Annotated in this window: 105 protein-coding genes, 1 other RNA gene and 1 riboswitch (2 of these 107 running past the window's edge); of the genes, 42 read left to right on the forward strand and 64 right to left on the reverse strand. The window is 53.2% G+C overall.

Annotation, left to right across the window (positions count from 1 at the left end; all coding sequences use genetic code 11):
• On the reverse strand, positions 1 to 875 hold the 5' portion of the coding sequence (locus IMCC3135_RS23640) for an aromatic/alkene/methane monooxygenase hydroxylase/oxygenase subunit alpha (RefSeq protein WP_088922033.1). Its footprint begins 790 nt before the window's first position; the window shows 875 of its 1,665 coding nt (coding positions 1-875); it begins with the start codon at positions 873 to 875; its stop codon lies beyond the left edge, outside the window.
• Positions 876 to 1,645: 770 nt separating this feature from the next.
• Here IMCC3135_RS23640 and IMCC3135_RS23645 point away from each other — a divergent pair.
• From IMCC3135_RS23645 to IMCC3135_RS23665, 5 genes are all read left to right on the forward strand, one after another.
• Entirely contained in the window at positions 1,646 to 1,924 is a 279-nt protein-coding gene (locus IMCC3135_RS23645; RefSeq protein ID WP_157736231.1) for a hypothetical protein, read from the forward strand.
• 1 nt (position 1,925) lies between these two features.
• A complete protein-coding gene (locus IMCC3135_RS23650; protein WP_088919836.1) occupies positions 1,926 to 3,059 on the forward strand; it encodes a WD40 repeat domain-containing protein in 1,134 nt (377 codons plus the stop codon).
• Positions 3,060 to 3,074: 15 nt separating this feature from the next.
• Positions 3,075 to 3,272, forward strand: a complete 198-nt coding sequence (locus tag IMCC3135_RS23655) for a hypothetical protein (RefSeq protein ID WP_205737687.1) — start codon at positions 3,075 to 3,077, stop codon at positions 3,270 to 3,272.
• Between the two features lie 305 nt (positions 3,273 to 3,577).
• Positions 3,578 to 4,060 (forward strand): hypothetical protein, encoded by a 483-nt coding sequence (locus IMCC3135_RS23660; RefSeq protein ID WP_088919837.1) that lies wholly within the window; start codon positions 3,578 to 3,580, stop codon positions 4,058 to 4,060.
• 159 nt (positions 4,061 to 4,219) lie between these two features.
• Complete coding sequence (locus tag IMCC3135_RS23665) at positions 4,220 to 6,166, forward strand: sigma-54-dependent Fis family transcriptional regulator (RefSeq protein WP_169727520.1); 1,947 nt, start codon at positions 4,220 to 4,222, stop codon at positions 6,164 to 6,166.
• A 45-nt stretch (positions 6,167 to 6,211) separates the two neighbouring features.
• Here the strand turns inward: IMCC3135_RS23665 and IMCC3135_RS23670 are convergent, their stop codons facing one another.
• The 14 genes from IMCC3135_RS23670 to smc form a co-directional block, all read right to left on the reverse strand.
• Complete coding sequence (locus IMCC3135_RS23670; protein WP_088919839.1) at positions 6,212 to 7,765, reverse strand: carboxypeptidase M32; 1,554 nt, start codon at positions 7,763 to 7,765, stop codon at positions 6,212 to 6,214.
• A 5-nt stretch (positions 7,766 to 7,770) separates the two neighbouring features.
• The gene (locus IMCC3135_RS23675) at positions 7,771 to 8,160 is read right to left on the reverse strand and encodes an SET domain-containing protein (RefSeq protein ID WP_205737688.1); all 390 of its coding nucleotides are present in this window, start codon (positions 8,158 to 8,160) and stop codon (positions 7,771 to 7,773) included.
• Positions 8,161 to 8,248: 88 nt separating this feature from the next.
• On the reverse strand, positions 8,249 to 8,596 hold the full coding sequence (locus IMCC3135_RS23680; RefSeq protein WP_088919840.1) for a PilZ domain-containing protein: 348 nt from the start codon (positions 8,594 to 8,596) through the stop codon (positions 8,249 to 8,251).
• 10 nt (positions 8,597 to 8,606) lie between these two features.
• Positions 8,607 to 9,584 carry a DNA polymerase III subunit delta' gene (gene holB, locus IMCC3135_RS23685; protein WP_088919841.1) on the reverse strand — a complete coding sequence of 326 codons (978 nt, stop codon included), beginning with the start codon at positions 9,582 to 9,584 and terminating at the stop codon, positions 8,607 to 8,609.
• Positions 9,585 to 9,586: 2 nt separating this feature from the next.
• Positions 9,587 to 10,216, reverse strand: coding sequence for a dTMP kinase (gene tmk, locus IMCC3135_RS23690; RefSeq protein ID WP_088919842.1), 630 nt, complete (start codon positions 10,214 to 10,216; stop codon positions 9,587 to 9,589).
• Positions 10,216 to 11,220 carry an endolytic transglycosylase MltG gene (gene mltG, locus IMCC3135_RS23695; RefSeq protein ID WP_088919843.1) on the reverse strand — a complete coding sequence of 335 codons (1,005 nt, stop codon included), beginning with the start codon at positions 11,218 to 11,220 and terminating at the stop codon, positions 10,216 to 10,218. The genes tmk and mltG overlap by 1 nt, the downstream gene beginning before the upstream one ends.
• Positions 11,220 to 12,449, reverse strand: a complete 1,230-nt coding sequence (fabF, locus tag IMCC3135_RS23700) for a beta-ketoacyl-ACP synthase II (RefSeq protein ID WP_205738161.1) — start codon at positions 12,447 to 12,449, stop codon at positions 11,220 to 11,222. The genes mltG and fabF overlap by 1 nt, the downstream gene beginning before the upstream one ends.
• 216 nt (positions 12,450 to 12,665) lie before the next feature.
• The gene (gene acpP / locus IMCC3135_RS23705) at positions 12,666 to 12,908 is read right to left on the reverse strand and encodes an acyl carrier protein (RefSeq protein WP_088919844.1); all 243 of its coding nucleotides are present in this window, start codon (positions 12,906 to 12,908) and stop codon (positions 12,666 to 12,668) included.
• Positions 12,909 to 13,145: 237 nt separating this feature from the next.
• The gene (gene fabG / locus IMCC3135_RS23710) at positions 13,146 to 13,898 is read right to left on the reverse strand and encodes a 3-oxoacyl-ACP reductase FabG (RefSeq protein ID WP_088919845.1); all 753 of its coding nucleotides are present in this window, start codon (positions 13,896 to 13,898) and stop codon (positions 13,146 to 13,148) included.
• Between the two features lie 40 nt (positions 13,899 to 13,938).
• The gene (gene fabD, locus IMCC3135_RS23715; RefSeq protein WP_236994646.1) at positions 13,939 to 14,913 is read right to left on the reverse strand and encodes an ACP S-malonyltransferase; all 975 of its coding nucleotides are present in this window, start codon (positions 14,911 to 14,913) and stop codon (positions 13,939 to 13,941) included.
• A gap of 173 nt (positions 14,914 to 15,086) precedes the next feature.
• On the reverse strand, positions 15,087 to 15,890 hold the full coding sequence (gene dapB / locus IMCC3135_RS23720; RefSeq protein ID WP_088919846.1) for a 4-hydroxy-tetrahydrodipicolinate reductase: 804 nt from the start codon (positions 15,888 to 15,890) through the stop codon (positions 15,087 to 15,089).
• Positions 15,891 to 15,897: 7 nt separating this feature from the next.
• On the reverse strand, positions 15,898 to 17,937 hold the full coding sequence (gene ligA / locus IMCC3135_RS23725; protein ID WP_088919847.1) for an NAD-dependent DNA ligase LigA: 2,040 nt from the start codon (positions 17,935 to 17,937) through the stop codon (positions 15,898 to 15,900).
• Positions 17,938 to 17,940: 3 nt separating this feature from the next.
• Positions 17,941 to 18,915: a cell division protein ZipA gene (gene zipA / locus IMCC3135_RS23730; RefSeq protein ID WP_157736233.1), complete on the reverse strand. Its 975-nt coding sequence runs from the start codon at positions 18,913 to 18,915 to the stop codon at positions 17,941 to 17,943.
• 76 nt (positions 18,916 to 18,991) lie between these two features.
• A complete protein-coding gene (smc, locus tag IMCC3135_RS23735; RefSeq protein ID WP_088919849.1) occupies positions 18,992 to 22,501 on the reverse strand; it encodes a chromosome segregation protein SMC in 3,510 nt (1,169 codons plus the stop codon).
• A gap of 138 nt (positions 22,502 to 22,639) precedes the next feature.
• Here smc and cysZ point away from each other — a divergent pair, with 138 nt between their 5' ends.
• Positions 22,640 to 23,410, forward strand: coding sequence for a sulfate transporter CysZ (gene cysZ / locus IMCC3135_RS23740; protein WP_088919850.1), 771 nt, complete (start codon positions 22,640 to 22,642; stop codon positions 23,408 to 23,410).
• Positions 23,407 to 24,300 (forward strand): peptidoglycan DD-metalloendopeptidase family protein, encoded by an 894-nt coding sequence (locus tag IMCC3135_RS23745; protein WP_088919851.1) that lies wholly within the window; start codon positions 23,407 to 23,409, stop codon positions 24,298 to 24,300. The genes cysZ and IMCC3135_RS23745 overlap by 4 nt, the downstream gene beginning before the upstream one ends.
• Positions 24,301 to 24,451: 151 nt before the next feature.
• Here IMCC3135_RS23745 and der read toward each other — a convergent pair whose 3' ends face one another.
• The 9 genes from der to nrdR form a co-directional block, all read right to left on the reverse strand.
• Complete coding sequence (gene der / locus IMCC3135_RS23750) at positions 24,452 to 26,104, reverse strand: ribosome biogenesis GTPase Der (RefSeq protein ID WP_157736234.1); 1,653 nt, start codon at positions 26,102 to 26,104, stop codon at positions 24,452 to 24,454.
• A 10-nt stretch (positions 26,105 to 26,114) separates the two neighbouring features.
• On the reverse strand, positions 26,115 to 27,242 hold the full coding sequence (gene bamB, locus IMCC3135_RS23755; RefSeq protein WP_157736235.1) for an outer membrane protein assembly factor BamB: 1,128 nt from the start codon (positions 27,240 to 27,242) through the stop codon (positions 26,115 to 26,117).
• Positions 27,243 to 27,261: 19 nt separating this feature from the next.
• On the reverse strand, positions 27,262 to 27,921 hold the full coding sequence (locus IMCC3135_RS23760) for a YfgM family protein (RefSeq protein ID WP_157736236.1): 660 nt from the start codon (positions 27,919 to 27,921) through the stop codon (positions 27,262 to 27,264).
• Between the two features lie 105 nt (positions 27,922 to 28,026).
• Positions 28,027 to 29,313, reverse strand: a complete 1,287-nt coding sequence (hisS, locus tag IMCC3135_RS23765) for a histidine--tRNA ligase (protein WP_088919855.1) — start codon at positions 29,311 to 29,313, stop codon at positions 28,027 to 28,029.
• A gap of 30 nt (positions 29,314 to 29,343) precedes the next feature.
• Positions 29,344 to 30,102 carry a type IV pilus biogenesis/stability protein PilW gene (gene pilW / locus IMCC3135_RS23770; RefSeq protein WP_088919856.1) on the reverse strand — a complete coding sequence of 253 codons (759 nt, stop codon included), beginning with the start codon at positions 30,100 to 30,102 and terminating at the stop codon, positions 29,344 to 29,346.
• The gene (gene rlmN / locus IMCC3135_RS23775; protein WP_088919857.1) at positions 30,099 to 31,226 is read right to left on the reverse strand and encodes a dual-specificity RNA methyltransferase RlmN; all 1,128 of its coding nucleotides are present in this window, start codon (positions 31,224 to 31,226) and stop codon (positions 30,099 to 30,101) included. The genes pilW and rlmN overlap by 4 nt, the downstream gene beginning before the upstream one ends.
• Positions 31,227 to 31,291: 65 nt before the next feature.
• Positions 31,292 to 31,723 (reverse strand): nucleoside-diphosphate kinase, encoded by a 432-nt coding sequence (gene ndk / locus IMCC3135_RS23780; RefSeq protein ID WP_088919858.1) that lies wholly within the window; start codon positions 31,721 to 31,723, stop codon positions 31,292 to 31,294.
• Positions 31,724 to 31,791: 68 nt separating this feature from the next.
• Entirely contained in the window at positions 31,792 to 32,376 is a 585-nt protein-coding gene (locus IMCC3135_RS23785) for an MFS transporter (protein WP_088919859.1), read from the reverse strand.
• A gap of 93 nt (positions 32,377 to 32,469) precedes the next feature.
• Positions 32,470 to 33,006 (reverse strand): transcriptional regulator NrdR, encoded by a 537-nt coding sequence (gene nrdR, locus IMCC3135_RS23790; RefSeq protein WP_088919860.1) that lies wholly within the window; start codon positions 33,004 to 33,006, stop codon positions 32,470 to 32,472.
• 240 nt (positions 33,007 to 33,246) lie between these two features.
• Between nrdR and IMCC3135_RS23795 the strand changes: the two genes are divergently transcribed.
• Positions 33,247 to 34,230, forward strand: a complete 984-nt coding sequence (locus IMCC3135_RS23795) for a malate dehydrogenase (protein WP_088919861.1) — start codon at positions 33,247 to 33,249, stop codon at positions 34,228 to 34,230.
• Between the two features lie 83 nt (positions 34,231 to 34,313).
• Here IMCC3135_RS23795 and IMCC3135_RS23800 read toward each other — a convergent pair whose 3' ends face one another.
• Together IMCC3135_RS23800 and msrP are read right to left on the reverse strand one after the other, a co-directional pair.
• Entirely contained in the window at positions 34,314 to 34,934 is a 621-nt protein-coding gene (locus IMCC3135_RS23800; protein WP_088919862.1) for a protein-methionine-sulfoxide reductase heme-binding subunit MsrQ, read from the reverse strand.
• 56 nt (positions 34,935 to 34,990) lie between these two features.
• Positions 34,991 to 35,956, reverse strand: a complete 966-nt coding sequence (gene msrP, locus IMCC3135_RS23805; RefSeq protein WP_088919863.1) for a protein-methionine-sulfoxide reductase catalytic subunit MsrP — start codon at positions 35,954 to 35,956, stop codon at positions 34,991 to 34,993.
• Between the two features lie 301 nt (positions 35,957 to 36,257).
• Here msrP and IMCC3135_RS23810 point away from each other — a divergent pair, with 301 nt between their 5' ends.
• Positions 36,258 to 38,300 (forward strand): DUF4011 domain-containing protein, encoded by a 2,043-nt coding sequence (locus IMCC3135_RS23810; protein WP_157736237.1) that lies wholly within the window; start codon positions 36,258 to 36,260, stop codon positions 38,298 to 38,300.
• A 58-nt stretch (positions 38,301 to 38,358) separates the two neighbouring features.
• Here the strand turns inward: IMCC3135_RS23810 and IMCC3135_RS23815 are convergent, their stop codons facing one another.
• From IMCC3135_RS23815 to IMCC3135_RS23845, 7 genes are all read right to left on the reverse strand, one after another.
• Entirely contained in the window at positions 38,359 to 39,270 is a 912-nt protein-coding gene (locus IMCC3135_RS23815) for an HAD-IIA family hydrolase (RefSeq protein ID WP_169727521.1), read from the reverse strand.
• 84 nt (positions 39,271 to 39,354) lie between these two features.
• Positions 39,355 to 40,164, reverse strand: coding sequence for a phosphonate ABC transporter, permease protein PhnE (gene phnE / locus IMCC3135_RS23820; RefSeq protein ID WP_088919866.1), 810 nt, complete (start codon positions 40,162 to 40,164; stop codon positions 39,355 to 39,357).
• A complete protein-coding gene (phnE, locus tag IMCC3135_RS23825; protein WP_236994647.1) occupies positions 40,161 to 41,000 on the reverse strand; it encodes a phosphonate ABC transporter, permease protein PhnE in 840 nt (279 codons plus the stop codon). Before phnE (IMCC3135_RS23825) ends, phnE (IMCC3135_RS23820) begins: the two co-directional genes overlap by 4 nt.
• A gap of 3 nt (positions 41,001 to 41,003) precedes the next feature.
• A complete protein-coding gene (gene phnC / locus IMCC3135_RS23830; protein WP_088919867.1) occupies positions 41,004 to 41,777 on the reverse strand; it encodes a phosphonate ABC transporter ATP-binding protein in 774 nt (257 codons plus the stop codon).
• 71 nt (positions 41,778 to 41,848) lie between these two features.
• Positions 41,849 to 42,799: a phosphate/phosphite/phosphonate ABC transporter substrate-binding protein gene (gene phnD, locus IMCC3135_RS23835; RefSeq protein WP_088919868.1), complete on the reverse strand. Its 951-nt coding sequence runs from the start codon at positions 42,797 to 42,799 to the stop codon at positions 41,849 to 41,851.
• 290 nt (positions 42,800 to 43,089) lie between these two features.
• Positions 43,090 to 47,004, reverse strand: a complete 3,915-nt coding sequence (gene purL / locus IMCC3135_RS23840; RefSeq protein WP_088919869.1) for a phosphoribosylformylglycinamidine synthase — start codon at positions 47,002 to 47,004, stop codon at positions 43,090 to 43,092.
• Between the two features lie 171 nt (positions 47,005 to 47,175).
• Complete coding sequence (locus IMCC3135_RS23845) at positions 47,176 to 48,054, reverse strand: DUF481 domain-containing protein (RefSeq protein ID WP_088919870.1); 879 nt, start codon at positions 48,052 to 48,054, stop codon at positions 47,176 to 47,178.
• A 241-nt stretch (positions 48,055 to 48,295) separates the two neighbouring features.
• On the opposite strand from IMCC3135_RS23845, the gene ssrA reads away from it, so the two are divergent.
• From ssrA to IMCC3135_RS23875, 6 genes are all read left to right on the forward strand, one after another.
• Positions 48,296 to 48,669, forward strand: a transfer-messenger RNA (tmRNA) gene (ssrA, locus tag IMCC3135_RS23850).
• A 319-nt stretch (positions 48,670 to 48,988) separates the two neighbouring features.
• A complete protein-coding gene (locus tag IMCC3135_RS23855; protein WP_088919871.1) occupies positions 48,989 to 50,998 on the forward strand; it encodes a glycoside hydrolase family 16 protein in 2,010 nt (669 codons plus the stop codon).
• Positions 50,999 to 51,124: 126 nt separating this feature from the next.
• Positions 51,125 to 52,144 carry a 3-oxoacyl-ACP synthase III gene (locus IMCC3135_RS23860; protein WP_205737690.1) on the forward strand — a complete coding sequence of 340 codons (1,020 nt, stop codon included), beginning with the start codon at positions 51,125 to 51,127 and terminating at the stop codon, positions 52,142 to 52,144.
• Positions 52,141 to 54,831 carry an alpha/beta fold hydrolase gene (locus tag IMCC3135_RS23865; protein WP_088919873.1) on the forward strand — a complete coding sequence of 897 codons (2,691 nt, stop codon included), beginning with the start codon at positions 52,141 to 52,143 and terminating at the stop codon, positions 54,829 to 54,831. The genes IMCC3135_RS23860 and IMCC3135_RS23865 overlap by 4 nt, the downstream gene beginning before the upstream one ends.
• Before the next feature lie 84 nt (positions 54,832 to 54,915).
• Entirely contained in the window at positions 54,916 to 55,965 is a 1,050-nt protein-coding gene (locus IMCC3135_RS23870; RefSeq protein ID WP_088919874.1) for an NAD-dependent epimerase/dehydratase family protein, read from the forward strand.
• An 83-nt stretch (positions 55,966 to 56,048) separates the two neighbouring features.
• Positions 56,049 to 57,317, forward strand: coding sequence for an aromatic amino acid transport family protein (locus IMCC3135_RS23875; RefSeq protein WP_088919875.1), 1,269 nt, complete (start codon positions 56,049 to 56,051; stop codon positions 57,315 to 57,317).
• Positions 57,318 to 57,339: 22 nt separating this feature from the next.
• Here IMCC3135_RS23875 and IMCC3135_RS23880 read toward each other — a convergent pair whose 3' ends face one another.
• The 6 genes from IMCC3135_RS23880 to IMCC3135_RS23905 all read right to left on the reverse strand — a co-directional run bounded on the left by IMCC3135_RS23880 (position 57,340) and on the right by IMCC3135_RS23905 (position 61,830).
• Complete coding sequence (locus IMCC3135_RS23880) at positions 57,340 to 57,990, reverse strand: amino acid ABC transporter permease (protein WP_088919876.1); 651 nt, start codon at positions 57,988 to 57,990, stop codon at positions 57,340 to 57,342.
• Positions 57,987 to 58,652 (reverse strand): amino acid ABC transporter permease, encoded by a 666-nt coding sequence (locus IMCC3135_RS23885; RefSeq protein ID WP_088919877.1) that lies wholly within the window; start codon positions 58,650 to 58,652, stop codon positions 57,987 to 57,989. The genes IMCC3135_RS23880 and IMCC3135_RS23885 overlap by 4 nt, the downstream gene beginning before the upstream one ends.
• Positions 58,653 to 58,669: 17 nt before the next feature.
• Entirely contained in the window at positions 58,670 to 59,473 is an 804-nt protein-coding gene (locus IMCC3135_RS23890) for a transporter substrate-binding domain-containing protein (protein ID WP_088919878.1), read from the reverse strand.
• A 112-nt stretch (positions 59,474 to 59,585) separates the two neighbouring features.
• Positions 59,586 to 60,320 (reverse strand): DUF1499 domain-containing protein, encoded by a 735-nt coding sequence (locus IMCC3135_RS23895; protein ID WP_205737691.1) that lies wholly within the window; start codon positions 60,318 to 60,320, stop codon positions 59,586 to 59,588.
• 59 nt (positions 60,321 to 60,379) lie between these two features.
• Positions 60,380 to 61,252 carry a formyltetrahydrofolate deformylase gene (gene purU / locus IMCC3135_RS23900; protein WP_088919880.1) on the reverse strand — a complete coding sequence of 291 codons (873 nt, stop codon included), beginning with the start codon at positions 61,250 to 61,252 and terminating at the stop codon, positions 60,380 to 60,382.
• Positions 61,253 to 61,620: 368 nt separating this feature from the next.
• Positions 61,621 to 61,830 (reverse strand): hypothetical protein, encoded by a 210-nt coding sequence (locus IMCC3135_RS23905; RefSeq protein WP_157736238.1) that lies wholly within the window; start codon positions 61,828 to 61,830, stop codon positions 61,621 to 61,623.
• A 518-nt stretch (positions 61,831 to 62,348) separates the two neighbouring features.
• Between IMCC3135_RS23905 and pqqA the strand changes: the two genes are divergently transcribed.
• From pqqA to pqqE, 5 genes are all read left to right on the forward strand, one after another.
• A complete protein-coding gene (pqqA, locus tag IMCC3135_RS23915; RefSeq protein ID WP_088922039.1) occupies positions 62,349 to 62,423 on the forward strand; it encodes a pyrroloquinoline quinone precursor peptide PqqA in 75 nt (24 codons plus the stop codon).
• A 110-nt stretch (positions 62,424 to 62,533) separates the two neighbouring features.
• The gene (pqqB, locus tag IMCC3135_RS23920; protein ID WP_088919883.1) at positions 62,534 to 63,451 is read left to right on the forward strand and encodes a pyrroloquinoline quinone biosynthesis protein PqqB; all 918 of its coding nucleotides are present in this window, start codon (positions 62,534 to 62,536) and stop codon (positions 63,449 to 63,451) included.
• Between the two features lie 15 nt (positions 63,452 to 63,466).
• A complete protein-coding gene (pqqC, locus tag IMCC3135_RS23925) occupies positions 63,467 to 64,222 on the forward strand; it encodes a pyrroloquinoline-quinone synthase PqqC (protein WP_088919884.1) in 756 nt (251 codons plus the stop codon).
• Positions 64,223 to 64,263: 41 nt separating this feature from the next.
• Positions 64,264 to 64,539, forward strand: a complete 276-nt coding sequence (pqqD, locus tag IMCC3135_RS23930; protein WP_088919885.1) for a pyrroloquinoline quinone biosynthesis peptide chaperone PqqD — start codon at positions 64,264 to 64,266, stop codon at positions 64,537 to 64,539.
• A 2-nt stretch (positions 64,540 to 64,541) separates the two neighbouring features.
• Positions 64,542 to 65,714 carry a pyrroloquinoline quinone biosynthesis protein PqqE gene (pqqE, locus tag IMCC3135_RS23935; protein ID WP_236994648.1) on the forward strand — a complete coding sequence of 391 codons (1,173 nt, stop codon included), beginning with the start codon at positions 64,542 to 64,544 and terminating at the stop codon, positions 65,712 to 65,714.
• An 81-nt stretch (positions 65,715 to 65,795) separates the two neighbouring features.
• Here pqqE and IMCC3135_RS23940 read toward each other — a convergent pair whose 3' ends face one another.
• Both IMCC3135_RS23940 and IMCC3135_RS23945 read right to left on the reverse strand, forming a co-directional pair.
• Positions 65,796 to 66,644, reverse strand: coding sequence for an HDOD domain-containing protein (locus tag IMCC3135_RS23940; protein ID WP_088919886.1), 849 nt, complete (start codon positions 66,642 to 66,644; stop codon positions 65,796 to 65,798).
• Positions 66,641 to 67,885, reverse strand: a complete 1,245-nt coding sequence (locus IMCC3135_RS23945; protein WP_088919887.1) for a hypothetical protein — start codon at positions 67,883 to 67,885, stop codon at positions 66,641 to 66,643. The genes IMCC3135_RS23940 and IMCC3135_RS23945 overlap by 4 nt, the downstream gene beginning before the upstream one ends.
• Before the next feature lie 597 nt (positions 67,886 to 68,482).
• On the opposite strand from IMCC3135_RS23945, the gene IMCC3135_RS23955 reads away from it, so the two are divergent.
• From IMCC3135_RS23955 to IMCC3135_RS24010, 12 genes are all read left to right on the forward strand, one after another.
• Positions 68,483 to 69,466: a TRAP transporter substrate-binding protein gene (locus IMCC3135_RS23955; protein WP_088922041.1), complete on the forward strand. Its 984-nt coding sequence runs from the start codon at positions 68,483 to 68,485 to the stop codon at positions 69,464 to 69,466.
• A gap of 129 nt (positions 69,467 to 69,595) precedes the next feature.
• Positions 69,596 to 70,093 carry a TRAP transporter small permease gene (locus IMCC3135_RS23960; protein WP_088919889.1) on the forward strand — a complete coding sequence of 166 codons (498 nt, stop codon included), beginning with the start codon at positions 69,596 to 69,598 and terminating at the stop codon, positions 70,091 to 70,093.
• The gene (locus IMCC3135_RS23965; RefSeq protein WP_088919890.1) at positions 70,090 to 71,397 is read left to right on the forward strand and encodes a TRAP transporter large permease; all 1,308 of its coding nucleotides are present in this window, start codon (positions 70,090 to 70,092) and stop codon (positions 71,395 to 71,397) included. Before IMCC3135_RS23960 ends, IMCC3135_RS23965 begins: the two co-directional genes overlap by 4 nt.
• 175 nt (positions 71,398 to 71,572) lie before the next feature.
• The gene (locus tag IMCC3135_RS23970; protein ID WP_088919891.1) at positions 71,573 to 72,736 is read left to right on the forward strand and encodes an aminotransferase; all 1,164 of its coding nucleotides are present in this window, start codon (positions 71,573 to 71,575) and stop codon (positions 72,734 to 72,736) included.
• 127 nt (positions 72,737 to 72,863) lie between these two features.
• Positions 72,864 to 73,547 carry an acetyltransferase gene (locus IMCC3135_RS23975; protein ID WP_088919892.1) on the forward strand — a complete coding sequence of 228 codons (684 nt, stop codon included), beginning with the start codon at positions 72,864 to 72,866 and terminating at the stop codon, positions 73,545 to 73,547.
• Positions 73,548 to 73,693: 146 nt separating this feature from the next.
• Complete coding sequence (locus IMCC3135_RS23980) at positions 73,694 to 76,183, forward strand: 6-hydroxymethylpterin diphosphokinase MptE-like protein (RefSeq protein WP_157736239.1); 2,490 nt, start codon at positions 73,694 to 73,696, stop codon at positions 76,181 to 76,183.
• A gap of 290 nt (positions 76,184 to 76,473) precedes the next feature.
• The gene (locus IMCC3135_RS23985; RefSeq protein WP_088919894.1) at positions 76,474 to 77,148 is read left to right on the forward strand and encodes a WbqC family protein; all 675 of its coding nucleotides are present in this window, start codon (positions 76,474 to 76,476) and stop codon (positions 77,146 to 77,148) included.
• 14 nt (positions 77,149 to 77,162) lie between these two features.
• Positions 77,163 to 77,813, forward strand: a complete 651-nt coding sequence (locus IMCC3135_RS23990; RefSeq protein ID WP_169727522.1) for a class I SAM-dependent methyltransferase — start codon at positions 77,163 to 77,165, stop codon at positions 77,811 to 77,813.
• Positions 77,806 to 78,966 carry a UDP-N-acetylglucosamine 2-epimerase gene (gene neuC, locus IMCC3135_RS23995; protein WP_088919896.1) on the forward strand — a complete coding sequence of 387 codons (1,161 nt, stop codon included), beginning with the start codon at positions 77,806 to 77,808 and terminating at the stop codon, positions 78,964 to 78,966. The genes IMCC3135_RS23990 and neuC overlap by 8 nt, the downstream gene beginning before the upstream one ends.
• 39 nt (positions 78,967 to 79,005) lie before the next feature.
• Positions 79,006 to 80,148 carry an N-acetylneuraminate synthase gene (gene neuB / locus IMCC3135_RS24000; RefSeq protein WP_088919897.1) on the forward strand — a complete coding sequence of 381 codons (1,143 nt, stop codon included), beginning with the start codon at positions 79,006 to 79,008 and terminating at the stop codon, positions 80,146 to 80,148.
• Positions 80,149 to 80,179: 31 nt separating this feature from the next.
• On the forward strand, positions 80,180 to 80,842 hold the full coding sequence (locus tag IMCC3135_RS24005) for a PIG-L deacetylase family protein (protein ID WP_088919898.1): 663 nt from the start codon (positions 80,180 to 80,182) through the stop codon (positions 80,840 to 80,842).
• Between the two features lie 34 nt (positions 80,843 to 80,876).
• On the forward strand, positions 80,877 to 82,187 hold the full coding sequence (locus IMCC3135_RS24010; protein ID WP_088919899.1) for an FAD-dependent oxidoreductase: 1,311 nt from the start codon (positions 80,877 to 80,879) through the stop codon (positions 82,185 to 82,187).
• Positions 82,188 to 82,252: 65 nt separating this feature from the next.
• Here the strand turns inward: IMCC3135_RS24010 and IMCC3135_RS24015 are convergent, their stop codons facing one another.
• From IMCC3135_RS24015 to IMCC3135_RS24025, 3 genes are all read right to left on the reverse strand, one after another.
• A complete protein-coding gene (locus IMCC3135_RS24015) occupies positions 82,253 to 83,266 on the reverse strand; it encodes a nucleotidyltransferase family protein (RefSeq protein ID WP_205737692.1) in 1,014 nt (337 codons plus the stop codon).
• A 323-nt stretch (positions 83,267 to 83,589) separates the two neighbouring features.
• Positions 83,590 to 84,738 carry a LegC family aminotransferase gene (locus IMCC3135_RS24020; RefSeq protein ID WP_088919901.1) on the reverse strand — a complete coding sequence of 383 codons (1,149 nt, stop codon included), beginning with the start codon at positions 84,736 to 84,738 and terminating at the stop codon, positions 83,590 to 83,592.
• Entirely contained in the window at positions 84,731 to 85,714 is a 984-nt protein-coding gene (locus IMCC3135_RS24025) for an NAD-dependent 4,6-dehydratase LegB (RefSeq protein ID WP_088919902.1), read from the reverse strand. Before IMCC3135_RS24025 ends, IMCC3135_RS24020 begins: the two co-directional genes overlap by 8 nt.
• 142 nt (positions 85,715 to 85,856) lie before the next feature.
• A riboswitch (cobalamin riboswitch) is annotated at positions 85,857 to 86,064 on the forward strand.
• Positions 86,065 to 86,191: 127 nt separating this feature from the next.
• Here IMCC3135_RS24025 and IMCC3135_RS24030 point away from each other — a divergent pair.
• The 4 genes from IMCC3135_RS24030 to IMCC3135_RS24045 all read left to right on the forward strand — a co-directional run bounded on the left by IMCC3135_RS24030 (position 86,192) and on the right by IMCC3135_RS24045 (position 91,412).
• Complete coding sequence (locus tag IMCC3135_RS24030) at positions 86,192 to 88,213, forward strand: TonB-dependent receptor (RefSeq protein ID WP_088919903.1); 2,022 nt, start codon at positions 86,192 to 86,194, stop codon at positions 88,211 to 88,213.
• Between the two features lie 91 nt (positions 88,214 to 88,304).
• A complete protein-coding gene (locus tag IMCC3135_RS24035) occupies positions 88,305 to 89,576 on the forward strand; it encodes a hypothetical protein (protein WP_088919904.1) in 1,272 nt (423 codons plus the stop codon).
• 21 nt (positions 89,577 to 89,597) lie between these two features.
• On the forward strand, positions 89,598 to 90,614 hold the full coding sequence (locus tag IMCC3135_RS24040; RefSeq protein ID WP_088919905.1) for a FecCD family ABC transporter permease: 1,017 nt from the start codon (positions 89,598 to 89,600) through the stop codon (positions 90,612 to 90,614).
• 12 nt (positions 90,615 to 90,626) lie between these two features.
• The gene (locus IMCC3135_RS24045) at positions 90,627 to 91,412 is read left to right on the forward strand and encodes an ABC transporter ATP-binding protein (protein WP_088919906.1); all 786 of its coding nucleotides are present in this window, start codon (positions 90,627 to 90,629) and stop codon (positions 91,410 to 91,412) included.
• Positions 91,413 to 91,439: 27 nt separating this feature from the next.
• Here the strand turns inward: IMCC3135_RS24045 and IMCC3135_RS24050 are convergent, their stop codons facing one another.
• On the reverse strand, positions 91,440 to 92,360 hold the full coding sequence (locus IMCC3135_RS24050) for an efflux RND transporter periplasmic adaptor subunit (RefSeq protein ID WP_157736240.1): 921 nt from the start codon (positions 92,358 to 92,360) through the stop codon (positions 91,440 to 91,442).
• A 305-nt stretch (positions 92,361 to 92,665) separates the two neighbouring features.
• On the opposite strand from IMCC3135_RS24050, the gene IMCC3135_RS24055 reads away from it, so the two are divergent.
• On the forward strand, positions 92,666 to 94,078 hold the full coding sequence (locus tag IMCC3135_RS24055) for an FAD-binding oxidoreductase (protein ID WP_205737693.1): 1,413 nt from the start codon (positions 92,666 to 92,668) through the stop codon (positions 94,076 to 94,078).
• A gap of 37 nt (positions 94,079 to 94,115) precedes the next feature.
• Positions 94,116 to 95,060 (forward strand): AEC family transporter, encoded by a 945-nt coding sequence (locus tag IMCC3135_RS24060; protein WP_088919908.1) that lies wholly within the window; start codon positions 94,116 to 94,118, stop codon positions 95,058 to 95,060.
• A gap of 33 nt (positions 95,061 to 95,093) precedes the next feature.
• Here IMCC3135_RS24060 and IMCC3135_RS24065 read toward each other — a convergent pair whose 3' ends face one another.
• On the reverse strand, positions 95,094 to 96,338 hold the full coding sequence (locus IMCC3135_RS24065) for an MFS transporter (RefSeq protein WP_205737694.1): 1,245 nt from the start codon (positions 96,336 to 96,338) through the stop codon (positions 95,094 to 95,096).
• Between the two features lie 288 nt (positions 96,339 to 96,626).
• Here IMCC3135_RS24065 and IMCC3135_RS24070 point away from each other — a divergent pair, with 288 nt between their 5' ends.
• From IMCC3135_RS24070 to IMCC3135_RS24085, 4 genes are all read left to right on the forward strand, one after another.
• Positions 96,627 to 97,394, forward strand: coding sequence for a coiled-coil domain-containing protein (locus IMCC3135_RS24070; RefSeq protein WP_088919909.1), 768 nt, complete (start codon positions 96,627 to 96,629; stop codon positions 97,392 to 97,394).
• A gap of 146 nt (positions 97,395 to 97,540) precedes the next feature.
• Positions 97,541 to 98,305, forward strand: coding sequence for a 5-oxoprolinase subunit PxpB (pxpB, locus tag IMCC3135_RS24075; RefSeq protein WP_157736241.1), 765 nt, complete (start codon positions 97,541 to 97,543; stop codon positions 98,303 to 98,305).
• Positions 98,302 to 99,363 carry a 5-oxoprolinase subunit C family protein gene (locus IMCC3135_RS24080; protein ID WP_088919911.1) on the forward strand — a complete coding sequence of 354 codons (1,062 nt, stop codon included), beginning with the start codon at positions 98,302 to 98,304 and terminating at the stop codon, positions 99,361 to 99,363. Before pxpB ends, IMCC3135_RS24080 begins: the two co-directional genes overlap by 4 nt.
• 120 nt (positions 99,364 to 99,483) lie before the next feature.
• Positions 99,484 to 100,260, forward strand: a complete 777-nt coding sequence (locus IMCC3135_RS24085) for a LamB/YcsF family protein (RefSeq protein WP_088919912.1) — start codon at positions 99,484 to 99,486, stop codon at positions 100,258 to 100,260.
• Between the two features lie 77 nt (positions 100,261 to 100,337).
• Here the strand turns inward: IMCC3135_RS24085 and IMCC3135_RS24090 are convergent, their stop codons facing one another.
• The 18 genes from IMCC3135_RS24090 to IMCC3135_RS24175 all read right to left on the reverse strand — a co-directional run.
• Positions 100,338 to 100,811 (reverse strand): helix-turn-helix domain-containing protein, encoded by a 474-nt coding sequence (locus tag IMCC3135_RS24090; protein ID WP_205737695.1) that lies wholly within the window; start codon positions 100,809 to 100,811, stop codon positions 100,338 to 100,340.
• A gap of 167 nt (positions 100,812 to 100,978) precedes the next feature.
• Positions 100,979 to 101,473 carry a cytochrome c-type biogenesis protein gene (locus tag IMCC3135_RS24095; protein ID WP_088919914.1) on the reverse strand — a complete coding sequence of 165 codons (495 nt, stop codon included), beginning with the start codon at positions 101,471 to 101,473 and terminating at the stop codon, positions 100,979 to 100,981.
• Positions 101,470 to 102,012 (reverse strand): DsbE family thiol:disulfide interchange protein, encoded by a 543-nt coding sequence (locus IMCC3135_RS24100; RefSeq protein WP_088919915.1) that lies wholly within the window; start codon positions 102,010 to 102,012, stop codon positions 101,470 to 101,472. Before IMCC3135_RS24100 ends, IMCC3135_RS24095 begins: the two co-directional genes overlap by 4 nt.
• Positions 102,012 to 104,060 (reverse strand): heme lyase CcmF/NrfE family subunit, encoded by a 2,049-nt coding sequence (locus IMCC3135_RS24105; RefSeq protein WP_088919916.1) that lies wholly within the window; start codon positions 104,058 to 104,060, stop codon positions 102,012 to 102,014. Before IMCC3135_RS24105 ends, IMCC3135_RS24100 begins: the two co-directional genes overlap by 1 nt.
• A complete protein-coding gene (gene ccmE, locus IMCC3135_RS24110) occupies positions 104,057 to 104,533 on the reverse strand; it encodes a cytochrome c maturation protein CcmE (protein WP_088919917.1) in 477 nt (158 codons plus the stop codon). The genes IMCC3135_RS24105 and ccmE overlap by 4 nt, the downstream gene beginning before the upstream one ends.
• A complete protein-coding gene (gene ccmD / locus IMCC3135_RS24115; protein WP_088919918.1) occupies positions 104,530 to 104,694 on the reverse strand; it encodes a heme exporter protein CcmD in 165 nt (54 codons plus the stop codon). Before ccmD ends, ccmE begins: the two co-directional genes overlap by 4 nt.
• The gene (locus IMCC3135_RS24120; protein ID WP_418251405.1) at positions 104,687 to 105,436 is read right to left on the reverse strand and encodes a heme ABC transporter permease; all 750 of its coding nucleotides are present in this window, start codon (positions 105,434 to 105,436) and stop codon (positions 104,687 to 104,689) included. Before IMCC3135_RS24120 ends, ccmD begins: the two co-directional genes overlap by 8 nt.
• A gap of 197 nt (positions 105,437 to 105,633) precedes the next feature.
• The gene (gene ccmB, locus IMCC3135_RS24125) at positions 105,634 to 106,347 is read right to left on the reverse strand and encodes a heme exporter protein CcmB (RefSeq protein WP_472342922.1); all 714 of its coding nucleotides are present in this window, start codon (positions 106,345 to 106,347) and stop codon (positions 105,634 to 105,636) included.
• Between the two features lie 13 nt (positions 106,348 to 106,360).
• Positions 106,361 to 107,020: a cytochrome c biogenesis heme-transporting ATPase CcmA gene (gene ccmA, locus IMCC3135_RS24130; protein WP_088919920.1), complete on the reverse strand. Its 660-nt coding sequence runs from the start codon at positions 107,018 to 107,020 to the stop codon at positions 106,361 to 106,363.
• A gap of 32 nt (positions 107,021 to 107,052) precedes the next feature.
• Entirely contained in the window at positions 107,053 to 107,619 is a 567-nt protein-coding gene (locus IMCC3135_RS24135; RefSeq protein ID WP_088919921.1) for a DUF1285 domain-containing protein, read from the reverse strand.
• A gap of 9 nt (positions 107,620 to 107,628) precedes the next feature.
• On the reverse strand, positions 107,629 to 108,090 hold the full coding sequence (locus tag IMCC3135_RS24140; protein WP_088919922.1) for an acyl-CoA thioesterase: 462 nt from the start codon (positions 108,088 to 108,090) through the stop codon (positions 107,629 to 107,631).
• Complete coding sequence (locus IMCC3135_RS24145) at positions 108,090 to 109,355, reverse strand: phenylacetate--CoA ligase family protein (protein ID WP_205737697.1); 1,266 nt, start codon at positions 109,353 to 109,355, stop codon at positions 108,090 to 108,092. The genes IMCC3135_RS24140 and IMCC3135_RS24145 overlap by 1 nt, the downstream gene beginning before the upstream one ends.
• 56 nt (positions 109,356 to 109,411) lie before the next feature.
• Positions 109,412 to 110,239, reverse strand: coding sequence for an ABC transporter ATP-binding protein (locus tag IMCC3135_RS24150; RefSeq protein WP_088919924.1), 828 nt, complete (start codon positions 110,237 to 110,239; stop codon positions 109,412 to 109,414).
• A gap of 78 nt (positions 110,240 to 110,317) precedes the next feature.
• The gene (locus tag IMCC3135_RS24155; RefSeq protein WP_088919925.1) at positions 110,318 to 111,619 is read right to left on the reverse strand and encodes an ABC transporter substrate-binding protein; all 1,302 of its coding nucleotides are present in this window, start codon (positions 111,617 to 111,619) and stop codon (positions 110,318 to 110,320) included.
• Positions 111,620 to 111,793: 174 nt separating this feature from the next.
• Entirely contained in the window at positions 111,794 to 112,879 is a 1,086-nt protein-coding gene (locus IMCC3135_RS24160; RefSeq protein ID WP_088922045.1) for a branched-chain amino acid ABC transporter permease, read from the reverse strand.
• Positions 112,880 to 112,968: 89 nt separating this feature from the next.
• Positions 112,969 to 113,925: a branched-chain amino acid ABC transporter permease gene (locus IMCC3135_RS24165; RefSeq protein ID WP_205737698.1), complete on the reverse strand. Its 957-nt coding sequence runs from the start codon at positions 113,923 to 113,925 to the stop codon at positions 112,969 to 112,971.
• Positions 113,925 to 114,749, reverse strand: a complete 825-nt coding sequence (locus tag IMCC3135_RS24170) for an ABC transporter ATP-binding protein (protein ID WP_088919926.1) — start codon at positions 114,747 to 114,749, stop codon at positions 113,925 to 113,927. Before IMCC3135_RS24170 ends, IMCC3135_RS24165 begins: the two co-directional genes overlap by 1 nt.
• Positions 114,750 to 115,343, reverse strand: the 3' portion of a protein-coding gene (locus IMCC3135_RS24175; protein ID WP_088919927.1) for an AMP-dependent synthetase/ligase. 1,359 nt of this gene lie beyond the right edge of the window; 594 of the gene's 1,953 nt are visible here — the last part of the coding sequence; its start codon lies beyond the right edge, outside the window; it ends in the stop codon at positions 114,750 to 114,752.

Below are 115,343 nucleotides of genomic sequence, written 5' to 3' on the forward strand. Positions count from 1 at the left end.
TCCTTATCCCGATTGGTTGTGCCATATTCTATGAACGTGCCGACAGCCGCATCCACGATGGCGTGGTTCTGCCAGAATGCATAACGAAGATCACGTTCGAGAAGCAGATGATTTTCAGGCTCTTTGAGCGCAGCCATCAACAGAGAGTGACCGTTTCCGATGTGCCGGCTTTCATCTGATTGAACCGACAGAAATACAGTCGGCAATGCATAGTCGCCATTTCGCGCCGCTTCGGAAGGCATGGCTACGAACAGTGTATTAGTGAAGGCTGTTTCTGCCACGACCGTCAAGTACATGCAGGCAGCTGTCATCGTGTCACCGGTAATGAATGCCTCACCAAACTGACGACCGATGGTAGTGGCATAACACTTGCCAAAAGCCTCTTCGGTGATATCAAAACCTGCCGGATCGATATAGTTTTCCATATACCACTTTTTCAGATTCATCTGAATAGTGGAATGCCGGAATTCATCGACCATCTGCATGGTAAAACCTGTACGCAGCTCCTCACCCGGTGCAAGCCTGGCAACCATCGCCATCGAGCGGGCAGCGGATATTTCGGGAAACGGGATAATCGACAGAAACAGTTTCATCCATTCAATCCAACGCGGCTCTACGTTGCGGAACATATCGCCGCGCAACGCCGCATCCAGAGCGCCATAGACTCGATTGTCTTTCTCTTCTTCCATCGGAAAATAGGAGCGAAGCACCTGCTTCATCGGGTCACGTGGTGCTTTGGTGATCTTGTAGTCAGTGGGGTATGTACTGGCCTCCTGAACGTAGGTTGGATTCCAACCCAGGTCCGCAATTTTCTTGGTCGCCTCGCCTACGGGAATGCCCCGTTGAGACGTGATCTTGTTTAGCGTAATTGCCATAAGGCATGTATCTCCTTCTGCTGAGTCCGTTAATGCAGGGTTGATGGAAGCAATCTTTGCTGCCAATTCATGCGACCTGAAGTACGCGCTTTTCATCGGTATCAGTAAGGGGCGATGATCTTGTCGCTCAGTTCACGACACTCACAGTATTGGGGAATCAATCGTTGTGCAACGACGTATTCAAGGCCACATTCACAGCGGGAAATTCACGCAGTTGTGTAACTGTAAGCCTGCTGTATCAGCATTTGTAACGTATCGTTACAGCGTGAATCATTCTGAAACAGTTTTCAGATGAAGCAGATCAGTATGTAACGACAATGCGGGGTCGGATCTGCATTATATCGATGTAACTAGACACTCATCTCAAACATTACAAACTATCCATATTTACACTCCACTTCATTACCCCTGTTTTCATGGCCATTCAGAGTCAACAACTCAGCTAACAACAAGCATGACGCAAGTCAGAACACCGATATTAAAAAATGATCAATCAAGAATATTTTCAGAATACAAACACATGACTACAAGGGTCATAGCTGCATTTAGACTCATTCATATCTATATAAACTGCATTTACCTCTTCACGAGCGACGATGTTTCGTATAGTCTTTGCGATGCGAGATCACGGGACTTGTTCCTTACAACATTAAATTCGGCTCTCCATAACCGATGCGCTCTCCAAAACCCGATATCGCACTCTTGCAGGCAACAGGGTCTATTGAATCGACACAAGCCCCCTGTCATGAAAAGAACCGAGGACTAAAACCATGACTGGTGAATCAAACACTATAGAGAGCCTAATGCTCCAGCGAGCGGAGTTGATCGGCAAGCTATCTCAGGCAACTGCGGAACATATGCGCATACTGCGAGTGAGTAGCGGAATTGATGTTCTATTGATGAAACAGCCGCAATCTCCCGAAGACATCAAGAGTAAGTCGGAAACAGAGGCCAGAATCACCAACAGCCAGTCTCATGTAGATATGCTTGAGGCCAGCCTTGCAGTAATAGACAACAACATTGAAACTACTTTGAATTCGGAGGCATGAAATGGTGGGTAACCGTTCCGCAGGAACTTCTCTTTTTGATTTATTGGCAAGAGCATGGACTCTGGATGACGAGGTTGTGCAAACAGGTTTCAACCGAGCCGATTCAGCAGTCTACTTCCGTCTTCAGTCAGGAAAGCTTGCTCTGGCAACTACCAGGGATTCGGAAAGTCCCAAAAGCCGCACTCGTATAGAAACTGATACCGGACGTACAACTATTCGCCAGCGGGAAAATCCAATTCCAGAAGCCAGGATCATCCCTATCGCGCTGAATGCCGAACTGCCAATCGTACGTTTCGGAGAAAACGGGTTCATGGCTGTTGACGCCGATGGTGTTCCACATCAGATAACAGCGCAGGGTCAGTGCATTGAGAAGGCCAACTCGATTGTCGGACCACAGATCACATCACTATGCAGTGATCGCAGCGGCGAGACTCTGGCAATTGCGGGACCGTTGTCGATCTGTGTTTACAAAGCAAGCAGTCTGCAGGTACTGGCTGAAATAGATATAGAACGTCATATCAGCTGTATGGCATTCTCTGCCGACGGTGAACAACTGGCTGCCTGGGGCGAAGGCTCTCTGACACTGATTGACAAGAAAAACCCTGCGAGCGCTATACACCATATAGATGGCATCAATGAGGTCAGTCAAATCAACTGGGATAGCTCAGGGAATTACCTCTCATGCACCGCCAATACTCATGCATTCTGGATCGTCGATGCCAATGCGGGGACAGCCCGGATAATTGAAGGATATCCCGGCAAGGTCAAAATTGCCACTTTCAATGAGGCCGGCAAGGCGCTCGTCACATCCGGTGCATTCCGACTCGCTGGATGGTCGACAGAGGATTTGCCCGGCAAAGACCATCCAGGCACCCCACTATCCTCTGGCAAACCGGGAATGGTCATTGTCAATACGCTCGCAGCTCACCCAAAGCGAAGCCTTGTGGCGGTAGGGTATCCCGATGGTCTGGTCACCATAAGCAGTGTCGGTACTCCCGAGGAAATGATGGTGCATAAGGAGAACGGTACTGAAGTCAATGATCTGGCCTGGTCGGACACCGGCGAACACCTGAGCATTGCTTTCAAATCCGGTAAAGCCGCCGTCGTGACCTTCCCTGACAAACTTTTCAAATAAACAGAGACACCCACCATGCAAGAAAAGAAAATGAACGACAAATTATCCGAAGAAGAAGTCAGCAAAGACAAGTACTTCTCTCAGGTCTCCGCCATTTCCGAGGAAATGATCAAAGACCATGGAAAGGACTTTGCGATGGGAGCGCTGGTGATGGCAGCTCAATGGATTGCTCAGAATCAGGAGCCCAAAGAGCAGCATGCGGCCCAACACTGAAGAACCAAACACCCGCTTTCCGGATCTTCGAAGCGGTTCAGCGGGCAGTAACCATCTCTGCCCCGCTGAAAATCTGTTTTTCTCGAAGATGTTTAATCATAAGAATCTTTACAGAGTCCGAGCCTTCGTCGGTTGTTGAATTGACACCTGACTGACTCCAAGGCTCGGATAACAGTGTTTACATTGCGATATAAGTAAGATAACCTGATTTTTCGTGTATAGCGATTGGGGGATCTTCTTGTCCGCACCTCAATCCCGATACCAGCCCTCGTGATTTGAAGTGGCTGCACATTAAGGACAGTTTTATGGTCGATATCATCTCCAGAAAATCAGGACCACGACGTGAAGATGTCGATGCCAAACGGGTCATCAACAAGAACTGGCCAACAATCAGTCGCCTTGCAGATCAGATCAGTAACGGTGGATATTCTCGATCCCGCAAAACTCTGGCCGAGGCAAAGAAAAGCCCTGCACCATTGCAATCGAACCTTCACATAGTCGGTGGATCCAGCAAGACTCTGACCCCCGAACCCATGGTGCGGGTCAGCATGAATAATCGCGTCATTGTCATGGATGTACGGTCCGGCAAACAGCTGGATTATCTAGGCGCAATTCGTTTTCAGGGAAACCAGAAATATTTTGCTCTGGCGACCAGCGCAAATGATTTCTTTGCAACCGTTGACGAAGAGACAGAACAGAAGCTTGCTGACCTGGATGGCGTGGTAATCGAATCCGATGAAATCCAGCTGAAATTCATCGAAGTTATCAAAAACAGACTCGACATATAGACCCGGACAAACCTTCTACCTACTTCATGACTACCAGCCTAACTAGCGGTGACCACTTCTCTCGAAGAAACCAGAAAAATGCGCACAAACTACTGCAGCGCTCAAAGACGAAAGACTGCATCATCCAGCAGGGAAGCTGAGTATCACCACTATGACACCATGCGCGCATGGGAAAGTTTTGTAGATGGAAATATTGCGAGCGTAGAACTCGAAAAAACAGTTCGTCCTGAAATACTGGCAAGCTGGGCACGATGCTCCACATCCGGAGTCAGTGCTCTGGCCAGTTCGTCACCTCGACGGGTTGATGAAAACCACATCAATACATTGAGACGAAAGAATCGCCATTTGTGTGAAGCGGCCAGTGCCGCCTTTGACCGGTTAGCCCCCCATCTTTGCGGGACCGGCGCAATTCTGATACTGACCGATCCAGAGGGCACCATCATCGATGTCATCGGTGATGCCCAGACCCTGGACCTGGGACGTGAGATTCATCTGGAAGTCGGCGGTGCCTGGGATGAGCAGGTTATCGGAACCAACGGTATCGGCACCGCCTTGCGCACCGGCAAGCCAACGTATGTACATGCATCGGAGCACTTTTGCCAGGGCATCAAATCCTGGACCTGTGTCGGCGTTCCTATCATTGATGCATTGGACCGATCAGTGATTGGGGTTATAGATCTGTCTGGCCCGTCCAGCATTCATCAACCACATAATGTCGCTTTGGTCGTCTCTACCGCGAGAGAAATCGAATTACATCTGGCTCATCGACAACGTGAAGAACACACAACCTTACTGGAAGAATTCATTGGCAATCCCAGACGTCATGACAGCAGCAGCGTCATCGTCCTGCTGAATAGCAGCGGTAAGGTGGTATTCAGCCGCAACACAGAGCAATTGGAGCTGGACGGATTCGGACGCTTTGATGCCGGCACTCAGCTGCTCGACCTGTACCCCGATATGTCTGTTCGAGAGCTGGAAGCGGCATTGCCACCCGCCCTGCCAACCAAGGATATCGACCTCATCAAGGCAGGTGGAGAGACTCAAGGCGTTGCCTTGATATTCCATAACCAGTCAGCATCACTGCCACCGCGCTTTTCCAGCGCAGGTATTTCCATAAAACCGCGCTCAGGCGTTCAGGAGGATGAAGTCAACATCGTCGGCGAATGCCCGAAGATGCAGGAAGCCATCGAGTTTGCCTATCGCGCTGCGGAAATGAAAGTGCCTGTATTGATACAGGGCGAAACAGGTGTCGGCAAGGAAATGTTTGCACGCTTGATACATAGCCATCTGGCGAACAGAACAACACCTTATGTCGTCGTCAACTGCGCCACCTTATCGTCGGAGTTGATCAGAAACGAGCTGTTCGGTCACGTCGTGGAAGCCCATCCGGGATTCTCTCGTGAAGACAAACTGGGTAAATTCGAAAGAGCCAATGGAGGCGTACTCTGTCTTGATGAAGTCGGCGATATGCCCATTGAACTTCAGACGTTTCTGCTGCGCACTCTTGAACAACGTGCAATCTACCGGGTAGGCTGCGATATCCGGCGACCGATCGATGTACAGCATATCGCCATGACAAGCCGAAATATTCGCGAAGATATTATCAACGGTCGGTTCCGCCAGGATCTGTTCTACCGCATTGGAACCATCGTCATCGAGATCCCGCCGCTTCGTGAGCGTGGTCAGGATCTGGATCGGCTGATCGATTATTTCAATGAGAAATTATCCAGAAAATTCGGCCGTGAAAAACTTAGATTCGATGCAGCAACCATCAGTGCGCTTCATCAATATCGATGGCCTGGAAACGTTCGTGAACTGCGCAATATCATTGAACGGCTCTGCCTGTTGAACCATAAAAGTATTGTATCGGCATCGGATTTACCTGAAGAGATTGCCAACCCGAATTCGAACGCATTCCTGTCCGGCAATGAGCCTTCCATGTCATTGAACAATCCCATGGATCTGGACGAACTCGAGTCAATCGCCATTCAACGTACCATTGATAGAGAAAAAGGCAATTTATCCAAAGTGGCCACGGCACTCGGAATATCACGACCAACCTTGTATCGAAAAATCAAAGGCTATGGTTTGAATCGCAACAAATAGACTGATCTCACGCCCTCGCTACGATCGCTATTCTCGGACAGCCTCCTAGTCGATATCCTGCAGATAGCGACTGCGTAAATGCGCTAGCAAATGCCTTGCATCACTGCCCTCGCCTGTCGCAGCACTCATCAATTGCTGCGATTCCAGCGCGCAGCCGTGCTTCCAGATATTGTCCGACAACCACTGTCTGACAAAACCGACATCACCCTGGGCAAACTGCTGCTGCCATTCAGGATGCTGCTGCTTGAATGAGGCCCCCAGCTGCGCCGCATTCACCGCCCCCATCGTGTAGGAAGGAAAATAGCCGAATGCACCATCTGTCCAGTGAATGTCCTGCAGACAACCCAGTGCGTGATTACCGCTGACCGACAGACCCAGGTAATTCTGCAAGGAAGCCTGCCAGGCTTCTGGAATATCATCCGCCTCCATTTTCCCATTGATCAACGCACTTTCAATGTCATAGCGCAACATGACATGCAGCGGGTAACTGACCTCATCAGCTTCGACGCGGATGAAGCTGGGCTTGACTCGTGTCTGCGCCATCCAGATGGCATCGCTGTCAAAGGCAACAGTTGCCGGCAAGTGCCGATGCAAAGGTTCCAGCATGGCCTTGCCAAAGGATCGCGACAGGAAGAGATGCTTTTCGAACAGCAGACTCTGGCTTTCGTGAATACACATATTGCGGGCTCGACCCACAGGGAATGATTGCAATTCATCCGGCAGACCTGACTCATAGGCGGCATGCCCGGTTTCGTGAGCCGTTGCCTGCAAGGCGTCTGCAAAATCAGTTTCGCGATAACGCGTGGTAATACGTTGATCCCCTTTCACACCCGTGCTGAATGGGTGCATGCTGACATCCAGCCTGCCCGACTCAAAATCAAAACCCAGCATACTCATCAGGGACTCACTCAGAGCCTGCTGCTGTGCAATGGGGTAACTGCCCTCCAGACTAGTGATGCTTTGCGATGCCTGGCGCTCCATGACTTCCTGCATCAAACCCGGCAGCTCTTGCTTGAGTTGTGCGAATACACCGCTAATCAACGCTTGACTGTCACCGGTGCAGTGCAGGTCCAACAGTGCATCGTAAGGGGTCGCGAAGCGCTCAGGAGCCAGTGCCTGGCGGCATTGCGCCTCTTCACGTGCCAGTGCCACCACCGGTCGGAAGTTTTCCAGAAAGCCTGCCCAGTCATTATTGCCACGCTGAGTACGCCAGCCATGCTCACAACGAGAACCGGCAATCACCTTGGCATGCACCAGCTCCGCAGGCAAGGCCATCGCTTGATGCCAGCTACGCTTCATTTCCCGGATGTGCGCCGTCGCGTTCGCCGTCGCGTGCGCGGTCGCGGTCGTCGCATCAGACTCAGTTGTTGAACTATCGGTAGCGAGCGCAAGCTCAGCCTCGCCAATCCAGTCACCGACCTCCGGAGCCGTCAGCAGCTCGTGCCTGAGACTCGCAAGCTCTGCCAATGCCGCCGAGCGTGGCTCATTACCCGCGTTGGGCATCATCACCATCTGATCCCAGCTCAGGAATGTGCTTGCATGGTCCAACTGTGCAAGACGGTGGAAACGGTTTTCCAGCTGTTTGATTGATTGACTCATGATGTTTACCAGCCGTAGTCGTGCAACAACTCTTCACCGGCTTTCACATCGCGCACGATAGTGACGTCCAGATCCGAGTAGGCGGCGTTGGGGTTTTTGTCGTGATTGATGTACTTGAGATCGTTGGTCAGTTCAAGACCTATTTCGTCCGTGATCCAAAGTACGTAGATACCATCATCAAAAGTCGGCATGCCATGCAGTCGACTGAGCACGGTACCCGCCTTGAGCCGTTTGGCCGCAAACAGGCCTTTTCCATGCACGGCACTGGTGGCTACGAAAACCTTGTCCGAAACATCGCTGGGGCGAGCATCCTTGTAGTCAGCCATGATGCTCTCAACCGAACGCCGGCCTTTTTTCTTGCCAGGCCCATCGCCCTTGCTCTTAACCGCTGTCATGCTCTGGATGTCACCCGAATGTTGAAAAGGGTGTAGCGTACCGGAGCGGCACCCATCACTCCAGTAATAAAGCCCCGCCCAGACGATGCTACATGGTTTGTGTCGGTCGATCACCCTGAAGCGTCGCCGCCAGATGTTGCTCGATATTCGACTTGTTCTTGCCGTGATCTTCCTCGGAAAACTGCACACCGATGCCAGCGACTTTGCTGCCCTGTGCACCCGGCGGCGTCAACCAGACGACCGTACCGCTAACCGGAGAGATGCTGTGGTCATCCATCAGCTTGAGCAGCATGAAGACCTTGTCACCGATCTCGTAGTTACGTGCAGTGGGAACAAAGACACCACCGTTCTGAACAAATGACATATACGACGAATACAGGGCGCCGCGGTCAGTGATGGAGAAAGAGATAATGCCTTTTCGTGTTTCTTCGGTCATAGAGGAACATTCAGCCGTTAGTCATGAGACGTATATCGGCAAATATTCCCTCCAGCACAGTCTGAGTCTTGAAGCTGGCGCTGTCAGAACGATGTAATTGCAATAAACGATCGTGAATCGTGAACCATGTCTCGTTTGAAAGACGGTGTCGTGTCTCAGATATGACCGATGACACATCAGGGTCAGCACCGGCAGGCAGATTTGCTTCCTGCTTCACAGCCAGCAGAGCCCAACGACTGAACGTGGCCAGACACAAGCTGGTATCCAGATTCGACAGTGAATCGCTGATACGCCCCACACTCCCCTTATGCTCGAACAGATCTTTCCAGGCTTTCAGAAGTAACTCACGGGCATCCTGAAATTCCTTGTTCTGCATGTTCAGAGCGGCATAAGGTCCTCCGCCTGCTTCCAGCAAGGCCGTCTCCGCAGCTCCTTCCATATTCTGCGACAACCATTCGATTGCTGCCGGCCTGTCATGCATTTTCAGCGTGATTTTCTGACAACGACTACGAATCGTGGCTGGCAATGCGCCCGTGCGAGTCGCACTGAGAATCAGCACCGCATGATCCCCGGGTTCTTCAAGTGTTTTCAACAGACTGTTAGCCGCATTGCGGTTCAATGTATCTGCCTGCTCCAGCAGTGCCACCCGATAACTGCCTTCACTGGCAGTCAACTGCAACCACTCCACCAGCTCACGAACAGGATCGACCTTGATGGTCGCATTCGCACCTTCAGGCACCAGTTTGCGGAAATCAGGGTGGGAGCCTGCCAGCAACTGACGACAGGATTCACAACTGCCACAGGCACCTGTTTCAGTGCGCTTTCGGCACAATAAGGACTCAGCCAGCCATTGGGCGAAGGCACGTTTTCCGATGCCGTCTATACCGTTCAACAACAAGGCATGTGGCAGTCGCCCCTGACGTGAACGTTCCATCAGGGCGGCACCGTCCTCCCTTAACCAGGGCGGACAAGGTGTCAAGGCATTCATTATCAGCCTTCACTCAGTATCGGCTGCAGCGCCTGACGAACGGACTCCTGAACCAGTTCGAGAGAGCGGCCCGCATCAATCACGACGACCCTTTCAGGCGCATCACTGGCCCGCTGCAAATAAGCTGCACGGGCACGTTCGAAAAACGCATGGGCCTCACGCTCGATACGATCAGGCTCGCTGCGAGCTGCCATGCGCTCGAGGCCCTCTTGAACAGGCATATCCAGCAGAATGGTCAGATCGGGCTCAAGCGTGACACCCATCAAGGCATGCAGTTCCGCCACCCGCTCTACTCCCAGCTGCCGCCCAGCGCCCTGGTAGGCAATGCTGGCGTCCAGAAACCGGTCACACAGAACCCATTTGCCAGCGGTAAGCGCAGGCTCGATGACGCGAGCAATATGCTCGACCCGGGAGGCGGTCATCAACAGTAATTCGGTAACATCATCGACCTGCCCGTCAGCGGCGAGAACCAGCTCGCGCAAGGATTCCCCCAGCGGGGTACCACCGGGCTCACGCGTACCGACAAAGGCAATATTGGCATCATCCAGCAGCGCTTCGACAAATTGACGATTGGTTGTCTTGCCAACCCCTTCCAGCCCTTCGAGCGTAATGAATTTACCGCGCATGCTCATCAGCGTTTGAGTTGATATTTACGGACCGCTGCGTTGTGCTCTGCCAGTGTGTCTGAAAACTGGTGAGAGCCATCGCCACGCGCAACGAAATACAGCGAGGTGGTTGATTCTGGATGCAACACAGCTCGAATAGCTTCACGCCCCACCATGGCAATCGGTGTTGGCGGCAGACCTGCTCGGGTATACGTATTGTACGGAGTGTCAGTGGTCAGATCCTTGCGCCGAATATTGCCATCATAGCTATCACCGATACCGTAGATCACAGTTGGGTCGGTTTGCAGTCGCATTTTCTTGTTGATACGAGACAGGAAGACACCGGCTATCAACGGACGCTCAGCAATTACTGCTGTTTCCTTTTCGACAATCGAAGCCAGAATCAGCGCTTCATACGGTGTTTCCAGAGGTATGTTTTCTGCGCGACCTGCCCATTCTTCTGCCAGTACCCGATCCAGGTTCTGCTTGGAACGCAATAGATAATCCAGATCACTGGTGCCTTTGGGAAAGGCATAGGTATCGGCAAAGAACTGCCCCTCAGGGTGCAGTCCCGGAAAACCCAGCAGTTCCATGATGGCCTCAGGTGAGGCCAACACTTCCTCGGTAATAGTGTGGCGCAATACAGTCGAGCTTGCCACCCTTGCCAGGGTCTGCTTCCAGTTTGAGCCTTCTATGATGTTTTGCGAATACTGGGTAGTTTGCCCCTGAATAAAAGTGGCAAATAACTCCGGTACGCTCATGGGTGCAAGCAGACTGTACTCACCCGTCTTGATACCCGCGCCCTTGTCACTCAGCCGAACATACAGATCGAACCAGTAACGCTTGTCGATAATGCCTTGCTGTTCCAGCTCCACCGACAATCGCTTGGCAGACCAACCCTTCTGGATGGTGAACAAGGTGCTGTCTGAGGGCAGATTAACGGGCTCGGCGAGATAGCGATTGTAATCGCTCCAGGAATAGTAGCCAGCGGCACCACAACTCAGCGCCACAAGCAACAGAAAGAAACGCATCACACGCCGTCTTTCGCGAATATCAGTGTGCCGTTCGTGCCACCAAATCCGAAGGAATTACTCATGGTCACATTCAGCTTTGCCGCGCGCTTTTTGTTCGCAACAAAGTCAAGATCACAACCATCACCCGGGTTATCCAGGTTGATGGTCGGTGGTGCCACCTGATCACGCATGGCCAGCACACAGAAAACAGCTTCTACACCACCGGCTGCTCCCAGCAAGTGACCCGTCATGCTCTTGGTCGAACTGACCAGAATTGATTGTGCATGTGAGCCGAAGGCGGTCTTGATCGCCTGAGTCTCGGCCACGTCGCCCGCAGGTGTTGATGTTCCATGCGCATTGACGTAGTCGATGTCCTCTGCGGTTAGTCCCGAGTTGCGCAGCGCCGCTTTCATGCAACGTGCCGCACCTTCGCCATTGGCTGATGGCGTTGTCATGTGATGGGCGTCGCCGCTCATGCCATAGCCGGCAACTTCGCAGTAGATTTTGGCACCGCGAGCTTTTGCATGCTCGTACTCCTCAAGTACCATGATGCCGGCCCCATCACCCAGTACGAATCCATCCCGATCCCGATCCCATGGGCGACTGGCTGCCGCAGGGTCGTCATTGTTAGTGGATAAGGCTCTTGCAGCCCCGAAACCAGCCAATCCCAAAGGACAAGTTGCCATCTCGGCGCCACCCGCGACCATCACGTCAGCATCACCATATTCGATCAGACGCGCTGCGTCTCCGATGTTGTGAGTGCCACTGGTACAGGCTGTTACTGTGCACAGGTTCGGCCCTTTGTAGCCAAATTTGATGGACAGATTGCCACTGATCATGTTGATGATTGTAGACGGTACGAAGAATGGCGATACCTTGCGTGGTCCACCGTCCAGCAACGCCTTGTGCTGAGCTTCGATATTCGGCAAACCGCCTATTCCCGAACCGATGGAGACGCCTACGCGTTCCCGATCCAGACCTTCTGCACTTTCCAGACCCGCGTCTTCTATGGCCTGCATGCCTGCAGCAATGCCGTAGTGGACAAAAACGTCCATCTTGCGAGCATCCTTGGCGGAAAAATATTCCGTTGCATCAAAGTTCTTTACTGAGGCGCTAAAACGGGTGTTATAGGCCGACACGTCGAATTGTGTAATGGTCTCGGCACCAGACACACCCGCAAGGATGTTCTTCCAGCTTTCCTCGACTCCATTACCCACAGGGGTCACAAGACCCAATCCGGTTACCACTACTCGTCTACGCGTCAAACCTCTCAGCTCCGATAAATGTGCAGTTAAGTTACGCGCGTTGCGCGCTGATAACGAGAGAGCCGCAATTTGCGACATGCCCTATGGGCCGCCAACAATGAGCGGCTCCCTCACCTGATCTGTCCAAACCTGACTTTTTAAAAGCCTGTTAAAACTGAAGCAAAACCGAGGGCCACGAAAAATCGTGGCCCGAGGTAATCAAGCTTGTTCGATATGAGCGGTGACGTAGTCAACCGCTTGTTCGACAGTGGTGATCTTTTCAGCTTCTTCATCGGGGATCTCGCACTCGAATTCTTCTTCGAGCGCCATCACTAGCTCGACGGTATCGAGAGAATCTGCGCCTAGATCTTCGACAAATGAAGCTTTGGTCGTAACTTCTTCTTCTTTTACGCCAAGCTGCTCTACGACAATCTTTTTGACGCGTTCGTCAATACTGCTCATTGTGGGGTAAACCTCCGAAAAAAATTAAGCGGCCTCAGCCGTATCGCTATTGTAGTGAGTTCCATCAGAACGTGCCAACACTTACGCAAATTCTTCTTGTGACAATAAGGACTAGCTGAGGATAAACAACGCTGGAAGCGTCAAGCATTCCAGATACAGTGCCTGAATCCGCTGACGGACTCAACTATAAAACCAGGGGGCGGCGCGGCGTCTCTATTGATACGCTGACTCCCGGCATCAGGTCATCACCATTCCACCATTCACGCTGATGGTCTGCCCAGTGATGTAGGAAGCGGCGGGAGAGGCCAGAAACAGGCAGGTTTGCGCTATATCTGACGGAGTTCCCAACCGGCCAAGAGCAATCTCGCCCTTTATTTTTTCCTTTTGATCTTCGGATAATGCATTCGTCATGTCGGACTCGATAAAACCCGGAGCAACTGCGTTGATCGTAATCGATCTGGAACCCAGTTCACGAGCCAGTGATTTGGTCATGCCAAGCACGCCTGCTTTTGAGGCAGCATAATTAACCTGACCTGCGTTACCCGTAATACCGACAACTGAACTGATGTTGATGATACGACCGCCACGCGCCTTGACCATCGGCTTGATGACCAGTCTGCACAGTCGATAGACGCTGGTCAGATTGGTCGCGATGACCTCATCCCATTCACTGTCTTTCATGCGCATGAACAGATTATCGCGTGTGATTCCTGCATTATTCACCAGAATCGACACCGGACCATAGTTTGTGCCGATCTGACTGATCGCCTCCTCGGTCTGTGCGGCATCGGTCACATTCAGGCACAAACCCGTACCCTTGATACCAGCCTGCTCAAAGCGGGCGCTGATCGCTGCCGCGCCTTTTTCTGATGTCGCGGTGCCGATAACAGTAGCCCCGTGCGCGCCCAGAAGGTCGCTGATGGCGGCTCCGATACCCCGACTGGCGCCGGTTACCAGGGCTATCTGGTTTTCTAGAGTTGATTCAGTCATTGTCTGCTGTCTGGTTGACTTGGTTATTTTACTGCACCGCTCAAGCGGCAGTGACACCGACGGCTGCCAGCGCGGCCACAAGACCGGCTGTGGAGTCCACAGGCAAGGTGGTCAGGGAGCGATCAATGCGTTTGCCCAAACCTGTCAGAACTTTACCAGGACCTGCTTCGATGACTGTCGTTACACCGTGCACATCCCTCAAAGCTTCAACTGTCCGAGTCCAATAAACGGGATTGTACACATGTGCCTTCAAATGACCGATCAGAGAATCCAGATCGTCAGCCGCACGGGCCGTGGCATTTTGCACCAATGGTGCAGACGGCTCGGAAAACGTCAGTGTATCCATGGTCTTGGCAAGCTCTTCGCCCGCATCACGCATCAGTGATGAATGATTCGGCACGCTCACCGCCAGCATGAGAGCCTTGCGGCAACCTTGCTCACGTGCCAGTGCAACCGTTTTTTCCAATGCATCCAGATGCCCGGAAATGGCAACCTGCCCCGGCGCGTTGAAATTGACCGCTTCACTGATACGCTCACCGCTAACCGAGGCGCACAGGTCAATGACAGCTTGATCATCCATACCGATCAATGCAGCCATGCCACCCTGACCTTCTGGTACCGCAGATGCCATCAGCTCTGCACGACGCTTGACCAGCGTCAGCCCATCAGCAAAGGACAAGATATCAGCGGCCACCATTGCGGAAAATTCGCCCAGGCTGTGACCCGCGAAAACACTGGGGGTCGGCAGTCCTGATTCGCGCATGACACGCCAGATGGCAACCCCTGAGGTGAACATCAGAGGTTGGGTGATACGAGTATCGCTCAAGGTCTCAGCAGGACCATTTTGCGCCAACTGCCACAAATCCTGACCGAGAACCTCCGATGCTTCTGCAAAGGTTGCCTGAATCGAACTGTATTCAGCTGCCAGCTCAGCCAGCATGCCAACACTTTGTGCACCTTGTCCCGGGAAAACAACAGCAAACGTCACGACACACTCCTTGAAATATATATCCACCGCTGCCCCCTCTCGGGTGCATGGATCTGCCTCTGATTACTTGCGCCGAACCCTGATAATAGCAATGCAGCAACAGGTATTGCCGGTGATTGTAATGGAATTGCGCTTCTAATCGTCAGAACATCATCGACAACCGTTTCGCAGCTGACCACCAGCTCGCCCGACAGCCTTTGTTATTTTAATCCCAGCACGTCTGTCATGTCATACAGACCGGCGGGTCTGGAGTGTAGCCAGATCGCTCCACGTACGGCTCCCCGTGCAAATGTCATCCTGTCGGTCGCCTTGTGAGTGATCTCTATGCGCTCTCCATTACCGGCAAACAGAACCGTATGGTCGCCGATAATATCTCCCGCACGAATGGTCTCAAAACCGATAGTCTGGCTTTCGCGTGCACCGGTAATTCCTTCCCGACCGTAAACAGCACAACTGGCCAGATCCCGGCCCAGCGCATCGGCAACCACTTCACCCATCCGGATGGCGGTACCTGAGGGCGCATCCACCTTGTGCCGATGATGCGCTTCGATTATTTCCACATCATAGTCATCGCCAAGAGCACGTGCAGCCTGCTCCAACAATTTCAGTGTGACGGTGACACCGACGCTGTAGTTGGGAGCAAACAGGATAGCGCGCCTGCTCGCATGCTCGTGCAGCCGTTCCAGCTGTTCAGCTGAAAAGCCGGTTGTGCCTATGACAACACGAGTGGAATCATCCTCAAGTGCATCCAGCAGAGCCAGAGAAACGACCGGTGCCGTGAAATCGATGATCACATCACCGCCGCGTTCCAGCGCCTGAACATTATCGACAACACTGACACCACTGGCATCGCCACCCGACAACACACTGGTATCCAGGCCAATGCAAGCCTGTCCTGGCGCATCGGCAGCGGCCCCGACTCTGGCACCTTCGCGTTCAGCAATAGCTGTCAGCAGTTGACGCCCCATGCGACCGGCAGCGCCGTTGACTGATAGAGAGATCATTATTTTTCTAGGATTCCAGAGGACCGATGAGTTCCAGCAAAGCCGCTTCATCAAGGACGGGCACACCAAGGGACTCCGCCTTGGTCACTTTTGAACCGGGCGCATCGCCTGCAAAGACAGCCGTCGTTTTGCCCGAAACACTACTACTGACCTTCGCACCCAGGCGCTGCAAGTGTTGCTTGGCATCGTCCCGCGAGAAGGTATGCAAAGTACCGGTCAATACATAGGTATTACCTGCCAGCACGGTATCTACGGCAACTGATTCTGTCGTGGGAAACTGAATACCGCACGCTAGCAAGGCGTCAACAACAGCCCTGTTATCCGGGTTGGCAAAAAACGTACGGATGCTACTGGCCGCAATGGGTCCGATGTCATCAATGCTGGTCAGCTGCTCATCACTGGCATCGATAACCGCTTCCAGCGAGCCGAAATGCCCCGCCAGCAGGGCAGCACCAGACTCACCGATATCTCGGATACCCAGCGCAAATAGAAAGCGCGCCAGCGTCGTGTGACGAGAAACGTCAATTGACTTGATCAGATTACTGGCTGACTTCTCGCCCATTCTGGGCAGGGACTGCAGTTGTGTGGCCGTTAGTCGATAGAGATCGGCAACTGTCTCAATCAAGCCGGCATCGGCCAGCTGCTCTACAAGCTTGTCCCCCAGACCATCAACATCCATGGCACGCCGGGAAGCAAAATGCTTGATGGCTTCGCGCCTTTGAGCCGCACATTGCAAACCACCAGAGCAGCGAGCCTTGACCTCGGTTGCAGTATTGATCACCGGTGATCCGCAGATGGGACATTCTGAAGGCAACACGATCATGTTGGCTTCAGGATCATCTTTGTCGACGATACGTTTTTCGACAATGACTCTGGCGACCTCCGGGATAACGTCCCCGGCGCGACGTACCACGACTGTATCGTTGAGCCGAATGTCCTTGCGGGCAATCTCATCCATGTTATGCAAAGTGGCATTGCTGACCGTGACACCACCGACAAAGACTGGCACAAGCCTGGCCACCGGCGTCAGTGCGCCTGTGCGGCCAACCTGAAACTCCACACTGTCGATGGTCGTCAACGCCTCTTCTGCCGGAAATTTCTGAGCAATAGCCCAGCGCGGAGCACGCGATACGAATCCCAGCTCACGTTGCTGTATCAGACTGTCCACCTTGAACACCACGCCATCGATCTCATAGCCCAGATCAGGGCGACGCAGCTGAATCGATTCATAGAAATCAAAGCAGGCATCAATGCCCTCGCACAGTGTTATTTCGCGATTGATCGGAAATCCGAAATCGCGCAGCAAGTCCAACGCTCCCATCTGGCTTGCGGGACTATCCATCCCCTGCACCTCACCCAAGCCATACAGGTTGATGGACAGTCGGCGACTGGCAGTCTTGCGCGAATCCAGCTGACGAAGACTGCCGGCAGCGGCGTTGCGTGGATTGACAAATGCAGGCTTGCCTGCCTCTGTCATGCTCTCGTTCAGGGCCTTGAAGGCACTGTGTGACATGAACACTTCACCGCGCGCCTCGAACACCGCAGGTGGCGGATACTTGTCCGAGCGCAGACGCAGTGGAATCATCTCGATAGTGCGAAGATTTTCGGTGACGTTCTCGCCGCTTTGCCCATCGCCGCGGGTAGCGCCTTGAACGAAAACACCATTTTCATAGCGCAGACTGATGGCCAGGCCATCCAGTTTGGGCTCCGCGGCATAGGTAATCAGCTGCTCGTCGCATTCCAAGCGCTCACGCACCCGGCGATCGAACTCATTGAGCTCTTCGCGGGAGAAGGCATTGCCCAACGACAGCATAGGCACCGCATGCCTGACCGTATCAAAACCTTCCAGCGGCGGCGAACCGACTCGCTGAGTCGGAGAATCAGGACTCAGAAGTTCAGGGTGTGCCTCTTCCAGCTGCTGCAGCTCGCGAAACAGCGAATCGTATTCCGCATCGCTTATTGATGGATCATCCAGCACATAATAACGATGCGAATGGTCGTGAAGCAATGTGTGCAGTTGTGCTGCACGTTCAAGCGGAGCCTTCACCGATCAGGACGGAACAGTTCCGAAGTACTTTTGCCGATGCATGTACTCATAGATGCCTTCACGCAAGTGCTGCACGGTCTGCTTTGTCAAGGTGCTGTGCTGCTCGTCCAGCACTGAACCACCCAACTCTCTGGCCATTTCATAGGCTTCACTGACGAGCACTTCAAAGGCAACATCAGCAGGAACCGGTCCTGGCAATTGCAGAATCATGGTAATTCCCGGCGTCTCGAAACTGCCCATGTCATTGATATCAAAAAAGCCTGGTTCGATCATCTTGGCAACCGAAAACACGGTGGTGCCCTCGTGCATCGAATGGAAGATATTCATATCGCCATAGTGGTAGCCACGACGTTCGAAGACATCCAGCAAATGATCACCCACCAGCAGAGATTCGGGTGGTGCGACCACATGCAGCATCACGATCTTGTTGGCATACTTCGGATCATCAACCGTCAGCTCATCCAGATCTGCAGGCTCCGATTGCGCAACCAACTTGCGTCGCTTGGGTGACAGCAGTTCGCCGAAGGCTTCAAATTTCTGGGTAAAGCTACTGAAGCCGGACAAGGCACCTTCGCCCTGACTACCCGTCGCATTCAATCCCTCGAACTCATAGTCATAATCAGGTGCCGGACCATGACTGAAGTCGTTGGGCGGCATACCGCTGGGCGGCATACCGCCCAGAGCAGCTCCGCCGGACTGCCCACCAGCGGTTGTACCCGGCCGTGCAAAATCGTCTGTCTCCTGAAAGCCCGGGTAGGCATCATCCAGTGCAGAATCGCCAAGCAAAGGATCATGATCGTCATTGCGATCCTGTTGCATGCCAGCATGCGCGCCCATGTCCATGCCCAGGTCACTGTCGTCTGCCCGGAAGCCGCGACTGCGCGAGCCAACATTCTGGCGTTTCGGTTTGCCAGAGAAATACAGAAGCACCAATATGGCGACGCCTGCAGCTATCAGGATCCAGCGTAGATTTTCCACAGGCATTACCTCGGTCGGAAAAGGTGTGACAACTTATAGAGATTCAGATATTCACGAAGCGCAGATGACAGTGCCATCAGGCACCAACCATCTCGGCCGCTTCATGTACATCAACCGTTACCAGACGTGAGACGCCCGGCTCGTTCATGGTGACGCCCATTAATTGCTGCGCCATCTCCATAGTTACTTTGTTATGGGTGATGAATATAAATTGTACACGCTCTGACATTTCTTTGACCAGTTCACAAAATCTACCCACGTTCGCATCATCCAGTGGTGCATCGACCTCATCCAGCATGCAAAACGGCGAAGGATTAAGCTCGAAGAAGGCAAAAACCAGGGCAACAGCTGTCAAAGCCTTCTCTCCACCAGACAGTAACTGAATGTTACTTACTCTTTTACCAGGAGGCTGTGCATTAACACTCACACCGGTACTCAGCAGGTCATCGCCGGTCATTTGTAGTGAACCATGCCCACCTCCGAAGAGACGAGGGAAGAATTCCTCCACCTTGGCATTGACCTTGTCGAATGTATCCTTGAAGCGTGAACGGGTTTCGCGGTCGATCTTGGCGATGGCCCGCTCCAGGGTCGCCAGCGCTTCTGTGACATCCTGGTGTTGATCGTCCAGATATTGCTTGCGCTCACTCTGTTCCGCCAGTTCATCAATGGCCGCCAGATTAATGGGCCCGAGGCGCTGAATCTGCCGCTCAAGCCGTTCCAGTTCGGTTGCCCAATCCTGAATATTGGCCTCTTCTGTCAAACTCTCCAGTATGTCCATGACCTTATAGTCATGTTCGGCCAGTTGCTCATCCAGAGTTTTGAGTCGTACCAGCACTTCCTGCGCGGCCATACGCTCGCTCTGCACTTTTTCGCGCATGCTCTGCGCCCTGGTATCGTGCCGTTGCCGAGCCTGTTCATGTTCGCGCAGTCGATGCTCGATACTGTCCAGTTGTTCACGTGCTGTACGCATCGCGTTATCGCTTGCCAGCTTACCGGCCAGATGCTGCTGCAACCCGGCTTCCAGCGCGACTAATGGATCTTCACCATCATCCTCACTGGTCAACATCGAGTTGAGCGCGCTCTGCCGCTCGCTCAGCTGACGAATCCGCTCCTGCATGCGCGTCAGATTCTTTTCAGTCGCAACCCGGGCACTGCGCATGGACTCCACGCGAATGGCCAGTTCCTGACCTGCGTCACGATCAGCATCTCGCTGTTCACGGGCCTGGCTCAAGGTGGCACGCAGCAGTTCGTGCTCTTCGCTGATTCGAGCCTTTTCCTGCTCCAGCTCTTCCAGCTGCTCAACCGCCTCCAGCTTGCGCTCCGCAGCATCTTCCAGCTGCAACACCTCTTGCTCCCGAGCCTGCTCGATCTCGGCCAACTCTTCATCCAGAGTCCGGGTGCGTCGCTCGCCTTGCTCCAGACGCTGTCGATCAGCGGCGATGGCAGAACTGACCTGTGAATGGTTTCTGACAGCATCATTGAAAGCATGCAACTGCGTTTCACGACGGGTTTCCAGTTCATCCTGCTGCTGACTGAGCTCTGCCAGTTCGTCAGTGAGCTGTGCGGCTCGTATGTCCAGCTCTGCCAGCTCGGCCTTCAACTCGGTAATTTCAGTAGCCCGCAGCAGTACGCTGTCTTGCGCTTCGCCTCGTGCCACTCTGAGCCAGGAGGCACCCATCCAGAGCCCATCAGGTGTCACGACAGTTTCACCCGGCCCCAGGCTGGCCCGTATACGCAGCGCCTCGTTCAGATCTTGCGCCGCGTGAATGCCGGCCAGCAGATCCGATAAAGGCACAGAGCCCTGAACTTTACTTGCGAGCATGCTGCTTGCCGGTGTGCCGCCATCATTGGCGGCAGCGTTCACCAAGGTCAGCTGGGCCGCTGGCATATCCTGTAAACAACGTTCGATAATTTGATCGCCATCAACACAAACAGCCTCCAGATGAGGCCCGAGAACCAGCTCCACCGCGCGCTCCCAACCCGCGTCAGCCGTAATGGACTGGGCAAGGCGCGGCAGATCCTGTAAATCATGAGTATGCAGCCAACTGTCCTTGACGTTGCTGTCCGGCTCCAGGGCTGCCTGTTGCAACGCTTCCAATGAGGCCAGACGCCCCAGACCTGATTGCACACGAGAACGCGCCTGATCCAGTTGCTCGGAGCGCTGCCGAATCGACTCCTTTTGTATCTGTTGCTTCTCACTGGCGTGGCTCAGGGATTCCTGCAGCCGCTCCTCCTCTTCACTGGCTTCCATCTGCTGCTCGAGAGCCATCTCGATTTTTTCGTGAAACGGTGTCAGATCCAGACTCTGGCGCTCTTCACGCAGTCGGTTCAGACGCGTGTCGGCATTGGCCAGGCTGCGCTCGAATTGTTCGATACGAGAGCGTTCAACCTGCGCGGTCTGCGAAACATCTGAAAAACGACGGTTGAAGGTATCGTTGCGCGTCTGCCATTCCTGCAGCTCGGCTTCGGCACGCAGCAACAGCTCGGCAGAATGCTTCTGACTGTCCTTCAACAAATCGAACGCTGGCTGGTCGTTCTCAAGGGTTTCGGCGATTTCAGCAATACGAGCGGTGTCATCACGCAGATGCGTCAGCGATTCTTCCAGTGACTTGTCAACATCGGCCAGCTCCCGGCTCTGCTGGTGACGCGTCTCGCGGGTGTGTTCGATGGTCTGCTCGATACGCGCCACCTCCCCACCAATGCGATAGAACTCGGCCTGTACCGTCGAAAAACTTTCGGACGCCTCAGTCTGCTGTGCACGAGCCAGCTCGATAGAGCTTTCCGCGGCCCTGAGCTCGGCAATAATAGCTTCCAGTTCTTTTTCCAGCTCACTCGTCTTGAGCGACTGCTGATCGCGAGATTTTTCGAAATCCAGGCGTCTGAGCACCAGCAATTCGCCGCGCTTCTGTCGCTCCTCCCCTTTCAATCGCTGATAGCGCTCTGCCGTACTGGCCTGGCGTTTCAGATGCGCCAACTGCTTGTCGACTTCCTCGCGCAGATCATCCAATCTATCCAGGTTGTCACGGGTATGCCGGATACGTGTTTCTGTCTCCTTGCGCCGTTCCTTGTACTTGGATATACCGGCAGCCTCCTCCAGATACACCCGCAACTCCTCAGGCTTCGCCTCGATCAGGCGAGAAATCATGCCCTGTTCGATAATGGCGTAACTGCGTGGCCCCAGACCCGTGCCCAGAAAAATGTCACGGATGTCGCGACGACGGCAGCGAACGTTATTCAGAGCATATTTGGACTGGCCATCACGCGAGACTTCCCGGCGGATGGATATTTCCGCATATTGCGAATATTCACCACCCAGCGAACCATCAGAGTTGTCGAATACCAGCTCAACCGAGGCATGACCCACCGGCTTTCGCGTACTCGATCCGACAAAGATGACGTCATCCATGGATTCGCCGCGCAAATGCTTGGCAGAGGACTCACCCATGACCCAGCGTACGGCATCGATGGTATTGGACTTGCCGCAACCATTGGGACCGACAATACCAACCAGCTGACTGGGAAGTTTGATGTCGGTTGGATCAACGAAGGATTTGAATCCCGCAATCTTGATACGGCTCAGACGCATAGAGTTTAGAGCGTTTGTGGCATTGGGCCGTTGAGTTTGATGGTAGACACCGCAGATTCTGATGTCCGTCAGGGTAAGCAGCCATTGTACTGTCTTTAACCCCCTCACAACAGCCTTGACAGCAGCTATGCTAAAACCATGAAACCTATCGGATTTACAGAATCTCTTCGTTATCTGGCTGTCGGCTGGCGCCTCATGCGTACGCCGGGCCTGCGCCGCTTTGTATGGATGCCCCTGCTGATCAACCTGGCCGTGTTTGGTCTGCTTGGCTGGTGGCTCAATGCCTGGGCTAGTGAGTGGCTTGCTTCGTGGTCCGTATTCGCTCAGTTGAGCGATTGGTGGATTGTGCAAGCAGTGGAAACACTGTTGCGATGGCTGTTCACACTGGTATTACTGTTCTCGATGTCTTTTCTGTTCACCTTGCTGGCGAACCTGATCGGCGCCCCATTCAACGGCTTGCTCGCTGAACGGGTGGAGGCGCATCTGACCGGTAATTACACACAGCCAGCTCCTTCGCTGGCAACACTGATCAGAAGCATCCCGCGACTCATGGGATCAGAACTATCAAAGCTGACCTACCTGATCGTGTGCATGATTCCGCTGATCATCATCCAGTTCATTCCCGTTATCAACCTGATCGCACCTCTCGTCGTATTCCTGTTCGGTGCCTGGATGTTTGCACTCGAGTATATGGACTACCCACTGGGCAACCACGGCGCTTTGTTTCGCGATGTACGCAAGGTTCTTGGCAAGCGTCGTCGTGTGGCTTTCGGCTTCGGCTCGGGTGTTGCAGTATTGAGTACCATTCCCTTGATCAACCTGTTCATCATGCCTGTCGCTGTGGCCGGTGCAACCGCACTGTACGTGGACCACTTGCGTGATACCTACCCGGCAACCCCGACATCATGAACCACTACAGACTTTCCTCATCGTCATCCCGACCACTAACGGGCCTGACAGCCCTGTGGCTGTGCGCAAGTCTCTGGCTGGCCGGTATCACGGCAGCACAGGCCGACAACACCTTCATTGAAGCGTCTGCCGTTCCCGGAGGCATCGCCATTGTCGAACTGGGACCTGCCACCGACTCCCAACCCTCGGTTCGCTGGGGCAAGCGCACGATTGCAGTGATGGAATCGGCAGGTCAGCTTCAAGCCCTGGTCGGCATTCCCTTATCCACCGAGGCTGGTCCTCAGCAGCTGAGTATCGTCGATGCAGATGGCAGTACCCGCACTTTGACATTCACAGTCACGCCATTTCAGTATGAAGAACAACGACTGACCATCTCCAACAAACGCCAGGTGAACCCGGCCCCTGTGGACATGGATCGCATCAATGCCGAGAACAAACGCTTGAAAGTGGTCAAGAGTTATCGCGCTGAACAACTGATTGCGGATTCATTCGACTGGCCACTGGCAGGGCCTGTCTCCAGCCCTTTCGGACTCAAGCGATTTTTCAATGACCAGCCACGTCGACCGCACGGCGGTATTGACATTGCCGCCGCCGAAGGCACTCCTATACTGGCCCCTGCCGATGGACTGGTTATCGATACCGGCAACTACTTCTTCAATGGCAACAGCGTCTTCATTGAACATGGCCTGGGACTGCAGACCTTTTACGCCCATATGAGCCGCATTGATGTGCAAGAGGGCGATCGTGTCAGTCGCGGCCAGCTCATTGGTGCTGTTGGCCAGACAGGACGCGTCACCGGCCCACACCTTCACTGGTCCGTCGGCTTGAATGGCACTTGGGTAAATCCATTACTGGTACTGCCAAGCGAAGCTCCGCCAGCAGTCAGGTAACGCAGGTTAATCACTGCCTCGATAAACCGCTGGAAGTCTACGCGGCAGTCAACTTGCTGCCGCGCAGATCGTCAGGAAATCTGCCAAGCAATAACCTGACATCTGAAACATGCCAGGTTATTTGCCTTAACGCCTGGCCTTAACGTTTGTCTTAACGCTTGCCAGTCGCTGCATCATTGCGTGAGCTGCGTTTGACATCCCGCTTGCCACTCGTTTTTTTCTTGGCTACTTTTTTACCGACTTTCTTGGCGGCAATCTTCTTGCCACGGCCATCTCGTCCTGCAACTGGCGCTTGCTCCTTGCCATCACGCTTGTCACGACGACGTTTGGCATCGCCCTTGTCCTTGACCGGCCTTACTCGGGTGGTTTCCGTATACGGGTTGTCGTCTTGCCTGAATTCGATGCGTAACGGTGTACCGAACAGCTTCAGAGCCTTGGTAAAATGGTTCATCAGGTAACGCTGGTAACTCTGCGGCACCTTCAAAGCCTGCTTGCCATGAATGACGATAATGGGCGGGTTCTGTCCACCCTGATGCGCATAACGCAGCTTGATGCGACGACCGTTGACCATGGGCGGCTGATGCTGTGTCGTGACGATTTCCAGCATCCGCGTCAGGTGCGGTGTGGACATGTCGACAAAGGCTGATGCATAAGCCTTGTTGATGGATTTGAACAGATCCCCGACGCCAGAACCCTGCAGGGCACTGATGAAATGGATACGTGTGAATTTCAGAAATTCCACACGCCTTTCCAGCTCTTCACGCATCGCTTCACGCTGCTTCTCGTTGAGACTGTCCCACTTGTTGACAGCCACAATCAGGGCGCGGCCCTTGTCAATGATATAACCGAGCAGAGACAGATCCTGATCGGTAATACCGTCTGTGCCATCGAGCAACATGACGCACACATTACTCTTGTCGATGGACTGCAAGGTCTTGATGATACTGAATATCTCAACCGCCTCACTGACCTTGCCGCGTCTTCTTACGCCGGCTGTGTCAATCAGGCTGTATTCCCTTCCCGCTCTTTCGAACGGTACGGATACAGAATCTCGCGTGGTGCCTGGCTGATCATAGGCAATGACCCGATCCTCTCCCAGCAGGCGATTGATCAGTGTGGACTTGCCGACATTAGGCCGGCCCACAAAAGTGATTCGTATTTCACTCTGCTCGACTGGCTCGTAACCCGGTCCGAAACCAGGTTCGCCACCTTCTACCGATGCGCCCTCACTACCAGGTTCGGCTGACTTGTCGACGACCTTGTTCTTGCGTGAACGACGCTTGCGCGAAGGCTCGATACGCTCTTCCTGAGGAATCTCGAAGTAGTCGCCAATCTCTTCAATCAACTGTTGAACACCGCGATTATGCGACGCTGCGATGGAGACCATGTTGTCAAAACCCAACTGGTGGAAATCCAGCTGCGCCTTATCCTCGCCGATGCCATCAATCTTGTTGACGCACAGCATTACGTGCCGGGCATGACGACGCAGGATATCGGCAATTTCTTCATCAACCGAGACGATTCCGGAACGGCCATCTACCATGAAGACCACCAGATCAGCTTCACGCACGGCGCACAGCGTCTGATCAGCCATGGCCGCATCCAGAGAATCCGGAGCGCCGCTCAAACCACCGGTATCGACCAGTAGATAAGGCCAGCCACCAACCTTGCCATCGCCATACTGGCGATCGCGGGTCAATCCCGGCATATCCGCTACCAGGGCATCCTGTGTGCGGGTGAGTTTATTGAATAATGTGGACTTGCCTACGTTCGGCCGGCCCACCAGAGCGATGGTGGGTTTCATGGTAATTCTCTCAGCGTGCGAAGCGATAAGCGGCAACCAGGCCATCAGTGGCTTGCACGATGACAGCATCGTCGGTTGCAATGGGACGTGCATTGATAGGTTCTTCTGTCAGACGTGTTCGCCCGATAGCCTTACCCGTTTTAAAATCCAGAACATGCACATAACCTTCGACATCTCCCAGCACGATATCGCCAGCAGGTGTGAAAGCTGGCGGACTCAATCGTCGCGCCGGCATAGTTTCATTCGACCAGATTGTCTGGCCTGTCTGTTTGTCCAGCCTGTACACGGTATCGTTGTCACCGACAACGATAAGGCTATCTTCATGCAGCCCGATTCCAGCTCCGGCCGACAGTGGCACTGACCAGATAACCTGACCACGAGTCGGTTCGATACGAGCAGCCTTGCCCTGGTAATTGGCCAGATAGATGCCTTCATCATCGAGCACGATATCAGCATCGATGTCCACCAGTCGCTCCACCTCAGAACGTCCGGTCGGCACACTGATAACCGTTTCCCAGATGAGTTTGCCGTTGCTCATATTCAAAGCCAGCAGACGTCCATCGTCCAGCCCCGTCAACACACCGCCTTTGAGAAGCAGTGGACGACTGTAGCCATTAAGCGTCAAGGCCGGTGGCGTGTTGGAAACACTCCAGCGCTCACTGCCATCTTCCGGATTCAGCGCCGATACCCGGCCATCCGTACTGCGCACAACAGCAACCCCGAAACCTGAAGCCACCGGCACCAGAATCTCTGAAGATGCGGCAGCCTGCCAGAGCGACTCACCCGTAGCCGAATTCAGCGCATGCACCATGCCATCAATATCTGCAACATACAGCCGGTCCTCATCACCACCGACACCGCTATTCAGGCGAACATCCAGTTCCCTTGTCCAGCGTCGCATGCCTGTTTCACGGGAAAAGCTGCTGACTTTGCCTTTTCGGTTCGCCACGATGACCTGATCATCGGTAACCAGAGGCTCGAACCTGCCACGTCCCGCTTCACCCGCCCTGGATGACCAGAGTCGCAGCAGATTCACTTCTGCGGTGGTCGCTGTCAATGTGGCTGGTGGAGTCGGCTCGGGCTCTGATGCACAGCCAGCAATGAACAACATGCCAGTCAGGCAAGTCGTCAGAGCCATCCTCCTCAAGACTGGCATCTCAGCTAGTGCTCTCAGCACTGTCAGCTTCCGCATCACCCGGCACCGCCAGGTCATTGATCTTCATGCTCAGACCTTCACGGTTCGCCACGTACTGGCTGGCCTGAGCCTTGCCATAAGCTTCTCGCGCTGCATCTACATCACCGGACTGGATCAGCAAGTCGCCGCGCGCCTCTTCGACCAGACCTGCGAAGGATTCCGGAAATTTGCCTGGCAGACTTTTCAGTCCGGCAGCCGCATCACCCAGAGCTCCCTGTACTCGCGCCAGTCGAACCTTTGCAATCAGCTGCACGCCATCCTCTGGAGCATTCTTGGCAACCCAGGCCAATCGCGAAGCTGCATCGTCCAGATCGCCGCCTTCGATGGAGGCACGAGCCGCGGCCATGTTTGCGTAGGCGCTATACAACGCACCCGGCTGGTCGTCAGCCAGCTCGTCAGCCAGCGCAACCGCCTGAGCTGTGTCACTGGTGCTGACCGCTTCCATTGTCTGACTGAAAGTATCACTGGCAATAATGGCCTGATTTTCCTGGTGGCCTTTCCAGAAGGTCCAGCCGCCGATCACGCCTGCACCCAGTACGACACCAGCGATGACCGCTTTGCCGTTCTCGGTCCACCACTCTTTCAGCGCTTCGACTTGTTGCTCTTCTGTTTCGTATTCCACGTCGTTTCTCCACGCCCTGAAGGCGCCTATCCAGTTCTTTGTCCGGAAATCGCTGCCCCGGAAATTTGTTTTCTGCGTTTAGCTACAGCGTTCGACAATACGAACTCAGGCGTTGTTATTCAGCAGATCGTTCAATGTGAATTCAAGCTGCTGTCGTGTAACCGTTACCTGCTCAGCTGCTCCTCGCAAAGGCTTGATAGTCACCCGGCCCTGCTCCAGCTCTTCACTACCGATGATGGCTGCCAGTGAAGCACCGCTCTTGTCTGCCTTGCGAAACTGACTCTTGAGACTGCCAGCCGCTGTATTGTGCACTACAGAACATTGCGGAAGTAGCCCTCGAATCAATTCTGCCAACGCCAGAGAGTCGGCGGCACCAACCTCGTCAGTGCCCATCACGAATATATCGGGCACATCGGCAGCAGGAGTCACTCCTACTTTATCCATCAGCGCGATAACGCGCTCCATACCAAATGCCCAACCGACACCCGGCATGTCTTTCGCACCCAGCTGAGTCAGCAGACCATCGTAGCGTCCACCCGCACATACAGCTGATTGAGAACCAAGTTCGGTGGTCGTCCACTCGAATACCGTATGACTATAGTAGTCCAGTCCTCGTACCAGTCGTGGATTGATCACCACATCGATACCACTGGCTTTCAGCAATGCCTGCAATTCGTCAAAATGCGCCAACGAGGCCTCACTGAGACTGTCGCGCAACTTGGGCGCTGCATTGATCATTTCCTGCATTACCGGATTTTTGCTGTCCAGAATGCGCAAAGGGTTACGTTCAAGCCGGCGCAGACTGTCTTCATCCAGAATTTCGCGATGCTGTTCAAACCAGGCAACCAGTTTTTCTCTGTAAAGAACTCGATCCTCAACATCACCCAGCGTATTGATTTCCAGCTGCATGGCATCGTAAATGCCCAACTCGCGCCACAAACGGGCACTCAGGAGAATCAACTCAGCTTCAATGGCGGGACCTGCCAGACCATAAACCTCAGCACCTGTCTGAAAAAACTGCCTCTGACGTCCAAGCTGCGGACGCTCATAACGAAACATCGGACCGGTGTACCAGATACGATTGACACTACCCGGCTGCAGCAGACCATTTTCGATGGCAGCACGAACACAACCGGCTGTATTCTCAGGTCGCAATGACATCGACTCGCCCTTGCGATCGGAGAATGTATACATCTCCTTCTCGACAATATCAGTGGCTTCACCAATGGAGCGGGTAAACAGGCTCGTGCGTTCAATCACCGGGGTGCGCAGCTCGCCATAACCGTAGGCTCGCATCGCGTGGCGTGCAGCCGCTTCGAGCTTCTGCCAGGGGGCTACAGCCTGCGGCACAATATCCGGCATACCGCGCAAGCGCGTGAATTGAATCTTCATTTTTCTGGCAACAATCTGTTTGAAGGCAATCTACTGAATGGGACGGGACAAGTACTCGCCAGCTTCCTCTGAGGCAGGAAACTGATTGAGTAGCTGGCTGGCAAATGCCTGCGCACCAGCAAGATCACCGGCATCACGCTTGATCTGCAGGCCCAGAAGAAGACTCTCTGCAGACTCGTCGCCGTAGGCATTGAAACGCTGGAAATAAGCATCCGCAACAGTCAGGCGCTGCTTGCGATGCATCAGATCAGCCATATGCAGATAGGCATTGGCAAACTGGGGATTAACCCGCAACGCTTCGCGCAGATAACTCTCTGCATCGCTCAGTCGCTCTGCATCCAGCATGCACAGGCCAGCGTTATCGAGTGCGAATTCTGGTGTTCGGTAATAGGGATTATCGGCAGCAGCACGAAATTGCAGCTGCGCCTGATCAAATTTTTCGTTTCCGCACAGAAAGATGCCGTAGCTGTTTCTGTAGTCTGCCTCATCCGGGTCTAGCTGCAGGGCTCGCTCGAAATGCTCTTCGGCACTGGCCACCTCACCCACTCTGGATTGCAGATTGGCATAGGAAACATGCGCCAATGCGTTCTTTTCGTCTTGCTCAAGGGCCTTGAGCAGCTTCTCCCGCGCCGAATCCAGATCGCCACGCTGCAAGTACTGAGCACCCAGCTGTGCATTGAATTGGGCCGCGTCCTGACTTTTTTCGGGACTGAGCTCGCCACCACCGGTGCAGCCCTGCAAAACAAGCAGCATGCCCAGCAGCAGTATTGTTTTACTGGCTATCTTCATCGACCCTGTTCTCCAAATCGTGGCTCCATGAACTTCACGTGCCGCTTGCTTCGGTCGTCAATATCACCCGCTAACTGCCCGCACGCTGCATCGATATCATCACCTCTCGTCGTACGCTTGAGAGTGAGAATTCCAGCATCGCTCAGAATTCGGGCAAAGCGTTCCACGGCATTTCTCGAGGATCGCAGATAACCGGATTGTGGGAACGGGTTGAACGGGATCAGGTTGACCTTACACGGGAAACCACGCAACAGTTCGGCCAGTTCGTGCGCCTGCTCAACTTTGTCGTTGACTCCGGACAGCATGACGTACTCGAACAGCACATGCTTCTTGCGTTGAGAGGCTGCCTCTTCGCCTTCCACATAACGCCAACAGGCCGCCATCAGATCCTTGATGGGGTATTTACGATTGACGGGGACCAGCTCATTACGCAAAGCATCATTGGGCGCATGCAGAGACACTGCCAGCGAGATGTCGACATCGGCTGTCAGCTTGTCCATGGCCGGAATAACGCCCGAGGTGCTGACGGTTACGCGTCTTTTGCTCAGCCCATAACCCAGATCATCCATCATCAGGTTCAATGAAGGCACCAGGTGGCGATAGTTGAGCAGTGGCTCGCCCATACCCATCATCACTACATTGGTGATGCGTTGGTCACGGGTTGCAGGCTCCAGTGCCAGCAAATTGGTTGCCAACCACACCTGACCAATGATTTCCGACACGCTCAGGTTGCGATTGAACCCTTGTCGCCCGGTAGAGCAGAACGAACAATCCAGAGCACACCCCACCTGCGAGGAGACGCACAGAGTGCCTCGATCGTTCTCGGGAATATAAACAGTTTCAATACAGTTGCCATCGTGCAGTTCGAACAACCACTTGGCAGTGCCGTCGCGGCTCAGTTGCGCTTCCTGAACACCGGGCAACACAGTAGTCGTGCGCTCCTTCAACATGGCCCGAGTGGCCTTGGATACATCTGTCATGGCGTCGATATCGCGCACATTATGCTGATATAGCCACTTGAGTATCTGTTTGGCACGAAAAGGCTTCTCGCCCTGGCTCACCAGAAAATCGGTGAGCGCCTGGCGATCCAGATCAAACAAATTGACAAGGGCTGTATCGGTCATAACAGGACCGTGAAAGTATTAGACAAGTATAAGGCCACTCGGTTTACAACGTTACTGAATCGGTCTTAACGAGTGCGTGGGCAAACGCCATCATCACCGAAGAAAAATGCGATTTCCTGAGCAGCAGTATCTGTTGCATCGGAACCGTGACAGGCGTTCTCATCGATGGACGATGCGAAACGCTTGCGGATAGTGCCTTCAGCAGCTTCTGCAGGGTTAGTTGCACCCATGACTTCACGATGTGCCAGTACGGCATTCTCGCCTTCCAGAGCCTGCACCATGACAGGACCGGATGTCATGAAGCTGACCAGGTCGTTGTAGAAAGGACGCTCCTTGTGGACCGCATAGAACTCGCCAGCCTGCTCTGTAGTCAGGTGCATCATGCGAGCAGCAACAACCTTCAGACCTGCCTTTTCGAAGGTGCTGTAGATTTCACCAATTACGTTCTTGGCAACGGCATCGGGCTTGATGATGGAAAGTGTACGTTCAACGGCCATGCGGCACTCCTGAAAAATAGTTTGAAATGGAAATCAGTCAACCCACCATTGTAGCGGATTTGACAGTACTACTGGCCTCGGGAATTACTCAAACGTATGCTTTTCGAGGTCAATGGCAGTTGTGACGAGGTATCAAAGGTTGCTCCTGCCTCAGCGCCAGCGCGTGCGATGTCCTTGGCACTCTTGTAGCGATCATAAACAGCGTGCATGGCTCCCAATGCGTAACTGGCACCTGAACCCACCGCCCAGAAGCGCGTGTACTCATAAACTTCCCGCAAGGCAAACAAACCGAAGATGCCATTCGAATTAACGAAAACCGCATCAATCTGCGTTGTCTCGTAGGGATCTTCCTCAGAATCCTTCGGATTCAGATAATAGTGCTCCTTGAGTACCGGGTGCAGGCGAATCAGACTGTCGAACGCCGCATCGCGACTGGAGAAGTCAGCTTTCACCTCTTTGTCGTTGAAGGCACGCTCGGCAACCAGCATATGCGCAGCACTGCCGACTATGCCCATATGTGTCCGGCCAAAGGTCTGAATCTTGGAATGATTGGCATCCATGGAACTGGACAGGCGAGTGTCGCCGAAGGTCGTCAACGTATCGGCAGCTATACAGGCAGTTGAACCCTTTCGAACCACGACTATTGTAGACAAGGTATTGTTTTCTCTCGGTTATATGCAGTTAAGCATGGGGGCAAAGCACAGCGTTTCATCATCATCCGGCAAACGTAGTCTGCAAACGCTGACTCAGTCACTTGCCCCGCCACCTTTCATGTCCTTACTATCAGGTAGCAGGGATAACTGGCTGGCCAGATCATCCGAGCTACGCTCAGGGCTTCGCTCCAGCGTATCAAGGGCTTCCCGGAACGCGGCAGCATCGGCAAATTGTCGATAAACAGAGGCAAACCGGATATAGGCAACCTGATCCAGCTGCTTCAACTCTTCCATCACCCACTCACCAATACGCCGAGCATCGATCTCCCGCTCACCGGCGACCAGACAGCGGTGTTTTACACGCGCCACTGCCTCATCAATCAGCTCGACACTGACCGGACGCTTTTCCAGCGACTTCTGGAAACCGGCCTGCAGCTTCTTGTCAGAAAATGGTTCTCGATTACCACGGGACTTGACGATTCGGGGAAGGTTCAGTTCCGCAGTTTCATAAGTGGTAAATCTCTCTTCACACTCCGTACATTCCCGTCGACGACGGACCTGGTCGCTATCGCCCACCAGTCTTGAATCTACAACGCGTGTATCGATAGCACCACAGAACGGGCACCGCATGAGTGCACTCCTTATAAGGGTGGGCTGCGAAACGTGGGCCGCAGGGTACCACAAGCGCCTGTGTTAACATGCGCCCGCGCCTGATAGTACTGGCTGCGCCATCAAAACTGATGGTTTGACTTCAGACAGACCCGATAGGTGCCGCCAGCACAAGACGTCAGTATTAAGATGGGCTGCTATTCGAACACCTGTTCGCTCTGCCAGCCGAAACCATTGCGAATATTAAAGGATGTATTGACTATGAGCCAGCCGAAACGCATCGCCATCACTGGTGCTGCCGGACAGATCTGCTACTCCATGTTGTTCCGCATCGCCGCCGGTGACATCTATGGACCTGATCAACCTGTCAGCCTGCACCTTCTGGAAATCACCCCTGCTCTTGGCATGCTCGAAGCCGTCAAGATGGAACTGGATGATTGCGCCTTCCCACTATTGAACGACGTTATTGTCACTGATGATCCAAGAGTTGCTCTGGACAAGGTCGATGCAGCCCTCTTCGTTGGTGCCAAACCACGTGGACCTGGCATGGAACGTAGTGACCTGATTACTGACAATGGCAAGATTTTCAGTTCCCTGGGCGCCATTCTCAATGAAGTAGGTTCACCAGACTGCAAGGTCTGTGTTGTCGGCAACCCTGCCAACACCAACGCCTACATTCTCAAGGCCAATGCACCGAACATCAACCCACGCAACATCACAGCCCTGACACGACTGGATCACAACCGTGCAATCTCACAGCTGGCCGGCAAAACCGGCTCTACAGTTGCAGACATCAACCGCATGGTTATCTGGGGCAATCATTCCACCACACAGGTGCCTGATATCTCCTACGCCACGGTCAACGGCAAAGCGGCCAGCGACATGGTTGACAAAGCCTGGGCCCAGGAAGAATTCATTCCGACTGTTGCCAAACGTGGTGCAGCCGTCATCAACGCTCGTGGTAGCTCCAGTGCGGCATCAGCTGCTAATGGCGTCATTGACCACATGGCCACCTGGATTCAAGGCACACCTGCCGGCGACTGGACCAGCATGGCTGTATTGAGCGATGGCAGCTATGGTATCGATGAAGGCCTGATCTACTCCTTCCCGGTCGAGTGCAAGGATGGCGAATACACCATCGTCAGCGATCTGGATGTAAGCGACTTCATTCGCGAGAAGATGCTGGCCAGCCAGCAAGAACTGCGCGAAGAGCGTGACACGGTTGCAGATCTGCTACCTGGCTGATCGCAGACGTATCCAGGCGTCACTCTAGCCGGTGCAAACCGGCAAAGAGTGACGCCTTTTTATATCCCGGCTTTATATCCCTGCTAACGCAGCAGTTTTACGAACCGATAGCCCAACAGCACAATCAGTATGGCCAGATAGACAAAAGGCTCGATCAAATCGCCTTTCGCCAGCCAGACGTAATGCACCACGGCCGCAGCGCCCGCCACATAGACCCCGCGATGCAGACTGACCCAGCGTTTACCCAAACGCTTGACCATCCCCCGGGTTGATGTCCCGGCCAGTGGTATCAGAATCAGCAACGCCATGGTTCCGGCCAGAATATAAGGCCGCTCTGCCAGATCCTCCCAGATGGCTGCCACATCAAGCTGCTGGTCCAGAACCAGATAGATGGACACATGCAGAAAGACATAGAAAAACGCAAACAGACCCAGCATTCGACGTAGCTTCAAAGGCCAGGTTTTTTTCAACAAACCCCTCAATGGCGTCACACAAAGGCTGATCAGCAACATTCTGATAGCCAACGTACCAGTGGTATCTGTCAGCGCATCAATCGGGTTGGGGCCCAGGCCGCCAGTGAGAAGCGACTGCACCAGATAGACAAAGGGCGTCAAAGCCAGCACAAAGACCACAGGCTTCAGGATCGACTGCCAGCGAAGTGCCGGCAGTCCGAGCCTATTGGTAGCTGCTATTGATTCACTCATGCAGGCTTTATCGCCAGAGCACCGAAGAATCTGAAGGTTTCAACGAACACAACAGATCAATGAAATTTCTGCAGATCCATGCCTTCATACAAACTGGCCACCTGCTCGGCGTAGCCATTCATGAAGCGGGTTTCCGACTTTGAAGAGAACAGAGAGGACAGACCACCGGTATCACCCGACAGGCGTCTTTCCTTGGCCTGGCTCCAGCGTGGATGACTACGATCCGGATTCACATTACTGTAAAAGCCATACTCAGAGGGCCCAGCCATGTTCCAGCTGGTCTCTGGCTGTTTTTCCACGAAACTGATCCGTACCACCGACTTGATACTCTTGTAGCCATACTTCCAGGGCACCACCAGACGTAGCGGTGCGCCATTCTGGGCCGGTAGCTCCTCACCGTAGAGCCCCATCGCCATCAGTGTCAGCGGGTGCATGGCCTCGTCCATCCGCAAGCCCTCACGATACGGCCATTGCAGCACGTTACGCTTGACGCCAGGCAAGTCCTCCTGCACGACAGTTTCAAAGGCAACATACTTCGCCTTCGAGTTGGGCTCTGCACGCTTGATCAGATCTGCCAGTGGAAAACCGTTCCAGGGGATGACCATTGACCAGGCTTCCACACAACGCATGCGGTAGATTCGCTCTTCAATGGCATGCGGCTTGAGAATGTCTTCAAGGGTGAAGACACCCGGCTTGGCGCATTCACCGTCGATAGTGACGCTCCATGGCTCGGTCTTGAGCTGATCCGCATTGCGAGCCGGGTCGCCCTTATCGGTTCCCAACTCGTAGAAATTATTATAGGTGGTCACCGTCTCCAGGCTACTCAGCTCTTCATCGGTACTGAACGGACTTTTTACGATAGGACCCGATAATTGAGTTCCGGCAGCACTGGCCGGTGAAGCTATCAGCCCCGTAACCCCTGCAGCAGCGGCTGCCTGCAGCAACTGCCGGCGTTGTCGGAAGAGACGTTCATCAGTGATTTCACTACTGTGAATACCTGCCACTTTCATCCAATCTCGCATGATTACTCTCTATAAAATCCATTAATAACAAATACATCGGAACTCCTTCACCAAAACGCAAAGGGTGTCAATTATGAGTCTAGGACTCAGTTCAGCGGCATTAATTCCCTGCCGATGAACTGCATACGACATGCAAGCATGTTACGTCACAGCTCTTTTAGTACTTGATCGCTGCGTCAGATCACGTAAATTAAAAATATATTGCCAAAAACTTTGGCCCGAATCCTGAATCGAACTATCAGAATCAGCAGATCGCAGATGGATCTGTTCCCTTTCTCAGCCCAGGCGGACCCTATATCCCGTGGAAGTCTTGCAAGGAAATCAATCTGGCTCCAAACATTCCAGACGTCGTCTGGACAGAATAGCGCTGGGAGAGAACCGGGCGCTAGACTGGGGGCACCAGGAATCAGATATCGGTCTGCAGTGCGTTTCACCGCTGGAGCTGGCTGATATTCTCGCCCAATCCAACGGCTTTCTCGATCTGATACCACTGTCTGCTTCCAACGAGGCAGCAGAGCCATCGAGTGATGGCAACACAGCCAGCTCTACCACTGCGTGCGCCACTGCGTGCGCCACCGATCGCTGCAATCTGCACACCGTGCACGACTCGACTGATCTGCTACAGCGCTGCAAGAAAATTCTTGTTGAAAATGCCCTGATCAAAGACAAGGGCGATCGACAACTCTATCTGGCAGCAGGCTTTATCAGCTGGCCAGATGCAGCCAATGCAAACGCCAGACAGCGCGCCCCCTTGCTGCTCTACCCGGCATTGCTGGTGCGCATACCTGACGAACAGAATTATGAAATACGATTGACGGGGGATTCGCCCGAATATAACCAGACGCTCATCATTCATGCAGAGCAACGCTTTGGCGTCAAACTTCCTGCACAGGAAGATCCGCTGGCCTTGAGCAGTTTCTTCGACGAGGTTGCTGAGGCTATCCGCGAGGTACCCACACTGCAGCTAGAGCTCGACACTTGTCTGGGTAGCGCCGCTCTGCTCGTCCCCACGCAGAGATCTGCCGACAATGTCTCCCTTCCCGATGTACCCATGAATTTCGATGTCGGACTGGCGATGAGCATAACCGGCAAGAAAAGCCTGCAACAACTGAGTGCCGTGCTCCAGCTGATTCCTGATTACAACCAGGTAGATGCACCAAGCACACCCGAACCTGCCCCTCTACCCTCATCACCCAGCATTGCCAGTTTGCGCAAGTACGCCGTTAGACTCGCCGCCGAAGGCCTGGATCATGTTGAATTCAGACAACTGACCACCCTGCCCGACGTCATCGGAAAATGGACTAGCGCTGTATCCACAGCTCTGGATTGCGAGACAATCAAGACTGTGCTGCGAATGCCTGAACTGTCCGCACGCGAACTTATCAGACTCGCCGGCATTATCGAACTGATCGACAAGGCACCGAACAATATTGAAAGTCTGGGTCATGCCGACCTGTGCTACGCCAACAGCACCATCTTGCTGCGACGTGCGCGGCATCAGGCAAAACTGATCGAGGATGAACTCACGGGCCTGCAAGAGCACTTCGTGATGGACAAGGTACCCGGCAAATCCCAGCTTCTGAGCCTGCTCTCCGAATTGAGTGTAACGGTGGAGCGCGGACCCGAACTTGTCGATTCCACCTATTTCAATGCACGGCGGCAGTTCATGGAATTCAGCATTCACAAGAGTGCACACCTGACTGCCGAGCACCGTCGTTTGTTATCCCAGCTGGCCAAGGTCATGCGCTTTCGGGAGTTGTTCGTCAATAACACAGAGTACCGAGCGGCACTGGGGCCAGGCTATCGGGGCTTGCGCACCGATTGGGATGTTCTGACGCATACGTGTGAATATGCACGGGAACTGGCTGATGTTCTGCAATCAGAGACCTTAGCCAGCCAGATATTACGTAACTGGACCGCCTTTCGAGCCGCCTACAGCGTGGAACTCGAGTTATTGCAGAATGCCGCGGAGGCCTGCAGACGTTTATTGGGTACTGTTGGTACTCGCTGGCAAACTCAGACCGCAGCGTCCCTGACCGTGCATGCCCAATTGATTGCCTCTCGCCTGACAGAATGGCGAACAACCTACGGCTCAATGGATAATCACGCTGACAAGACACCAGCCATGGTGCTATCCAGTTTTTCCGGACGTTCGCATGACGACATTCTGGTAGAAACCCAGGTTGATGAAACTCGCACTCGCATCAATCGTCAGCTGCAGGATGGAGAAATTCGGCGCGAACAGATTACCGATACCCTGAAATGGTTATTGGCTGCCAGCCAGGCAGCAACCGATCATGATCTGGATATCGATGCCATCGTGGAGCACTTGCAGATAGCCTGACGATCACGGGTTCGTGAAATGAATCGGCCATTCATTCATTTCACGAACCCCAAGTCACTCAGGTAGTGGGCACGATGAAATCGGGACGAATACCACTGCGAACAATCGCCTGCTCCAGATCCAACCCTTTCATCAAGCCATGATCGGTGACCAGTACGGTTCGCCAGCCTGCCTGTGCACCACCCAGAATGTCGGTATGCAAGGTGTCTCCCACCATGGCTATCCGCTGTGGATCAATACCTTCCAGAGTTTCGCGAACGATAGCGAAGGCATTGTCAAACGGCTTGCCAAAGAACTCTGGCGTAGCCAGGCCACTGTCCGCAATATCGTGAGCATATAGCCCTGGTTCTCGCGACAAACCACCCGGGTGTGGGGCGACCAGATCTGGATTACCGACCAATACCGGTCGCGGACGCCTGATCAAGGACGCCTTCAGCATATCCTGGCGCTCAACTGTCCAGCCTCCCGTTCCCAGTAGCACGAAACCATCACATTGGTCATAGACCATGGCATCAGAGCCCAGCAGTACTGAGCGAGGTGCCAGCAGCTCCAGATCTGATTCTTCAAGCGCTGCAAATCCCCAGAATGCATCAGCATACTGTGCCAGTGCTCTTGCCAGAGCATCACGGCTGGATACCACTTCCTGCGCATCGAAATGCATGCCCCAGTTTTCATACTTGGCACGCGTGGTGGTTACCGGAAAGCTTGCACCATTGGTCAACACGCGAACCTGTTTGCCTCGTGCCTGCAGGGCAGCGACGCGTTCAACAGCACCCGGAACAGTTCTGGCCCCGACGTTGAGTACGCCAAAACCATCGAGAACAAAGCAGTCAATTTCATCACACAGCTCTTCCAGATGAGCCCGGTGAATGGATTTTTCAGGGAATGTCGCCTTCGGCAGACGTGGTTGTATCGCTTCGTATCGCGCGACAGCCTCTGCCGCCGTAGGCGGAGTATCACCTTTGATCATGATTTGTTTTTCATTGCAGATTACCGGCATTATGCCGGAGAGAGCCGCCGCACAAATATTGTTGTAACGTGTCTGGGCACAAACTCAGATTATGGCGTGTCTGACACGCGCCGACACCCACTCACTAATCACGACAGTGCCGAGGATGACAACAAATATCATGGTCACCTGCGGCCATGCCAGTGTATTGAGCGAGGCCTGCAACTGCACACCGATGCCACCGGCTCCCACCAATCCAAGAATCGTCGATTCGCGAATATTGATATCCCAGCGAAACACTGAAATGCCATAAAAAGCAGGCATTATCTGCGGCACGATTCCGTAGTTGAGAATCTGCGCACGCGAGGCACCTGTTGCCGTCACCGCCTCAATCTGGAGGATATCCGTCTCTTCTATGGCCTCATACAGCAGCTTGGCCACAAAACCGATTGAGCGCAGACCAATGGCTATGATCCCCGACAACAGCCCGGGACCAATGATGGAGACCAGCAGTAGCGCCCAGATCAGCGAGTTGATGGAACGCGAGGCAACAATGATGAACAAGGCGACCGGTCGCACGAAATACCTGCTGGGTGTTGTATTACTGGCAGCAAGAAAGGCGATGGGAATAGCGACGATAATGCCCAGCATGGTGCCCAGAGTTGCAATATTGAGGGTATCCCACAACGGCACCCATAATTTATCGATATAGCTCCAGCGCGGTGGAAACATACGGCCGCCCAGGTCTGCCGCCTGACGTGGAGCATCGGAGACGAACGCCCAGATCGTGTCCTTGGTCATTACTTGCCAGCAAAATACGCACAAGGCGACCAGCAGCAACCAGGCAAACCAGATTGCCAGACGCTTGCCCGTGGTGCGGTGCTGCCAGACCGGTGTCGTTTCGTTCTTGCTCATTGCACCCACTTCCTGACAAAGCCTGAGGAATACTCCGCCAGCATGACGATAAAAATAATGATCAGCAGAATGGCTCCAGCCGAGTCGAACTCGTAGCGATCAATGGCCGTGTTCAAGGTGGCGCCAATGCCACCTGCCCCTACGATACCGATAACAGCGGATTCGCGGAAATTGATATCCAGACGATACAGGGACAAACCGATGAGGCGCGGCATGACCTGTGGCTGCACGGCGTAGTTGATCAGCTGCAGCCAGGAGGCTCCGGTCGCCTTGACGGCTTCTGTCTGACTTTCATCAATATCTTCGATATCCTCTGCCAGCAACTTGGCCATGAAGCCGATGGTGGCAAAGCTCAACGTCAGAAACCCCGCGAACGGGCCAAAACCGAACATCGCAACAAACAGGATGGCAATGATGATTTCCTGCAGTGAGCGTGACAGGGCAATGATTGAACGGCAGACATAATAGACAGCCTTGGGCGCCACATTTCGAGCACCGCCAATACCAATCGGTATGGATAGCAACACCCCTGCAACCGTGGAGGTCAGGGTCATGGTCAGGCTCTCGACCAGACCTGCTGATATGTCTTTCCAGCGCGTGGTGAAATCGGGTGTCAGAAATCCCTTGATGAATCTCCAGCCTCGCTCCAGCCCTTCAGAAACACGAACCCAGTTGACCTCGATGCTACTGACAGCGAAATAGAACCAGATGATGGCCAGTGTCCAGAGCGTCCAGCGCAGCCAGGTGCGTTTAATCAGGACCGGTGGCCGCTTGAAGCTATCCGGATAACGGCTATAAGCCGCAGTCGGTGCCTGCTTGTCGATTGCGTCCGCCACGATTCAGTCGGATTCCGTATCGTTGTCCAGCGTTGTCCAGTCCTCTTCCCCATAAATGCGGGTGAGCACGGTATCGGTCAGCTCGGCCGGTGTTCCATCGAACACGATAGCGCCGGCTTTCAAGCCAATCAGACGCTCGGTAAACTGTTTGGCCAGCACCACATCATGAATGTTGATGATGGCGGGCAAGTGTTGTTCATTGCAGATCTCCAGCAACAAGCGCATGATCTGGCGTGAAGTTTTAGGGTCCAGTGATGCAGTCGGTTCATCAATCAACAGCAGCTCTGGGTCCTGCTCCAGTGCCCGGGCAATCCCCACTCTTTGCCGCTGCCCACCAGACAGGGCGTCTGCCCGCTTACCCGCATGCTGCATCAGCCCCACGCGATCCAGCAAAGCAAAGGCTTTCTGGACATCCGCCTTCGGATAGCGTCGCAGAAAACTGCGCCAGAATGAAACATACCCCAGACGTCCAGACAAGACGTTTTCCATGACACTGAGGCGTTCGACCAACGCATACTCCTGGAAGATCATGCCGATGCGCCGACGCACCGAACGCAACTCTCGGCTGGACATACCGGTAATCACCGTACCGCCCAGACTTATACTGCCGCTAGTCGGCTCAACCAGGCGGTTGATGCATCTGATGAGGGTTGATTTACCGGCCCCTGAAGGCCCGATAAGACCCACCACCTGGCCGGCTGGAATACTGAAACTGACATCATCGAGGGCTTTGTCGCCAGCAGCATAGATCTTGGAAACGCGAGTAACTTCGAGCAAAGGTTTGATTCTCCGGAAATAAAACAGGCCCGATGATCATCGGGCCTGCTCAGACAGGCTATAGCCAATTTTTACTGGCAGCTGTATTCCACGCCATTGGCGTCATCAATCTTGCGAATGACTTCCCATTCCTTCTTGAAGGTAATGGGAACGAACTGAGCTTCGCCCGACTTGCTGAATTCAGCTTCCAGTGACGTGCCTGCCCATTCGAATGAAGCGAAGGCTTCCTGGATTTTCTGTTGCAGCTCAGCGTTCAACGTGTTGGCGAGGCCATAGCTGGTGGTTGGAAAGGTTTGCGACTTGTAGATCGACTTGATCTGCTCAGGCTTCACGACGTCCCGGCTCAACATGCGCTTGAGTACCGAATTGGCAACGGCTGCAGCGGGATAATCCTTGTTGGCAACACCCAGTATGGAATTATCATGCTTGCCGGAGAATACCGGCTCGAAGTCCTTGCCAGATTCCATGTTGTAGTCAGCCTTCAAGATCGCTGAAGGTGCCTTGAAGCCTGAATTGGATGTCTCGGCAGTAAAGGCAATCTTGCCGCCCTTGATATCTTCGACCGTCTCGATACCAGAACCAGGGAAGGTGATGATTTCCATTTCGTAGCCGTATGAACCATCAGCACTGGCCATCATGGTGAAGGGCCGGAAACCACCACAGGCAACGGCCAGTGGGTTTGAACCGGTGTTGAAGCCGGCAATATGCAAACGTCCGGCACGCATGGCTTCAATCTGTGCGGCGTTGGATTGAACGGGGAAAAACTGTATTTTCTTGCCAGTCACAGTGGATACGTGATCGAGGAAATCAGACCAGACTTCAGCATAAACCGCAGGATCTTCGACTGGCGTGTAGGCAAATATCAAGGTGCCGGGGTCAGTCTGTTCGGAGGCATCTGGAATATCGGCAACCAGATCTCCGTCCATATCGGAGTAACGCGAATCCAGCTTGAACTCTGCCGATGCCGGCAAGCTGAGAGAGACTGCAAATGCAGCAGCTGCTGCAATTATGGTGCGTTTCATTATCGGTACATTCCTCGAAATAGCATGAAAGATAACATCGGGAATAGCACGATCAGGCACACCCTGAACTTGTCGACGCTGAGTTCGCGCAAGCCATGGATGAACCAAAGTGCAATTCGAGCCGACAAGTGTATTCATTCAATATTGATTATTCATGAAACAGGCTGAGAACACCATGCTTCATGAGCAATCAGGCAAATCAATGCCGCTGGTTCGACAAGCAGTCACCCACAAAGCGCTCACTGCGTCACAAGTAGTACGCCGGAGCCTGATAGCTCCGGCACTCTTGATTAGCCTACCCAGACTCGAGCGTTTTCAAACATTCTCAACCAGGGACCGTTCTCGCCCCAGGCAGGTGGAGCCCAGGAATTGGTGACCGTCCGGAAGACACGCTCGGGATGCGGCATCATGATCGTGACCCGACCATCATCGTTGCACAGGCCGGTGACGCCGAATGGGGATCCGTTCGGATTCAGCGGATAGGTCTCAGTCATTGCGCCCTGATTATCAACATAACCCAGGCAAACTGAGGCCACCTGAGCCTGCTCAATCTGATCGAAGACCACACGGCCCTCACCATGAGCCAAAGCCACTGGCAATCTGGAACCCACCATATCTGTCAGGAATAACGAAGGAGACTCGTAGATCTCGACCGTTGCCACGCGTGCCTCGAACTGTTCGGACTCGTTTCTCTCAAAACGCGGCCAGTTATCCGTCCCCGGAATCAGACTCTTCAGACGCGACATCATCTGACAGCCGTTGCACACACCCAGCGAGAAGGTGTCATCGCGTTCGAAATAATTGCGGAACATGGCAGAGAGCTGTTCGCTGAACAATACCGAGTTCGCCCAGCCACCACCGGCACCCAACACGTCACCGAATGAGAAACCACCACAGGCAACCAGGCCCTTGAAGCTTGCCAGATCATGACGCCCTTCAAACAGATCACTCATATGAACATCCACGGCATTGAATCCTGCTCGCTCAAACGCGGCAGCCATCTCAAAGTGCCCATTGACCCCCTGCTCACGCAGAATAGCCACCGAAGGACGCGTCAGCAGTAACTGCGGAGCGGCCTCAATCAGAGAGCTCGCCGGATCAAAACTCAATCGCGGTGAAATACCCGGATCGTCATCACGGCTGATGTGCTCCAGCTCTTCATCGGCAGAGTCGGGATTGTCGCGCAGGCGCTGCATGTGATAGCTGGTCTGCCACCACTGTATACGCAGCTCCTGGATAGTTTCGCTCATCAGAAGCACACTTCCCTGCCAGATCTGCAGTTCGTTTGAGTCGGTAGGTTCTCCCAGTGCATGAACAAGCTCACTCAGTCCATGCGCGTCGAAAATGGCCATGACCTGAGCAAATTGATCGCGCCGTACCTGCAGGACCCCTCCCAGCTCCTCATTGAACAGGCTTGCGATAGCATCACTGGGCAAGCTATTCAGATTGACCTTGATACCGCAATTACCGGCAAAGCCCATCTCAGCCAAGGTCACAAACAAGCCACCATCGGAGCGATCATGCCAGGCCAGTACCAGCTCTGCCCGAATGAGTTCCTGCAGCGCATTGAACAGACCTTTGAGCAAGAGAGGATCGTCGACATCCGGCGCCGTACTACCCACCTTGCCGTATACCTGGGCCAACGCCGATCCACCCAGACGGTTCTTGCCGGCTCCAAGATCGATGAGCAACAGATCCGTCTCACCACAATCTTCACGAAGTTGGGGAGTCAGGGTCTTGCGCACATCATTCACAGCCGCAAACGCTGTTACAACCAATGACATGGGAGCCGTGACGCTGTGGTCACCAGCCTCATCCTGCCAGACCGTCCTCATGGACAGAGAATCCTTGCCAACCGGAATGGCAATGCCTAGCGCCGGTGCCAGTTCGAGTCCAACAGCCTGCACGGCATCGAACAAGGCGGCATCTTCGCCCGGATAACCACTGGCCGCCATCCAGTTTGCTGAAAGTTTGACATCACTGACCTGGCCGATGTCAGCGGCTACGATATTGGTCAATGATTCGGCAACCGCCATACGTGCAGAAGCGGCGGCATCCAGTACAGCTATGGGAGAACGCTCACCCATGGCCATAGCCTCACCGGTATAGCCACGAAAATCGGCGACCGTCACGGCAACATCCGCTACCGGCATTTGCCAGGGACCAACCAGCTGATCACGCACCACCTGCCCGGTGATACTGCGATCGCCGATAGTGATCAGAAAGTTCTTGGCAGCCACTGCAGGCAACTGCAGGACTCGTCCAACCACATCCTCGATATCCATAGTTGCAGTATCAAGATCATCGGAGGCTCCTGGTCGATGAGTTGCATTTATCTCCAGCTTGGGCGGCTTGCCCAGCAGGACATCCAGTGGCATATCGACCGGAAAATTATCAAATTCTGCATCGGATACCCGTAACACACGCTCCTCGGTTGCCTTGCCGACAACCGCGTAAAGACAGCGCTCACGCTGGCACAGCGATTCGAACAACGGCAGGCGCTCACTGATGATGGCCAGTACATATCGCTCCTGCGACTCGTTGCTCCAGATGGCCATGGGCGACATGCCAGGCTCATCATTGAGTATTGATCGCAATTCAAAAGCCCCACCACGCGCTGCATCATTGACAAGCTCCGGCAAGGCATTGGACAGTCCACCGGCACCGACATCGTGCACAGACAGAACCGGACTGGCATCACCCAAGGCAATGCAGCGATCAATCACTTCCTGACAACGTCTCTGCATTTCCGGGTTACCGCGTTGCACCGATGCGAAATCCAGTTCGCTGTCGCCTGCACCACTGGCCACCGAAGAGGCCGCCCCACCACCCAGACCAATCAGCATGGAGGGCCCACCCAGTACAACGATATCGGCACCGGCTGGCACCGCCTGCTTTTCGATATTGCCGGCACGGATGCTGCCCATGCCGCCTGCGATCATGATGGGCTTGTGATAACCGCGTATTTCACTAACGGATGCTGCTGCGCCTGCAACCGGTACTGACTGGCAGTAGGTCCGGAAGTAACCGGTCAGGTTGGGCCGACCAAATTCATTGTTGAATGCCGCGGCACCGATAGGGCCCGCCTGCATGATTTCAAAGGCACTGGCCAACCTGTCGGGTTTGTCGTTTTCAATCTCCCAGGGTTGCGACCAGTTCGGGATATTCAGGTTGGAGACGGTGAATCCACATAAACCGGCCTTGGGCTTGGAACCGTTGCCCACGGCACCTTCGTCCCGAATTTCACCACCAGAGCCTGTTGCAGCTCCCGGAAACGGTGAAATAGCGGTCGGGTGATTGTGAGTCTCAACCTTGATCTGGATATGAACCGGCTCTTCATACGACTGATAGGCACCATCGGCACCGGCCAGCCAGCGATGCGCTGTATGCCCTTCGATGACAGCCGCATTATCGTGATAGGCAGACAACACGCCATCAGGTGAGCTCTTGTAGGTATGCCGAATCATGTCGAACAGCGATTGTTCCTGAACCTTGCCGTCCAGAGTCCAGTTGGCATTGAATATCTTGTGACGACAATGCTCCGAGTTGGCCTGTGCGAACATCATGAGTTCGGCATCACTCGGATCTCTTTGCAAGCGCGAGAAATTGGCTTCCAGATAATCCAGCTCATCACTCGACAGAGCCAGCCCCATCTGTTGGTTGTGCGCTTCCAGTGCCGCCTTGCCACCTTCCAGTACCGGCACGGTAATCAGGGGCGCAGGGGGTGCGATTTCAAACAGCAGGTGCTGTTGTTCGGGTAATTCGATAAGGGATTCGGTCATGCGGTCATGTAGCAGCTGACGCGCCTGATGAATACTGGCCGCTGACAGACTGCTGGGATCAAGCCCCTCGAAGTGGTATTGCACGCCCCGTTCGACGCGCTTGACAGCACTCATGCCGCATCGGCCAACGATATCGCTTGCTTTCGAGGACCATGCCGAGCGCGTACCGAGTCGTGGCACTGCATTGACCTGCCAGCCAGCACCAACCGCCTGATAGTGATCATCAGCCAGCAACAGCGTGCTCAGACGTTGCCGATGTACCGGATCCAGCTCGATCGGTACGCCATTAGCGACATCGAGCTGTACAAAGTAGACATATCGGGCCGAAACGGCCTGAAAAAGCGCATCCACTGAGCGCAATTGCTTGAGCAATTGTTCCTGCCGGAAACTCGACAAGGCATTGGCGCCGGATAAACAGAGCATGGGGAGTTCTCGCACGGTAACTTGAAAGCTGGCCGGATGCACTCAAATGCGGCAACGTGCGCTCACTATTGATCGCTGCGTTCCCGGATTTCCGGCCCGGACCACGCAATGATACTGGATGTAGGGAGCCGCGGCAGGACGCACGCGGCTCCGGGTACTAACTGAGCTCGATCAGATGTCGACAACAAGGTTCAGACTGGTAACACTGTCACTGTTTGAATCCAGCGGGCTGTCGCCAGATGACAGGTCACTGTTGCTGCGTGAGAAGTGAGCAATCTTGAAGGCCAGCTTCTCGGAAACTTTGAACGCGATGCCCAGACCGACTTCCACAAAGGTATTGTCGCTGCCAAAGTCACTGCGCAAATCAGCGTTGAATGTCACTTCTTCGGTGATGTGGTTGAGGTAGTTAAGACCAATGTAGCCAATTCCACCATTCACATCATCACCCAGCACCAGGTCAGTATTCTTGTTACCCAGACCGACTTCAGCGGTCAGAAAGCCCGTGGCGTCAGAAAAGAAACGATGACCGACACCCAGAATCTGGCGAGTTGCCGAATCGATGTTGCCTGGCTCATCCTGTTCCCAGTCAAGAATACCGAAGAAGTAGGTTTTAGGCGTGTAGTAGAACTTTGGCTGGTAACCCAGCGCCAGGCGATCTGAGTTATCACCTTTGACGATGGTGCGCTGCGGGCGTCCGTCGTCACCGGTTATGGGATTGCCTTCCTGATCTCTTTCAACGATGACAATAGAAGAAGTACCTTTGAAGACAGAACCGAACACCAGGTGCTCCCAACGATTAACTGTTTTGCTCAATCGTATGGAACCATTGATGTTGCTGGCTTCAGCGTTACCGGTAGAACTGGTCGCACCCAGTGATGCTGTTCCGCGCCATCCCTGAAAGGTAGAACCAAAACCGGATTCCTGTGCCTCGGCGTCCTTGGGCTCAGCATCCTGTGCTGCGACCATGCCAGAGGTGCAAAGTGTGCCTGCAACCAGAAGACTGGCAAAAGTTTTTTTCAATGTGCGTTGTGTCATAGAGCTGATCATCATTCCTGCATTATTGTTGTGAAACGTTAGTATGGATCAGCTTAAGTCATTGATTTTATGGGACACGTTCTTTAACAATCCCTCCCCCTACATCTAACCTCTTCTAATAATTCTTGACACTTTTTTGGGTACGCGTAAAGCCGAAATATGCTAGTGAATCGCAATTAACGTAAATTTGTGCCGGGGACATTGAATTACGTGGCGTACACCCGCATACTAGCGAGGCAGGAAAGTTACGACCACCGGGGCTGACATGGTTTCGACGGGAGTTGCAAACCCTGAGGTGCATGCCGAGGCTTCAGATTACCTCGTAAATCCAGCTGAAAACTTATAGTTGCTAACGATGACAACTACGCAATGGCCGCATAACTAGACCTTAGGGTTTAGTTGTACGTACTACCCCGTTCCGGATCTGCCTGTGGGTTTGGGCGGGGGCAATAGACACAGGATCGCGAGAAGGGTCGCCCTTACACCGGATCGCTAAACCAATAATGGGCTCGCTGCTCTTTATGGTGCCCGTCCTGCACTGTAGCGGCTAAAGCCAATGACGGAACTAAGCATGTAGTACCAATGGCAGAGTGCTTTCGGACGGGGGTTCGACTCCCCCCAGCTCCACCAACGCCTAAAAGGCCCGAACGTTGTTCGGGCCTTTTTTTTGCCTGACACAAACAGGCTGACGTCAATAAACGGACCACCCGGCGAACTGAAAACACCACCAACCTGTAAATTGTGTAATCAAGCCTGTTCAATGACGGCAAAGTTCTTGCAATACTTTGTCAGGCAATTAAAAAGAGTCAGAGCTGGTTAACAAACAGATTTCCAGAAATGGAATGCAGGAACGATTGTCAGCCATCCGTGGCCAAAAGATCATGTAACCCTGCTGAATTCGGATTGGATACTGCACGCTAATGCAGTATTCCCACCGGACTTCCAACTCATGCTTAAAATTCGGAGCTCCCTGCTCGCCCCCACGGCTGCTTTGCTTATGACACTAGCGCCTGTCATGGCACATGCAAACGCCCGCCCTGTCATCGCTCCCCTACCCGACATGGATGTACAAGTCGGTGAAACCGTACAGGTCAGAGTCATTCCCAGCGATGCCGATGGTCATGTACCGGCGTTAAGACTGATCAATCCGCCATCAGGATCAACTTTCTTTGATAACCGCGACGGCACGCGAACATTTGCATGGACGCCACAGACAAAAGATAAAGGTGTGGTAGAAATCACCTTCGAAGCTGCTGACGCAAAAGACTCTTCCCTCAAAACAGTCAGACAGCTGTACATCAGTGTCGTTACGAGCAAGGAAACAAACCTTGCCCCCAGCATAAAGCCACTCAGTGATCAGACAATCACGCTGGGCTCGCAATTTGATTTTCAGGTCATACCCGTCGACCCTGAAGGTCATGTGCCCTCTTTACGAGCAACTCCAATGCCAGAAGGTGCCCGTTTCGACGACAACCGTGATGGAACACGTCAATTTCAATGGACACCTCAGACAGCGCCAACAACTGTCGAAGTAACCTTCAAGGCCATCGACGCCGATGATCGCACCCTGTTCAATACACAAACAGTGACCTTGAAAGTACTCAATGCGCCAGATACCACACCAGGCAGCACATCAGACGATAACAACTCCACCACAACAGACCTTTCATACAACAGCCCACCTCCATCCTACAGCTCTGACGAGCAGGAACCTGCGCTGGGCCAGGGCTCCAACACCTCCACTGAAACAGATGATCTCGTCGACCCAAAGGTCGTTGCGCTCAAAACCTTTACCTCACATACGACACTTGGCTTCACCGGTGAACTCAGTGAGGACAGTATTCATGTGAGCTGGAACGAAGATCCCGAAGCCCTTGGTTATAACGTTTACCGCCAGGGAAAATACGTCACCACTGTCTGGAGCAACAGCTATACGGAACACGAACTCTTCGATCAGGACTACTACTACGAGATCCAGGCTTTTGATCAGACCAAGACAATCTATTATTACGTCGCTACAGGTCTGACGGTATCCGTCACAACCACAGGCAGGACTGATCCATCAAAGCCAAAATCCGATCCGGATCTACTGCAGGACTACGAACTGATCTTCGCAGACGAATTCAACGGTAACAGTCTGGACACCAGCAAGTGGAATACCTCGTTTCTCTGGGGAGACGACATCATCATCAACGGCGAGCTCCAGCACTACGTAGACATCAAGAATGAGCCGGATTTCGGTTATAACCCGTTCTCGTTTGATGGTGAAAGTCTGACCATCAACTCCATAGAAACACCCAGTGAACTAGCGCATAAAGCGTCCGGACAACCCTACCTGTCTGGCTTGATTACCAGTTACGACGCTTTGCAATTCGTCTACGGCTATGCCGAAACGCGAGCAAAAGTCACGTTCGGCAGAAGCTACTGGCCCGCATTCTGGCTACTCAATGCCTACTATGGCCAGGGTGGTGATGATCCTGAGATCGATATCATGGAATTCATCGGCCATGATCAGGACGTGGTGTATCACACCTATCACTACTACGATGAATACGGCCAGCTGCGCTCAACCAAATCCGAGCCCACTCCAGGTATCGATTACACCTCCGACTTCCACACCTTTGCAGTGGAATGGAAGCCGGGAACCATCATCTACTTCGTGGACGGGATTGAAGTACACCGTGTCACCAACTCTAAAGTGTCGCAACAATCGATGTACTTGATAGCCAATACGGCGATGGGTGGATGGTGGGCAGGAAATCCGGATGAGACGACTCCCTTTCCGGGCAAGTACATGATCGATTACATCCGTGTCTACCAGAGGGTTACGCCTTTTGACGATGTCATGCTCAATGACGACATGACAGAACTGCCTTATGCTGATGACATGCCAGGTAAAGTGGTGCCCAATCACCGCCCAACGCTTGAACAATGGCCTGCCGGCTACCCATATAAATAGGATTCGCACACTCAATCCCGCCCCAACAGGCGGGATTGAGCGAATAGCCCGATAAATCGCCCCACCGGCAAGCATCGCATCTCATGTCGTGCGAAAATTCCATATTCGCTGATGAAAGGGTGTGCTGTGTCTAATAATTTCCAATATCAATTCAATGACGTCGCTATCGTATCGATAGAGGCGTGCGATGCTCCTGTTGTGGTCACATCCGCCGCAATCGATGAAGCTCTCGCCCCGTTTCTGGAACGCGTAGGCGCTGAAACCGGGCTTTTGCAAAAACTCGCCGGAATAGAAGAACGTCGTCAATGGCCTGACGATATATCGTTTATCGAAGCCTCTGCTCTGGCTGGTGAAAAAGCGATAGCGGCCTCAGGAATCGATCCTAGCCGTATAGGCATGATCAGCAACACCAGTGTTTGTCGAGACCGCCTGGAACCTTCAAGCGCGGTATCGGTGCACGATCGACTCGGTCTGTCGCCACACTGCATCAATTTCGATTTGTCGAACGCCTGTCTGGGTTTCGTGAATGCCATGCATTTGGCAGGCACGCTCATAGAATCGGGTCAAATCGAGTACGCCCTCATCGTCGATGGCGAAGGTACCCGGGAAATTCAGCAAAACACGATAAACCGACTGCTCGACGAGCATTCGTCGATGGCCGATCTCTTTTCAAATTTCGCCAGTCTGACACTGGGCTCCGGCTCGGCTGCCATGATTCTGGGTCGCCATTCTACCAACCCGGGTAGTCACCGACTGGGCCGTGGCGAATTCAGGGCAGCCACCGAACACCATGATTTGTGCGTCGGCTCACTCGAAAGCATGCGCACTGATACCAGGGCACTACTGGAGGCGGGGACACAACTGGGCAAAATCTGCTGGGATCAGGCCGATAGCGACGACTGGGGTGACATGGATCGCTACATCATCCACCAGGTATCACGTGTTCACACGGCAGCCATGGTAGAAATCCTCGGTATTGATCACAAGCGTGTACCGTTGACCTTTCCGAAGTACGGCAATATCGGCCCTGCCGCAGTCCCCTTTACACTGGCAAAAGAGGCGGAAACGCTCAATGAAGGAGATCGCGTACTCCTCGTCGGAGTCGGTTCAGGGCTCAACGCCGCTTTCCTCGAAATAACCTGGTGAGCAATCGACCTACCGCACCTGCCAGTCTTCCTCCTGCAGGCATTGTCGGGCTTGAGCCCGAGTGGTCACGCTTGGTTCATACCCCGAAGATCGATGCAGTAGGTCGAACGTGGCATATCCTGGACTCCTGGGCTGATCGGTCGGACGATGCGACTCCGGCTCTGACACTGCTGTGTGTCCATGGCAACCCCTCCTGGTCCTTCCTGTGGAGGAGATTGCTGGCTCAGGTGATGGAGGCACACGGTGATCGGATCCGCCTCATCGCAGTCGATCAACTGGATATGGGCTTTTCTGAACGTACCGGTGTCAAACGTCCACTTGCGCAACGTATCGACGATCTGTGCCAACTCACAGACACTCTTCGCATTAAAGGTCCCGTTGTCACTGTTGCTCATGACTGGGGGGGACCTATCTCTTTAGGATGGGCCCTGCAGCATCTGCCCAAAGCCAACCCGGACGTATCAGAGAGCTCGGATTCAGTGCAACTGGCAGGGGTGGTGCTCACCAATACAGCGGTGCATCAACCACAAGGCTCGCCTGCGCCAGCGGTTATCCGTCTGATTCGCTCACCCCTGGTTCTCAGGAATGCCACGGTCAATACCCGTGCTTTCATTCAAGGGGCTATTGAAATGTCACGCCCGGCACTTGATGCCAGAGTGCGAGCCGGCTTTCATGCTCCGTACCTGAAACGTTCTCAACGTTCAGCGATCGCAGACTTTGTTGCTGATATTCCGCTTGATGCCAAGCATGAGAGTGCATCCACACTCGATGCGATAGCAACAGGCCTGACAGAACTCGCTCAGATTCCGGCCTTGTTGCTATGGGGGCCTCGGGACAAGGTCTTCAGCGATCTCTACCTTCACGACCTTGAACAGCGCCTACCGCATGCCGATGTCCATCGTTTCCCCGGTGCTGCACATTTTGTCTCAGAGGATGCCGATGTGGCCGGGGCTGTCATTGCCTGGATTGATCAATATCAGCTGGCCGTTAACGATCCGGCAAAAGCCTCGACCCACACAGCAGTCAGTCCTGATGTACCCGCACAGCCAGACAGACGAGCGCTGTCGGACTTTTCTGTAGCAACAGCGACAAACGATGCGATTGTCGAGATCGCCCCTGTTCATCGCAGCATCAGCTTTGGTGAGCTGACTGAGCGCGTTGATCATCTGGCTGCCGGCATGAACTCATTCGGTATCAATGCCGGTGATCGAGTTGCCGTCATGGTAACCCCGGGCATCGACCTTTGTCTGGCTGTCTATGGTTGCTGGCGACTCGGAGCGACATTGGTACTGGTCGACTCCGGACTGGGCAGGACCGGCATGCAGCGCGCCCTGCGAAGCGCCAATCCTGCCTATCTGATTGGCATCGACAAAGCCCTGATTGCAGCAAAGCTCTTGAGGTGGCCCGGAAAACGAATCGCTGTCGGCAAGCGCTCTTCTGTCATGAACAAGGCACTGAGCATTGCTTCAGACATGGCCACTCTGACAGAACGGGGCCGTGACCAGGCAACTCCGCCCTGGCCTGCCCCGGAGACGCTTGCAGCGCTAGCCTTCACATCAGGTTCAACCGGGCCGTCCAAAGGTGTTATTTATCGGCACCACCAGATTCAGGCGCAACGTGATGCGTTGATGTCGCTCTATCAGATTACGCAGAACGATCGATTGGTTGCAGCATTCGCACCGTTTGCTCTCTATGGACCCACCATGGGTATCACCTCCATCGTTCCAGATATGGATGTCACCTCCCCTGGCACACTCAATGCGCAGGCCCTGGCCGATGCTGTCAAGCTTGTCAATGCAACTCTGGTATTTGCCTCCCCTGCCGCGCTGGTCAATGTCATTGCAAGCAAATCGAAATTGACAGAGCCGCAACAGGCCGCCTGCTCGGATGTACGTCTGGTTCTCTCCGCTGGTGCACCGGTTAGAGCAAAGCTACTCACACAGGCAACCTCGATCTTTACCTGCGCTGATGTTCACACGCCCTACGGCATGACTGAAGCTTTGCCCATCGCCGATATCGCCTTGAGCGAATTGCAACAGATTGGCAAAGAAGCCGCTTCAGACAATCTGCATGCAGGTGGTGTTTGCGTTGGCCACCCACTGCCAGGCGTGCTGGTGCACATCGACCCTCTTGACCCACAGGGTGAACCCATGGGCCAGCTGTCAGGCGAGCCTGGCAAGCTGGGCGAAATCATGGTGCAGGCAGCCCATACACGAGATAGCTACGACAGACTGTGGCTGACAAACTACCGGGCATCACAGCCCGCCGGCTGGCATCGGACGGGCGACGTTGGTCAGCTCGATGCCACAGGCAGATTGTGGGTCGGTGGGCGACTGGGTCATATCATCACAACACCCAAGGGCGTTCTGGCACCGGTCGCCAGCGAGCAACGCATTGAATCCTTGTATGACATAACAGCGGCTGCCGTAGTGGGAGTCGGGCCTGTCGGCACACAAGTTGTGGTGGCCGTGGTCGAGCTGCTTCTCACACTGACGCCAAGGGGCGGTGCATCCATGGAACTGACAGAAAAAGTAAGAAAAGTTGTCGGTGAAGAGGTGGATATTGCAGCGGTTCTCGTGGTCAAAAAGCTGCCTGTCGATCGGCGTCATAACTCCAAGGTCGATCGAACAGCCGTTGCCCTTTGGGCAAGCCGGACATTATCAGGAGACTCGGTGGCATCGCTTTGAAGTGGCTGGGCCAATCTGAGTATGAGAATCTGTCTGTATAAACATAGGTGAACGCGCAGTGAATATGTCGAAGCAGGTGTTTCAGTGAAAGTACTTGTCACAGGTGCAACCAGCCTGATTGGTCGTCACGTCGTGTCTCGTCTTCTTGAACGAGGCGACCAGGTCACGGTACTGCAACGCCGCCCATCTGGCATTACAGGTGTTAGTGAAGTTTGCTGCGATATCGCAAGCTCACATGACACAGCGACTCACAGTTCTGGTCCCGGAACTGAATCCGAATCTGCCAACGGCAAAACCACAGAAGATTTACTGGCTAATGCTATGGAATCCAGGGATGCGGTCATCCATCTGGCCGCAAAAGTCAGCATCTCGGGTCGCTGGGATGCCTTTGAAGCAATCAACATCAAGGGTACCGAGCGGTTGATCAACACGGCAAAACGCTGTGGTGTCGCTCGTTTCGTTCATGTATCAACGCCCTCGGTCGCCCACGCCGGTCGGTCACTGATTGGCGCTCCTGCAGGTCAGGCGAATCCCGAGCAGGTACACGGCCACTATGCCCGCTCAAAAGCGATTGGTGAAAAAATAGCATTGGCCGCCAACGGCCAGGCCATGAAGGTTGTTGCCCTGCGCCCTCATATTGTCTGGGGACCCGGCGATACGCAGCTGATCAAACGCATTGTCGACCGCGCTCGCGCCGGACGCCTGCTGCTGGTAGGCAGTGCTCTGGCACTGATAGACACGACCTATATAGACAACGCTGCCGACGCCATTGTTGCAGGTCTTGATAACACGGATCGCGCAGCGGGCCATGCCCTGGTGATATCCAACGGGCAACCTCGAACCGTGAGTGAAATCATGCAACGCATATTAATCGCCTCTGGAATAGACATCCCATTGCGCCATGTTCCTGCAGGTGTTGCTATCACGGCAGGCACCGTGATTGAACATATCTGGCAAGCACTTAACCGGCAGGATGACCCTCCCATGACGCGCTTTCTTGCAGAGCAGCTCGCAACAGCCCACTGGTTTGATCAACGTGAAACTCATCGTTTACTGAACTGGCAACCCAGCATTGGTATTGAAGAAGGCTTCGAAAGACTGGCAGCTTTCGAACAGGCGGAGTCGAACAGCTAGCCCATAAAAACAGCTCAAAATCGTCACCGTAAAAATCGCAGAAAACCTTAGAATAGTCGTATTGAACAGGACTGAAATACGACATGCCAGACAGGATCACCGCAGTGGATGAGGGAACGCATCATCTGACATGGTCACGCTCAGATACCACATGGATGCTGGGACTTTTTGGCACGGCGGTTGGAGCAGGCATTCTGTTCCTGCCCATCAATGCCGGCATCGGAGGATTCTGGCCTCTTGTGATCATGGCTGTTCTGATCTTTCCGATGACCTATCTTTCACACCGTGCTCTGGCAAGGTTTGTTTGCTCCTCATCAATTCCGGACAGTGACATCACCCAAGTGGTTGTCGAGCATTTTGGTTCCGGTGCTGGCAAGGCCATAACGCTGCTCTACTTTATGGCGATCTTTCCCATCGTTTTAATCTACGGCGTTGGCATCACCAATACCGTCAACAGTTTCATGGTCAACCAGCTAGGCATGCTTGAAGCGCCACGCTGGATTCTGTCGGGATTATTGGTTGCAGCAATGATGTCCGTGATGATGGCCGGCGAGCGAATCATGTTGCTGGTAACCCAGTTTCTGGTTTACCCGTTGGTCGCCATACTGATTTTCATATCGCTATACCTTGTGCCGAGTTGGAATTTTGCTGCCATCAGCGAGGTTTCTGCGCCAGTAGACATACTCCGGACTATCTGGCTAACAGTGCCCATTCTTGTTTTCTCCTTCAACCATTCCCCGGCCATCTCGCAATTCGCCGTGGCACTCAAACGCGACCATGGCGATGCATCCGCTGCGCGTGCGGGCCTGATCTTGCGCAATACTGCGATCATGCTGGTCGGCTTCGTGATGCTTTTCGTTTTCTCCTGCGTTCTCGCTCTGAGCCCCGCACAACTGGCAGAGGCGAAGGCACAGAACCTGCCAATCCTGTCGTACCTTGCCAATGTTCAAAATAGCCCGTTCATCAGTTATTTTGCGCCGGCAGTCGCCTTTGTCGCGATTGTATCGTCGTTTTTTGGTCACTATATGGGAGCCAGTGAAGGCTTGCGGGGCATCATACGAGGCCAGGTTGATCCTCATGAAAAACTGATCAAACCCGCAGCCCTCGGCCCCCTCATCACAGCCTTCATGTTTTTCACGACATGGGGTGTTGCGGTGCTCAACCCCAGCATCCTGGGCCTGATAGAGACACTGGCCGGGCCTGTCATTGCTGCCATCCTCTACCTGATGCCGATGTATGCAATCCACAAAGTGCAGGCCCTGAAGCAGTATCGCGGTCGACTCAGCAATGTCTTCATCACCTTTGCAGGCCTGGTTGCAATGAGCGGTATCGTTTATGGTCTGCTAGGCTGAGTCGGGCCGGATCATGATGCACTCAGCCTATCCTGTCGTCGCGCTGTTCAAGTCGACGAGCGTATTGTGTTAGTGGATAGCAAAGAGCGAAGAAAACCAGGGCCACAAAGCCGTAAACGGTAAGCGGATCAAAAGTTGCGTTGTTGATGGCATTGGATGTTTTGAGTAGCTCCTCAAAACCGATAATGGATGTCAGCGCGGTGCTCTTGATCAGCTGCACCAGAAATCCCACGGTAGGGGCCCGCGTTATGGTCATGGCCTGCGGCAGTATGACTAAACGCAGTCGCTGCACGTAATTCAATCCAAGACTACCACCGGCATCCCACTGGCCCTGGCCAATAGCATCCACTCCACTACGCCAGATCTCGCTAAGATAGGCACTGGCAAACAGGGTCAGACAGAGTACCGCTGCCCCCCAAGGCTCAATTCTGAAACCCAGCATGGGTAGGCCGAAGAAGATCAGGAAAAGCTGCATCAACAGCGGGGTTCCCTGAAAAAGCGCGATATAACCTTTGGCAAAGGTTCGCACACCGCGCCGCTTTGAGATACGCATCAGCATAATCAACAAGCCCACGCTGACCCCACCGGCAAAAGCTACCAATGACAGCAGAATGGTCCAGCGGGAAGCTAACAGCAAATTGCGGGCAATATCCCACAGTGTGAATTCAATCATGAGTCGGATATCGACAGCGTTCGACGGCCTATGAGAATGAGTCCCCGACGCACCAGAATGGACAGTACAAGATAGACACCAGCAATCACGAAATACGTTTCAAACGCACGAAAAGTGCGTGCCTGCAACATATCAGCCTCGAAAGTGAGCTCTGGCACGGCAATTTGCGAGACCACGGCCGACTCGAGCATCATGATGATGATCTGACTGGTCAATGCCGGAAAAATGACTTTCAGAGCCTGTGGCATCACAACTTTCACAAAGACCTGCAGTGGCTTCAAGCCCAATACCTGAGCCGCCTCCCGCTGACCAAGTGGTACCGCATCCAGGCCCGCACCCACAATTTCCGTCGTATAGGCCGCCATGTTCAGGGTCATGGCCAGTAAGGCCGCCTGAATGGGATCGAGTCTGAGGCCCAGCGAGGGAAGTGCAAAATAGATGAAGAACAGCTGTACCAGAAAAGGCGTATTGCGGATGATTTCCACATACGCTTTGATGATCGTCGCAAGCCATCGATGCCGGCCACGCCGTGCGGCTGCCAGTACGATGCTGATCAAGGTGCCGGCAACGGTGGTAACCGCGATGAGAAACAAGGTCATCGCGGCACCACGAAGAATGACTTGCAAGGCGCCGTTCAGCCAACCAAAATCCAGACTTGACATAAGGACGCCTGAGTGCCTCAGTCTTTCAGATTTTCAGGATCCAACGGCGTATTCAGCCAGTTCTCGGAACTTTGATTAAGCTTGCCGTCTTCCAGCATGCTCGCAATAGCACTGTCGATGGCCTGCTTCAGCGCCGTCTCGCCTTTGTTCACGGCAATATGCGAAGGAGAGGTCAGCAGCTGGAATTTCTGCTCGGGCTTGATGTCTTCCTGTCTGGCAAGCACGCCGGCGCCAACGTCATTGCCTACAACCATCAGATCTGTCTGCCCGGAAATGAAGGCCTGGATAACTGAGTTGTAGTTATCGAATCGCTTGATATCAACGTTCTCTGGTGCGGCCTCAGTGAGCGAGGTGTCTTCAAGTGTGCCGCGATTGACAGAAACCGACTTGCCTTCCAGATCAGCAGGGCTGCTTACCTCAAGGGCGGCAGGACCGATCACCGCAATATAATAAGGTGCATAAGCGGCAGCGTAGTCAATGACCTCAGCCCGTTCGTCGCTGTAGCCAACACTCATCAGCAAATCGACCCGCGCATCATTCAGATAGGGAATACGATTCTGACCTGTGACTGACACGGGAACCATCTTGACGCCCAGGGCGCTCGCCAGATAATCTGCCACATCGATGTCATAGCCTTTCAGACTCATGTCAGCACTGGCTGATGAGAATGGCGGGAAGTCGGAAAAAACGCCGACTTTGAGCTCACCTGAAGCCTTGATATCCTCTAACGCATCGGCGCTGGCATTGCTCAACGTTAAAGCGCTGGTGATCAGTAAGGTACTGACGAGTTTGAGCAGGAAAGTCGGTTTGTTCTTGAACATGGTTTTCTCGATAGTCAATGGAAAAAGCTGGCGACAATTTTATGTCACAGTATGCCAGCTTTTGAATCACTCCCCAGTCACTTTACATGTCCATACAGCCCTGAACGAAGCGCTATTCTACAGCCCCGATAAACGCGCGGATACGGGCAGCATTCACACCCCGGTCACCTTTACCGATGCGTGAGACACTGCGAATATCGATACGACTGGACTCACCCTCAGGGGTGACAATGACAACCACATCATCCGCAAAATGATAGATCGGGGTTCGAGCGGTCGCCTCAAAACGCAGACCATCATGATCCTGAGCCACAATTTCCCATTCCATATCCTGGCCAATGGCAAGTGATTTGGCAAAAGCCTCTTCAGGTGTTAAATCCGAAAGTACGGGAACAATGTCAGGGAATGCAGCCTGCTGCTGCATGGCTATCTCTTCCCCGCCATAAACCAGTGAATTGCGAGCTCCTGGACGACTCTCATCCAGCACCAGAAACTGAGGGGGGTTGGAGGTATCTGTGCTCACATCATGAATCGGTGGAAAACTGGATGGAGGCTGAACTTTCGCCATCAACATGGGGGCAAGCATTCCCAGACCCAGCAGACACGCGATAGCGGCCTTGAAGGCTCCAGCCTTCTCGCCTTTGACGAGCAGGTAAATCAGACCCAGCAGACCCAGACCCGCAACGGCATACCCCATAGGATTGAGATAAGTTCGGGCATAGCCGAAGCCGACAATGGGCTCCCACAATCCCAGTCGAGCACCAAACATCATTACCGCTACGGCTACCAGCGCGCACAGCGCCAGTAGCAATAACCCAGTACCCAATCTAGAACTTCTGGCAGTCACGGTCTATCCATTCGAGTGAAATATAGCTCTCGATTATAGGCGACTGACACAAGGGCATATCAGCGAAATATGACAGTTTTATTTCCATGCAGGAAGACACGGTGTTCGACATGCAGCTTCACCGCCTTTGCCAATGCCACCGTTTCGGTATCGCGCCCTACGGCCACCAGCTGATCAGCCGTATAAGAGTGATCAACGGGCTGAACACTCTGCTCGATGATCGGACCTTCGTCCAGATCGGAAGTGACGTAATGTGCTGTAGCACCAATCAGTTTGACGCCGCGATCGTAAGCCTGGTGATAAGGCCGTGCGCCCTTGAAGCCAGGCAGGAAGGAGTGATGGATATTGATCGCCTTGCCTCTGAGCTCCTGACACAAGGTATCTGACAAAACCTGCATATAGCGCGCAAGCACCACCAGTTCGGTTTCTGTCTCCTTGATCAATTCACGCAGCGCATTTTCCTGCTGAGGCTTGTTATCAGGCGTAATGGGCAGGTAGATAAAGCGGATGCCCTCGCGTTCGATCATCGGTCTCAGATCCAGATGATTGGACACAACAGCCGTAATCTCCATGTTCAATTCGCCTTTGTGCAAGCGATACAGGAGATCGTCGAGGCAATGATCAAACTTGCTGACCATGATCAGCGTTCGGGTAGGGGCCTCTGCCGAAAGCAGGTTCCACTCCATCTGAAAGCGCTCGGCTACCAGAGGAAATTCTTCCCGAAGTTGTTCAAGTGTTGCATCGCCACTGCTGAGATGGAACCTGGAGCGTAACGAGAATCGTCCCGTTGCAGGATCGTCAAATTGGGAAAGCTCACTGATATACGCGCCACGATCAGCAAGGAATGTCGTGACCGCAGCGACAATACCGCTGTCGGCAACGCAAGCTGCCTTGAGTATCAGCTCGTTACGCGGGGGAGTTACCTGAGACATGGAATGCTACTCATGCTGTGACAAATGGAAGAGGTTTAGAGAGGGTACTTCACTCACACTGAATGGTACTTCACTCGTATTAATGGTACTTCACTCACACTGAAATAAGGAAATGCCGAGGCAATCATTGTTAGACAACATGTAGACCAGCTTCAGATCTTCACTGAGACCAGTTAACAGGTGTATCAACGCCTGTAAAAGACTGAATTTTCCTGCAACACACACAAATTTTTCTGGCAATACACAAAAGCAAAGAACCCTGATTAAAGGGTCCTTCGTCCTGAACTGCGTGACTCTATCAATTCGCGCCTGCTCAGCAAGCTCGCCTGCAATACAGACAGCCCACTGTGAGCGCAATCACTGATCGATCAAACAGCCTCGTTCTTGCGCTCAAGCAGATAACAACCGACCCCTAGAGCAAGTGGCAACAACGCCGCTTTGGGGACGGCCATCGCGGCGAAAAAGGCGATGACCAGAAACATATAGCTACCCGCTACCAGGGTGCGCTCACCTGACTCGGCAAGCATGATTTTCAAGTATTTCCGGGCCTCGGCAAGCCTGATTTTCAATTGATCCATACTCTTTCTTGTCTCTCCAGCAAAATGTTGTGCCGTCTTCGGCCTGTAGCTCTCAATTAAGCCATACACCTGCCCTCCCTGAAACCCACCTGGAGGACCTGACACCCATCGTCGCAAACTGCCGAATCAGAAGCAACTGTACCGCTCCCGAATAGACCACATTGGCTTCGGAAATCAATTCAGATCGAAAAATTCTCAGACATTGATCGAATTGGCCTGCGATGACTCTGCACAGCATGAAGCAATGGGCTCATCTTGGGTAATTGGTACCATCATCAAACTCGAATAAATTCGGCTCGCCACGCTGAAACCTTGCTGCCATAACGTTTCAGTGAAATTCTCGACATTCGACCCTATGGCAACTTGTGCCCCATAAAGATAAATGTAGTGACGATCATGCTTTGTACCTATAAGATCATTATGCGTCCAGTAGATCGGGGTCGACGGCAGGATTTCGAAGACCAGACAGTCCAATCCTGACGATAAATCAACGACAAATCAATGGGAGACAGATCACTATGAAATGGGAAACACCAAAAGCGATTGATGTGCGATTCGGATTCGAAATCACCATGTACTTCGCTAACCGCTAGACCTTCTGACTCTCTGCTGGCGGCCCGCTGTTCAAGCGAGTCTGCCTGACAGATAGACTGGAAGAGAAGCCGGGATTTCTCCCGGCTTTTTTTATAGGTGAATATAAACAGTGTTCCTCAAAATTCTTGGATCAGCAGCCGGTGGTGGATTTCCCCAGTGGAATTGCAACTGTCCGATGTGCAGCGGTGTCAGAGAGGGCTCAATCAATGCCCGGGTTCGTACTCAGTCATCGATTGCCGTTAGTAGTGATCGCACCGATTGGGTGCTGTTCAATGCATCGCCCGACATCCTCACGCAGATCCAGCAATGCGGTGTCCTGCAACCGTCTCGGCAGTTGCGTGATACCGGCATACAATCCATTGTGCTCATGGATGCTCAAATCGATCACACGACAGGTCTGTTGATGCTGCGTGAGCACAAGCAACCATTGTCCATCTGGTGTACTGCTGCTGTCAGAGAAGATCTCAGTGAAGGCAACCCACTGTTCAAGGTCCTGAGCCATTACGCAGGAATCGATTGGCAGGAATTATCGACCGATCATGCCGATTGTCAGATTCCGGGAGCGCCCGGCGTGACGTTCACACCGCTGCCACTGATCAGCAATGCCCCACCCTACTCGCCCCACCGTGATCAACCCGTCAAGGGCGACACCATCGGCATGCTGATGAATGATTCAGCCACACAAAAATCCCTGTTTTATGCACCGGGACTTGGCGAAATGGAACCTCATGTATGGCAAGCCATGCAAAAAGCCGATGTCGTTCTGGTTGATGGGACGATGTGGACAGACGATGAAATGATCCAGCGCGGCGCCTCTGCCAAGACCGCCCGTTCAATGGGCCATCTGCCACAAAGTGGACCTGGCGGCATGCTGGAGTGGCTTGACAAGTTGCCCACGAGCACTCGCAAGATACTTATCCATATCAACAACACCAATCCCATTCTCGATGAAGACAGCGAGCAACGTGTCGTTCTGGATCGTCACGGCGTGGAAGTCGCCTACGATGGTCTGGAAATCGAAATCTAGGAGAATTCAGCCACCATGACACTGGACAACCACCCCTGGTCCAGGGAAGAGTTCGAAAAACGCCTGCGTGAGCAAGGCCAGGCCTACCATATTCATCACCCCTTCAATGTCATGTTGAACACGGGCAAGGCAACACCTGAGCAGATCCGTGGCTGGGTCGCCAACCGGTTCAGCTATCAGCTTGCCATTCCCATCAAGGACGCGGCAGTGATGTCGAACTGCGATGATCGAGCTGTGCGCCGGGAATGGGTTCAGCGCATGCTGGATCATGACGGCTACGATGATCTGAACGGTGCAAGTGATGAAGGCGGCATTGAAGCCTGGATTCGACTGGGTACAGCTGTCGGACTAAGTCGTGAGGAGATAACCGATCTGAGACATGTCACACCAGGTGTCAGATTCGCAGTTGATGCCTATGTCCAGTTTGCACGCACCCAACCGTGGCAGGAGTCTGTCTGTGCATCCTTGACCGAATTGTTCGCTCCGGCGATACATAAACAACGACTGGCAACCTGGCCGGAGCACTACCCCTGGATAGAGAGTGAGGGGTTGATGTATTTTCGCAACCGTGTCACACAGGCGCGCCGTGATGTTGAACACGGTCTGGCGATCACACTGGATTTTTTCAAGACGCGTGAACAACAATTGCGGGCGCTGGATATCCTCAACTTCAAACTCGATGTACTGTGGCAGATGAATGATGCCATGGCAGTTCGCTACGGCCTTCCCGATCAGCCAGCAGCACCTGAAAGACCGGCATCGGTAAGATAACTGGCCGACGACAACATGGCACTGATACGACAGGCAAACCAATGACTGAGATCAACTCTGAACACGTACCCGCTATCTCCAATGGCTATCGATTGCAGTTCGAAGAAGCTCAGGACACCTGGGTTCTGCTATATCCCGAAGGCATGGTAAAGCTGAACCCCACGGCATCGCACATTCTGCAACGTTGCGACGGCAAGTCCTGTGTACAAGATATCATCGACCAGCTGGAAGCCGCTTTCGAGACAACCGGATTGAATGACGATGTCCAGGGTTTTCTCACTATTGCATCCGAACAACACTGGATAACGCTGAGCTGATCATGTCATCCTCCATGCTTGAACACGGCCTCAAACAGGACCCATCAGCAACTCGCCCCGGACCACCTTTGTGGCTACTGGCAGAATTGACCTATCGCTGCCCGCTGCATTGTGCCTTTTGCTTCAATCCTGTCGATTTTGCCACCCAGGAAGAAGAGCTGGACACTGAGGGCTGGATCCGGACACTGCGCCAGGCACGTGCACTGGGCAGTGTGCAATGCGGATTCTCAGGTGGCGAGCCCATGTTGCGTGGCGACCTTGAAGAGCTGGTTGCCGAAGCCCATTCACTGGGCTTCTATACCAACCTGTTAACCACCGGTGTTGGCTTGAATGAGACCCGCGCCAAAGCGTTGAAAGAGGCCGGACTGGATCATATCCAGCTCTCATTTCAGGACTCAACCCGAGAGATGAATGATTTCCTGTCCAACACCCGCACCTTCGACTTGAAGAACAAGGTGGCTGGTCTGATCAAGGAATATGACTGGCCAATGGTGCTTAACTGTGTCATTCACCGAATGAATATCGACCATATCGACAAGATCATCGAAATGGCGCTGGAGCTCGGTGCAGAAACTCTGGAACTTGCCAACACACAGTATTACTCCTGGGCCGTCGTCAATCGCGACCATCTGCTGCCATCGCGCATGCAACTGGAAGAAGCCGAGAGAGTAACCAATGAATACCGCGAGCGGTATGGTGATCGTCTGCAAATCGTTTTCGTGATACCGGACTATTACGAAGCTCGCCCGAAAAAATGCATGAATGGCTGGGGCAATGTCTTCCTCACGATTGCCCCTGATGGCACCGCCCTACCCTGCCACACAGCACGCATGCTGCCAGGCGCCGCCTTTCCGAATGTGGCCGATCATTCCATCGAGGATATCTGGTATGGCTCCGAGGGCTTCAATCGTTACCGTGGCAAGGATTGGATGAAAGAGCCCTGTCGTTCTTGCCCGGAGAGCGATGATGATCTTGGCGGCTGTCGCTGTCAGGCATTTCTGCTTGCCGGAGACCCGGCTGCCGCCGACCCTGTCTGTGACAAGTCACCGGATCGACATGTCGTGGATCATGCCATCGAAAAAGCACAAAGCACGGCCATGCTACCCACCGTCGGACAACCGCTGATATTTCGTGACCCGAAAGAATCTCTTCGTTTGAGTATCGATCAAACCTGATATGTAGTTGTGGTCGCTGACCCAGGGCTATTGACTCGCTTCAGTCACCGGTCACGCGATCACAATATTCGGCAAAAACAATCAGGCAGCCGCTTGCGTGTCGTCGTTCATCGATTGCAGAACGGCTCTGAGTTCCTCCAGATCGCGAAAGGTCAATGACAGTGCCTTGACCTCCGGCATTGACTCCAGATCAATAGCATTATCGAAATGCATGTCGGCAATGCCTTCCAGAATGCAGGCCTTGTCCACCAACCGGATCATGCACAGCAACTCATTGTTCAAGTCCGGTTCTTCATCTTGCTGCTGCAGAACGATCGTCTTGAAGAACTCGGGAATATTCCACTTCGTCAGCAGCATCGCGCCGTGTTCGCAATGCATCATCAACAGCAAGCCACTGACCTCTTCATCAGTCAGCTCCAACCCTTCGCTGGTGATCAGTTCCTCCAGCACACACAACAGTGACAGCTTGCCAATATCGTGCAGCAGACCCGCAACGAAGGCCTCGTCAGCCCTGTTTCGATATCCGGCATTGGCAGCCAGCCAACGGGCCCCTATAGAGACCGCCGAGGTATGCAGCCAAAGATTCTTCAAACGAGATTTGAAAATGCCTTTGGAGGCACTGTACAGACGTTTCTGACTGACAGAAAACACAATAGAGGCTATCTGTCTGACCCCTAAGCGCACCGCGGCATCCTTCAATCCGCTGACAGGCGACATTCCGGAAAAAAAAGAAGAATTCGCCATGCGCAGCAGATCAGCCACCAGCACCTGATCCTCTTCAATGATCTTGCAGATCAATTCAGCATCAAGCTTGTTTTCCCGAACTTCTCTGTCTATTTGCAAGGCAATATCATCGAATACAGGCAGCTCAACCTCGCCATCGGCAAGCCGCTGATTGATCAGATCCATCAGACCCTGTTGATTCCTCATCGTCTTTTGGGTTCTTCCCTGGCATTATCATCCTCGAAATCTTGTGGGTCACCCTTGCACTGCACGGACTGCTGATCGATCACCGTCTTGGCAATGTTCGTCGTCAGAATAGACTCTATCCGCGCCTGTTGTTCCACCATCGACACGACCCCCTGATTCAGGATGGACAATGTATCCGCCAGCGAGGCTTGCTGTGCCAGAATATTTTGCGTGGCTTCCATGGATTGTCGCGAAGCATCCGCAGACACCAGAATCGCATCGACCACACCTGCCAGTTCGCGTTGCGTATTCTGGGATGTCTTGATGAAACCCACTATCCATGCCTTGAGCTCAGCATCGGCCACAGGAGTATCGCCCGCAGGTCGATCCGCAACCTTGTTGGCCTGAGCGACTCCGGGTATTTGCTCATCCAGCCAACGGCTGAAACTTTCAATGAAGTGATCCTGAGCTCCTGAAGAGAAATACTGAAAGGTGCCTACCAGCAAAGAACCTGACAATCCAAAGAGCGAGGAGCTGAATGCCAGCCCCAGACCGTGTAGAGGTTCTGACAAGCTGGCGATAAAGCCGGTTACACCACCGCCGTCTACATTGTCCGAGCCAATATTAACCATGCCAGCCATAACCTCGCCGACAACATCAATGGTACCCAGCAAACCCAGAAATGTACCCAACAGACCCAGCATGACCAATACCCCCCCCAGAAAGGTCACTTTGCCGCGGCCACGATTGATGCGTGCGCCCAGCTTGGACTTGATCATGCGCGCTTCATTGTCAGTGACGTTCAGCGCGCCCATGGTGCGCACATTGTCCAGCAGGTTCTGCATGTTCTTGCAATCCAGAATCGCACCCTTGCTCTTCAGCTGGCGCTGAAGCTTATCTATCTCCTCATCCCTGATACGGAACTGCGTAGATATCTGACTGAGATCAAACAGGTAGAGCCCGGTTCTCCACAACTTCAGGTTGGTCACAACCGACATACCCACACCGATCATCATGATCGTGATGATGAGTGTGTTCAGTGGGACATTGGTCAGAAAGGCTTCGCGCAGCGTGCCGAAACCGAGTGTGATCAGCAGGATCACACCTAGAAAGTTCAGTAAAACAGAGACCGGAACGTAACGCATGACCGACAGCGGCAGCAGCTCATGATCGTCTTTCAAATGCAGCCAGCCCACAAGCTGGGCAAGTATCGACTTGCCACCGGCTTCGTGCTGTCCTTCCCTGGTAGTTGGTTTCACCATCGTGCCTAGCCCTCCCTCAACGCCGAACCGTGCAGACACAACAACGGCTTGAAGAGTGCATCCAAAGCAATTGCGATACAGATGCCCACGGCCAATACCGCCAACCCTGCACGGCGTTGGTGAAACTCAGGCACCACCTCACGGCACGCCACGAGTGGCTCAGTAACAGATTGTTTTTCAGTGACGAGCGAGAGCATCGTAATCGGTGAATGAGTAACGGACGGACAAATACGCGCAGACTTCGTACCAACCAACGCAAGTGTTACCTGTCAACCATTCAAAACAAGCGGCACTCCATCGCACCGCTCACCTGTTCTTGATGTTGCCACCACTTATAACGCCAGAACCTGAAATGACATCAGTCTCAGTGATGTCTACAGCAACGTTGTCAAATCAAGTCACCTGTCTCACATCACCAATCGAGACACTAACGCTTCTTGACTCCATCTACCATACCAGTATAGGATCCTGACATATCTACTGCGGCAACGTCTTGTTACTGAATTTCACAAGTCGATTATCAAGCCGCAATGGTATGTCAATCAGTTTCTAAAGACCCTAAAAGGGCGAATGGAGAAGAGTAAAGTGTTCAATAACATGAGAAGAACTTTGATCTGCGCAGCTATAGCTGGTTGCGCAGCCATGGCCAGTCAGCCATCAATAGCGGCAGATCTGACACTGCGTGGAGCTAGCTTGTTCGACAACGAACATGCCTACAGCAAGACACTGATCAAATTCGCAGAACTGGTCAACGAAGAAGCTGATCCCAAGGTCACTTTCGACCTGCGCGGTAACAGCGAGCTGGGCATCGAGCCAGACTACGTCACTTTTCTGACTCAAGGTGTTGCCATCGACTACGCCATCATCGCACCGTCCAACCTGGCCCGTTTCGCACCTTCACTGCCACTGATGGATATGCCGTTCGTCTTTCGTGACCTGGATCATTGGAATGCGGTTCTATCCAGCGATGTACTGAAGCCTCTGGAAGACGAACTGCTTGAAAAAGCCGATCTCATGATCATCGGTTACGCCGGCGGTGGAACACGCAACCTGATATCCAATCACAAGATATCAAACATGGAAGAACTCACCGGACACAAGATGCGAGTCATGGGTGCACCGATCCAGGCACGTGTGTTCCAGGCAATCAATGCGGCACCTTCTGCCATTGCCTACTCTGAAGTCTATAACGCCATTCAAACAGGTGTTATCGACGGTCTGGAAAACGAATCTGCGAGCCTGATGCAGTACAAGTTCTTCGAAGTTGCGCCTAATGTCACACTGACTCAACATTCCATTACTGTTCGCCCAATCGTCATGAGCGGCAAGAGCTTCCGAAAACTGCCTGAAGATCTTCAGGCAATCGTTCTTAAAGCAGGTAAAGAGGCCGGTGAATACGGACGCGCACTCGAATCTACAGAAGATGCAGAAAAGCTGGAACAGATGAAAGAAGCGGGACAGATTGACGTCAGCGAATTTGCCAATCGGGAAGAGCTGCTTGAGCTGGTTACCCCGGTTCAGGACGCCTATGCAGAAGAGCTTGGTGCAGAAGAATTGCTGAAGGCCATTCGTTCCAAGTAATCTGAAGTCGTTCGATCCTGATCATGATCTTTCACCACGACGCAAAGCAGCACCGTGGTGGAAGATCATCAGGAGTATCATCAAAAACGCTTTCCCCTACCCAATCTGTACTTCCATGGAATTCATTAAATGATTGAGCGCGCCCTCGAGGGTTTCTGTCAATTACTGCGAATACTCGTCGGGAGTCTTGTTGCAGCCCTGGTCATTCCGGTGACCATGCAGGTTCTGGCCCGTTATACCGGCATTCTTCCCTCCTATCTGTGGACCGAGGAACTGGCCACATTCCTCTTTGTCTGGATGGTTATGCTCGGCTCTATCATCGCCGTCTGGGAAGGCACACATTTCGACGTGCAGGTCACACCCGATGCGAAATCCCGACTGGGCAAGCTATTGCAGAGAGGGATCGTTCTGGTGCTGCTGTTCATCTTTGCCGTATTGTTTGTCTATTACGGCATCGGCTACGCAAAATTCGGCGCCATGCAGACATCCACCATGCTGCAGGCCAATATGCTCGTTATCTATATCACGGTACCTCTGGCAGGCTTCTGCTGGGCAGTATTCTCGTTTTTCCGCATCTGGCAAGCTGTCCAGGAATACAAGCTTGACACGGATATAACTCCACGATGATCATCTCAACCGGTGTTGCCTGCCTTGTTCTGTTGTCAGGATTCGTAACCCTGATCATGCTCAGAGTTCCAGTCGCCTTTGCACTGGGCATTGCAACCATTCCGCTGGTGGCGCTGGATATCCGGCTGACCCCCTTCCTCATCATGGACAGGATGCTTAATTCCTATACCTCGTTTATCTTGTTGGCCGTGCCGTTTTTTCTGCTCGCTGCAAACCTGATGAACAGTGGCAAGATAACCGATCGCCTGATCGGCTTGGCCACCGTCCTCACAGGCTGGCTTCCAGGCGGGCTTGGGCATGTCAACGTTGCCGTATCCATGTTGTTCGCCGGCATCTCCGGATCATCAACTGCCGATGCCGCTGGCTGCGGCAAGATCCTTATCCCGGCCATGACCCGAGAGGGTTATGACCCACGATTCTCTGTGGCTATCACCGCTTGCTCGTCCGTTATGGGCGTCATCATTCCTCCCAGCATTCTGATGATTGTCTGGGGTGGCGTCATGTCGGTCTCGGTAGGTTCCCTGTTTCTGGCCGGAGCCATCCCGGGCCTGATGATTGCCGTTGCCCTGATGGCGACCGTTTATGGTTACGCCATCGTTTATGGCTACCCGACCGCTGGCAAACCTTCACTGAGCGAATTCTGGGTAGCCCTGAAGGGTGCGGGCCTTGCTCTGCTGACACCTGTCTTTGTCATCGGAGGCATCGTCGGCGGTATCGTGACGCCAACCGAAAGTGCAATTATTGCCGCCTTCTACTCCTTGTTCCTGGGCGCCGTTGTCTATCGCACCATCAACTTCAGAGACACCATCAGCATTCTGTATGAGACCGGTCGATTTGCATCTATATCTCTATTTGCGATCGGCACCGCATCCGTATTTGGCTGGATGCTGGCCTTCTACAATGTGCCTCGACTGATGGTCGGCATCATGACTGGTCTGCAAATGGGCCAGATTGGAACCTCATTGGTCATCGCCGGCTTCTTTTTGCTGTTCGGCCTTTTCATCGACGCTATCCCGGCGATCATCATTCTCGGTACTGTTCTGTACCCGGTCGCATCTGCGGCTGAAATTCATCCGGTTGTGTTCGCAATCATCGGCATCGTCTCTCTCTCGTTCGGACTGGTCACCCCACCCTACGGCCTGTGCCTGCTGATCTCAGCCTCCATTGCCAAGATCAATGTTGTCTCCGTTCTGAAGGATGTTGCGATCATTCTGGCGCCGATGCTGTTAATCCTCCTGCTTATCATCATCTTCCCGGGAATTGTTCTCTGGCTCCCATCACTGCTGATGCCTGGATTCAAATAGCCAACAACGCCATCATCAACGGCTCCAAAAATACCCATCAGGCTTCAATATTCTGGATAATGAAGATATTGTTGCCTGATGAACGCATCGGGTAACATCGGGGCCCGGAGCCGATGGGTCAAGCGCCCAAGATCCGAGCGAGAATGCAGTAAAGCACGCACGAGTTCGAAACGTCATGAGCAGACAGCTATTCAATCCGAACATCATGAACCTGGGAGTCCCACCCATTCCTCATGTTCAAAGAGCTGCGCGTGCCTATGACAAATCGCTTGGTCCGCTGATTGATCTGTCGCAAGCGGTACCCGACTATCCGCCACCAGCCTCCCTGCTTGAAGCACTCAGTACCAAAGCCGGAGATCCCGCCTGGCTAGGCTATGGTGAAATTGAAGGTGAACCGGTATTGCGTGCCGCCTACGCTCGCGATCTTGAACAAACGCATGGCTCCAGGCTAACCGCAGACAATGTGATGATCACATCAGGCTGCAACCAGGCATTCATGACGGCAATCATGAGCATTGCAGCTCCGGGTGAGTCAGTCATGCTGATCAATCCCTGGTATTTCAATCATCAGTCCACGTTATCCATGCTGGGCATCAACACCGCCCATGTCAGTGTCGACGCCAGCACGGGTTTCTTGCCTGATCCGGATAAACTGGCAGCAGCCCTGACACCAGATGTACGTGCCATTGCCATCGTCTCCCCCAACAATCCCACTGGAGCCGCCTACCCGGCCGAGCTGCTACACCAGATCTATCAGCTTTGCGTAAAGCATGATATCTGGATGATTCTGGATGAAACCTATCAGGATTTCCTGCCAGCAGAACATGGTCAGGCGCATGATCTTTTCAACGAAAATTTCGATAATCACCTTATCGTTCTGTCGAGTTTTTCAAAATCCTACTGCATACCCGGACATCGACTGGGTGTCGCCGTTGCCGGAACAGAAGTACTTCAGCAAATGGTCAAGATCATGGACAATCTGCAAATCTGTGCACCGCGCGCCGCACAGGCAGCCCTTGCCAAGTGCATGCCTGAACTAACGAACTGGCGAGCCGACAACCGTGATCAAATCAACCAGCGAGCCGCAACGCTGATCTCTGCCATGGACAAGCTTCCAGGATGGCGTATTGATGCGATGGGAGCTTATTTTGCCTATGTGCAACATCCCTGGACCAATGAGTCATCATTCGATGTTGCTGAGCGTCTGGCACGAGAATTAGGAGTCGTCACCCTACCCGGAGAATTTTTTGGACCCGGTCAGGAACGGTATCTACGAGTCGCATTTGCCAATGTTGTCTCCGAAGTGATCGCCTTGCTGCCAGAGCGTTTGTCAGCCTGAGCCAAGGCTTAACCGCAAAACTTGTGCCATGCAGCATGCGGCGTATTCCTTGCAAGTCTGCTCAACGATATCTACGCTCCGGAAACCCATCGCGCATGGTTGAGCCACAGCAGCACACTGGTACATCATGAATCCCACCCTCGCCGTCATTGGCGCGGGCGGGCATGCGCGAGTCATTGCCGATACCGCTCGTGAAACCGGTGAATGGGAACACATCGAATTTTACGATGATACCTGGCCACAAGAATCCTTCAGTGGTGACTGGCCACTGGTCGGACAACTTCAGGATCTATTGAATACCCAACCTCGAGACAGTTTGCAACTGATCGTGGCCAGCGGCGACAATCAACGACGGCATGCCCTGCAATCAAGGCTCGAAGGCCTGGGCTGGATCATGGCGACACTCATACATCCCGATGCCTGTATCAGCTCTGGCGCAACCCTAGAGCCAGGCTGCATAGTCATGGCGGGTGTCGTGATCAACTTTGGGGTCACGATAGGTGCTGCCAGCATTATCAATACGCGAGCCAGCGTAGATCACGACTGCTATCTGGGCAATGCAGTGCATATCAGCCCCGGCGCCACACTCTGCGGCAAAGTATGCATAGGCGATCGCACATGGGTAGGTGCCGGCGCAGTAGTTGTTCAAAACATCCGGATGGGTAGCGATTCAATCATTGGCGCGGGTGCAACCGTGCTTGAGGACATCCCCGATGATGTGGTGGCAGTCGGCTGCCCTGCCCGTCAAATAAAATCCGCACCCTGTGTTTCACGAAAACCTGCCAATTCGCTTCGGCAGGATTCGAAATAACCTACGGCTCTAACTACCCAGCCTGGTTGGCAAGATTACTGATGCGCATCATTCACACAATTCCATACCTCGGACAAATCTGTTCGAGTCTGGACTAACACAAAAGCCAGTTGAGCAAGGCATCGATCAGATCAGGAGCATTGACATTGAATTACTACTATGAAGAAAACACATGGGGTGAACGCTTCATACCAGACCTGAACCGAACCGTTTTCCAGAACGCCAGTGCCGCGAGCTACTTCGAGAATGAACTGGATTTTGACCTACTGGAGCCAAACAAGCTCACGATAATCGTTGGTAGCGACTCCGGCCTGCTTTACAAATACCTATGCTCTCAGCCGATTCCCGCAAGCTCACGCATTATCATCATAGAACCGGCAGACGTTTTTGAAATCGTCAATGAAGAATGCCAGCAATGGCTATCCACACAAGCCCCACAAACTGCTGAACCTGTCGTCAGTCTGCATCTAGTAGAAAATCTGGACTCGGAAGTACTGAATGATAGTGATACCGCCTTCTTTTTCGCAGGCAAGATTCAACAGACGCAAGCCAAATGCGCCACCCAGGATTACCAGAACATCTACTACCCGCTGTATAGAGAAGTCCGTGAAATACTCGCTACGCGGGCTCATGTCCTACAGAATCGATACAGCATAAAGTTGTATGTCGAACAGCAGATGAACAACTGCATCGATAATCACACCCCCATGCGTGCACAACCGGACTTCGGAAAAGATCGCGTGGCTGTCATCATGGGTGGGGGTCCGTCGCTGGATGATCAGCTTGACTGGATTGTTCACAACCGATCAAAAATATTCCTGATTGCCGTTTCACGTATCTGTGGCAAGCTGCATAAACTACACCTGATTCCTGATATGGTCGTTGCCGTGGACTCACACCCGGTGACCTATGCTGCCGCCAAGATGGGGACACACTGGGAACATGTGCCTCTGGCATCCAGCTACCATGTCGCTCATGAGTTGCTTAAACAGTGGCGAGGTCCTCACTACTTCCTGGGTTATCGATACCCATGGGAAGCGATGAACCGCGAACCGACCGATACGGTCGAATCAGTAGGACCGACGGTTGGACATAGTGCGATCGTACTGGCAGAAAGACTGGGCTTCAGCACCATCTTGCTTGCAGGCATTGACCTTTGCCTGAACGCAAGTGGAGGCTCGCATGCGCAAGGTACACCCGAAGCGGAACTCCTGAAGCTACCTGGCACCTACGAGGCACGAGTAACAACCTACGCAGGCAACCAGGCAGGTATTCCCCTTGGTTTTTATCGAGGTATTGACTCGCTGAACACTATCGGCCAGGAAATAAACCAGCATTCTGACAAGTTATTCAATCTGAACATTGATGCTGCAAAAATCCCCTCTATCAAGTATCTCAATGCCAAAAACGTCACCCTGCCTGAAAGCAAGCCCAGGTTCGATACCAGTGAGTATGCAGAACTGACAACCGACCAGCTCAGTGCATTGGCAAAGAAGCTCATGGGTCACAAGCGAGAATTCGAGAAAATCAAGGATATTGCTTCGAAAGCCAAAGCGTGTATTGATCAAATCTATGGCAAGAATGGCAAACCACCTAATCCTGAATACCATCAACGACTGGATGCGCTAGAGGCTCGCTTGAATAAAGTCAGTTCCTACGCAATCGACACAGTTCGCTACTTCATGGCACCCGAGTTTGCGCAGTTGCGCAAACCGAGCGGATTTGATGCGATGGAAGAAGACGACATGGAACTATGGGTGCGGCAATACTACAAAATCACCCATCGCGGAGCCAGATACTTTCAGCAAGCACTTGAAAGCTCGCTGGAGACCATTGAACTACGCAAGGCGGAACAGTCAAGCACACCTGACATTGACTACTTGATCAAGAAGTGGACGGATGTGAAAACACCTGGCCGTGTTTCAATTTTTCGTGAAAACCTGCTTGAATACGCAACCGACGATCAGATAATTCTTCTTCAACAATCTGATAGTGCCTATTTCCAGTCTTTGCTGACAAAAGACGAAGTCCACGAAAAACTGGTTGTACACAACTACGGTACCATCAGAAAAACCATGCAGTCTTTGAGGTATCTTCGCGACAAAAAATGCGTGTCCGACTTGCAATCCTATTATGAAAAACTCAAGGATATGGAATGGCCTTATGGGACTATTGCGAGTTTCATCAAAGGTAATCTCGCCGAAATCAACGCTGAAAACGAATTATCCATAGAACAGTATCAGAAGGTCATTGATAACTGCGGCGAACAACTGAACGCAGGCGATGAAACACTGGAATCGATTGGTACCTTGATCGAAGAATCGCTGACCAATCTGACACGCATCTATCTGGACCAACAGGACGGTGATTCAGCTGCCAGCACTCTGGGTACATTGTGCGAAATTACGCCACAGTACATTCCATCCTATGCCAATCTTCTGAACCTGCTAGGTAACTACGAATCTGCGGTGGAGCTGTTGGAGATCTACCTGGCCAACTTCAAGCACGACTATCGAGCAGCTCGACAACTGGTGCAGTTGCACAAAAACATGGGCAACAATGAAGCGCATCAGAAAGCGGTTCAACTGGCTGAAGGTATCCGCAACAAAAACACGTTAACGACCAAGGCCGCCTAGTCCGTTTTTCTTGAGCGATCGTCTTCCCAGGAACCTCGGTGTTTAACACGCCTGGAATTGCGAGCTCATGAAACACTCGCCAACATGGCTAGCTTATCTTTCACACACGCTGGGCAAGGCGTGTTACCTGGCGTTATTCCACGCAGCTAGCATAGAACTTGCTGTGCTATTACAAAGCCCTCCTGAATGTACGAATACACTTACAACACTAGGTGCCTTGCACGCGGCATGTAGCATGATTTCAGAAAACCTACCTTGAATCTACTTTCTATCAATAACATCAGCAAGCGATGAGCACTATTGCGATTCACCAACCACAGTATTTGCCGTGGTTACCTTACTTTCAGAAAATCTCGGATGCTGATCATTTTGTTCTTCTGGATAACGTTCAGTATGATAAGAGGGGCCTGCAAAACAGAAACCAGATAAAGGGTCCCAACGGCCCACTCTGGCTAACTGTACCCGTTCATGCCAGTATCGATCGTCGCATATCATCCGTGCGGGTAGCAGATCAGAAATGGCAGGAAAAGCATAAAAGAAGCATCAAACAATGCTATGCCAAAGCCGCCCACATTGAATTGTATGAGAAGTTACTCGAACCCATCTTATCAAATGAGTACGAATTCCTGGTTGATCTGAACATTGCAATCATCCAGATTTTTCTGGATTTTCTGGAAATCAGAACAAATATCATCAAGGCATCCTCGCTCAATGCCAAGGGTAGAAAAGAAGAGTTGATGATCAATATTTGCAAGGAACTGAATGCCACTCGCTATCTTTCAGGTACAGGTGCACGTGAATATCAATCAGATATCCAATTTAAGGAACAGGGCATTCAGCTGGAATATCACGTTTCAGAAATTCCAGATTACAAGCAATGCCACATGAAAAACGGATTCGAGAAAGGCATGTCAATCGTAGACATGATCCTTAATCTTGGTGCAGACACAAGACCCCTATTATGAATGAGGCAACAAACGTGATTTCAACTCGTAAACAAGGCGTAGCGCAGGCTACTGAATACTGGGACAAGAAGTCGTCCAACGCTGCATCATTCATCGAGAGTGTGGAGCAAAACAGTCGCCCTCAGCGAATGCGTTATGAGTCATTTGTCCTCGCTCACGAGTTGTCAAACAGCTCCTTGCTCGATGTAGGTTGCGGTGCTGGTGACTTTCTGCATCATCTGCGACAGCGTGATCTGAACGTAAGCTACACGGGTACTGATATTTCCGCCAACATGATCAACACCTGTCAGTCGCGCTTTCCAGAGCAGGAGTTCCTCCACCTGGATATTGCAGACATTGAAGCAAATAGAAAATTCGACTATGTCGTTTCATTCGGGATTCACAACATCAAGATTGATTCGGGTTGGGAAATATTGAAGGAATATACCGCCAAGCAGTTTGAGCTTTGCCGTAAGGGAGCTCACATCAGCATACTGACCAATCGCTACTCAGGTTTCGACAAGCATATACAATGCTGGGCAGCAGAACAGGTTCTGGAGGCGGCCCTGGCCATTACGCCCTATGTGGTTCTTCGTCACGACTATTTACCCAACGATTTCAGCGTGACCTTGTATCGAGAACCGTTGATCGATACAAGAGGAGATTTACTGCTCGATTATGGGTAGAAAAATATTCTTCATCACAGGGGCAAGATCTGATTATGACTTGATGTCACCGATACTCAGGACTCTGGCAGATACACCTGATATCGAAGCATCACTGGTTGTTTGTGCGGCACACCTTTCACCTTTCCATGGCAACAATATCGAGATTGTGAAGCAGGATGGGTTCCACATTGCGGGCACCGTTGAGTCCTTGCTATGCTCAGAAAGCTGGGAAGGCCGCTCTCTGTCATTCTCCAATCTGATGGATGGTTTGACACGCCTTCTGGCCATTCAGAAACCGGACATGATTTTCGTGGCAGGCGATCGGGAAGAAGCTCTGGCGGGTGCCCTGGTCGGGTGTTTCTTGCGCATCCCCGTGGCTCATAGTCATGGTGGGGATCGTTGCCTGGCCTCGGATATTGATGAAGTACTGAGACCTGCCATATCCAAATTGGCAAATCTGCACTTTGTCGCAACCCAGGCACACGCAACCCGACTGGAGAAGATGGGGGAACAAGCCGACTCCATTCACGTGACCGGAGCGGCTGGACTCGACAGGCTGAGCGGCGCCGACAAATTACCACTGGGTGCCGTGTACGAAAAGTATGGTCTTGTCGATAATGATAGACATTTTCTTGTGATTCATCACCCCTCGCCTACGCTGGGACTTGATGAAGGTGTGCATGAAATCAGAGAACTGTTGAGCGGAGTGCTTCAGCTAGGCCACACTGTCTTTTGTGGTTATCCGAATTTCGACCCTGGGAATATCGGCATACGTGCGGTGATCGATGAATTCAAGCTTACACACGAAAACCTTATCACCTATCACCACCTACCTAGTGACGAGTTCACCACTCTTTACAGGAATGCCATTGCCATCGTTGGCAATTCCTCCTCAATCGTGACCGAGTCCGGCTACCTGAAAGTCCCCGGAGTTCTGGTGGGTCGGCGACAGGAACTACGAACAATCGGTCCCAATGTCCTGACAGTAAACGCCGATAGTTCATCGGTTGAGAACGCCTGCAGACAATGTCTGAGCGATCAGGCATTCCTGTCAAAGGTAGCTGAAGGTGTATCACTGTACGGCGATGGAAAAGCGTCGGTTCGGATCGCCGATATTCTGGCCAACACAAGATTTTCTCCTGTCGATCTATTGAAAACCATTACTTACTAACCACGTGAATACCATCCACCATTGGAAGCCATTGTCGCCATGAGCACCTATATCATTGCCGAAGCAGGGGTGAATCACAACGGCTCTGAACAGTTGGCTCATGACCTTGTGGATGCGGCAGCCGATGCCGGTGCTGACGCGGTAAAATTCCAGACATTCAAGGCGTCCGAGTTAGCCACTGCATCAGTCAGCAAGGCAAAGTATCAACGTCAGAATCAGACGAATGAGGAGAGCCAGTATCAGATGCTGGAGAGGCTGGAGTTGCGGCATGATCTTCATTTCGACCTTAAGGCGCATGCTGAACAGCGTGGTATTGACTTCATGTCAACGGCATTCGATACAGGCAGTCTTCAGTTTCTTGTCTCGGACCTTTCATTGGAAACCATCAAGATTTCCTCTGGCGAATTAACCAATCATCCATTCCTGCTTGCTCATGCTCGCACTGGCAAGAAGCTGATTCTGTCGACCGGTATGGCGACCCTGGATGAGATCAAGGATGCACTGGCAGTACTTTCGTTCGGATTCCTGCAAAGTGCCAAAAGCACTGAAGCGCCCACAGCAACAACACAGAATGGCTACGCTGAGGCGCCCTGCCCCCCCACTCCATCCGCTTTCCTCAATGCTTATGATTCGGAGCATGGGAAACAGCTGCTCAAAGAACGCCTCACCCTGCTCCACTGTACCAGCGAATATCCCACGAGCATGAACAATGTCAACCTGCGAGTCATGCAATCACTACAAGAACAATTTGGAGTCTGCGTGGGTTACTCGGACCATACTCTGGGAGTCGTCGTTGCCGGGCTCGCAGTTGCAGCAGGAGCCAGGGTGCTGGAGAAGCACTTCACGCTCGATCAGAGCATGCCCGGCCCTGATCATGCGATGTCAATGACACCAGAGTCCCTGGCAAGGTATGTAGCGACAGCGCGTGAAGCCGAACTGGTCATGGGAAGTGCTGAAAAAATGCCGACTATCGGTGAGTTACAAAATCGCACCATCGGTCGCAAAGTCATCGTTGCGGCATCTGCCATCGTCAAGGGCGAGGTTTTTTCAGATACCAATATCGGACTGAAAAGAAGCAGTGGAACCGGTCTTGAACCGAGCAGATATTGGGAACTGCTGGGCAAACAGGCAGCGGCAACCATTGAGCGAGACGAGGCTATTACCGACCTGCTGATTCTATGAATTTTCACCCGCCTGCATTGCTGACAAACCCATGAATATACTGCTTATAGCTCCTCATCCTGATGATGAAATTCTGGGTTGCGGCGGGACTCTACTGCGCCATAAGCACTCTGGCGACAGTATCCATATTGTGTTTGTCACAACAATGCAGGAGGCGCACGGATTTTCCTCTGAGCGCATTCAGTCGCGAGCTGCGGAAATTGCCTGCATACAGCGAGAACTTGGCGCCAGCATCTACCAGTTGCCCTACCCAACCGCAACCCTGACTGATAGCGACACCCTCTCCCTGATTCCAGAGCTAAGTACCTTGTTCAAATCCATCTCACCGGAGATGGTCTATTTGCCGAATCGCTCGGACGCCCACTCCGATCATGGTGTGTCGTTCAATGCAGCCTATGCCTGTACCAAGGTATTCCGATACCCAAGCATAAAGACCATCATGATGTACGAGACAATTTCCGAAACTGATTTCTCACCCGCACTTCCTGAGAATATTTTCGTACCCAATTATTTTGTCGACATCTCATCCTTCATGGAACAGAAGTTGGAGCTGATGAAAGTCTATGCCTCCGAACTGGCAGAACATCCTTTTCCCAGAAGCATCAAGGCACTCAAGGCGCTTGGGACACTACGTGGTTCTGCAGCAGGTGTGGAGTATGCAGAAGCATTCCAATTGATCAAGCACATTCGCTGATCAAACAATCAACCTATGAGACGTTGAGCATCGCGTGAGCCCTTCAAAGAGTACTAACTACCTTATTGTCGGTGGCGGCATTACTGGCTGTGTTTCGGCATTGCTGCTTGCGGAACAAGGCATCAGCGTTACCTTGTGCGAGTCATCATCGCACCTGGGGGGCATACTTCGCGACCATGTCAGCTCAGGCGAACGTTTTTTCACAAGCTGCCAATACCTGTCGGTGAACGAGCCCTGGTTCCAACTGCTACCGTCCACCATTCGACGTGAACTAGCGGAATTTGAGCATAGTTATGGGTCGGTAACAGACTTCGAACAGCACTGCATGACAACCCGGTCCATGGCGATGCCTGTGTTTGCAACTGAGAAAGTCAGGCTTGAGGAATTCTCGGCAAACCTGGACAACGCCACCTTGTCTTCAAGATTGTCGTTCTATCCAGAGTTCGTTGAAAAAAACCTGCGCAGTTGGGTTCGACGCTACGGTGTAGAGCCAGAGTCAGTCAGTGGAGAGAATGCAGCGGCCCTGCAGATATCCAGGGTGCACCTGGCTAATCACGACGCAGCTGTGACCGTTTTAAAACAGCAGCCTGATTATGATGCCTCACTGGCCTTGCCATTCAAGTATCGTCACCCGGATCAAAGCATACAAGCAGCACTACCTACCGAAGGATTTGATGCATTTTTTGAACTGCTTGAGAACTACATGATTTCAAGGGGCATACAAGTCATGAAAAACAAGCCCATCAAGCTGCGCAAGAACGGCATGAAAATACAATTCTGGTCTCGTTCGGAAAGAATGGATTATTTTGACAATCTCATTTGGGCGTGCAATCCGAACCCCTTGTTAAGAGGACTCGAATTTCCTGCCCTGGACAATGTCCACGGCAAATCCGAAACACATTTCTATGACCTCGATCTATCTGAAGGATCGGTAGACACCTGTTACTACCAGATATTCTCTGATCAGACAGATATCAACAGACTGTTCACCTACTCTGTTGCTGGAAAACCGAAACTGACTGTTGAATGTTTTGCCGGTAATCGTGATAAAGATCAGATCAGTACCGAGGTGCACATACTACTTCGCAAGCTGGGACATGAGCACACTATTAATTGGCAATCGTCCACAAAGGAAAAGCGATATATTTTCTACTCTGAAAGTGACAAAGCCATACTCTCGCAGCTGGCCGCAGCTCAAACAATCAACAATTGCAGAATACTTGATGCAGGCTGGCTGGATTTTGGCAGGAACGCAAAAATCAATCGAATCATGGATCAGATTGACCAGGGTAACGAAACCCATGATGCCCTTTCCGGCGATATCAGGATGTCAGCTGCATCCTGATCCAGTTCCAATAGCGAGCAGAGGCAGAGTCAACTTGACTCTGCCATGCGGGCCTCTCGAAAACATCAGGTTCCGGTCATCTTCAGCGCGTCCTCATACTCATTGATTCTTCCAATATCGCGCCATTGTTCATGGATAGGAAACATGCATACACCCTGCTTGTCTGAAATACACTCTTCCAGAAAATCAGGCATGTCCAGATACCCACGATCACGAATGGCCGCAATTGCCTGAGGTTCGAGTACGTACATACCGGCACTGACAAAATACTTGAATACGGGCTTTTCTGTTATTGATGCGACTCGCGTGCCTTCTGATTCCACCACGCCAAAAGGAACTTGATGATCGTATTCCTTGACACACACTGTTGCAATACCGCCCTGCTCATTGTGAAAATTCAGCAGTGACTCCAAATCGACAGCAGTAATCAGATCGCCATTCACGACCAGTATGGGCAGATCGGGCAAGTCCGCCGGCAACAATCCGATCGCTCCCGCCGTACCTAGCGGAACGCTCTCGTGCACATACTGAATGTTGACACCCCACTGTGAGCCATCATCGAAATGATCACGAAGCATCTCGGCCTTGTAGTGTGTGGAGATGACAAAGTTGTAGAACCCTGCTTCAATGCATCGCTCCATTATCACTTCCAGAATAGGCTTGTTTCCCATTGGCAGCAATGGCTTCGGAATAGTATCGGTCAAGGGTCTGAGTCGCTTGCCAAACCCTCCAGCCATCAGCAATACCGGATTTGCCAGCTTCTGCTCGAACATCTGATCCTGCAGCATTTTCATGTCCACTACACAGCCCCACCGATCGACGATAGGCATATGCAGCAGCTTCTTGCGCTTCATTTCAAGGAAGATTGCCCCGCGGCTGGCATCGATACCTGCAGTAGTCGGAGATGTATTCATTAACTGACCCACAAGAGTATCCATACCCATCCGTTTCAACAAACCACGCCGGATGTCACCATCGGTGATAGTTCCCAACAAACGATTCGCATCGTCAACCACCAGTGCAATCCTGGTTGCTTCTTGATCCAGGAGCTTGATAGCTGAATGCATATCGTCTTGCATCGACAGCTTTACTCTTTTCCAGTCATACATTACATAAGTACCTCATTCGCTGTGCTCCAAGGGCACTCAACTCTGGTCAAACTCGCATTGGCGAGTAGGATCGTTTCTGCGGAATGGCTGATCTCTCAGCTTATAAAAATAGCCTGTCATCAGGCAGGCCTTGATCGGACTTCGGCCCTATTTACACTCAAGTTGTGTTCCGTAAATGCTTCTCGGACGACAAAGTCACCACAAGCAGACACAAGTACACGTATCACCTCAACGTTGCCCATTCAGCAAGAATCGGAAAACTGAACGCCCTCCCTACTCTGGTGCTCCAGCACTTACCAGCCATGTGGCACACTACTGGGCAGATTCAGGATATGCGCTGCTGCCCACTGCGTATTCTCAAGCGTTCCGTGCAGACAATGCTCATACATGCTCAATCTGTGCATCGGCACCCAGACAGGTCTGCTGAGAACACCCTGACGACAGGTATATTCAAGAAGCTGGTCGCGCTCTTCGACTGAATTGCATATCAACGCATTCAACCAGTGATTCGCCTGTGTACCAGGCTGTTCTGCAATCATGTCCCTATCGTTTTCATGACTCCACTGAAGGTAATTATTCGCCAACTTGCGTTTGCACATCAGTGCATGTTCCAGTGAGGCAAACTGAGCGATACCCAGAGCCGCATTAAGATTAGGCAATCGGTAGTTGAAGCCGACCTCGTCATGGAGCCACTTCAAGGGTTCGGTGACTCTGGCTGTTGTAGTCAGATGCCTAACTCGTTTGGCCAGCTCAGCATCATTGGTCAGAACCATGCCGCCGCCACCGGTGGTCATGATCTTGTTCCCGTTGAAGCTCAACACACCCAGATTGCCTGCGACACCACAATGCACGCCTGTATGCCAACTGCCCAACGCCTCGGCACTATCCTCTACAAGCTGAAGACCGTGTGCCAGGCAAAGCTGCGCAATCTGGTGAATCGATGCCGGAAATCCGAATGTATGCATCGGCATGCACACAGGAATACGTCGGTTTGTCTCTATATGCCAGCAACAGCCGTCATCTCGCAGTTCTGTCTGACTTTCCAGAAATTCCTGTAGTGCCGCTGGCGCCAGACCCAGACTTTGTCGATCTACGTCAATGAACACAGGCTCTGCACCACAATAGGATATGGCGTTACAGGTGGCCACAAAACTCAGTGACTGTGTCAAGACAAGATCCCCCGGAATCACCCCGGCAACCAGTAAGCTGACATGCAAGGCGCTAGTACCGTTGACTGTCGCGATCCCATGAGCAGCACCGGCATACGATGCGATCAGTTGTTCGAACTCATCGACACACTGACCGACACTGGACACCATGCCAGAGTCGATAACCTCAATCAGTGCCTGTCTGTCCCTCTCACCAAATCTGGGTTCATGCAAACCGATGGAATTGCTCTGATCAAACTGCTGTCTGACGAAATCAACCAGACTGTCAAACATGGTAGAGCTCGGCCCGGTAACGTTTCAGGTTATCTGGCTCGATTAGCCAATCAATGGTTCTTTGCAGACCCTCGCGGATAGCGATCTGGGGACTATGACCTGTCATGCCTATCATCTTCGAGTTGTCACACACCAGGCGATGCACCTCGGATGCAGCGGGACGCAATCGATTCTCATCGACGACGAAACGCGTATCACTGCCCATCAGCTCGCGGATCAACTCCAGCGTATCCTGTATGGAAATCTCGGTATTGGAACCGATATTGACGGTTTCGCCAATCGATGCATCACTACGAGCCAGTGCCAAAAAGCCGCGACAGGTATCGTCAACGTAGTTGAAATCCCGCGTTGGTGACAAATCACCGAGCTGAATTTCAGCCTTGTCAGCAGCAATCTGACAAATAATCGCCGGTATGACGGCTCTGGCCGACTGCCGCGGCCCGTAAGTATTGAACGGTCGGGCAATCGTCAGTGGCAGCTCGAAAGAGTGATGAAAGCTCAAGGCCATGGCATCGGCGGCAATCTTGGATGCACTGTAAGGCGACTGTGCCTGCAAGGGATGCTGCTCATCAATGGGCACATAGCGAGCGGTGCCATAGACCTCACTCGTAGATGTATGAATAACCCGGCCAACCTGGTTATCCATCGAGGCCTGACAAATATTCAGCGTGCCGCCGGCATTGGTATCCAGATAGCTACCCGGGGCGATATATGAATACGGAATGGCAATCAGAGCCGCCAGATGAAAGACGACGTCGATATCTCGCGTCAGAACGCGACAGAAGTTCGAATCACGGATATCGCCACTGACAACTTCGAGATTGTCAGGCGGCGTTATCGAGTCCAGCCACCCCCACGACCCCAGGGAGTTGTACTGGACCAGCGCACGTACCGTGTAGCCTTCGCGCAGCAGCAGTTCGGTCAGATGTGAACCGATAAATCCATCTGCACCCGTTACTAGCGCACGCTTGTTCATATATCTTCAGCAGCATAAGGAAATCAACAGGTGAGAACTGCGGTCGCCGCAGGCATCCGGATTCACACCACCAACCAGAGCTCAATCACGAAACATGCCTCGGCATCCCGTGGTAGCGTTCGGTGTAACCCCAACTGGTGTATGCTGTCGCCTGTCGCAAGGTTCTGACAAAGATGAAAAGGGAACGAGGTGTCATTCCTCGGCTGCCCCCGCAACTGTAAGTAACGCGTTTCGCTATTGACCCACTGGATGCAATATATATCTGGGAAGGGAGCGAAGACCCTTTCGCTGGTGAACACCAGCATTGGACAGTTACAAGCCAGGAGACCTGCCAGGCGATACGTCTTTTACCAATCTGGCGGGGTGTCAGTGGAAATTGAGATGCAGTTTGCGCTTCAGCACTTCGTGCCAGCCCAGATGCCAGTATCTCTCTGACCTGCTCAAACCCCACTCGGTACAACCTGAGGTAACGCGGGGTTGCGTTCCAGTAAATCGATCAAAGAATCCATAGCCACTTCTGCCAGCTCTCGCCCGCCTGTTCTGGCTGGCCTGCTGTTGCTCGCCTTTCCCTGGGCGAGTACCGGACTGGTCTACGCAGAAGCAGATACCACTCTGGGCACGGTTGAGGCCATTGGCGAACTGCCCTACCGTACGGGCAATGTGATCAGTGAAGAGAGCACAGCCAGCCGCAGCCGGGTTGAACGGGTGGAGTTGGAACGCTCACCCAACGCTCTGGCCGCCGTGCTGGCGCGCGAAAGCGGTGTGCAGTATCGTCAATCAGGAGGTTTTGGCAGTTTCTCCAGTGTCAGTATTCGCGCGGCAACGGGTGCACAGACAGCGGTGTATCTCGATGGTGTATTGCTCAACAATGGCGGTAATCCGGTCGTGGATTTCTCCACGCTCGAGATGCTCAATCTGGGCTCAGTCGACATCTATCGCGGCAGTACGCCCATGCAACTTGGGCATGCGGGTATCGGTGGAGCCATCAATCTCAATAGTCTGCAAGCCTCCAAGGTCAATGCCACCCGAATCCGTCTGGGTGTGGGCAGCCTGTCGCTGGCCGGGCTACAGCTCTCGCATCAATCGCGACATGGCGCCTGGGATGTAGCCGCTGCAATCAGTCATCGACAAAGCGATAACGATTTCCGGTTCACCAATAAAAATGGTACGCCACTCAATACCGAGGACGACACAGACGAAAAGCGCAACAATGCCGATGCCAGGCGAACCTCAGCCCTGCTGCGCATGGGCTATCAGCAAAACAAGAATGCCCGTACCGATCTGACCATCCAAGTGTCAGCTCGCGAACTGGGAGTACCGGAATGGGGCAACAACCCTGACAATGTTGCCAGTTACGACACGGCTGCCAGCCAATTCCAGCTATCACAGATCCTTGATGGTCTGGGTAACTGGAACAGTCGTCACAACATCTACTGGCATACGAATTCCGCTCAATATCAGGACCTTGAGAGTCAGGTCGGATTGGGCGCGCAGGATAGCGACAACCAGACCAACACCCTGGGTGCCAAGACCTATTGGGAACACTTGGGTGATGCAGGCACATTGGGCTTGTCTCTGGATCTACGCCAGGAAAAACTGGACTCCACCGATGGGTTGGATGAATCAGCAGCCTTCGATGCGCGTCGCCAGAGCAGCCTTGCCACCGTGCATTATGTGTGGTTCGATTCCACCGATACCTGGTCGCTGACACCTGCCTTGCGATGGCAGCACAACAGCCTTGATGGTTCACAGGCAAGCACATCACAAGAGTTGCATGAATATTCCAGCGACTCGAATACAGGACTACAAATCGGACTGGCCTATCGACCCACAAGCCTGATCACCGTCACAGGAAATGCCGGCAGCTTCTATCGTGAACCCTCGTTCGGCGAGCTCTACGGCTCCATCGGTCTGGTCAATGGAAACCCTGAATTGAAACCGGAAAATGGTATCAACCTGGACGTCGGCATACAGTTCAGAACTGATGACATGAGCCTGAGCAGCACACTGTTCGGCAGCGAACGTGATGAGCTGATTGTGACGTCATTTAACGCCCGTGGTATTGGTGAACCCACCAATGCCGGTGCGGCACGTGTCATCGGAATTGAACTGGCTGGCGAACTGGCACTAACCCCAAAAATTCAGCTGCGTAGCAACATGACATGGCAATCTCCCAAAAGTCGCGACACAGCCGAAGGCTTTCGCGACAAATATCTGCCTGGTGAATCTCAGTTCTCCTTGTATGGTCGTATCCAGTATCAACCCTCTGCTGTCACGCTCTGGTATGAACTGGATATCCAGAAAAAACGCTTCTACGACAGAGCCAATATCCTGCCCGCAGCCGACAGTGAGCAACATTCAATCGGTATCGACTGGTCTCAAGACCAATGGCAAACCACCCTTGGCATACATAATATCAGTGACGACAATATCGAGGACTTCAACGGGTATCCCAAACCTGGTCGTACCTGGTCATTGTCGATTACACGCAACTTGTAGCATTACCAGCTGAAGCTGCAAGATTATCTCTTTTTATAAAACAGTACCCTCACGACCAAGCCAACCGCAACCAAAGAATCCCGGATTTTCCATGAAGACAATCAAAAGCACCAGCAAGTGGCCAATCGCCATTGCAAGAACCTCCATCGCTGCCACACTCATTCTGACCCTGGCAGCCTGTAGTTCAGATGATGATGACAACAACACTGTCGTGCCTGACGATAATGACGTCACTGATGCATTGCCTGGCGACACAGACACCTTGCCCGATAATGAATTTGCCTTCGTCTCTACACGTGCAGCCGACTACGGCAGCGGTCGCGTCGATCGCATTTCTCTGACAGACGGCTATATCGTGGATGGCAACTACCCCGGTGCCTTGTCAAACATCAGTGTTGCCACAGATGGCACCAGTCCCTATCAGATTGGAAAATTCAGCATTGATTCGGTGACACGCTACGACGCTACTGATTTATCAATCGTCGATTATCAATATTCGGTAAAAGGTGATGAACCGGTTACTTCAAATCCGCAGAGTATTGCATTCAGCGGTGAAAACAAAGCCTATCTGACACGCCGCAGCAGCAATTCACTGTGGGTAGTCGATCCGGAAGCGATCAGTGAAGCAGAATTCAAACTCGATGAACTCGATCTGAGCGCCTACGATGTCGACATGCCAGACATGACCGATGCCATTATTGTCGATGACAAACTGTTTGTACTGATGGAGCGACTTAACAGGCTGGAGTCCGGCTCTCAGATCATCGATAAAACTGCCTATATTGCGGTATTCAACACCATAACGGACACAGAAATCGATACTGAAATGGGTAGCGATGGACTGCTGGGTATTGAGCTGCTGGTCACCAATCCAACTTCTTTGCAGTACAACGAGGAAACAGGAATGATCTACGTTGTCGGTCGCGGCAACTACTACGAAAATGAAGAGGTCACCGGTGACTTTCACAGCGGTGGTGTGCAGTCAATTGATCCGACAAGCTATGCGCAAACTTTGCTGCTTGATGATGGAACGGATGCTGAAAATGAGGGATATTTCGTTGAAGTCGATGTCATCAATGACGAGCTGGCCTATTTGCTGACGTATGCCGCTTTCGGCGAGACGACTCTGCGTAGTTTCAACCCAAGCACCGGTGTACTGTCCGACGAAATCATGCCAGAACTCAATGGTGCCGACATCACCACTATCGCCACAGGATCCGACAACCACCTCTGGATCGGCATCAACGATGATACCCCGGGCTTCTACCGACTTGATCTTGCCACCGGTGAACTGCTGGCCGATCGTATCGCAACAGAACTGGTACCGATGAACGTTGTATTCATCTCCGCTCCTCAGCAGTAAATCCTGCAAACGAGGTTACGCATGAACACAGGCTCACTATCCTGGCTGCACCGGTCACTGCTTGTTGCAGTTGTACTGGTATTGGCACTTGTGAGCCTGTGTCTTGGGCAGGAATGGATCAGTCCCTGGACGGCCCTCAGCCTGCCCTTTACCGATCCTGATTCGGTAACGGCTGTCATCGTGCGTGAGATACGCCTGCCACGTACACTGATAGCCATCGTTGCCGGAACATCACTTGGCTTATCCGGCGCCGCCATGCAAGGTTTGTTGCAGAACCCTCTGGCCAGTCCCGGACTGGTGGGCAGCGCCAGTGGTGCCGCCTTGGGTGCAGTAACAGCCTTGTATTTTTTCAGTGGCAGCTGGCACCCACAAAGTGTGCCCCTGGCCGGCATGCTTGGCGCACTGCTGGCCACCGGACTGGTCTACCTTCTGGCTGGTCGTGGCTCTTCGGTGAGCACGCTGATTCTGGCAGGGGTTGCCATCAATTCACTGGCTGCAGCACTTTTATCCCTGCTACTCAATCTGGCCCCTAGCCCCTTTGCCGTACGCGAACTTGTACTCTGGACACTCGGTGATCTGGCTGATCGCAGCCTGCGGGATCTGTGGGTCATGATGCCATGCACACTGGCAGGCTGGCTTCTGCTCACAGGTGTCGGACGCTCACTGGATGCACTGACTCTGGGTGAACGTACTGCCCGCAGTATGGGTATCAATATGCAAATGACATCCTGGCGCGTTTTCATTGCCGTGTCTCTGTGTGTCGGCGCCGCGGTTGCCACCACCGGCATGATCGGCTTCATAGGCCTGGTCGTGCCACATCTGCTCCGACCACTAGCCAACCACCAACCTGGTAAATTATTACCGCTGGCAGCACTAGGCGGAGCCATCATGCTGTTGATCGCTGATATCGGGGTTCGCCTGATATCGCTGCACGGTGCGCTACCGGCACCTCTCAAGGTAGGCGTATTGACGGCTTTGGTTGGCGCACCCTTCTTCCTCGTGCTGATCCTGCGCAGCCGCAGAAACTACCTGCGATAAGCTGGAAAAAACATGTCTGATCAACTGCGACTCCAGGCCAGCTCGGTATCCATCACACGCTCTGAACGAACCATTGTCAGCGATGTGTCTCTACAGGTTTTCGCCGGTGAGCTGGTCGGCCTTATCGGACCCAATGGTGCGGGTAAATCCACCTTGCTGGCAGCACTGGCCGGCATTGACACCACCGTGCAAGGTTCCATCGAACTGGATGGCTGCCCCCTGAAAAATCTGAGCGCCACAGAACGTGCGTTACAGATCGCCTGGATTGAACAAATGGGATCAGTCAACTGGCCTGTCACGGTCGAGCGCCTTGTCATGCTGGGCAGAATCCCTCATCTGCCCGTCTGGTGCCGTGCGACTCAAGAGGATACGCAAGCCGTGGAATCAGCACTGAGCCTGTCTGACTGCCAGTCATTAAGGCTACGCCAGGTGAACACATTATCCGGTGGCGAACGGGCTCGCGTGTTATTGGCCAGAGCTCTGGCAGCAGAGCCTTCATTGCTGTTTGCTGATGAACCCATCTCAACACTGGACCTGGGGCATCAGCTTCAAACCATGCAGTTATTGCGCGATTTTGCCAGCGGCCCCAAGGCTGCCGTCGTGGTCATGCATGATCTGTCACTAGCCGCCCGTTATTGCGACAGACTTTATCTGATGCATGAGGGCCGCATGGCTGCTGCCGGTGAGATTGCTCAGGTTCTGAGTGCACAGAACCTGGCCCGTGTTTATGGGGTCAGCGCGATCACTGGCCACGAAAAATCCGTTCCCTGGATCATTCCGCTCGAACGTTTATCCTGACAGCCAATCACCCCGGCAAAGTTCTGCTCAGGATGCCAGGAAATCAATCTGGCAACGCACACCACTGGGAATCTTCATGTCCGGATTTTCCAGAATCAACCGAACCCCGTAAGTGGCGCTGGCAGCGTCGGCAACCGCATCTATACGCCGCACTTCTCCCGACAGTACATTGTTTTCAAAACCCGGAACATCAATCCGGATGGCAGCTGTCATACCGGTCGACAGGTTGCCCAGATATTCGATCGGCACAATGACTTCCACATGCAGAGGATCGAGCTGGGCAATCTGATAAACCGGATCCCCGTCCACGTATTCGCCGGCACTCTTGTAGGCCTGCACCACACTGCCACTGATAGGACTACGTATTTCTCGTCGCGCCAGTGAGGCCTTGGCTCGTACCACTTCAAGTCTTGCCAATCGCACACTTTCCTGCTCCTGCACCACCTGTAGTGCAGCAATGCGCGCCTCTGTGCTCATCTGGTCTATCACCTGTCTGGAGACGCCGGATGTCTTCAGCAGCTTCTGATTTCGTACATGAGTTCGTTCGCCAAAAGCGGCTGTCAACTTGCGTAGTTCGACGGCGGTGGAACTACTGGCGCTCTCTTCGGCAATGGCCAGCGTGACTCGTTCAACATCGCTCTCCAGCTGTGCCATGACAGTACCTTTGGCCACATAATCACTGCGATCATAATAGCTTGCTGCAATCAAGCCTGACACCGCAGAGCCCAGCTCGATACTGGCACTGGGCTCAATGACGCAATCCATGTCTGACAGCACCTCCAATGATGCACGGGAACTGGGCACCAGACCGGTCATCAACGCACCCACGCTCAGCACAGTACTGAAAGCAAGCACAACGTTCTGCTTCCATGTCTCTTTCGCTGGCCATTTTCGCTGCGGATGCGCCTGGATGGTCAAACCGCAGTTAGTGTCGTCATGTTTTTTCATAGTCCGCCTGAATTTTACCGGCATATCTCCCCGCCGCCGTCGCCATTAACCACGCGACCCTGGTTTATCGTCCATGTCGGCCATCGGTGCAACTGCTATGCCGCGGCAGATGCTCTACAACCTCATACGTGACGCAGTAAACGGTAAGTCGTACGATTTTGTGAACCAGTGCCTGCCAACGGTCACAGCACCAACAGGTCCTGACTGAATCTGCACCAGAAACTCATTAAACGAGAGGAAAACAAAGTGCACTGACAGCGCTACAATGATGCGATAAACAGCCGGAGCATCAAGCAAGCAAACCTATGACTATCGATACTCTGCTCTCGCAATTAAGGGAAGTGGTTGGTGCGGAACACGTACTGACAGGCACAGATGTCAGCGCACGAGCCACGCACTTCTGGGATCCTGCACCGCTCACCGCCGCTGCCATCATCCGGCCCGCCAACACCGCGGAGACCTCAAGCGTACTCAAACTCTGCCACGCAGCCGGACAATCGGTCGTCACTCACGGTGGCTCAACAGGCTTGGTAGAAGGCCATTACAGCACGCTGGATGACATCGTTTTATCAACGGAACGCATGAACACCATTGAAGCTGTTGATGTCACGGGTCGTACGCTGACAGTGGGGGCAGGCGCCATTTTGCAAAGAGTCCAGCAAACCGCTGTTGAGGCCGGATTGCAATTTGGCCTGGACCTGGGAGCGCGCGGCTCCTGCACTATCGGCGGCAATATATCCACCAATGCAGGCGGACTATCCGTACTGCGCTATGGCATGACCCGGGAACAAGTGCTCGGGCTTGAAGTGGTTCAGGCCGATGGCACCATCCTGTCCTCCATGAATCGCATGATGAAGAACAACTCCGGCTACGACCTGAAACACCTTTTCATCGGCAGTGAAGGAACACTGGGCGTGATCACACGTGCCGTGCTGCGCCTCAGACCGGCAACACCGGCAGTCGACACCGCGTTGCTGGCTTTCGATTCTTTTTCTCAGCTGACCCAGACTCTGAGCCAGCTGAGTCACAGCCTGAGTGGAAGCCTGGATGCTTTTGAAGTCATCTGGCAACCCTTCTACCACTTGAATACCAATCCCGAGATGGAAGGCACCAGCACCTCGCCATTACCTCGCGACTACGCACTCTATGCCATCGTGGAGTCTCGGAGTGTCGACGCCGAACAGGCCTCCGCCACCTTCGAAGCTGCCATGGAACAAGCGCTGATAGCCGAAAACATCAGCGATGCTGTCATTGCACAATCCGAACGTGAACGCGAGAATATCTGGCATATCCGCGAACATGTCGATGTCGCCGTACAACAAGATCTGGTTTTCGTCTACGACATCAGTCTGCCCATAGTCGACATGCAAGACTATGTCACTACCATCCAGGCTCAATTACAAAGCCACTGGCCGCAGGTTGTACTGTATGTCTATGGCCATCTGGCAGACGGCAATCTACATATAATGGTCATACCTTCCAGCGAATCTGCACCCTCCGACGCACAGCGACTGGAATGGCATTCGATCAGCAACGATATTGTTTATCAACCTCTCCAGGCTCTGGGTGGATCGATCTCTGCAGAACATGGCATCGGGCTGAGCAAAAAATCCTATCTCTGGATGTCACGTACTGCTGAGGAAATTGCCCTGATGCAGACACTGAAAGGCGCCATGGACCCACAGAATATTCTGAATCCGGGCAAGATCATTTCGTGACTGGCTCAGCATCAGAACGTAACCGGGAGAGTCACTTTTGTTTCAGGTAGCCGGACTGGTTCTGCCGCTCTTTGGTCTGATCTTTCTGGGTTATATCGCAGGACGAGTGCGAAAGATTCCCATCGAAGGACTCGCGTGGCTGAACTTCTTCATACTCTATATAGCCTTGCCCGCGCTGTTCTTCCGTCTGCTGGCCGCAACGCCGGTCTCTGAATTTGCCAATGGGCAATTCCTGCTCAATACCAGCCTGGGCACGTTCCTGATTTTCGTGCTCTGCTTTCTGATAGCCCGACTGCTGCGCAAGTGCGACACTCAGACTGCCACCGTTCAGGGCTTCGCCGGAGCGTATGGCAATATCGGATATATGGGCCCACCCTTGGCCATTGCCGCCTTCGGCCCCCAGGCAGGCGTACCAGTGGCACTGGTATTCTGCCTCGACAACGCCATGCACTTCACATTGGCGCCAACGCTCATGGCCATCGGCAACAAACAACCTCAGCCCATACTGGCCGTGATCGGTAGCATCATCACCAAAATCATCACGCATCCCTTCATTCTGGCCACCATCGCCGGCATGGGCGCGGCCTGGCTCGAGTATCAGCCTCCTGCAGCCATTGATGAACTGCTCGCCAAGGCATCAGCCGCTGCGGCTCCCTGTGCATTGTTCGCCATGGGAGTGACGGCGGCGCTGCGCCCCTTGCGACGCATACCGCCCGAACTCGCCTATCTGGTACCCATCAAGCTTCTGGTTCACCCGTTATTGATGTACCTTCTGCTAAGCCGAATGCCAGAGCTGGACAAGACCTGGCTGCATGCAGCGGTACTACTCGCCGCTCTGCCCTCTGCAACCAACGTCTTTGTCATTGCACAGCAATATGGCGTGTGGGAAGAGCGAGCATCCAGTGTCGTGGTCGTCTCCACTCTGCTCTCCGTCTTCACGGTTACCACCTACTTGTACCTGGCAAGTGCAGGCCTGCTCTGAATACAGTTGGCCCAAAAGACAGTTGATTCGAACTCACTGGCTCGGTTGCAGCAAATGTCGTTGCCGCAGCACTTTGGAGACGGGAAACAGGACGAGCATGGTCGCCACACAATAAAGACACATGACCAGCAGCTGCTGCTCAAATCCAACGCCCAGATCAATCAACCAACCGGTCAGGCCCGGGCCAAGCGCCGAGGCGAATACCATCGCAGCTGAGACAACTGAGCGTACGGCTCCCAGATGACGCGTTCCATAGATTTCTGGCCAGATGGCCCCGAATACGGCGTTGGAGACACCGTAGGAGCCACCCAGAAGAAACATGAAAACAGACATCATGAACGGCTGCTGGCCTAGAGAAAGAACCAGACAGCCTAGTGCCAGAGGCAATAGAAAAAACGGCAATATAAAACGTGCACTGTAGCGATCTATCACATGCCCCGTCAGCAGACCTACACAAACAGAAGTAATCGACATCACCGCAAAGGAGCTCGCTACCACCCCGGGAGCCCAATCCTTCAGCGCACTGAGATGCACCTGATGAAAGAAAACGGAGGTTCCAATGAAAGCCGGTGCCAGCACGCCAGTACAGACAGCCCAGAAAGGTGCGTCCCGTAATACTTCTGCCCGAGTCCATTGTCGTCCTCTTTCGTGATTGTCACGATCGCCTTGCGAAGGCGTACGCGGGGTTCGCAGACAGAGATAGCTCAGTGGTAGTGCGACAAATACCAGAACGATCGCTGCCACCACCCACGCCGTTCTCCACCCCGTCATTGCCAGCAGCGCAATAACCACTAACGGTAGAACCCCCTCGCCCAGTTGATGTCCCGTCGAGGTGACCGATACGGCTCGACCACGTTCCACCACAAACCAGCGGCCCATTGCCACCATCGCCGTGTGAGTCATCATCCCCTGCCCGAGTAAGCGCAGGAAGTAGATGGATATCAACAAGATAGGAATGGTCTCAGCCGAAGCCATCAACAAGGCGGCGGCAGCCAGCAGGACTATCAAAGCCATTGCCACCTTGTAGATGGCGATTTCGTCGGCCACTCGGCCCACCAGAATCAATGTCGCAGCACTGCCGAGCGTCGCCAGCATGTAGATAATTCCGAAATCACCGTGACTTAAGTCAAAGTCGGCTCGAATTTCGCCTGCAAAACTGGCAATAAAGAAAGTTTGCCCCACACTAGAACAGAATGTCAGCAGAATTCCACCTGCTAACCAACGCAAATTAGAGCTCAGAAACCGGGAAAATGTCAGTAGTTGGTCACGCAATGCCATGTTGGATGCTCAAAGTGCTGATTGCTGCAGCAAAAATCGGTATACTTGGTAGTTGTGCCGAGTGAGAATCACTTTGACACATGAACTTCGGAACATCAGGGCCAAGTGGCCTAACAGCGGTTGGCGCAATAGCCACCTCAATCAATTGATGGTAATACGTTTTTGGGCTTTTATCGTAAAGCGGCCACAGACAGACGCCCCACAAAGCCCTGGCGCACAAAACACACATGATTTACGGCAGCAAATGATGCTTCCGAATTTTACCTTTTTCGTCCAAGAGATTATTACGTGAGTCAAGCCGACAGCGAACAGCAACTGAGAATTTGGAAAGACCTGGCCATCAGCAAGCAAGTGCTGATGAACGAAGCCGCACAAGCTTTGAAATTGAAGGACGATTTCACTGCTGATGATCTCCGGGGAGCCCTGGATGTTGCCATCAAGCGTGCACAAGACGCAGATGTCAGTATTGCGGAAAACCGAAACCGGGCTTCCGAAGAAATCGGCAAAATGCAAGCCGAAGTCAAGACAATCATCAAGTCACGAACCGATGCCGAGTCACAACGTGACGCTGCTATTACCGAAAAGGAAGCTGCAGAACAGGCTCTGATAATCGGTCGCAAAGACAACTCCGATGCGCTGAAAAAAGCAAAGCGTGCTGTTGAAGACAAGCAGAAAGAACTGAAAGCTATCAACACGGCTCTTGCAGATACTCCTGACAACATTGTCAAGAAACTCAAGACCCTGAAGAAGCAAAAGCTCGATGAAGCGACGGCTCGCAAGAACGCCGAAGACGCGAATCGCAAGCTCAAGAAGGAAAACAAACAGCAGAAAGAAGAGCTGGACACACTTTCCGAATTGAAAGAACAATCTGCCAGTCTGCTCGCCGCCTATCGTGAATTGCGTACTTGGGCTGACGAAGTTGAAGCAAAAGCGGACTCATCTGCTGAAGACGCCGTACCAGCTCCAAAGGCAGAAGCCAAACTGTTGTCTGCTATCGAGACAACGACTGCCGGTGCTGACGAAGTCGAAGAAGAACGAGAAGCAGCAACAGCCTGATTCACCACGCCGACAGGGCTCTGACGAGCCCTTCGGCGAATCGGCAATTCACAATATTTCGATAAAAAACTCATGCCCTCGATCAACGAGCAGCAGAAGAAGCATGTACGACTTGTGTCAATAGCATCAAGTCTGTTCCTCTGAGCGTGGCCGAGCACCCACAGGACGCTTGGGTTTTCTGTCCAGCGGGCGATCGCACCCTAATCCTGGAGTTTGGTCAATCCATTCAGCGTGATATCGTTGATCAGGTAGTCGCACTGGATTCCCGAATCCATATTGCTATCGAAACCGGCGTGCTGAAGGGCGTTCTGGAAACCATACCGACCTTCCGATCATTGGCACTGGTCTTTGACCCCCTTACAACCACACCCGAAGAACTGCTTGCGCAGATTCGTGCTCTGGAACAAACAGAGCAAGTGCAGGATTCGTCGGTGGCACTACGACACTGGGTCTTGCCCGTTCGCTACGGTGCTGAGGCAGGTCCCGATCTTTCCAGCGTCGCAGAACTCACCGGCCTCGATGAAGCCGCTGTCATTGAGCTTCATCTAAGCACGCAATTCAAGGTCTATATGCTTGGCTTCCTGCCAGGCTTTGCCTTTCTGGGCGATACTCCCAAAGAACTGCACCTGCCTCGTCGCAGCGAACCACGTCTGCGAGTACCCGCGGGTAGTGTCGCGATTGCCAAGCAACTGACCGGCATTTATCCTTGGGACAGTCCCGGTGGCTGGCATATTCTGGGCAATTGCCCCGTGCCCCTGTTTGATAGTTCGCAGGACTCCCCTACTCTTTTCAAGACAGGTGACATTGTCAGTTTTCGCAGTATCAATGCCGAAGAATTTCAGATGATCAGCACCTCGGTCACCAACATGACCTTTGATCGTTCCAGCCTTCAGCAACTGGCCAGTCAATGACAGACGAACTCCCCATGACAGGCACCACCCTGACCGTGCGGGCGCCGGGCCTGATGAGCACTTTGCAGGATCATGGCCGATTTGGCATGCGCAGCCTCGGTGTGCCCTGGTCTGGCGCCATGACACCAGTCTGGCAGCAACTGGCAAATGCTCTGGTTGGCAATTCTGAACGGCACAGCATTATCGAGTGCTTTGAAGGCGGGTTGAAACTTCACTCTGGAGATGCCCCGCTGCGCATGGCTGTCATGGCCGCTTCTGACGCAAAGATGCACCTTGAATCCGGCAATGAATCCAAAAGCATCAAACCGGGTCGTAGTTACACAGTGCCCCCCGATACTGTCTTCAAACTAAGCAGCACGGGTAGTTTCAGGCATGCCGTCATTGCCATCCAGGCACTGGAGAGCAGAGACCATCTGGGCAGCTCATCCACCTATACCAAAGCCGGACTGGGAGGCATTGATGGTCACGCCCTGACCGCTGGCGACTGCCTGCAGACATCGGCAACGCCACAAGGACTTGAGCGGGAGTGTCTGGATCCGCTTGCGAAGGCCTACCAGGCCAACACCTTACGGGTCGTACTTGGCCCACAAGACGATCACTTTTCGGACTCGGGCATTGAAACCTTTCTTGCAACCGAATACACGCTGAGTGCCGAGGTCGATCGCATGGGTGCCAGGCTATCAGGCCTGCCCCTGCAGCACCGCGACGCCGCAGCCCGCGATATCGTATCCGATGCGATCGTACCTGGCTCTGTTCAGGTGCCAGGCAACGGGCAGCCAATCGTCCTGCTCAACGATGCTCACACCGCTGGCGGCTATCCAAAAATAGCCACCGTGATCTCGATCGACTTGCCGCTGCTTGGTTTGCAGCGCACAGGCAGCACCTATCGCTTCGAGGCAGTCAGTGTTGAAGACGCTATTGCTGCAGTACGTCGTCAGGCTATTGACGTACAAAAGGCTATCAGCCAGATTTCAACGGTCAAAGACTTTACGCTCACCACTGAGATACTGCTCTCCCACAATCTGATTGATGGCGTCACTGATGGTCAGATGTCCTAAGGACTGAAAGGTCGTGAAATATGTATTTCATAGTCCTTCTGAGCTACCTGATTCTTTCAGGAGTAGATCAGACTAGAGCCTTGCCATTCATATATCTCAGCTCCCGGAAACCATTTATCCATGCAGCTCAATCTCAACGCTGATCTCGGCGAATCTTTCGGCCCCTGGCCTATGGGCGATGATAAACGCCTGCTGAATGTTGTCAATTCAGCCAATGTGGCCTGCGGCTTTCATGCCGGTGACCCTCTGGTCATGAGCAATACGATCAGCGCCTCGAAACAGGCGGGTGTCAGCATTGGTGCACACCCTGGATTTCCGGATCTGCAAGGATTTGGCCGCCGTCCAATGACGATGCCTGCCGACGAATTGCGCGCCATGATTCAGTATCAATTGGCTGCACTCGATGGTATGGGCCGAAGCATGGGCTTGCCTATAAGCCACGTCAAACCCCATGGAGCTCTGAATAACATGGCCTGTGAGGACCGCATCATGGCAGACGTCATTGCATTGGCGGTCAGGGACTTCGACGCCTCTCTGATCTTTCTGGCCCCGGTCATGTCTCAACTGGCCATCGCTGGCACCGACGCTGGTCTCAACGTCGCGTTGGAGATCTTTGCTGATCGTGCCTACACCGCGTCAGGCTCACTAGTCTCACGCAGCAAGCCAGGTGCAGTACTGTATACAGCCGACGCATGCATCGCTCATGTGCAAAGCATGATAGAAGCAGGCGGCATTGTCACCGAAGAAGGCGCCATTCTACCCACTGAATTTCATAGCATCTGCGTCCACGGCGACAATGCACATGCCGTCGACACAGCCCTGAAAATTCGAACCACTTTACTGAATCAGGGCCATGAGCTACTCACTCTGCCACAACTATTAAGCACTGCAGCCTGAGTCTGCAACTCGCCAACCAGGGCGAGTTACCCATGCTCACATCACAGAATAGTCAGGCTCGATGATCCTGGGGCAGCTCAGTATTCTGCAATCTTCGCAGAGGAGCTGCCCAGTATCGAGGCTGAATTGCGTACGGGCTCTTCAGGCAGTCTGCTTCGCAAATTCTGCTCGGGTTTTTGACCCAGAGAGCCAGCCCCTAACGATTTAGCGCAATCTGGTGTTGAACCACTGCTTGCCAGTTCTGTTCTGGTATCTGCCAACGCCTTGCGTGCACAGGCTTCAGTTACCTCCTCCGACATCAGATCGCCAAGAGAGATACCAATCGCCGACGTGACCTTGCGAAGTAGCGCAATGGACATATTGCCCTGCCCTGACTCCAATTGGGCGAGATATCGTTCCGAGACACTGGAGACTTCCGCAAGGCGCTTGCGCGACATACTCTTGCGAGCTCGTTGTTGCCGCACCCGCTGGCCTACAACCATCAGAAAATCTTCGGTTGACAGTTCATCGAGCAATGGCGTGACCATTGGATTTATTTCTGGTGTAATCATGTGTAAATACGCTCCATTCGTGAAGATTTATCATCACTATATTTCACAAATGTAACAATATCATGCAAAACGGCTGTCAGAAAAGACAAACTTTGATATTTAACAATTAACGACACACAAGTAACGGGATATGCGGTCTCGTTATCGCTTGAAATTGATACGAATTATCAGTCTCCCAATAATTTACGCGCACGTTCCAAACGCGCTGCATGCTGCTCTGCCGCCTGCGACGACTTTGTCATGGCAGCAATCTGTTGCTCCCTGTCTGTCGTCTTTCTGCGTCTGGCGGTCAGATAGACACTCCCCAGCCCAATCAACAGTAGCGCAAAAGGCCCCAACCAGAGAACAAGGGTTTTGGCACTGAACCTGGGACGATACAAGACGAACTCTCCGTATCGAGCAACCAGATATTCATCAATTTCGTTCTTGCCCTTGCCATCAAGAATCTGCAGTCGGATCTCTCGGCGCAGATCATCAGCCAGACTTGCGTGAGAGTCTGCCAGATTCTGGTTCTGGCACTTCAAGCAGCGGTATTCCTTGAGCAGAGAAAAATACAGCTGGCTCTGCTCTTCGTTTTCAAAGGTTGTCAGAACATCCGCCGCCTGAGCGGGAGCGAGCATGGGAAGCAGGCATAACAGCCAGACAAGTAATAACGCCTTCATGAGTTTGTCTCGGCCATCAACTGATCAATCACAGGCAACAATGTTTCTTGCAGAGCTTGTCCATCTACCGGCCCTACGTGCTTGTAACGGACTCTGCCGGCCTTATCCATGATGAACGTCTCGGGCACGCCGTACACACCAAAATCCAATCCGACATCGCCTCGACGATCGTCCAGCACATCGCTGAACGGATTACCCAGACGAGCCAGCCATGGCAGAGAGTCTTCAGGCTGATCCTTGTAGTTCAGACCGACTACGGGCACCGGGCGTTGTTCTGCGAGTTCAGTCAGAAATGGGTGCTCTTGTACACACGGACCACACCAACTGGCCCAGACATTGAGAACCCAGACCTGGCCTGCCATATCACGGCTGTCGAACTGCCCATCGGTTGCCGGCAGTCGATCCACGACGAATGCAGGCGCCTCCTTGTCGATCAATGGCGATGGGAGCTCTGTCGGATTCAGGGTCAAGCCCTTTGCCAGAAAGCCTGCCAGTGCGAGAAACAGTGCTAACGGCAATAATTTAAGTGCAAGACTCATCAGCTTTCAGAAGTTCCGGGGGCTGCGGTACTCGTAGCACCGAGGTTGGCAAAGGCTTTCTCGTCAGCTCCACGCCCCAGACTTGACCCCGGGTTGCGTGCCGTTGTCGATTGTTTGACAGCCAGACGACGGTAACGCCGATCGACCGCAGCCAGCACGCCGCCAACAGCCATGAAAATAGTACCCAGCCAGATCCAGCGAATATACGGCTTGGTCTGGATACGTACGCTCCAGGCGCTGCCACCATCCAGCGGTTCACCCATTGCCACAAACAGATCGCGCGTAAATCCCCCATCGATACCGGCTTCGGTCATGCCGTCCCGCCGTACGTCGTACACACGTTTCTGGGATTTGATGATACCGACATCCTGACCATCGCGTTCCACGGCGAATGTGGCTTCAGCCGCATTGTAGTTCTCACCTCGTACCTCTTCCATGGACTTGAAGGTAAAGGTGTAGCCGCCCATGGTATGACTGCCGTCAATGTCCATGCGTACGGTCTGTTCTTCCGTGTAGATAGAGGTCAGTGCGACGCCCACAGTAAATACGGCCAGGCCCAGATGCGCAATGCTCATCCCCCAGAAAGCGGCAGGTGTGTGCATGACCGCCGACAGACGCTTGCGCTGATTTCTGAAGCGGTAAAAGATACCGTAGATCGTCGAGGCAGCGACCCAGATTGCCAGAGCAAGCGTGGCAACCGCGCTGATGCGATATTCGAGCAATTGGGTTGTCAGCAAAGCGGCCAGCACCAGACTGGCAATGCCCAGTACCGCCAATGTTGTGGAACGTCCCTTCAACCGGTCACGTTTCCAGTTGAGCATGGCACCCAGCCCGACCATCAGCAGAATGGGCAGCATCAAGGGCACGAATACCGCGTTGAAATACTGTTCACCTACCGACAGCTTGCCGTAACCCAATGCATCGACGAACAATGGATACAAGGTACCCAGTAAAACAGCCGCACAGGCAACAACCAGCAGTATGTTGTTGAGCAACAACGCAGACTCTCTGGATATCAGCTCAAAGCTGGCGGTCGAGGTCAGTTTATGAGCTCGAACGGCGTACAACAGCAGCGAGCCGCCCACCACCAGACCGAGAAACAACAGGATAAACAAGCCACGTGTGGGGTCAGCGGCGAAAGAATGAACCGACGTCAGTACACCGGATCGGACCAGGAAGGTGCCCAGCAGACTCAACGAGAAGGCCAGTACCGCCAACAGGACAGTCCAGGCCTTGAAGACACCGCGCTTTTCGGATGCCGCCAGAGAGTGGATGAGTGCCGTTCCTACCAACCAGGGCATGAACGAGGCGTTCTCGACCGGATCCCAGAACCACCAACCACCCCAGCCCAATTCGTAATAGGCCCAGAAGCTACCCAGAGAAATTCCGATAGTCAGAAACATCCAGGCAATGTTGGTCCAGGGTCGCATCCAGCGCAGGGTGGCTGCATCCAGCTGTCCGTCTATCAGAGCGGCAATGGCGAAGGCAAAGGCAACCGCAAAACCGACATAGCCCATGTAGAGCATCGGTGGATGGATGGCCATACCCGGATCCTGCAACAAAGGGTTCAGAGATGCCCCGTCCAGAGGTATGGGAAAGACCCTTTCGAACGGATTGGAGGTAAGCAAAACGAACAAAAGAAAGCCGATGCTGATCAGACCCAGAACGGACAGTACCCGAGCCAGCAGAACTTGCGGCAACGAGCGGCTGAAAATGCCAACGGCACCGGTCCAGACAGTCAGTATGAAACACCAGAAGAGAATGGAGCCTTCGTGCCCTCCCCAAACGCCAGAGATTCGATAAATCAATGGCAGGGACAGATTACTGGTATTGGCGACATACAGGACGCTGAAATCATGTGAGATAAAAGACCAGGTCAGGCAGGCGTAGGCAAGAAAGGCGAAGAACAGCTGCGCCCCGGCAGCCGGTCGTGCCATATCCATCCAGCCGGAATGCCCGGTAAAGCTTCCGATCATTGGAATGACCGCCAGCACAATGGCCGTGCAAAGCGCAAGGATCAGGGCGAAATGGCCCAGTTCAGGAATCATGGCTCAACCACCGTTTTGTTATCGTAATTGGCAGCGGACCCGGGCATCTTGCCGGCTCTTTCCAAAGCATCTGCCACCTCAGGTGGCATATAGTTTTCGTCGTGCTTTGCCAGCACTTCCGTCGCACTGAAACTACCGCTGGTATCCAGTGCACCCAACGCGACAATACCTTGCCCTTCACGGAAAAGATCGGGCAATATGCCGACAAAGCTGACTGAGACAGTCTGCACATGGTCGGTCAGATCGAAGCGCACCGCCAGATCCTCTGAACTGCGCTGCACACTGCCCTCCACCACCATGCCACCAATGCGGAACGGTTTACCCGGATCGATAGCGCCAGCGGCTACATCCGAAGGCGAATGGAACAGCATGATGTTTTCCTTGAAGGCATTGACGCCAAAAGCGACGGCAATAGCCACACCGCCCAGCATCACACCGACGAGTATCAGACGTTGTTTACGTTTTGGAGTCATTTTTTTCTCCTGTGTTGTTGAGCGCGACGTATGGCACTGATTCGTACACTGCGATAACTGCGAGCTGACCAGAGCACAATGCCCCCCAGCAATACCAGTGCACAGGCGTAAGACGTCCAGACATAGAACGCATAACCACCCATATTGAAGAATTCAAGCATTTTCAGGCCCCTTGGTGTCCAGCTCAGCGACCCAGCTGGCACGTCCCTCACGAGTCAGAATCAGCGTTCTTACTCGAATCATCAGGTTATAAAAGTAAAGTAGCTGGAAGGCCAGCACCATCAGCAACAAGGGTCTGAGCATGCTGATGTGCATGGAGGGTGTGTCCAGCTTGGAGATGGTCGCAGGCTGATGCAGCGTATTCCACCATTCAACGCTGAAGTGGATGATGGGAATATTGACGACACCGACGACTGCCAGAATGGCGGCAGCCTTGGCAGAGCTCTGTGGCGTATCAAGTGAGCCACGCAAGGCCATATACCCGAAATAGAGAAACAACAACAGCAGCTCGGAAGTCAGCCGAGCATCCCAGATCCACCAGGTACCCCACATCGGTTTACCCCAGAATGATCCGGTTATGAGAGCGACGGCTGTGAAGGCGGCACCGATCGGGGCTGACGCTTCGGCTACCACATCGGCTATCTTCAGACGCCAGATCAGAAAAACAGCACTGGAGACTGCCATAACCATATAAGTAAACATCGACATCCAGGCCGCAGGCACGTGAATATAGATGATGCGATAGCTGTCACCCTGCTCGTAATCTGCCGGCGCCACGACAAGCCCCAGGTATAAACCAGCCACCAGGCTCAACAGGCACAGTGCGCCAAGCCAAGGTGCCAACCTTCCGGCAAACCGGTACATGAAAGGCGCTGAGCCGAATCGATGAATCCACTGAAACAATCTGATTTTTTCCTGTTGACCAACTTGTCTAGTTTAGCTGGATTTACGTCGTTGAACCCATTGTCCAGTGCTTCAACAAACCTGAAGACAGTGCCTGCCAGACTCATTTCTGAAATATCGACAACACATTGACAAGGTTCAGGGCACTTGGTTGCAATCAGACACGCTCAAAGCGTGTCAAAGCGTGTCAAAGCGTGTCAACGCCCCGCCGCCACTCCCACACGCAAGGCGCCGGCGATCGCCAGAGGCGCCAGTGATACCGCCAGAAAGACAATGGCGAACAACACTGACAGCTGTGCCGATATTTCAAGCCCCATACCCGCAGCACTAACCGCACCACTACCGAATATAAGTACCGGTACCGTCAACGGCAATACCAGTAGCGACAGTAAAACACCACCCTGGTTCACACTGACAATGAGAGCGGCACCGATTGCGCCAATGAAACTGAGACTCAGAGTCCCCAGGAACAAGCTTCCAACCAGTACCAGATAGGCACCTTCGGGAAGTTGCATCATCAAACCCAGCAATGGCGACAGGATCACCAGAGGCAATCCACTGGTTACCCAATGAGCCATGACTTTGCCGATGACGACAACAGTGAGCGGATGGCCGCTGAGCACCATCTGCTCCAGTGTCCCATCGCGGAAATCATTTGCAAACAGAGCGTCCAGAGACAACATCATGGCCAGCAATGCGCTGACCCACAAAACCCCCGGTGCAATGGTGGCGAGCATGTTCGGACCGGGGCCGATTCCCAGTGGGAACAGCGTGACGACAATAACGAAAAACAGCAACGGGTTAAGCCATTGGCCCGTTGCGCGAAAAGCCAGCTTCATATCCCGCTTGAAAACGCGCATGAAGATCGTGGCAATGCCGACCGAGAGTCGTGTGGAAGTTGAATAATTCACGGTTTCTGCAAGATCAGCCATTGTCCGACAACAGGATCGTCTGAACCGGTATCGGATCAAATGAAAGCGGTTGATGCGTGGTAAACATGACGGCCCCGCCAGCACTGACGTGGCGGCTGATTTGTGCCTTGACCCAGGCATAACCATTGGCATCGAGCGATGTCAAAGGCTCATCAAGTACCCACAAAAGCGCTGACTGCAGACGCAATCTGGCCAGTGAGATACGTCGCTGCTGACCCGCAGACAGGGCAGCACAGGGCAGATCAATCCGGTCCGCGATACCTAGCTCATCCAGCACCTGTGTAATGCGATAGCGTGCGCCGTCGCGTGCGCCGTCGAGGCCTTGATTGCCAGCACTCAATTCCGGACACAGCGCCAGCAGATTCTCCAGAGGCGTCAAACCCGCACTGATACCTGCCCGATGTCCCAGATACAGCAGACTGGCGTACAACTCGTCACGCACCTTGCGCACCGGTTGCCCACGCCAGTAGATCTCGCCCTCGTCGTATTCGGCAAGGCCGATGAGTGCCTTGAGCAACGTGGTCTTGCCACTGCCGTTGGTCCCCTGAATCTGAACGATACTGCCCGGCGGCACGCAGACATCCACGGCGTCCACCAGCAAATTATCACCACGCCAAATGGTCATGCCAGTGGCCGTCAACAATGCACTCATCTAGATAGTCTTCAAAACGTGACCTTCGGAGCTCATACAGCCCCTGAATCGACAGCGGCTTGGTCCGACAGCGGCATGAAACAACCTTTCGATACGACGCCCAGCACCCCGTTGCGCTCTTCGGCAAGCTCTGCCAACTGGTAGAAAACTGTACGACTGATCAATGCTGTCAGCCGATCTCTGACCAGTACATAGGGCGACGGTTCACCACCGGGAGTCGCATAGCTCACCGTAACTGGATGCTCTGCATCTGCGATGACTCTGTCACCTACATTCGTCTCGAAAGTCAGTACCTGCTCATCCGCCTCACCTTGCACCTCCATTAAAATGGCAGTAAACGGGGCATCCTCGACCACGATCCGCAAACGCTCCTGCGGTGTCACCAGGCAAGTTGCATCATCATCTACTCGCAAAATAGTTGAGAAAAGCTTCACCATCCGTGCACGATCTATTTTTGTTCCCTCATGAAACCAGTCACCGTTTCTGGCGATACGGATATCAATGTCACGTGTCAGCTCAGGATGCCAACTGGCAACCGGTGGCAATGAGCGCTGGGATACGACATCGGCAATCGATTCCAGAGAGGCTTGATCACTCATGATTTGTGCTCAGACCTCAGTGGTCGGTGATGAATCATCCAGCCTGTCAAAGTCGGATACAGGTTCAAGAATTGCTCGTGGTTGGCCGTCGGTGTCTATGGCGACGAAGGTAAACAGACCTTCTGTCACCTGCTCTTCAACAGCCAGTCGACGCCGTCGCACCCAGGTTTCCACACTGACAGTAATCGATGTTCGGCCTATCGCATGCGTCGCACAGTAACAACTGACCTCATCCCCGACATTGACCGGCTTGTGAAACTTCATGCCGGTAACGGCAACCGTTGCCACACGGCCCTGTGCGACATAAAAAGCATGCGTGCCCCCAGCCAGGTCCATTTGAGACAATATCCAGCCACCAAAGATATCGCCATTGGGGTTGGTATCCGCCGGCATGGCAACGGTTCTCAACGAGGCAGGTGTCGTTTCTCTATCAATGTCCTGAACATTGAGCTGATCTTGTGAAGCACTCATTAGTGTTGCTCGTAATCCCGCTGGTCTTCAACCACGACACCATCATTGGGCAGGGAGTCGACGACCTGAACCTTGCCACTCAGATTGGTCATGTTTTTCAGTGTGCCCTCGAGGCGACTGGATAGCGCCGCTATCTGCGCGGCATCATGGCTGTCTGCCGCCACGCTTTTCAGGGTGACCGACAGCGTCATGATATCCCGATCATTCTCCCGACTCACGCACAGACGCCAGCGTGCCAGCTCAGAGTATTCGAGTGGCAAGTTCTGTAACTGCACAGGATCGACAAACATTCCCCGCACCTTGACACGTTGATCGGCGCGGCCCATCCAGCCTTTGATCCGCATCGATGTTCTGCCACAAGGGCTTGCCTCTGCCAGCTCTGCCGACAGGTCGCCGGTGGCAAATCGCAACAAGGGATAGACCGGATCCAACCGCGTCACAACCACCTCTCCAACCTCACCGGGCGTGACAGGTGTAGAAGTGCCGGGTATCAGGATTTCCACAATCAACCCCTCGTTGATCAGCATGCCGGGATGAACCACGCCAGCGGTGGCGCTCTCATAGGCAATGACGCCCAGATCGGCCGTGGCGTAGCACTGCAGAACCTGGACCCCCTGTTCTTCATAGCGCTTGCGCATGGCAGGAAACAAGGCCCCTCCGGACACCATGGCTCGTTCCAGCGTTTTCAGAGGCTTGTCTTCCGCGTTCGCATGATCAAGCAATGTCTGCAGATAGTCGGGCGTGCCAACGTACACCTGTGCGCCACACTGCCTGATCGCCTGTACCTGAGTTTCAGTGCCACCGGCACCAGCAGGAAATACAACGCATCCCAGGGCCCTTGCACCTTCATCGAGTATGAATCCACCGGGTGTCAGGTGGTAGGAGAAAGTATTGTGGATACGATGACCACGACGAATGCCGGCTGCGTGCAATGCACGAGCTGCCTGCCAGGGATCACTCCCGGGTATCTGAGGTTCCCAGACAGGCCCTGGCGACATGAAGATGCGCTGACCTTCCAGTGACTGCATGTCGACGAAGCCACCAAAGGGAGGGTTCGCCTGCTGATACTTCATCAGTTCGCTCTTGCGCAGGACCGGCAATGTCTGCAAGGACTCGCGATCATGCACGGCCTCTGCAGCATATCCCTGCAGATGCGTCCCCAGACCCTCACAGGTTTGCATACAGGCGCTCAAACGAGCACCAAAGTCGGCAAAAAGAGCGGCTTCACGTTGCGAGGCCGTTTGCGTATCCAGTTGATCAAACATCAGTCGAAGTGCCATCCTGCCATTTAGTGGGGGGAGCTATGCGAAGGTGTGCGGGGCTATGCCAGCCATCGCTTGCGTCGCTTGTAGTGTTTCACGTTTCTGAAACTGCGTCGCTCCTCACCGCCGGTTCCCAGATAGAACTCCTTGACATCCGCATTCTCTCGCAAAGCCTCACCGCTACCATCGAGAACGACTCGCCCCGATTCGAGAATATAACCATAGGTTGCATATCGCAGAGCAATATTGGTGTTCTGTTCCGCTAGCAAAAAAGAAACACCGGTATCTTCATTGAGCTGTTTCACGATATCGAAGATCTCTTCAACCAGTTGCGGTGCCAGCCCCATGGACGGTTCGTCCAGCAGAATCATTGATGGACGTGACATCAATGCTCGGCCTATGGCGCACATCTGCTGTTCGCCTCCTGAGGTATAACCAGCCTGCGAGCTGCGACGAACTTTCAGGCGTGGGAAATAGTTGTAGACCATTTCCATATCACGTCGAATGGCAGCCGCACCGTCCTTTCTCGTGAAAGCACCTGTCAGCAGGTTTTCTTCAATACTCAAATGGCCAAAGCAGTGACGGCCCTCCATAACCTGAATACATCCACGCTTGACCAGTTCGTTGGGTGACAGAGACTGAACCTGGTTCCCCATGAACTCGATATTGCCCTTGGTTACCACGCCCCGCTCAGCCTGCAGTAGATTGGAAATGGCTTTGAGCGTCGTCGACTTGCCGGCACCATTGGCCCCCAGCAAGGCCACGATCCCGCCTTTGGGTACATGTAGTGAAACGCCCTTGAGCACGAGAATCACGTGATCATAAATGACCTCGATGTTGTTCACGCTCAAGATGTTTTCGCTGATCACGGGTTCAGAATCTTGCATGTGATTTTTGATCTCTCGTTGCAGGTAAAGCCGCACAGACACAGCTTGTGACTATGACCGTGCGGCTCTCGCATCGTGCTAGCCGCAGGTTTGTCCCTGCCATGATGGCTTATCGGATACAAAGTCTTCAGCCGCCTCTTCCAGCATCGGACGAACAACATCAGCCATGGGCGGAATCAGGTCGGAGATCTTCTCCCAGTCAGAACCATTCCATTGCTGGATGAAAATGGCTCCGTTGCCCTCATGGTCTGCACAACTACCCTGTACAGCCCCGGTAAAACCTGCCAGACCCAGCTCCGTCAATCGCTCTTCGTTCAGATCAATGTTCTCCAGCCCATCTCGCATATCAGCACCTGTGATGATTTTCTTGCCGGTTTTTTCCTGAGCAACACGAATTCCCTCAGCCAGAATCACCGCGTTGAACATGCCACGGTTGTACAGCACATTACCAACATCATCTTCAGACGCCACTTGGCTCAGCCCCTTTCTGACAACATGGGTAAGTACATCCTGAACGGCTGGAAAGTCCTGACCTATACCCGAAAAATTGGCCGCCAGATAACCTTTACCCGCTTCACCCACCGCCTTCAGATCATTGTGCGATCCGGCCCACCAGTTGCCGATAAAACGATCCAGTGGAAATCGAATCTTGGCAGCTTCCTTGATAGCTGTCGGGTTCATCGCTCCCCAGCCCCACATGATCATCCAGTCAGGACGTTCCTTGCGTACATTGAGCCACTGTGAAGACTGGTTCTGCATCTCCTTGCCACCGACTGGAAATTTGGCGACTTCGAAGCCCATGGATTCTGCCAACTTATCCAGCAATGGAATCGGCTCTTTGCCATAGGCAGCATCCAGGTAGATGAAACCGATTTTCTTGCCTTTTACGCCACCGTTCTGATCGATATACTTCAGAATTGAGGATAACTGGCTCCAGTAGGATGCCGGATAGACGAACGTCCATGGAAACTTGTCACCGGCTGCGGCGGCTGACAGACCGTAGCCCATCGAGAAAATGGGAATCTCATCGACAGGGGCCTTGGGTACCAGCGCCAGAGTGATTCCGGTCGACAGCGGACTATAGGCAAGAGCGCCTTTACCCTTGGTAGCTTCATAGCACTCGACGCCCTTCTGTGCGTTATAGGCGGTTTCGCATTCCTCAACAACGATCTTCACACCGTTGATACCACCATCACGCTCATTGAGCATGTTGAAGTAATCGGCATATCCATCGGCAAACGGAATACCGCCGCCGGCAAAGGGCCCGGTGCGATAGGTCATCGATGGCATGTAGAGCGAGTCCTGAGCCTGTACGACAGGCACCCAGCTACTGACGGCGATAGCTCCTGCTGCCAGTGCCAAGAGAGTGGTTTTTTTCATTCTATTCTCCTTTCGGTGGTGGTTCTTCTAGTACTTTTTTTGGTGAATTCTCAGTACTTTTTATGGTGTACGACGGATCTACCTGCCCTGCTACCACTCAGCAGCAGGGTCAGTATCGACAAGTGCCCCGGTATTCGGGATCACTTGCACTAGTGCCCTCCTGATGGAGAACGTCTAGCTATTGGCATAGGGGAAAGGCCAGGTTCTCAGTTTTTCCTTGGCGATCTGCCACAACCTGGCGAGGCCATGCGGCTCCACGATCAGGAAGAAGATAATCAATATGCCGATGATGATATTGGCCAGATGCTCTGTCGTGGCTGCCATCACATCCAGTCCCAGCAAACCCGGAATGATCTTGATGGCTATTGGCAGAACCCAGATAAAGGCTGCGCCCAGAAAGCAACCCAGCAATGAACCCATGCCGCCAATGATGACCATGAACAGAACCAGTAGCGAATGGTTGATATCAAATGCCTCGGCCTCCGCCGAACCTATCCAGAAAAAGACCATCAAGGCACCGGCAACGCCACAGTAGTAACTGGAAAAGGCAAATGCCGACAGCTTGGCCCGCAGCGGTCGTATTCCCATCAGCTCGGCCGCAATATCCATGTCACGAATCATCATCCAGCTGCGACCGATACGACCGCGCAGCACATTGGCGGCCACCAGCGTCATGACAGCAACCAGGACGGCTATGACCAGATACCGCACTGTCGGCGTCGCAGATGCACCCGTAATGACAATATCGAACAGCATGCGTTGAGGCACTTCAATGGCCCCCGAATCATTGTGGTTGTACAACCAGCCAATCCGGATAAAGCACCATTCTAGAAAGAACTGAGCTGCCAATGTAGTAATAGCCAGATACAGTCCTTTGATCCGTAAACTGGGCAGACCAAAAACCACCCCCACCGCCGCCGAAAACACACCGGAGAACAGCACCAGCAGGATGATATTGATATCAGGAAAATAGGTAGTGAGTTTGTAGCAGGCATACGCTCCGACCCCCATGAAGGCGCCGGTCCCCAATGAAAGCTGTCCGGCATAGCCTGTCAGGATGTTCAACCCCACCGCTGCCAGTGTGAAAACCAGAAACGGGATCATGATGGAGCCGATAAAAAAATCGGACGCCAGCCAGGGTATCAGTACAAATGCCACGACCATGATGAGCAGAAGCCCGACGCGATCCTGAAGTATCGGCAACAGCGCCTGATCAGCGGCATAGCTGGTCTTGAACTGTCCTGCCTCACGATAGAGCATGAAGATCTCCACGTGGCGACACGTTGTTGCAGTTCATGGGCATGGCACTCCTGTGCGGGTGCAAGTGCGGGTGCAAGTACGAGCAATAGTCATACACGTTCGATGATCCTCTCGCCGAACAAACCTTGCGGGCGGAATAACAGGAAGATCAACGCCAGCACATAGGCAAACCAGGCTTCCACGCCACTGCCGAACAACGCCCCCCAGTAGACTTCAAATACTTTTTCGCCGATCCCGATGACAAGCCCACCGACGATCGCGCCAGGGATAGAAGTAAAGCCACCCAGAATCAGTACAGCCAAAGCCTTCAGCGCAATGATTTCCAGTGCAAAGGAGACCTCCGAGCGAGCCCCCCACATGATGCCGGTAACCAGCGCAACGATACCGGAGGCGAACCAGACGATAGCCCAGATCTGATTCAGTGAGATACCCACTGACAATGCGGCCTGATGATCATCGGCCACCGCGCGCAGAGCTCGTCCGATACGAGTTTTGGAGAAGAACACACCGAGCGCCAGAACCATCACCATGGCAACCACGGCTGCCGCGATGTCAATATGCTGAAATATAACGATGCCGCCAAACACCTCCCAGTCGGTGGAGCCAGTTGGCAAGCCGAGCTGTTCGGTAATCATTGGTTTGGGCTCACCACCAAATATCAGCTGACCCGTGCCCTTGAGAATCAGGGTCAGACCAATGGTGGCCATCAGCAGGATGGCATCATGCTGATTGACCAGCTTGCGCAGCATCAGCCGTTCCACCCCAATGGCCAGCACACCCATGATACCCAATGCCAGTATGACGGATAACCAGGCCGGCACCCCCATCTCATGAAGACTAACCAGCGCCAGTGCTGCAAATACGACCATGATGCCTTGCGCAAAATTGAAGACACCGGAGGCCTTGTAAATCAGCACGAAACCCAGGGCGATCAGTGAATACAGTACCCCGGCCACAAAGCCTTCCCAAACAACCTGCAGGAAGAAATCCGGATAGGCCGCCATCTCGACAAAGGGTCCTACGAAGATGGAATGCAACATTTCCATCAGTGGGCTACTCCGAGATAGGCGTCAATGACTTCCTGACTGGCTTGCACTTCGGTGGGAGTCCCGTCAGCTATTTTTTTGCCGTAGTCCAGCACGACGACGCGATCGGCCAAGTCCATTACCACTCCCATGTCATGTTCGATCAATGCAATGGTGGTACCGAATTCTGTATTGAGATCGATGATAAAACGACTCATGTCTTCTTTCTCTTCCAGGTTCATGCCGGCCATGGGTTCGTCCAGCAACAACAAGTCCGGCTCCATGGCCATGGCACGCCCCAGCTCAACACGCTTCTGCAAACCATAGGGTAACCGTCCAACCGGTTGTTTTCGAATATGCGCTATTTCCAGAAAGTCGATGATTTCCTCAACACGTTTTCGATGACGAATTTCCTCGTTACGTGCAGGCCCGACATGCAGAACCTGCCAGAAAAAACCGCGGTGCATCTTCAGGGAACGCCCTGACATGATGTTATCCAGAGTGCTCATGCCTTTGAACAAGGCAACGTTCTGAAACGTTCTGGCGATACCCGAAGCTGCTGCCTGATAGGGCTTCATGCGCCGTCGCTGCTTGCCACGGAAATTGATCACGCCTTCCTGCGGATGGTAGAAGCCATTGATGACATTGAGCAAGGATGTCTTGCCAGCCCCATTGGGACCGATGATGGCCCTGACCTCGCCCTTCATGATATTGAAGGAGATATCGGTAATGGCCTGCACACCACCAAACGAGAGCGACACATTGGCTACGCTCAGAAGTTCCGTGGCCTGCCCATCTGGTTGTTCAGCAGTTTGCAAATCGCTATGCCCTGTTTGAGTAATCATCTAGGACACCTTCTGCAAGGTGGGCTCGGTACCTGCGACAGCACGAATCCTGACATCAGCTTCTATCGTGCCTTTGCGACCATCTTCGTAGACAACCGCGGTCGATACGAACTGAGATTCCTTGTCAGAATACAGGGCTTCAATCAACGGCTCATAGCGTTCACTGATGAACTTGCGACGAACTTTCTGCGTCCGTGTCAGCTCTCCATCATCAGCGTCCAGCTCTTTGTGAAGAATCAGAAAACGCTTGATGCAAGCCCCCTCCACTCGAGGCTCGGCGGCCAGATCACGATTAACGTCCTGGATATGGCTTTCGATCATCTCGTACACCAGAGGGTGACCTGCCAGCTCCTGATAGGAGGCATAGACGATATTGTTTCTTTCCGCCCAGCTTGAGACTGCGGTGAGATCGATATTGACAAACGCTGATACATAATCTCGCTGATCACCGAAGGCGACGACTTCCTTGATGGTAGAAAAGAATTTCAGTTTGTTCTCGATATATTTGGGCGGAAACAGACTGCCATCATTGAGTTTGCCAACATCCTTGGCCCGATCGATGATTCGCAAATGACCTTTGTCATCCATGAATCC

Source organism: Granulosicoccus antarcticus IMCC3135 (assembly GCF_002215215.1).
GTDB classification, from domain to species: Bacteria; Pseudomonadota; Gammaproteobacteria; order Granulosicoccales; family Granulosicoccaceae; genus Granulosicoccus; species Granulosicoccus antarcticus.

Coding starts and splice junctions, on each gene's coding strand:
- phnE (WP_088919866.1), bottom strand. CDS start 40,164: ATGAGCAAGAACGAAACGACACCGGTCTGGCAGCACCGCACCACGGGC.
- IMCC3135_RS23680 (WP_088919840.1), bottom strand. CDS start 8,596: ATGACCGAAGAAACACGAAAAGGCATTATCTCTTTCTCCATCACTGAC.
- IMCC3135_RS24040 (WP_088919905.1), top strand. CDS start 89,598: ATGAACACAGGCTCACTATCCTGGCTGCACCGGTCACTGCTTGTTGCA.
- IMCC3135_RS24080 (WP_088919911.1), top strand. CDS start 98,302: ATGACAGACGAACTCCCCATGACAGGCACCACCCTGACCGTGCGGGCG.
- IMCC3135_RS24045 (WP_088919906.1), top strand. CDS start 90,627: ATGTCTGATCAACTGCGACTCCAGGCCAGCTCGGTATCCATCACACGC.
- IMCC3135_RS23815 (WP_169727521.1), bottom strand. CDS start 39,270: ATGATCAAAGGTGATACTCCGCCTACGGCGGCAGAGGCTGTCGCGCGA.
- IMCC3135_RS24105 (WP_088919916.1), bottom strand. CDS start 104,060: ATGATTCCTGAACTGGGCCATTTCGCCCTGATCCTTGCGCTTTGCACG.
- IMCC3135_RS23800 (WP_088919862.1), bottom strand. CDS start 34,934: ATGAGTGAATCAATAGCAGCTACCAATAGGCTCGGACTGCCGGCACTT.
- IMCC3135_RS23875 (WP_088919875.1), top strand. CDS start 56,049: ATGCCAGACAGGATCACCGCAGTGGATGAGGGAACGCATCATCTGACA.
- IMCC3135_RS23655 (WP_205737687.1), top strand. CDS start 3,075: ATGCAAGAAAAGAAAATGAACGACAAATTATCCGAAGAAGAAGTCAGC.
- IMCC3135_RS23745 (WP_088919851.1), top strand. CDS start 23,407: ATGAACCACTACAGACTTTCCTCATCGTCATCCCGACCACTAACGGGC.
- fabG (WP_088919845.1), bottom strand. CDS start 13,898: ATGACTGAATCAACTCTAGAAAACCAGATAGCCCTGGTAACCGGCGCC.
- IMCC3135_RS24095 (WP_088919914.1), bottom strand. CDS start 101,473: ATGAAGGCGTTATTACTTGTCTGGCTGTTATGCCTGCTTCCCATGCTC.
- IMCC3135_RS23960 (WP_088919889.1), top strand. CDS start 69,596: ATGATTGAGCGCGCCCTCGAGGGTTTCTGTCAATTACTGCGAATACTC.
- IMCC3135_RS23795 (WP_088919861.1), top strand. CDS start 33,247: ATGAGCCAGCCGAAACGCATCGCCATCACTGGTGCTGCCGGACAGATC.
- IMCC3135_RS24100 (WP_088919915.1), bottom strand. CDS start 102,012: ATGAGTCTTGCACTTAAATTATTGCCGTTAGCACTGTTTCTCGCACTG.
- purL (WP_088919869.1), bottom strand. CDS start 47,004: ATGCTCTGTTTATCCGGCGCCAATGCCTTGTCGAGTTTCCGGCAGGAA.
- IMCC3135_RS24135 (WP_088919921.1), bottom strand. CDS start 107,619: ATGAGTGATCAAGCCTCTCTGGAATCGATTGCCGATGTCGTATCCCAG.
- IMCC3135_RS23665 (WP_169727520.1), top strand. CDS start 4,220: ATGCGCGCATGGGAAAGTTTTGTAGATGGAAATATTGCGAGCGTAGAA.
- IMCC3135_RS23905 (WP_157736238.1), bottom strand. CDS start 61,830: ATGGATCAATTGAAAATCAGGCTTGCCGAGGCCCGGAAATACTTGAAA.
- ccmE (WP_088919917.1), bottom strand. CDS start 104,533: ATGACTCCAAAACGTAAACAACGTCTGATACTCGTCGGTGTGATGCTG.
- dapB (WP_088919846.1), bottom strand. CDS start 15,890: ATGATCTCTCTATCAGTCAACGGCGCTGCCGGTCGCATGGGGCGTCAA.
- IMCC3135_RS23880 (WP_088919876.1), bottom strand. CDS start 57,990: ATGATTGAATTCACACTGTGGGATATTGCCCGCAATTTGCTGTTAGCT.
- IMCC3135_RS23660 (WP_088919837.1), top strand. CDS start 3,578: ATGGTCGATATCATCTCCAGAAAATCAGGACCACGACGTGAAGATGTC.
- IMCC3135_RS24165 (WP_205737698.1), bottom strand. CDS start 113,925: ATGGAAATGTTGCATTCCATCTTCGTAGGACCCTTTGTCGAGATGGCG.
- IMCC3135_RS24155 (WP_088919925.1), bottom strand. CDS start 111,619: ATGAAAAAAACCACTCTCTTGGCACTGGCAGCAGGAGCTATCGCCGTC.
- IMCC3135_RS23970 (WP_088919891.1), top strand. CDS start 71,573: ATGAGCAGACAGCTATTCAATCCGAACATCATGAACCTGGGAGTCCCA.
- IMCC3135_RS24050 (WP_157736240.1), bottom strand. CDS start 92,360: ATGAAAAAACATGACGACACTAACTGCGGTTTGACCATCCAGGCGCAT.
- pqqC (WP_088919884.1), top strand. CDS start 63,467: ATGACACTGGACAACCACCCCTGGTCCAGGGAAGAGTTCGAAAAACGC.
- IMCC3135_RS23940 (WP_088919886.1), bottom strand. CDS start 66,644: ATGAGGAATCAACAGGGTCTGATGGATCTGATCAATCAGCGGCTTGCC.
- msrP (WP_088919863.1), bottom strand. CDS start 35,956: ATGCGAGATTGGATGAAAGTGGCAGGTATTCACAGTAGTGAAATCACT.
- IMCC3135_RS24090 (WP_205737695.1), bottom strand. CDS start 100,811: ATGATTACACCAGAAATAAATCCAATGGTCACGCCATTGCTCGATGAA.
- ndk (WP_088919858.1), bottom strand. CDS start 31,723: ATGGCCGTTGAACGTACACTTTCCATCATCAAGCCCGATGCCGTTGCC.
- cysZ (WP_088919850.1), top strand. CDS start 22,640: ATGAAACCTATCGGATTTACAGAATCTCTTCGTTATCTGGCTGTCGGC.
- pqqE (WP_236994648.1), top strand. CDS start 64,542: ATGTCATCCTCCATGCTTGAACACGGCCTCAAACAGGACCCATCAGCA.
- IMCC3135_RS24025 (WP_088919902.1), bottom strand. CDS start 85,714: ATGAACAAGCGTGCGCTAGTAACGGGTGCAGATGGATTTATCGGTTCA.
- IMCC3135_RS23975 (WP_088919892.1), top strand. CDS start 72,864: ATGAATCCCACCCTCGCCGTCATTGGCGCGGGCGGGCATGCGCGAGTC.
- bamB (WP_157736235.1), bottom strand. CDS start 27,242: ATGGCTCTGACGACTTGCCTGACTGGCATGTTGTTCATTGCTGGCTGT.
- IMCC3135_RS23945 (WP_088919887.1), bottom strand. CDS start 67,885: ATGGTGAAACCAACTACCAGGGAAGGACAGCACGAAGCCGGTGGCAAG.
- IMCC3135_RS24035 (WP_088919904.1), top strand. CDS start 88,305: ATGAAGACAATCAAAAGCACCAGCAAGTGGCCAATCGCCATTGCAAGA.
- IMCC3135_RS24145 (WP_205737697.1), bottom strand. CDS start 109,355: ATGTTTGATCAACTGGATACGCAAACGGCCTCGCAACGTGAAGCCGCT.
- ccmD (WP_088919918.1), bottom strand. CDS start 104,694: ATGCTTGAATTCTTCAATATGGGTGGTTATGCGTTCTATGTCTGGACG.
- mltG (WP_088919843.1), bottom strand. CDS start 11,220: ATGCGTTTCTTTCTGTTGCTTGTGGCGCTGAGTTGTGGTGCCGCTGGC.
- IMCC3135_RS24160 (WP_088922045.1), bottom strand. CDS start 112,879: ATGCTCTATCGTGAGGCAGGACAGTTCAAGACCAGCTATGCCGCTGAT.
- IMCC3135_RS24055 (WP_205737693.1), top strand. CDS start 92,666: ATGACTATCGATACTCTGCTCTCGCAATTAAGGGAAGTGGTTGGTGCG.
- neuB (WP_088919897.1), top strand. CDS start 79,006: ATGAGCACCTATATCATTGCCGAAGCAGGGGTGAATCACAACGGCTCT.
- nrdR (WP_088919860.1), bottom strand. CDS start 33,006: ATGCGGTGCCCGTTCTGTGGTGCTATCGATACACGCGTTGTAGATTCA.
- IMCC3135_RS23965 (WP_088919890.1), top strand. CDS start 70,090: ATGATCATCTCAACCGGTGTTGCCTGCCTTGTTCTGTTGTCAGGATTC.
- IMCC3135_RS23885 (WP_088919877.1), bottom strand. CDS start 58,652: ATGTCAAGTCTGGATTTTGGTTGGCTGAACGGCGCCTTGCAAGTCATT.
- IMCC3135_RS23855 (WP_088919871.1), top strand. CDS start 48,989: ATGCTTAAAATTCGGAGCTCCCTGCTCGCCCCCACGGCTGCTTTGCTT.
- IMCC3135_RS24020 (WP_088919901.1), bottom strand. CDS start 84,738: ATGTTTGACAGTCTGGTTGATTTCGTCAGACAGCAGTTTGATCAGAGC.
- rlmN (WP_088919857.1), bottom strand. CDS start 31,226: ATGACCGATACAGCCCTTGTCAATTTGTTTGATCTGGATCGCCAGGCG.
- der (WP_157736234.1), bottom strand. CDS start 26,104: ATGAAACCCACCATCGCTCTGGTGGGCCGGCCGAACGTAGGCAAGTCC.
- pilW (WP_088919856.1), bottom strand. CDS start 30,102: ATGAAGATAGCCAGTAAAACAATACTGCTGCTGGGCATGCTGCTTGTT.
- IMCC3135_RS23670 (WP_088919839.1), bottom strand. CDS start 7,765: ATGAGTCAATCAATCAAACAGCTGGAAAACCGTTTCCACCGTCTTGCA.
- IMCC3135_RS24140 (WP_088919922.1), bottom strand. CDS start 108,090: ATGAGTGCTTCACAAGATCAGCTCAATGTTCAGGACATTGATAGAGAA.
- hisS (WP_088919855.1), bottom strand. CDS start 29,313: ATGAAGATTCAATTCACGCGCTTGCGCGGTATGCCGGATATTGTGCCG.
- IMCC3135_RS24170 (WP_088919926.1), bottom strand. CDS start 114,749: ATGATTACTCAAACAGGGCATAGCGATTTGCAAACTGCTGAACAACCA.
- IMCC3135_RS23955 (WP_088922041.1), top strand. CDS start 68,483: ATGAGAAGAACTTTGATCTGCGCAGCTATAGCTGGTTGCGCAGCCATG.
- IMCC3135_RS23645 (WP_157736231.1), top strand. CDS start 1,646: ATGACTGGTGAATCAAACACTATAGAGAGCCTAATGCTCCAGCGAGCG.
- holB (WP_088919841.1), bottom strand. CDS start 9,584: ATGAATGCCTTGACACCTTGTCCGCCCTGGTTAAGGGAGGACGGTGCC.
- pqqD (WP_088919885.1), top strand. CDS start 64,264: ATGACTGAGATCAACTCTGAACACGTACCCGCTATCTCCAATGGCTAT.
- acpP (WP_088919844.1), bottom strand. CDS start 12,908: ATGAGCAGTATTGACGAACGCGTCAAAAAGATTGTCGTAGAGCAGCTT.
- neuC (WP_088919896.1), top strand. CDS start 77,806: ATGGGTAGAAAAATATTCTTCATCACAGGGGCAAGATCTGATTATGAC.
- IMCC3135_RS24085 (WP_088919912.1), top strand. CDS start 99,484: ATGCAGCTCAATCTCAACGCTGATCTCGGCGAATCTTTCGGCCCCTGG.
- IMCC3135_RS24150 (WP_088919924.1), bottom strand. CDS start 110,239: ATGCAAGATTCTGAACCCGTGATCAGCGAAAACATCTTGAGCGTGAAC.
- IMCC3135_RS23675 (WP_205737688.1), bottom strand. CDS start 8,160: ATGACAGCGGTTAAGAGCAAGGGCGATGGGCCTGGCAAGAAAAAAGGC.
- purU (WP_088919880.1), bottom strand. CDS start 61,252: ATGTCTCAGGTAACTCCCCCGCGTAACGAGCTGATACTCAAGGCAGCT.
- IMCC3135_RS24005 (WP_088919898.1), top strand. CDS start 80,180: ATGAATATACTGCTTATAGCTCCTCATCCTGATGATGAAATTCTGGGT.
- IMCC3135_RS24065 (WP_205737694.1), bottom strand. CDS start 96,338: ATGGCATTGCGTGACCAACTACTGACATTTTCCCGGTTTCTGAGCTCT.
- IMCC3135_RS23890 (WP_088919878.1), bottom strand. CDS start 59,473: ATGTTCAAGAACAAACCGACTTTCCTGCTCAAACTCGTCAGTACCTTA.
- ccmA (WP_088919920.1), bottom strand. CDS start 107,020: ATGAGTGCATTGTTGACGGCCACTGGCATGACCATTTGGCGTGGTGAT.
- smc (WP_088919849.1), bottom strand. CDS start 22,501: ATGCGTCTGAGCCGTATCAAGATTGCGGGATTCAAATCCTTCGTTGAT.
- tmk (WP_088919842.1), bottom strand. CDS start 10,216: ATGAGCATGCGCGGTAAATTCATTACGCTCGAAGGGCTGGAAGGGGTT.
- IMCC3135_RS24015 (WP_205737692.1), bottom strand. CDS start 83,266: ATGCAAGACGATATGCATTCAGCTATCAAGCTCCTGGATCAAGAAGCA.
- IMCC3135_RS23650 (WP_088919836.1), top strand. CDS start 1,926: ATGGTGGGTAACCGTTCCGCAGGAACTTCTCTTTTTGATTTATTGGCA.
- IMCC3135_RS23845 (WP_088919870.1), bottom strand. CDS start 48,054: ATGATGATCAGCTCTATGACACAACGCACATTGAAAAAAACTTTTGCC.
- phnD (WP_088919868.1), bottom strand. CDS start 42,799: ATGAAACGCACCATAATTGCAGCAGCTGCTGCATTTGCAGTCTCTCTC.
- IMCC3135_RS23985 (WP_088919894.1), top strand. CDS start 76,474: ATGAGCACTATTGCGATTCACCAACCACAGTATTTGCCGTGGTTACCT.